This window comes from Acidobacteriaceae bacterium (assembly GCA_035944135.1).
Lineage (GTDB): Bacteria > Acidobacteriota > Terriglobia > Terriglobales > Acidobacteriaceae > Granulicella.
In genome coordinates, this window is sequence record DASZBM010000002.1 from 1,095,759 (window position 1) to 1,211,101 (window position 115,343).

The 115,343-nt window shown below is 61.7% G+C and carries 90 protein-coding genes (2 of these 90 cut by a window edge); 52 read left to right on the forward strand and 38 right to left on the reverse strand.

Features of this window, described 5'->3' with window-relative positions:
• From VGU25_07255 to VGU25_07265, 3 genes are all read left to right on the forward strand, one after another.
• Window positions 1–1,241, forward strand: the 3' portion of a protein-coding gene (locus VGU25_07255; protein HEV2576991.1) for a CpaF family protein. The gene continues 115 nt to the left of window position 1, outside the view; the window shows 1,241 of its 1,356 coding nt (coding positions 116–1,356); its start codon lies off the left edge, out of view; the stop codon is at window positions 1,239–1,241.
• An 11-nt stretch (window positions 1,242–1,252) separates the two neighbouring features.
• Window positions 1,253–2,212, forward strand: coding sequence for a type II secretion system F family protein (locus VGU25_07260; GenBank protein HEV2576992.1), 960 nt, complete (start codon window positions 1,253–1,255; stop codon window positions 2,210–2,212).
• A 98-nt stretch (window positions 2,213–2,310) separates the two neighbouring features.
• Window positions 2,311–3,114, forward strand: a complete 804-nt coding sequence (locus VGU25_07265; protein ID HEV2576993.1) for a type II secretion system F family protein — start codon at window positions 2,311–2,313, stop codon at window positions 3,112–3,114.
• A 131-nt stretch (window positions 3,115–3,245) separates the two neighbouring features.
• Here the strand turns inward: VGU25_07265 and VGU25_07270 are convergent, their stop codons facing one another.
• Both VGU25_07270 and VGU25_07275 read right to left on the reverse strand, forming a co-directional pair.
• On the reverse strand, window positions 3,246–3,485 hold the full coding sequence (locus VGU25_07270; GenBank protein ID HEV2576994.1) for a hypothetical protein: 240 nt from the start codon (window positions 3,483–3,485) through the stop codon (window positions 3,246–3,248).
• Window positions 3,486–3,634: 149 nt separating this feature from the next.
• Window positions 3,635–5,140: a hypothetical protein gene (locus tag VGU25_07275; protein ID HEV2576995.1), complete on the reverse strand. Its 1,506-nt coding sequence runs from the start codon at window positions 5,138–5,140 to the stop codon at window positions 3,635–3,637.
• Window positions 5,141–5,566: 426 nt separating this feature from the next.
• On the opposite strand from VGU25_07275, the gene VGU25_07280 reads away from it, so the two are divergent.
• Window positions 5,567–7,348 (forward strand): hypothetical protein, encoded by a 1,782-nt coding sequence (locus VGU25_07280; protein HEV2576996.1) that lies wholly within the window; start codon window positions 5,567–5,569, stop codon window positions 7,346–7,348.
• Here VGU25_07280 and VGU25_07285 read toward each other — a convergent pair whose 3' ends face one another.
• Genes VGU25_07285 through VGU25_07295 form a run of 3 tightly spaced genes read right to left on the reverse strand, consistent with a single transcriptional unit; the run spans window position 7,349 to window position 11,295 of the window.
• Window positions 7,349–9,589: a xanthine dehydrogenase family protein molybdopterin-binding subunit gene (locus tag VGU25_07285; protein ID HEV2576997.1), complete on the reverse strand. Its 2,241-nt coding sequence runs from the start codon at window positions 9,587–9,589 to the stop codon at window positions 7,349–7,351.
• A 42-nt stretch (window positions 9,590–9,631) separates the two neighbouring features.
• The gene (locus VGU25_07290) at window positions 9,632–10,633 is read right to left on the reverse strand and encodes a xanthine dehydrogenase family protein subunit M (GenBank protein HEV2576998.1); all 1,002 of its coding nucleotides are present in this window, start codon (window positions 10,631–10,633) and stop codon (window positions 9,632–9,634) included.
• An 11-nt stretch (window positions 10,634–10,644) separates the two neighbouring features.
• Window positions 10,645–11,295 carry a 2Fe-2S iron-sulfur cluster-binding protein gene (locus VGU25_07295; protein ID HEV2576999.1) on the reverse strand — a complete coding sequence of 217 codons (651 nt, stop codon included), beginning with the start codon at window positions 11,293–11,295 and terminating at the stop codon, window positions 10,645–10,647.
• Window positions 11,296–11,425: 130 nt separating this feature from the next.
• Between VGU25_07295 and VGU25_07300 the strand changes: the two genes are divergently transcribed.
• The 4 genes from VGU25_07300 to VGU25_07315 all read left to right on the forward strand — a co-directional run bounded on the left by VGU25_07300 (window position 11,426) and on the right by VGU25_07315 (window position 18,788).
• A complete protein-coding gene (locus VGU25_07300) occupies window positions 11,426–12,703 on the forward strand; it encodes an SLC13 family permease (GenBank protein HEV2577000.1) in 1,278 nt (425 codons plus the stop codon).
• Window positions 12,704–12,866: 163 nt separating this feature from the next.
• Window positions 12,867–14,117 carry an efflux RND transporter periplasmic adaptor subunit gene (locus tag VGU25_07305; GenBank protein ID HEV2577001.1) on the forward strand — a complete coding sequence of 417 codons (1,251 nt, stop codon included), beginning with the start codon at window positions 12,867–12,869 and terminating at the stop codon, window positions 14,115–14,117.
• 3 nt (window positions 14,118–14,120) lie between these two features.
• Window positions 14,121–17,363 (forward strand): multidrug efflux RND transporter permease subunit, encoded by a 3,243-nt coding sequence (locus VGU25_07310; protein ID HEV2577002.1) that lies wholly within the window; start codon window positions 14,121–14,123, stop codon window positions 17,361–17,363.
• Complete coding sequence (locus tag VGU25_07315) at window positions 17,364–18,788, forward strand: efflux transporter outer membrane subunit (GenBank protein ID HEV2577003.1); 1,425 nt, start codon at window positions 17,364–17,366, stop codon at window positions 18,786–18,788.
• A gap of 174 nt (window positions 18,789–18,962) precedes the next feature.
• On the opposite strand, the gene VGU25_07320 is transcribed toward VGU25_07315, so the two are convergent.
• Window positions 18,963–20,222: a class I SAM-dependent methyltransferase gene (locus VGU25_07320; GenBank protein ID HEV2577004.1), complete on the reverse strand. Its 1,260-nt coding sequence runs from the start codon at window positions 20,220–20,222 to the stop codon at window positions 18,963–18,965.
• Window positions 20,223–20,536: 314 nt separating this feature from the next.
• Between VGU25_07320 and VGU25_07325 the strand changes: the two genes are divergently transcribed.
• From VGU25_07325 to VGU25_07345, 5 genes are all read left to right on the forward strand, one after another.
• Window positions 20,537–21,598, forward strand: coding sequence for a LacI family DNA-binding transcriptional regulator (locus VGU25_07325; GenBank protein HEV2577005.1), 1,062 nt, complete (start codon window positions 20,537–20,539; stop codon window positions 21,596–21,598).
• Window positions 21,599–21,700: 102 nt separating this feature from the next.
• Window positions 21,701–22,480, forward strand: a complete 780-nt coding sequence (locus VGU25_07330) for a glucose 1-dehydrogenase (protein ID HEV2577006.1) — start codon at window positions 21,701–21,703, stop codon at window positions 22,478–22,480.
• Between the two features lie 116 nt (window positions 22,481–22,596).
• Window positions 22,597–22,827, forward strand: a complete 231-nt coding sequence (locus tag VGU25_07335; protein ID HEV2577007.1) for a hypothetical protein — start codon at window positions 22,597–22,599, stop codon at window positions 22,825–22,827.
• A gap of 422 nt (window positions 22,828–23,249) precedes the next feature.
• The gene (locus tag VGU25_07340) at window positions 23,250–23,876 is read left to right on the forward strand and encodes a PEP-CTERM sorting domain-containing protein (protein ID HEV2577008.1); all 627 of its coding nucleotides are present in this window, start codon (window positions 23,250–23,252) and stop codon (window positions 23,874–23,876) included.
• A gap of 107 nt (window positions 23,877–23,983) precedes the next feature.
• On the forward strand, window positions 23,984–24,232 hold the full coding sequence (locus VGU25_07345; GenBank protein HEV2577009.1) for a hypothetical protein: 249 nt from the start codon (window positions 23,984–23,986) through the stop codon (window positions 24,230–24,232).
• 107 nt (window positions 24,233–24,339) lie between these two features.
• Here the strand turns inward: VGU25_07345 and VGU25_07350 are convergent, their stop codons facing one another.
• The 3 genes from VGU25_07350 to xrtA all read right to left on the reverse strand — a co-directional run bounded on the left by VGU25_07350 (window position 24,340) and on the right by xrtA (window position 28,359).
• Window positions 24,340–26,640 (reverse strand): tetratricopeptide repeat protein, encoded by a 2,301-nt coding sequence (locus VGU25_07350; GenBank protein ID HEV2577010.1) that lies wholly within the window; start codon window positions 26,638–26,640, stop codon window positions 24,340–24,342.
• 148 nt (window positions 26,641–26,788) lie between these two features.
• Window positions 26,789–27,445 carry an EpsI family protein gene (locus VGU25_07355; GenBank protein HEV2577011.1) on the reverse strand — a complete coding sequence of 219 codons (657 nt, stop codon included), beginning with the start codon at window positions 27,443–27,445 and terminating at the stop codon, window positions 26,789–26,791.
• A complete protein-coding gene (gene xrtA / locus VGU25_07360; protein ID HEV2577012.1) occupies window positions 27,442–28,359 on the reverse strand; it encodes an exosortase A in 918 nt (305 codons plus the stop codon). The genes VGU25_07355 and xrtA overlap by 4 nt, the downstream gene beginning before the upstream one ends.
• Window positions 28,360–28,697: 338 nt before the next feature.
• Between xrtA and VGU25_07365 the strand changes: the two genes are divergently transcribed.
• The 9 genes from VGU25_07365 to VGU25_07405 all read left to right on the forward strand — a co-directional run bounded on the left by VGU25_07365 (window position 28,698) and on the right by VGU25_07405 (window position 40,299).
• On the forward strand, window positions 28,698–29,384 hold the full coding sequence (locus tag VGU25_07365) for a polysaccharide biosynthesis/export family protein (protein HEV2577013.1): 687 nt from the start codon (window positions 28,698–28,700) through the stop codon (window positions 29,382–29,384).
• Window positions 29,381–30,682, forward strand: coding sequence for a hypothetical protein (locus tag VGU25_07370; GenBank protein HEV2577014.1), 1,302 nt, complete (start codon window positions 29,381–29,383; stop codon window positions 30,680–30,682). Before VGU25_07365 ends, VGU25_07370 begins: the two co-directional genes overlap by 4 nt.
• 10 nt (window positions 30,683–30,692) lie before the next feature.
• Complete coding sequence (locus VGU25_07375; GenBank protein HEV2577015.1) at window positions 30,693–32,240, forward strand: Wzz/FepE/Etk N-terminal domain-containing protein; 1,548 nt, start codon at window positions 30,693–30,695, stop codon at window positions 32,238–32,240.
• 2 nt (window positions 32,241–32,242) lie between these two features.
• A complete protein-coding gene (locus VGU25_07380) occupies window positions 32,243–33,169 on the forward strand; it encodes an AAA family ATPase (protein HEV2577016.1) in 927 nt (308 codons plus the stop codon).
• Window positions 33,166–34,269 (forward strand): CpsD/CapB family tyrosine-protein kinase, encoded by a 1,104-nt coding sequence (locus VGU25_07385; GenBank protein ID HEV2577017.1) that lies wholly within the window; start codon window positions 33,166–33,168, stop codon window positions 34,267–34,269. Before VGU25_07380 ends, VGU25_07385 begins: the two co-directional genes overlap by 4 nt.
• A 57-nt stretch (window positions 34,270–34,326) precedes the next feature.
• Window positions 34,327–35,703 (forward strand): TIGR03013 family XrtA/PEP-CTERM system glycosyltransferase, encoded by a 1,377-nt coding sequence (locus VGU25_07390; protein ID HEV2577018.1) that lies wholly within the window; start codon window positions 34,327–34,329, stop codon window positions 35,701–35,703.
• A gap of 95 nt (window positions 35,704–35,798) precedes the next feature.
• Entirely contained in the window at window positions 35,799–37,379 is a 1,581-nt protein-coding gene (locus tag VGU25_07395; protein ID HEV2577019.1) for a ribulokinase, read from the forward strand.
• A 42-nt stretch (window positions 37,380–37,421) separates the two neighbouring features.
• Window positions 37,422–38,153, forward strand: a complete 732-nt coding sequence (locus VGU25_07400) for an L-ribulose-5-phosphate 4-epimerase (protein ID HEV2577020.1) — start codon at window positions 37,422–37,424, stop codon at window positions 38,151–38,153.
• A 79-nt stretch (window positions 38,154–38,232) separates the two neighbouring features.
• Window positions 38,233–40,299, forward strand: coding sequence for a beta-galactosidase (locus tag VGU25_07405; protein ID HEV2577021.1), 2,067 nt, complete (start codon window positions 38,233–38,235; stop codon window positions 40,297–40,299).
• Between the two features lie 255 nt (window positions 40,300–40,554).
• Here the strand turns inward: VGU25_07405 and VGU25_07410 are convergent, their stop codons facing one another.
• Window positions 40,555–42,336: an alpha-glucosidase gene (locus tag VGU25_07410; protein HEV2577022.1), complete on the reverse strand. Its 1,782-nt coding sequence runs from the start codon at window positions 42,334–42,336 to the stop codon at window positions 40,555–40,557.
• Between the two features lie 136 nt (window positions 42,337–42,472).
• On the reverse strand, window positions 42,473–43,336 hold the full coding sequence (locus VGU25_07415; protein ID HEV2577023.1) for a hypothetical protein: 864 nt from the start codon (window positions 43,334–43,336) through the stop codon (window positions 42,473–42,475).
• A gap of 200 nt (window positions 43,337–43,536) precedes the next feature.
• Here VGU25_07415 and VGU25_07420 point away from each other — a divergent pair, with 200 nt between their 5' ends.
• Both VGU25_07420 and pruA read left to right on the forward strand, forming a co-directional pair.
• The gene (locus tag VGU25_07420; protein HEV2577024.1) at window positions 43,537–46,365 is read left to right on the forward strand and encodes a protease pro-enzyme activation domain-containing protein; all 2,829 of its coding nucleotides are present in this window, start codon (window positions 43,537–43,539) and stop codon (window positions 46,363–46,365) included.
• A gap of 320 nt (window positions 46,366–46,685) precedes the next feature.
• The gene (pruA, locus tag VGU25_07425; protein HEV2577025.1) at window positions 46,686–48,293 is read left to right on the forward strand and encodes an L-glutamate gamma-semialdehyde dehydrogenase; all 1,608 of its coding nucleotides are present in this window, start codon (window positions 46,686–46,688) and stop codon (window positions 48,291–48,293) included.
• Between the two features lie 72 nt (window positions 48,294–48,365).
• Here pruA and VGU25_07430 read toward each other — a convergent pair whose 3' ends face one another.
• Window positions 48,366–49,022 carry a response regulator transcription factor gene (locus VGU25_07430; protein HEV2577026.1) on the reverse strand — a complete coding sequence of 219 codons (657 nt, stop codon included), beginning with the start codon at window positions 49,020–49,022 and terminating at the stop codon, window positions 48,366–48,368.
• Window positions 49,023–49,240: 218 nt separating this feature from the next.
• Here VGU25_07430 and VGU25_07435 point away from each other — a divergent pair, with 218 nt between their 5' ends.
• The 4 genes from VGU25_07435 (at window position 49,241) to VGU25_07450 (ending at window position 52,930) form a co-directional block, all read left to right on the forward strand.
• On the forward strand, window positions 49,241–49,669 hold the full coding sequence (locus VGU25_07435; protein HEV2577027.1) for a VOC family protein: 429 nt from the start codon (window positions 49,241–49,243) through the stop codon (window positions 49,667–49,669).
• Window positions 49,670–49,697: 28 nt separating this feature from the next.
• A complete protein-coding gene (locus VGU25_07440) occupies window positions 49,698–50,195 on the forward strand; it encodes a GNAT family N-acetyltransferase (GenBank protein HEV2577028.1) in 498 nt (165 codons plus the stop codon).
• Window positions 50,192–51,391, forward strand: a complete 1,200-nt coding sequence (locus tag VGU25_07445; protein HEV2577029.1) for a serine hydrolase domain-containing protein — start codon at window positions 50,192–50,194, stop codon at window positions 51,389–51,391. The genes VGU25_07440 and VGU25_07445 overlap by 4 nt, the downstream gene beginning before the upstream one ends.
• A gap of 72 nt (window positions 51,392–51,463) precedes the next feature.
• Entirely contained in the window at window positions 51,464–52,930 is a 1,467-nt protein-coding gene (locus tag VGU25_07450; protein ID HEV2577030.1) for a serine hydrolase, read from the forward strand.
• A 45-nt stretch (window positions 52,931–52,975) separates the two neighbouring features.
• On the opposite strand, the gene VGU25_07455 is transcribed toward VGU25_07450, so the two are convergent.
• From VGU25_07455 to VGU25_07490, 8 genes are all read right to left on the reverse strand, one after another.
• On the reverse strand, window positions 52,976–53,983 hold the full coding sequence (locus tag VGU25_07455) for a hypothetical protein (protein ID HEV2577031.1): 1,008 nt from the start codon (window positions 53,981–53,983) through the stop codon (window positions 52,976–52,978).
• 114 nt (window positions 53,984–54,097) lie between these two features.
• Window positions 54,098–55,249, reverse strand: a complete 1,152-nt coding sequence (gene mqnE / locus VGU25_07460; GenBank protein ID HEV2577032.1) for an aminofutalosine synthase MqnE — start codon at window positions 55,247–55,249, stop codon at window positions 54,098–54,100.
• Between the two features lie 38 nt (window positions 55,250–55,287).
• Window positions 55,288–57,345, reverse strand: a complete 2,058-nt coding sequence (locus VGU25_07465; protein HEV2577033.1) for a hypothetical protein — start codon at window positions 57,343–57,345, stop codon at window positions 55,288–55,290.
• 216 nt (window positions 57,346–57,561) lie between these two features.
• Complete coding sequence (locus VGU25_07470) at window positions 57,562–59,289, reverse strand: hypothetical protein (GenBank protein HEV2577034.1); 1,728 nt, start codon at window positions 59,287–59,289, stop codon at window positions 57,562–57,564.
• A 213-nt stretch (window positions 59,290–59,502) separates the two neighbouring features.
• Window positions 59,503–60,120 carry an NADH-quinone oxidoreductase subunit B family protein gene (locus VGU25_07475; protein ID HEV2577035.1) on the reverse strand — a complete coding sequence of 206 codons (618 nt, stop codon included), beginning with the start codon at window positions 60,118–60,120 and terminating at the stop codon, window positions 59,503–59,505.
• A 153-nt stretch (window positions 60,121–60,273) separates the two neighbouring features.
• Window positions 60,274–62,829, reverse strand: coding sequence for an HD domain-containing protein (locus VGU25_07480; protein ID HEV2577036.1), 2,556 nt, complete (start codon window positions 62,827–62,829; stop codon window positions 60,274–60,276).
• A 195-nt stretch (window positions 62,830–63,024) separates the two neighbouring features.
• Complete coding sequence (locus tag VGU25_07485) at window positions 63,025–63,363, reverse strand: P-II family nitrogen regulator (GenBank protein HEV2577037.1); 339 nt, start codon at window positions 63,361–63,363, stop codon at window positions 63,025–63,027.
• 51 nt (window positions 63,364–63,414) lie between these two features.
• A complete protein-coding gene (locus VGU25_07490) occupies window positions 63,415–64,809 on the reverse strand; it encodes an ammonium transporter (GenBank protein ID HEV2577038.1) in 1,395 nt (464 codons plus the stop codon).
• A 214-nt stretch (window positions 64,810–65,023) separates the two neighbouring features.
• Between VGU25_07490 and VGU25_07495 the strand changes: the two genes are divergently transcribed.
• The 6 genes from VGU25_07495 to VGU25_07520 all read left to right on the forward strand — a co-directional run bounded on the left by VGU25_07495 (window position 65,024) and on the right by VGU25_07520 (window position 71,399).
• On the forward strand, window positions 65,024–65,398 hold the full coding sequence (locus tag VGU25_07495) for a cupin domain-containing protein (protein ID HEV2577039.1): 375 nt from the start codon (window positions 65,024–65,026) through the stop codon (window positions 65,396–65,398).
• 44 nt (window positions 65,399–65,442) lie between these two features.
• Window positions 65,443–66,348 carry an SDR family oxidoreductase gene (locus VGU25_07500; GenBank protein ID HEV2577040.1) on the forward strand — a complete coding sequence of 302 codons (906 nt, stop codon included), beginning with the start codon at window positions 65,443–65,445 and terminating at the stop codon, window positions 66,346–66,348.
• Between the two features lie 63 nt (window positions 66,349–66,411).
• Window positions 66,412–67,530 carry an acyltransferase gene (locus VGU25_07505; protein HEV2577041.1) on the forward strand — a complete coding sequence of 373 codons (1,119 nt, stop codon included), beginning with the start codon at window positions 66,412–66,414 and terminating at the stop codon, window positions 67,528–67,530.
• A gap of 97 nt (window positions 67,531–67,627) precedes the next feature.
• Complete coding sequence (locus VGU25_07510) at window positions 67,628–69,403, forward strand: hypothetical protein (protein ID HEV2577042.1); 1,776 nt, start codon at window positions 67,628–67,630, stop codon at window positions 69,401–69,403.
• 8 nt (window positions 69,404–69,411) lie between these two features.
• A complete protein-coding gene (locus tag VGU25_07515) occupies window positions 69,412–70,665 on the forward strand; it encodes a glycosyltransferase family 87 protein (GenBank protein HEV2577043.1) in 1,254 nt (417 codons plus the stop codon).
• A 143-nt stretch (window positions 70,666–70,808) separates the two neighbouring features.
• A complete protein-coding gene (locus VGU25_07520) occupies window positions 70,809–71,399 on the forward strand; it encodes a D-sedoheptulose 7-phosphate isomerase (GenBank protein HEV2577044.1) in 591 nt (196 codons plus the stop codon).
• Here the strand turns inward: VGU25_07520 and VGU25_07525 are convergent.
• Window positions 71,396–72,967: a HAMP domain-containing sensor histidine kinase gene (locus tag VGU25_07525; protein ID HEV2577045.1), complete on the reverse strand. Its 1,572-nt coding sequence runs from the start codon at window positions 72,965–72,967 to the stop codon at window positions 71,396–71,398. The genes VGU25_07520 and VGU25_07525 overlap by 4 nt on opposite strands.
• Complete coding sequence (locus tag VGU25_07530; GenBank protein HEV2577046.1) at window positions 72,948–73,622, reverse strand: response regulator transcription factor; 675 nt, start codon at window positions 73,620–73,622, stop codon at window positions 72,948–72,950. The genes VGU25_07525 and VGU25_07530 overlap by 20 nt, the downstream gene beginning before the upstream one ends.
• Window positions 73,623–73,828: 206 nt before the next feature.
• On the opposite strand from VGU25_07530, the gene VGU25_07535 reads away from it, so the two are divergent.
• Both VGU25_07535 and VGU25_07540 read left to right on the forward strand, forming a co-directional pair.
• Window positions 73,829–74,572: a hypothetical protein gene (locus VGU25_07535; GenBank protein HEV2577047.1), complete on the forward strand. Its 744-nt coding sequence runs from the start codon at window positions 73,829–73,831 to the stop codon at window positions 74,570–74,572.
• A 15-nt stretch (window positions 74,573–74,587) separates the two neighbouring features.
• The gene (locus VGU25_07540) at window positions 74,588–75,127 is read left to right on the forward strand and encodes a hypothetical protein (protein ID HEV2577048.1); all 540 of its coding nucleotides are present in this window, start codon (window positions 74,588–74,590) and stop codon (window positions 75,125–75,127) included.
• Here the strand turns inward: VGU25_07540 and VGU25_07545 are convergent, their stop codons facing one another.
• From VGU25_07545 to VGU25_07560, 4 genes are all read right to left on the reverse strand, one after another.
• Window positions 75,128–77,977, reverse strand: a complete 2,850-nt coding sequence (locus VGU25_07545; protein ID HEV2577049.1) for a M48 family metalloprotease — start codon at window positions 77,975–77,977, stop codon at window positions 75,128–75,130.
• 89 nt (window positions 77,978–78,066) lie between these two features.
• Window positions 78,067–80,235, reverse strand: a complete 2,169-nt coding sequence (gene glgX / locus VGU25_07550; protein ID HEV2577050.1) for a glycogen debranching protein GlgX — start codon at window positions 80,233–80,235, stop codon at window positions 78,067–78,069.
• A gap of 117 nt (window positions 80,236–80,352) precedes the next feature.
• Window positions 80,353–82,650 (reverse strand): Ig-like domain repeat protein, encoded by a 2,298-nt coding sequence (locus tag VGU25_07555; protein HEV2577051.1) that lies wholly within the window; start codon window positions 82,648–82,650, stop codon window positions 80,353–80,355.
• Between the two features lie 162 nt (window positions 82,651–82,812).
• The gene (locus tag VGU25_07560) at window positions 82,813–83,946 is read right to left on the reverse strand and encodes an SIS domain-containing protein (GenBank protein HEV2577052.1); all 1,134 of its coding nucleotides are present in this window, start codon (window positions 83,944–83,946) and stop codon (window positions 82,813–82,815) included.
• 58 nt (window positions 83,947–84,004) lie between these two features.
• Between VGU25_07560 and yihA the strand changes: the two genes are divergently transcribed.
• Complete coding sequence (yihA, locus tag VGU25_07565; protein HEV2577053.1) at window positions 84,005–84,619, forward strand: ribosome biogenesis GTP-binding protein YihA/YsxC; 615 nt, start codon at window positions 84,005–84,007, stop codon at window positions 84,617–84,619.
• A 52-nt stretch (window positions 84,620–84,671) separates the two neighbouring features.
• Here the strand turns inward: yihA and VGU25_07570 are convergent, their stop codons facing one another.
• From VGU25_07570 to VGU25_07580, 3 genes are all read right to left on the reverse strand, one after another.
• Complete coding sequence (locus VGU25_07570; GenBank protein ID HEV2577054.1) at window positions 84,672–86,018, reverse strand: inositol-3-phosphate synthase; 1,347 nt, start codon at window positions 86,016–86,018, stop codon at window positions 84,672–84,674.
• Window positions 86,019–86,107: 89 nt separating this feature from the next.
• Window positions 86,108–86,734 carry a DedA family protein gene (locus tag VGU25_07575; GenBank protein HEV2577055.1) on the reverse strand — a complete coding sequence of 209 codons (627 nt, stop codon included), beginning with the start codon at window positions 86,732–86,734 and terminating at the stop codon, window positions 86,108–86,110.
• A 65-nt stretch (window positions 86,735–86,799) separates the two neighbouring features.
• A complete protein-coding gene (locus VGU25_07580) occupies window positions 86,800–88,062 on the reverse strand; it encodes an OmpA family protein (protein ID HEV2577056.1) in 1,263 nt (420 codons plus the stop codon).
• Window positions 88,063–88,232: 170 nt separating this feature from the next.
• Between VGU25_07580 and VGU25_07585 the strand changes: the two genes are divergently transcribed.
• Window positions 88,233–89,015, forward strand: a complete 783-nt coding sequence (locus VGU25_07585) for a chlorite dismutase family protein (GenBank protein ID HEV2577057.1) — start codon at window positions 88,233–88,235, stop codon at window positions 89,013–89,015.
• Window positions 89,016–89,056: 41 nt separating this feature from the next.
• Here the strand turns inward: VGU25_07585 and VGU25_07590 are convergent, their stop codons facing one another.
• Window positions 89,057–89,449, reverse strand: coding sequence for a hypothetical protein (locus VGU25_07590; protein ID HEV2577058.1), 393 nt, complete (start codon window positions 89,447–89,449; stop codon window positions 89,057–89,059).
• 247 nt (window positions 89,450–89,696) lie between these two features.
• Here VGU25_07590 and nth point away from each other — a divergent pair, with 247 nt between their 5' ends.
• A complete protein-coding gene (gene nth, locus VGU25_07595) occupies window positions 89,697–90,530 on the forward strand; it encodes an endonuclease III (protein HEV2577059.1) in 834 nt (277 codons plus the stop codon).
• Between the two features lie 34 nt (window positions 90,531–90,564).
• Here nth and VGU25_07600 read toward each other — a convergent pair whose 3' ends face one another.
• Both VGU25_07600 and VGU25_07605 read right to left on the reverse strand, forming a co-directional pair.
• Window positions 90,565–91,425: a uroporphyrinogen-III synthase gene (locus VGU25_07600; GenBank protein HEV2577060.1), complete on the reverse strand. Its 861-nt coding sequence runs from the start codon at window positions 91,423–91,425 to the stop codon at window positions 90,565–90,567.
• Window positions 91,377–92,831, reverse strand: a complete 1,455-nt coding sequence (locus tag VGU25_07605) for a DUF2252 domain-containing protein (protein ID HEV2577061.1) — start codon at window positions 92,829–92,831, stop codon at window positions 91,377–91,379. The genes VGU25_07600 and VGU25_07605 overlap by 49 nt, the downstream gene beginning before the upstream one ends.
• A gap of 70 nt (window positions 92,832–92,901) precedes the next feature.
• Between VGU25_07605 and VGU25_07610 the strand changes: the two genes are divergently transcribed.
• From VGU25_07610 to VGU25_07650, 9 genes are all read left to right on the forward strand, one after another.
• A complete protein-coding gene (locus VGU25_07610) occupies window positions 92,902–93,786 on the forward strand; it encodes an aldo/keto reductase (protein ID HEV2577062.1) in 885 nt (294 codons plus the stop codon).
• 296 nt (window positions 93,787–94,082) lie between these two features.
• Window positions 94,083–95,117, forward strand: coding sequence for a deoxyribose-phosphate aldolase (gene deoC, locus VGU25_07615; GenBank protein HEV2577063.1), 1,035 nt, complete (start codon window positions 94,083–94,085; stop codon window positions 95,115–95,117).
• A 258-nt stretch (window positions 95,118–95,375) separates the two neighbouring features.
• A complete protein-coding gene (locus VGU25_07620; protein ID HEV2577064.1) occupies window positions 95,376–95,915 on the forward strand; it encodes a hypothetical protein in 540 nt (179 codons plus the stop codon).
• Window positions 95,916–95,965: 50 nt separating this feature from the next.
• Window positions 95,966–96,613, forward strand: a complete 648-nt coding sequence (locus tag VGU25_07625; GenBank protein HEV2577065.1) for a dihydrofolate reductase family protein — start codon at window positions 95,966–95,968, stop codon at window positions 96,611–96,613.
• 181 nt (window positions 96,614–96,794) lie between these two features.
• Window positions 96,795–99,215 carry an aldehyde dehydrogenase family protein gene (locus VGU25_07630; protein HEV2577066.1) on the forward strand — a complete coding sequence of 807 codons (2,421 nt, stop codon included), beginning with the start codon at window positions 96,795–96,797 and terminating at the stop codon, window positions 99,213–99,215.
• Between the two features lie 128 nt (window positions 99,216–99,343).
• Window positions 99,344–101,956, forward strand: coding sequence for an EAL domain-containing protein (locus VGU25_07635; protein HEV2577067.1), 2,613 nt, complete (start codon window positions 99,344–99,346; stop codon window positions 101,954–101,956).
• 303 nt (window positions 101,957–102,259) lie between these two features.
• Complete coding sequence (locus VGU25_07640) at window positions 102,260–103,324, forward strand: glycosyltransferase (GenBank protein HEV2577068.1); 1,065 nt, start codon at window positions 102,260–102,262, stop codon at window positions 103,322–103,324.
• 176 nt (window positions 103,325–103,500) lie between these two features.
• A complete protein-coding gene (locus tag VGU25_07645) occupies window positions 103,501–104,163 on the forward strand; it encodes a phosphoribosyltransferase (protein HEV2577069.1) in 663 nt (220 codons plus the stop codon).
• A 76-nt stretch (window positions 104,164–104,239) separates the two neighbouring features.
• Window positions 104,240–105,787: a VWA domain-containing protein gene (locus tag VGU25_07650; protein ID HEV2577070.1), complete on the forward strand. Its 1,548-nt coding sequence runs from the start codon at window positions 104,240–104,242 to the stop codon at window positions 105,785–105,787.
• Here VGU25_07650 and VGU25_07655 read toward each other — a convergent pair.
• Both VGU25_07655 and VGU25_07660 read right to left on the reverse strand, forming a co-directional pair.
• Complete coding sequence (locus VGU25_07655) at window positions 105,775–107,223, reverse strand: ATP-binding protein (GenBank protein HEV2577071.1); 1,449 nt, start codon at window positions 107,221–107,223, stop codon at window positions 105,775–105,777. The two genes, VGU25_07650 and VGU25_07655, sit on opposite strands and share 13 nt — an antisense overlap.
• Before the next feature lie 254 nt (window positions 107,224–107,477).
• Window positions 107,478–108,794, reverse strand: coding sequence for a hypothetical protein (locus tag VGU25_07660; GenBank protein ID HEV2577072.1), 1,317 nt, complete (start codon window positions 108,792–108,794; stop codon window positions 107,478–107,480).
• A gap of 255 nt (window positions 108,795–109,049) precedes the next feature.
• Between VGU25_07660 and VGU25_07665 the strand changes: the two genes are divergently transcribed.
• Together VGU25_07665 and VGU25_07670 are read left to right on the forward strand one after the other, a co-directional pair.
• Window positions 109,050–110,414: a multicopper oxidase family protein gene (locus VGU25_07665; protein HEV2577073.1), complete on the forward strand. Its 1,365-nt coding sequence runs from the start codon at window positions 109,050–109,052 to the stop codon at window positions 110,412–110,414.
• Window positions 110,407–111,222, forward strand: coding sequence for a hypothetical protein (locus VGU25_07670; GenBank protein HEV2577074.1), 816 nt, complete (start codon window positions 110,407–110,409; stop codon window positions 111,220–111,222). The genes VGU25_07665 and VGU25_07670 overlap by 8 nt, the downstream gene beginning before the upstream one ends.
• Window positions 111,223–111,298: 76 nt before the next feature.
• Here the strand turns inward: VGU25_07670 and VGU25_07675 are convergent, their stop codons facing one another.
• Together VGU25_07675 and hemC are read right to left on the reverse strand one after the other, a co-directional pair.
• Entirely contained in the window at window positions 111,299–111,538 is a 240-nt protein-coding gene (locus tag VGU25_07675; GenBank protein ID HEV2577075.1) for a cold shock domain-containing protein, read from the reverse strand.
• Between the two features lie 138 nt (window positions 111,539–111,676).
• Window positions 111,677–112,660, reverse strand: coding sequence for a hydroxymethylbilane synthase (hemC, locus tag VGU25_07680; GenBank protein ID HEV2577076.1), 984 nt, complete (start codon window positions 112,658–112,660; stop codon window positions 111,677–111,679).
• A 68-nt stretch (window positions 112,661–112,728) separates the two neighbouring features.
• Here hemC and VGU25_07685 point away from each other — a divergent pair, with 68 nt between their 5' ends.
• Window positions 112,729–113,418: an epimerase gene (locus VGU25_07685; GenBank protein HEV2577077.1), complete on the forward strand. Its 690-nt coding sequence runs from the start codon at window positions 112,729–112,731 to the stop codon at window positions 113,416–113,418.
• On the opposite strand, the gene VGU25_07690 is transcribed toward VGU25_07685, so the two are convergent.
• Entirely contained in the window at window positions 113,366–114,370 is a 1,005-nt protein-coding gene (locus VGU25_07690; protein HEV2577078.1) for a mechanosensitive ion channel domain-containing protein, read from the reverse strand. The two genes, VGU25_07685 and VGU25_07690, sit on opposite strands and share 53 nt — an antisense overlap.
• Entirely contained in the window at window positions 114,367–114,687 is a 321-nt protein-coding gene (locus tag VGU25_07695) for a hypothetical protein (protein HEV2577079.1), read from the reverse strand. The genes VGU25_07690 and VGU25_07695 overlap by 4 nt, the downstream gene beginning before the upstream one ends.
• A gap of 114 nt (window positions 114,688–114,801) precedes the next feature.
• On the opposite strand from VGU25_07695, the gene VGU25_07700 reads away from it, so the two are divergent.
• A protein-coding gene (locus tag VGU25_07700; GenBank protein ID HEV2577080.1) for an SCO family protein crosses the window boundary here: on the forward strand, window positions 114,802–115,343 show its 5' portion. 331 nt of this gene lie beyond the right edge of the window; only the first 542 of its 873 coding nucleotides appear in the window; the start codon lies at window positions 114,802–114,804; the stop codon falls past the right edge of the window.

Genomic DNA, 115,343 nt, shown 5'->3' on the forward strand with positions numbered 1-115,343 from the left:
TGCATCGCGACATGCTCGCGAAAATCGACTTGGAAAAGCTGCGCAATCTGCAGGATCTCCGCGCGCGTCAGCAGATTCTCGCCGTCATTCAGGACCTGATGACGCAACTCGACACGCCCCTCAGCATGGTCGAGAAAGACCGCCTCTGCCGCGAGGTGCTCGACGAAGTCTTCGGCCTTGGCCCGCTCGAGCCGCTGCTTCAGGACCCGACCATCAACGACATCCTCGTCAACACGCACAACGCCGTGTACGTTGAGCGTTCCGGCGTGCTCGAGAAGACCGGTGTCACCTTCAAGGACCAGGTGCACCTCATGCACATCATCGACAAAATCGTCTCCGCCGTGGGGCGTCGTGTCGATGAATCGTCGCCAATGGTGGACGCACGCCTGGCCGACGGTTCCCGCGTGAACGTTATCATCCCGCCGCTCGCGGTCGACGGTCCCATCCTCTCCATCCGCCGCTTTGGCACCACGCCGCTCGAATCCTCAGATCTGCTTCGGAACGTGACCATCACACCCGAGATGCTGCAGCTTCTTCAGGGAGCCATCAAAGCTCGCCTGAACATCGTGATCTCCGGCGGTACCGGTGCCGGAAAGACCACCCTGCTGAATGTGCTCTCCAGCTTCATCCCCGACACTGAGCGCATCGTCACCATCGAAGACTCGGCCGAACTCCAGCTCAGGCAGCACCACGTTGTTCGCCTCGAGTGCCGCCCCGCCAACCTCGAAGGCCGTGGTGGTGTCCGCCAGCGCGAACTCGTCGTCAACTCTCTTCGCATGCGCCCCGATCGCATCATCGTTGGTGAGGTTCGCGGCGAAGAGGCGCTGGACATGCTGCAGGCCATGAACACCGGCCACGATGGATCCCTCACAACCATTCACGCCAACAGCCCGCGCGACGCCATCGCTCGTATGGAGACCATGGCGATGATGGCGAATCTTAACCTGCCCGAGAAGGCAATCCGTCAGCAAATCGCGTCCGCTGTCGCGATCATCATCCAGATCTCGCGCATGAGTGACGGCACTCGCCGCATCACTCATTTCAGCGAGATCACCGGAATGTCTCAGGATGTCGTCAGCCTCCAGGACATTTTCCGCTTTGAAAAGCGCGGCCTCGGCCCCAACAACAAAGTGATCGGACGCTTCCAGGCCACCGGCATTGTCCCCAAGTTCCTCGAAAAACTTCAGGCCTCCGGAATCGGAGTTCCCATGGATATCTACAACCACGTCGTCGACGTATAGCTGAAACGGCCATGTCTCTCCTTCTTCTCTTCGTCTTCATTCTCGCGGCTGTCTTCACCGTGGTAGTGGTGTTCACTCAGCCAACGCGTGCGGAAAAACTCGCCCATTCGCGACTCGAAGCCGCCGCCGGTCGCGGTCCTGCGAACATCTCACAGCGTGTCGATATTCTTCGCCGTGATTCCTACAGCACGATCCCGTGGCTCAATCGACTGTTCGGCAAACTCACGCCCGCATCGCGGCTTCAGAAGCTCCTCGTCGAAGCTGACCTGAATTGGTCGGTGGGCCGCCTCTTGCTCGGTTCGCTCACGGCGCTTCTAGTCGTTTACTGGACTTGCGAGATCCTCTCCGTTAATCCGCTCGTCATTCCACTCCTCGTCTTCATCTCATTCGTCGCGCCCTATGCGTATGTCCTCGCTCGACGCAGGCGCCAGTTCAAAAAATTCGCTTCACTGCTCCCTGATGCAATGGACCTGGTCTCGCGCGCGCTCCAGGCCGGCCATTCCCTCACAGCCGCACTTGATCTCGTCGGCCAGGAGATCGCCGACCCGGTCGGCAAAGAGTTCCGCCGCGTCTCCGAAGAGCAAAATCTTGGTCTCCCGCTTCGTGACGCTCTGTTGAATCTCGCGGACCGCGTACCCGTTCCCGACGTGCAATTCCTCGTCGCCGCAATGCTCATACAGCGCGAGACAGGCGGCAATCTCGTTGAGGTCCTCGACAAGACGACAGCGCTGCTGCGCGAGCGAATCCGCCTGCAAGGCGAGATTCGTATCTATACCGCGCAAGGACGCCTGACCGGTTGGATCCTCTGCGTGCTCCCGATCGTCATGTTCTTCGCACTCAATGCGCTCAACCCCAATTACACAGCTCCCCTGCTCAACGAGCCGGTCGGCCGTCACCTGCTGGTTGCCGGCGGCGTGTTCATGGTCTTTGGAATTATCGTCATTCGCAGCATCGTCCGCATCAAGGTGTAGCCATGGTCTATATCCTCATCGCCGCCGGTCTCACTATCTTCCTTGGTACGACCCTGGTCATTTTGATCTTCGAACGTCGCGCCTCGGCCGAAGCCCGCGTGCTCGAAGCCGTGCAGGGGTTCAAACCGGTCGCCGCTACCCAGTCCTTTCGGCCGGCGGCCATCCTCACCGAAGTCGGTTCAGTAACCGAGCGCTTCCGCCGGACAATTGGCATAAACAACAGCGCGAGCGCTGCGCGCCAGCTCATGCTGGCCGGGTACCGCCAGCCCTATCACGTCGAAATCTTCTATGCGACTCGACTACTGCTTACTGCGATCACCGCGGTCCTCATCAGCGTCCTGATCCGTGACAACCTCATCTTCTGGTTCATCGTTGGCACGATCTTCGCGTTCTATGTGCCGGACCTGTTCGTGTCACGATTGGTCCGCAAGCGCCGCGAACGCGTTCGCCTTGGCCTCCCGGATGCCCTCGACCTCCTTGCTATCTGCATGGAGGCCGGCCTTGGGTTGGATCAGGCTCTTCTGCGTGTCGGGTCGGAACTCGCCGGCACACACCCCGACCTCAGCGACGAGTTCAACCTCATCAGCCTCGAACAACGCGCCGGAACCCCGCGTATCGAAGCCTGGAGGCATATGGCTGAGCGCACAAAACTTGAGATTGTCTCCGCCTTCGTCAGCATGCTCGTTCAGACAGACAAGTTTGGTACTCCGATTTCAAAGGCACTTGCGGTATTTTCTGACTCGCTCCGCATCGAGCGTCGTCAGAAAGCAGAAGAGCTCGCCGCAAAGACGACCATAAAAATGGTATTTCCCCTTGTATTTTTTATCTTTCCAAGTATGTTCATTGTGTTATTGGCCCCAGCATTTATAAGTATCATTCACAACATTCAGAATCTTTTCTAAACGCACAATCAGATGTCTTATCTACCTTGAAAGGGAGAAAGCATGGATACACCAACAATTATTCGCGTTGTTGCAGGAGTTCTATTTGTCGTGGTGCTTCTCGTTCTTATCCAACGACGCAAGCGTAAGGTTTAGCTACTCGCACTATGGGTCCACGGCACGCGGAGTACCTGCGCATTTCCAATCCGGTCCGGCACTCCGTGCTGGGAAACCGGGTTGGCGTTGCCGATACGTCGCTGACCCGTTTCGTGGGCCTCATGGGACGTAGCTCCCTTGCCCCCGGACATGGGCTCCTTATCCGGCCATCCAACGGAGTTCACACGTTTTGGATGCGCTTCAGCATCGACGTTCTTCTCCTGGACAGAGAGCATCGGGTACTCTCTGCCTACGGCAACCTACGTCCTTTTAGGATGACATCAATTAACTGGAAAGCTTCCAGCGCGCTCGAGCTTCCTCCCGGAACCATCGCCGGGTCGAACACTGAGGTAGGAGACCTTCTGCAGCTCGAACCAGTTACTTCCTAACTGCCGGCCTGGTTCCTCTCAAACACGCAACTCACTCCGTCGTCGTAAATAACGTGCCACCCCGTTGTGTGTCGGATCAAATAGGTGAACGGATCATCCTTCGACGGGAAGAAAATATACTTCGCGTGATATTTATCTACAATCGCCATCGAATCCTTTAGACCGATTGCATTCAGGTAGTCCGCCAGCACGCCTTTGTACTCGAAAATATCCGTGCGGCTGTCTACAAGCGTCGGGATCGACGGCTGACTCCAGATCATCCATCCGCCGTACATGTAGTGATTGAAAATCCGCTCGTTCGGCATTACGTGCGTCTGCAGGTACCGCACACCACCCAGCGGCATCTTCTTCGCTAAATCTTCATTGATCTTCCTCGTTGCTGGCCAGCGACAAACAATCACAATCAAGACGGCGGCCGAGAACAGCGCGTTCACCCATGACTTATCAATGCTCCTGTTGTAAGCCGGGATAAATTCCATCTGCCGCGCCAGGATTGGAGCAATCAAGATAGCCGCCGGAAACAGGAAACGCACATAGGTCAGCGACATATAGACCCCGAAAACCACCAGTCCCAGCTCAGCCAGCTTCCACTGACGCCTCCCAGCCAATGCGAGCAGGAACAACGCGAGCAGCAGCCCGCATACAATCTTTCCCCTTGGCTCATGAAAATTGACAGAAGCCCACTCCACCACATGCTCCACATTCAGCTTCTGCCGAAAAGCAAGATCGAACGGATAAAACACTCCCTTATATCCATAAGGATTTACAAAAAGTGCCGGCACAATCGCCGCTGCCGTCATAAGCAGCCTGCGCCGCTGAAATGGCGTCCATCGCTCCGCAACTACCTTGCCCGAGGTCCCGGAGACAAACCCGCTGCCCACGACAATCCCAAACACCAATAGCCCAACCAGCCATGACCCATGCAGATTCACCCACAACAGAAAGATCAGCGGCACTGTCCACAACGGAGCGTCACCAGTCCTCATCAGCTTCCAGAGTACGAGCATCAGTGCCAGCAGGCAGGCCCATCCCATCAGGATTGTCCTCGGCCCAAAATTCACCACTGCCAGCAGCACCGCTCCTACAGTCGCTAACGCGGACGCCTTGATCGAGTCACTCGCGCGATACGCCAGCAACAGAATCCCCATCATCAGCGTCTCGACCATCACCACATAGCCGAAGAACAGCCCAGCGACTCCACCCAGCCGCCACAGCCCATAAAACACCAGCTCTGACAGCCACTCCGAGTTCACCCAGGGAGTTCCAACGACTGTGAACGAAAATTGGTCTACCCGCACCCAGTGGTGCTGTTGCACAAGAATCTGCGCATCCTTCAAGTGCCACCAGATGTCAGGATCTGCTATTGACTGTCCGCAGAAAAAGAAAGTAATCAGCGCAATGGTCGCGGCAAGAGTTACATGAAACGGACACCATACCCGTGCTGTCGGTGCCGCCGTTTTCGGGGTCTCAGGAGTTACACCTAAGTCTGCCACGGTGCTCATAACTTCCTCGCCACCTACAAACAGAGATCGCCGCCGCGTTCCATCCCGTTTGCGTTGGCCGCGTATCCGGATTCTAAGTCGCACCTTATGACCCAACAAGTCTATTTTCTGCTGCTTATCTCAGTAAGTTACCTCTTACTTACTTGCAGTTATCTGCATCAGCGCTTTGGTCTGAATACGATTCTATTTACCGGCGTTCCACCCTGTACTTCACCCTTACCTTTTTCGTTGACATTGCCTCTTGCAGGACTAGACTTGCCCCATCTGCAAAGCTCCTGACCTGCGCGGTCGTGTGCAATGTCGTAAATTGCTCATCGCCGTCGTAGAAGCGAGTTCGGCCACAACCTTCGGTGAGATTGCGCTGGTTATGTCCTGTCCTCTGCTGTCACGAGCCCCAGCAAGCACGTGCACAACCGGACATCTCCTGTGCCACTAGAAAACCCACGCCCGATCGTCTCGACACCGACTCTCGCGGAAGCCACCGGCCTGCCAGTGCGCGGTCTCCCCGCTTCAGGCAGCGCGCATCTCGTCGTCCTCGCCACAATTCTTCTAATGAGCCTTGCCCCCGTGATTGTTGACGGCCCGCTCCACGTTCGTCAGCCCTACGAACGTGTGGATCTCGACCAACCGCAAACCAGCAGGCCAATTCTTCCCAATCTCCAATCCTCTTCCGCGTCCTCATCATCGCACGGCGCAGCGTCAGCACGCTCCGCGCCCGGTCGCAATGCGTCTTCCAGCGCATCCTCGATGGCACTCCTTCACACCGGCCCGCAACACATCATCTCCAACACTCCCGACGCAACGAACTCCGTGCAGACCATTCTGCAGCCCGATCTTCCGCATCCTCCTCGCCTGCCCACTGCGCTTCCGATTCCAAGCATCGTTCGCATGGCCGCCGGACAGCGCGCGCCGTCACTCTCCGCGCCGAAGTTGACTGCTATAGTCACACCGGCCCTTCCCAAAATTCAGCCATCCACCGTCGACACGGTCGCCCTTACCTCTGCAACCGAACTCGCCGACGCACCCAAGCTCGCCGCCTTTGCCACCAAGGGCCGTTCCTACGACGCGCCTAAGCCGCCACCCGCTCCACCAGCTGTCGTCAAGCCAGCCGCCCCAGCTGCCGTCGCGAAGAGCGCCCCAGCCCCGCCATCGACTGCGACTCCCGCCGGCGGCACCGACACTCACAATCTCCTCGTCGTCAACTCCATGGAAGTTCAGTCGACGATGACTGAGCACGACATTCCCGCCGCCGAACTTCATGGCCGCTTTGAGGTCTTCGCCAATCCCAACCTCGCCGAAGTCCACAGCACCGGCGGCACCTCCACCACAGCCGGGGTCTCCGGCTCCGGCACCGCTGCATCAGGCTCAGGAGCAGGTAAGGGCAACGCAGTTACCCCCGCAGGATCAGGAACAGGCGGGCCCCATGGCAAAGGCTCAGGCGGCGGCACTTCAGAGATCGCCGGTTCGGGCTCTTCAAGCGGCAGGGGCGTCGGCAACGGCGGAGGGCTCGGCTCAGGTCACAGCCCCGGCACAGGTATGGGCAACGGTAACGGGTCGTCTCCCGCGGGCGGCAGCGGCTCTGCGCCCTTCTCCGGCATGACCATCGTCGGAGGCTCCGGAGGCAACGCTCTTCGTTCCGCTCCCTCGGACGCTACTGTTGATCCAAACAATCCGCACGGAGCCTATGGGCTCTCGATCCTTTCCGCTGCCGGCAGCGGCGGCGCCGTTCGCGACTTCGGTGTGTTCACTGACGGCCCCGTCTACACCGTTTACCTCGACGTCTCCAAGCTCGGCATCCACGGCGCGCGCTGGAGCCTCCAGTACAGTGCCTCGCGCGAAGTCCGCATCGCACACCCCGGCGTCGCACTCACGCCGCCATTCCCTGAAGATCAGCGACTCCCGCAGCTCCCGCCTGCTGCCGTCACCGCCAACCTCGGCCGCATCGTTGTCATCCAGGCGAATCTCAAAGCGGACGGCAAGCTCGAGGCCTTTCACGTCATGGAATCGCCCGATCAGCGCCTCAACGAAGGACTTGTTGAAAGCCTTACGCACTGGTACTTCGAGCCCGCGACTATGGGCACCGAGAAGGTTGCCGTCAAAGTTCTCCTTGGAATCCCAATCGCCCCCGCGATGGCGGACAACGGCATCAGTCAACAGGCCGACCAGCGAACACCCGCGCCGGGACTGTCCCGTGCCGCAGCCCAGTAGTTACACCACCGTCGATCGCAGCAGGTCCTCAATCCTCACCGGCAGCTCGCGCACCCGTACGCCCGTTGCGTGATACACCGCGCTTGTAATCGCCGGCGCTACTCCTGCAAGCCCGATCTCACCAATCCCGCGCGCGCCATACTCGCCCATCATCGGGTCGGGAATACCGAGGAAGTGCACATCAAGCTTCGGCACATCTGCGTTCGTCGCCACCAGGTAGTCCGCGTAGTTGTCGTTGATCGGATGTCCATTCCGCGGGTCGTACACGGTCTTTTCCAGCAGCGCCATGCCGATCCCCATCACCACCGCGCCCATAATCTGGTTCGTTCCTGTCTTCAGGTTGATGATTCTTCCCGCGTCCATCACCGTTATCACGCGGCTTACACGCAGTTGCGCAATCTTCGGCTGCCACTCCACCTCAACAAACTGCACACCAAACGAGTGCGTTGAGTAGTCACGCGCCTTCGTGTCCGAGCCCAGCGCTCCCGACTTCCCATCCGCACTCACATATCCAACCTTCGCCGCGCGCAGCACCTCCTGAAACGGAACCGCAGTCGCGCGATCCGCCTTCAGGTGCACGCTTCCGCCATTCATCACCAGTTCGGTCGGCTTCTTCCCTGCAAACGGCGCGCCCGGACGCGTCGCCATCGCCAGCACCATCTGCACCGCGCCATTCGACGCATCCGCAATCGCCGGCATCACCGTTGCCGTCAGCGTCGACCCGCCCGAGGTCCCGCCCGGCACAAAGTCGGTGTCGCCCAGCAGCACCTCGATCTTGTCCACCGGAAGCCCGGTCTTGTCGCTCACAATCTGCGCGAAGATCGTGTACGTTCCCATGCCCGGATCCTGCGCCGCGCACGACACTCGCGCGGTGCCGTCATCTTTTAGCGTCACCGTCGCCTGGCATCCGCCTCTCCACGCACCCCACGACGCCGCTGCAACTCCCCATCCCAGCACAGTATCGCCGCGGCGCATCGACCCAACCTCCGGCGTCCTCTGCGACCATCCAAACTTCTCCGCGCCCACCTCCAAACACTCCTTCAGATGTCGCGATGAAAACGGCTTCCCATTGCTCTCATCCGTCAGAGTGTCGTTCTTCAGCCGCAGCTCCACTGGATCCATCTTCAGCTTGATCGCCAGCTCGTCCATCGCGGACTCCAGCGCAAACAACCCCGGCACAGCTCCCGGCCCGCGCATCGGGCACGGCGTTCCCACATTCCGCTGCACCAGCGCCGACGTCACCTCCAGATTCGGAGTGCTGTAAATAAACGGCGTCGCTTCACCGCAATTCTCGTGATAGTTCCCCACAAAAGAAGTGTGATTTCTGTAGTGCTGCTCCAGCGAAACTAGCTTCCCATCCGGCGTCGCTCCCAACCGGATCTGCTGCTGCGTCCTTGGCCTGTGTCCTCCATCCCAGAACATCATCTGTCGCGTCACTGTGAGCTTCACCGGCCGGTTCAGCTTGCGCGCCGCCGCCCCCGCCAGCGCCGAGTGCGGCCATGGGCTCAGCTTACATCCGAACCCCGATCCGATAAATCGCGATATGACTCGAACGTTTTCCTTCGGTACGCCGAGCACCTGTGACATCGTGCGCTGGTGGCCGACAACGCCCTGCGTCGTCTCGTACAGCGTGAACCGCTGCCCATCCCACACCGCTGTCGTCGCATGCACCTCCATCGGGTTGTGCGTCTCCACCGGAGTCGCATAGGTCTCGTCCACCTTCACCGGCGCGCCGCTGAACCCCGAGTGCACATCGCCGCGCTTGCTCTCCGTGCGCGTCTGAACATCCGCATCATCCAGATTCGTCGACACATTCGGCTTGTCCGCGTCATACGTCACGCGCACCGCTGCCGCCGCGGCCTGCGCCTGCTGCAGCGTCTTCGCCACCGCCAGCGCCACATACTGTCCCCAGTAGTAGACCTGCTCATCCTCAAGCGGCTGCCGATCTTCATTCATATGGCCGCTGGACGGGTGATACAGCGGCCCGATATTTCCGTGATGCAGCACCGCAACCACGCCCGGCATCTTCTCCGCTGCAGACGTGTCCATCGAGCGAATCTTCCCCTTCGCGATCGTCGCGCACACAGGCATGGCGTAGACCATCCCCGGAAAGCTATAGTCCGTCGCATACTGCGCGCGCCCGGTCGTCTTCACCGGGCCGTCGACGCGCGGCAGCGCCGCTCCTATCACCGGTGGAAACTCCGTCCTCACCTCTGCCTGCTTCGCGTCGTTATCCTGCATCGCCATTCTCCTTCGCGATCCGGCGGCGTAAGCCGCGCGTGGCTATCGAGCCGCGCTTACCGTTGTCAGTGCATGCACAATGCACCGCTTCGCCAGTTCAACCTTGAATCCGTTTTCGGACCTAGGCTTCGCATCCTTCAGCGCCGCCTCCGCCGCTCGCACAAAAGTCTCGCGCGTCGCAGGCTTACCCATCAGCACCGCCTCCGCTTCGCGCGACCGCCATGGAATCGTGGCCACTCCGCCCAGCGCCACACGCGCGTGCGTCACCTTGCCGCCACTCACGCCCAGGACCACGGCCGCCGATGCCAGCGCGAACTCATACGCCGCACGATCGCGCAGCTTCAGATACCCCGACTTCGCGCCCGCCATCGGTGCCGGCAGCGTCACTGCCGTAATCAAATCCCCCGGCTCCAGCACCGTCTCGATATGCGGCGTGTTGCCCGGCAGCTTATAGAACTCCGCAATCGGCACCTTGCGTTCGCCTTTCACGCCTCGAATCTCCACCGTCGCCTCCAGCGCCGTCAGCGCGACATTCTGGTCTGAAGGATTCGTTGCAATGCAGTGCTCGCTCGTGCCCAGGATCGCGAGGCCCCGGTTATACCCATCTATCGCATCGCATCCACTTCCCGGCTCGCGCTTGTTGCACTTGTGCGCGAGATCGCGAAAATACGGACACCGCGTCCGCTGCAACAAGTTCCCCGCCGTCGACGCCATATTCCGAATCTGTGGCGACGCGCCCGAAAGAATCGCCTCGCTCAGCACCGCATAATCGCGCTTCACCGTCGCATCATTCGCCACATCGCTGTTCCGAGCGAGCGCGCCAATCCTCAGCCCGCCATTCGACGGCTGAATCCCGCTCATCTCCAGCGCATTGATATCCACCACCTGCTTAGGCCGCTCCACATCCAGCTTCAGCAAGTCCACCAGGTTCGTTCCGCCCGCAACATACCGCACCGTCGCGCCAATCTGTGCCGTCGAGCTCCGCGCCGCGGCCGCACCAGCCTGGGCCTCAGTCGTTGCACTCACAAAAGAAAACTGTTCCATCGTTCGCCTCGCTATCCCAGCCTGCGCACTTGCTGCACCGCCGCCACAATGTTCGGATACGCGCCGCACCGGCAGATATTCCCATACATCGCGTGCCGCACATCATCATCACTCGGTCCCACCTGCTCTTTAAGCACCGCGACCGCCGACATAATCTGACCTGACGTGCAATACCCGCACTGAAACGCATCGTTCTCTACAAACGACGCCTGCATCGGATGCATCTTCTCCGGCGATCCCAGTCCTTCAATCGTCGTGATCTCATCCTTCGCGTGCATCACCGCCAGGCTCATGCAACTCAGAACACGTCGCCCGTTCACATGCACCGTACACGCGCCGCACTGCCCGTGATCGCACCCTTTCTTCGTCCCCTGCAGATTCATGTTCTCGCGCAGGCAATCCAGCAGCGCCACTCTCGGCTCCACATTCAGCCGGTGCTCCACGCCATTCACCTTTAGCGTCAACGGAACCGTCCCCGGCTCCGCGGCATCCTCGCCCTCCTGCTTCGCCGTCTCTGGAACAGCCGCCATCAGCGGCTGCGCCGTCACCGCAACGCTCGCCGCGCCCAGGCCCGTCAGGAAAGACCGCCGGCTTAACCGCGTCTCCTTCTCCGGCTCCTCTGGGTTCCCACCGTTCTTAAGCTCGTCTATGACCTTGCACATCACTCCTCCTCATCTGGAGCAAAGAGTTGCATCCATTCTCAGGCCCTCCGAACAAATCTGGCAAAAAGGGCGACTCAACAACCCGCATCTATACCTCTGATACGTTCAACCCTGGAGGAAGGCCGCACGGATGCCGACGCTCGCCGCGCACACCCTGCTCATCGCCATCGTCTCGCTCAGCATCTTCCTGATGCTCCTCCGCCCACGCAACATCCCGGAGGTCTATTGGGTAGGCGCTGGCGCCGTTCTTCTCGTCCTCACCCGACTCATCCCCCTCTCACTCGCCGGCCGCGCCATCGCCAAAGGCAACGACGTCTATCTTTTCCTCGCCGGCATGATGCTCCTCTCCGAGCTCGCCCGCGCCAACGGCGTCTTCGACTGGATCGCCTCCGTCGCCATCACCCACGCACACAACTCCAGCCGCCGCCTCTTCGCGCTCCTTTACCTCGCCGGCGTCGCCGTCACCATCTGCCTCTCCAACGACGCCACCGCCATCGTTCTCACGCCCGCCGTCCTCGCCTCCATCCGCCGCGCACGCATCAACCCGCTGCCCTTCCTTTTCGCCTGCGCCATGATCGCCAACGCCGCATCTTTCGTTCTCCCCATCTCCAACCCCGCCAACCTCGTAGTCTTCCACAACGGCATGCCCCCGCTCAGCCGCTGGCTCATCTCCTTCCTCTTTCCTTCACTGCTTTCCATCCTCGTCACCTACATCGTCCTCCGCCTCTACTTCCGCCACGAGCTCACATCCAGTCTTCAGCCCTCCGCCGACGAACACGCCACTCTCACACCCGCCGGGCGCCTCATCCTCATCGGCCTCGCGCTCATGGTCTTCGTTCTCCTCATCGCCTCCGCTCTTGGCAAAGACCTCGGCCTTCCTACCTTCCTCTCCGCACTCATCATCACCGTCGTCATCCTTCTCCACACACACACCAGCCCCGCGCCGCTCCTCAAGCACATCAGTTGGAGCACTCTCGCGCTCGTCGCCGCTCTCTTCATCCTCGTTGACGCCGTCGAGAGCATCGGAGCGCTTTCCTTCACCGAACACGCCCTCCTCGCCGCTCAGCATCTCGCCGCACCCGTCGCCGCGCTTGCTGTCGGCTTCACTGTTGCCATCGCCAACAACATCATCAACAACCTTCCCGTCGGCCTCATCGCCGCCAACACTCTCGCGCTCACGCACACACAAGGTCTTCTCCGCGACGTCACCCTCATCGCCGTCGACCTCGGGCCCAATCTCTCCGTCACCGGCTCACTCGCCACCATCCTCTGGCTGCTCGCTCTCCGGCGCGAAGGCCTCAACGTCACCGCACTCGATTTCCTCAAAGCCGGCCTCATCGCAATGCCTTTCGCCCTCATCGCCGCACTCGCCGCCAGCCTTTCGATTAACCTGTTGCTACGCCATTAGTTCGGCGGGTGCTTGCTCGCTGAGTGGAGCGTGGGTCGCGATGCCAAGGCAGACGACCATGTTTCAACAGAAGCCGTCCGCATTTTTTTGCATCTCCGTCTCTTTTGTGGAATCTATAGCTCTTGATATTTGCACGCCGCCGAGCGTGTCCAGAGAGGTCTGGATGAGTCGTACAAGACCGGACGGGTTTCAACTCACTCGTCTTGCCCATATTTTCTTCATCGCCCCCATCGCGCTCGCCGCCACACTCCTCGCGGGTTGCAACGATCACCCGCAGTCCGCAGCAGCCGCTGGCGGCATGGGCCCAATGCCCGTGCAGGTCACCACTGCGCAGCAATCCGACGTACCCATCACCAACTCTTGGGTCGGCACACTCGACGGCTTCGTCAACGCCAACATTCAGCCTCAGGTCTCCGGCTATCTCATCAAGCAGGACTACCGCGAAGGCTCCGTCGTACAAAAAGGCCAGGTCCTTTTCGAAATCGATCCTCGTCCCTTTGAGGCCGCGCTTCAGCAAGCCCAGGGTCAACTCGGTCAGGCCCAGGGCTCCGTTGGCCAGGCGCAGGCGCAGCTTCTACTCGCAGAAATTAATGTCAAACGCGACACACCGCTCGCGGCCGAACACGCCATCGCGCAGAGCCAGCTCGACAACGAACAGCAGCAAGCGGCGCAGGCCCAGGCCACTGTCCGGTCTGCACAGGCCTCCGTCGCCACCGCACAAGCCGCCATCGCCAGTACAAAACTCAACCTCGGATTCACGCAGGTACGTTCGCTTATTACCGGAGTCGCCGGTCAAGCCACCACGCAGGTCGGCAATCTCGTCAGCCCGCAATCCGTCCTCACCTCCGTCTCGCAGCTCGACCCCATCAAGGTCTACTTCTCCATCTCCGACGATGAGTACCTCTCACTCATCAAGCGTTCCAGCCAGAGCAACGCCGATCTCCTGCGCGCCTCTTCGAATCTCCCGCTCACACTTACGCTCTCCAACGGCACCGTCTTCCCGCACACCGGCCGCATCATCTTTGTCGACCGCCAGATGAATCAGCAGACCGGTGCCATCCGCATCGCCGCATCCTTTCCCAACCCCGGAAACATCCTCCGCCCCGGCCAGTTCGCTCGCGTCAGTGCGCAGACTCAGGTCATTCGCAACGCGTTGCTCGTGCCGCAATCTGCCGTGCAGGAGCTCCAGGGCATCGAGCAGATCTACACCGTCGGCCCCGACAACAAGGTGCATGTCGTCAACGTCACGCTCGGCCCGCAGCATGGTCAGGACTGGGTCATCACCTCCGGCCTCCAGCCCGGCGTGCAAATCATCCTCACCAACGTCCAGAAATTAAAAGAAGGCATGCCCGTCAGTCCGCAGCAGATTTCGACACCCCCATCCACCCCCGCTTCAGGCGCGGCCGGGAGATAGTCGATGTCAAACTTCTTCATCCGGCGACCCATCGTCGCCATCGTCATCGCCATCCTCACCGTCGTCATCGGCATCGTGTCGATGCTGAACCTGCCCATCGCGCAATACCCCGACATCGTTCCGCCCGAGATCCAGGTGCAGGCCACCTACCCCGGTGCCGACGCGAAAACACTGGAGCAGTCCGTTGCCACGCCGCTCGAAGAGCAGATGAACGGCGTCGACAACATGCTTTACATGCAGTCCGTTAACGCCAACAACGGACAGGCAACGCTCTACGTCGACTTCGACGTCAAGACCAACCCCGACACCGATCAGGTCCTCTCGCAGCTTCGCGTCTCGCAGACGCAGTCGCAGCTTCCCCCCATCGTCAACACTGCCGGCGTCACCGTGCTCAAGTCCCTGCACTCGCCGCTGCTCTTCATCAGCCTCAACTCACCCAACGGCAAGTACGGCCCGGACTTCCTCACCAACTACGCCGTCATCAATCTGCAGGACGAGATCACCCGCGTCAAAGGCGTCAGCCGCGTGCAGATCTTCGGCGGCCAGTACGCCATCCGCGTCTGGGTGCAGCCTGACAAGATGGCGCAGGTCGGCGTCACCGCTACAGACGTCATCAACGCCATCACCACGCAGAACAACGTCTACCCCGCCGGCCAGATCGGCGGTCAGCCCGTCCCGAACGGCCAGCAGTTCACCTACACCGTTCGCACGCAGGGCCGCCTCGTCACACCCGAGCAGTTTGGCGACATCATCCTGCGCTCCAACCCTGACGGCTCCGTCCTCCATCTTCGCGACGTCGCACGCGTCGAGCTTGGCACGCAAATCTACAACCTCACCGCGCGCTACAATCAGGCGCCCTCCGGCATCATGGCGGTCTACCAGCTCCCCGGCTCCAACGCCGTCGAGACCGCGCAGGCCGTACGCAAGCGCATGGACCAGCTCGCCAAGCAGTTCCCCGCGGGCATGGCCTACAACATCCCCCTCGACACCACCAAGGCCGTCACCGCGGGCATCCACGAGATCGTCGTCACGCTCTTCATCGCGCTCGCTCTCGTCATCTTCGTCGTCTTCATCTTCCTGCAGGGCTGGCGCGCCACCATCATCCCGCTCATGGCCGTGCCCGTTTCGCTCATCGGCACGTTCATCATCTTCCCTGCGCTCGGCTTCACCATCAACACGCTCTCGCTCTTCGGCCTCGTGCTCGCCATCGGCCTCGTCGTCGACGACGCCATCATCGTCGTCGAAGCCGTCGAGCACCTCATCGACACCGGCCTCTCGCCGCGCGACGCCACCATCAAGGCCATGGAGCAGGTCGGCGGACCCGTCATCGCTGTCGCCATCATCCTCGCCGCGGTCTTCATCCCCACCGCCGCCATCCCCGGCATCACCGGCCGCCTCTATCAGCAGTTCGCGATCACTATCGCCATCTCCGTTCTCATCTCCGCGTTCAACGCGCTCACGCTTAGCCCCGCACTCGCTGCGCTTCTGCTCAAGCCGCGCGATCCCAACCGCGGCCGCGGCCCGCTCGCCCGCTTCTTCGCCTGGTTCAACAAATTCTTCAACCGCACCACGGACAGCTACGTTCACACCTCTAGCGTCCTCATCCACAAGTCCGCACTGGCCATGCTCGGCCTCGCCGTCATCGCCCTGCTCGACGTCTTCATGGGCTCCAAACTCCCCACCGGCTTCCTCCCGCAGGAAGACCAGGGCTACATGTACTGCGCCTTGCAACTGCCTGACGCCTCCTCGCTGCAGCGCACCGACGATGCCGGGCAGCACATCACCAAAGCACTCCTCGACACACCGGGCATCGAGGGCGTCGTCGCCGTCAACGGCTTCTCGCTCCTCACGCTTACCCAGCAGACCAACACCGCCTTCTTCTTTGTCACGCTCAAGCCCTGGGATCAGCGCAAGTCGCACGATCAGCAGCTGGCCGCCATCCAGCAGAGCGTCCAGCGCAAACTCATGGGTGTCGGCCAGGGACTTGCCTTCAGCTTCCCGCCGCCCGCCATCCCCGGCATCGGCACCTCTGGCGGCGTCACCATGATGATTGAAGACCGCTCCGGCAATGACGACCCGGCCTTCCTCACCAAAAATCTCTACGCCTTCCTCGGCGCCGCCGCCAAGCGCAAAGAGATCGCTGCCACCATTCCGTCCTATCTGCCGGCAGTGCCACAGCTTTACGCTGACGTCGATCGCGAAAAAGCGTCCGAGCAGCAGGTCTCACTCACCGACGTCTACACCACGATGCAGACCTTCATGGGCGGCTACCTCGTCAACTACTTCAACCGCTTCGGCCGTCAATGGCAGACCTACGTCGAAGCCGAAGGCAGCTCCCGCACCGACATCAACAACATCGATCAGTTCTACGTGCGCAGCGCCAACGGCAGCCAGGTTCCGCTCGCCTCACTCATTCACGTCAAGCAGATCACCGGCCCAGAGTTCATCCTGCGCTACAACGAGTACCCCGCCGCGCAGCTCAACATCACCGGCGCTCCCGGCTACTCATCCGGCCAGGTCCGGCACGCGCTCGAAGAAGTCTTCCAGCAGAGCATGCCCCCCGGCATGGGCTTCGATTACTCCGGCATGAGCTTCCAGGAGCAGCAGGCCGAGCAAGGCGTCCCCACATGGGCCGTCTTTGGCCTGTCCATCCTCATCACCTTCCTGATCCTCGCCGCGCTGTATGAAAGCTGGTCGCTTCCCTTCAGCGTCCTGCTCTCAACTCCCGTCGCGATCCTCGGCGCGTATCTCGCCATCTCCATGCGCTCGCTCGAAAACGACATCTTCGCCACCATCGGCCTCATCATGCTCATTGGCCTCTCCGCGAAGAACGCCATCCTCATCGTCGAGTTCGCCGTCCACAACTACAAGCAAGGCCAGTCCATCTCCGACGCCGCACTCGGCGCCGCCCGCCTCCGCTTCCGCCCCATCGTCATGACGGCCTTCGCCTTCATCTTCGGCTGCCTCCCGCTCTGGCTCGCCTCCGGCTCCGGCGGCGTCTCGCGCCAGATCCTTGGCACCGTCGTCATCGGCGGCATGGTTCTCGCCACCTTCTTCGGCATCCTCCTCATCCCCGTCAGCTTCTCGGTCGTCGAGTACGTTTCACATCGCTTCAGTCGCGGCGGCAAAGGCACCACCATGGACTCCAAGCACGACATCGACCCGAAAGAACTCGGCCGCCGCGCCGCCGCCGAAGCCCCACACGTCCACGCCGCCCCCCACACCGACGACGGAGGCCTCCACTAAATGCCCTTCCTCCGCACCCACGCAATCACTGGGGTGCCCCATTCATGCGCGAAGCGCATGGGTGGGGTTGCGATGCTCGCACTCACTGTCACCCTCGCCCTCACCGGCTGCACCGTAGGCCCCAAATACACGCGCCCTAACGTCCCCGCGCCGCCCACCTTCCGCGGCCCCGACAACACCGCTATCTCCTCCGACCCAAAGACCTCCATCGCCGACCAGCAATGGTCCACCATCTTCCACGAGCCCGAGCTCCAGCAACTCATCACCACCGCGCTCGCCAACAACCTCGACCTCCGCATCGCCGCCCAGCACATCCTCGAGCAGCAGGCCCAGGTCCGCATCACCCGCGCGCAGGAGTTTCCGCAGATCGGCGGCACCCTCTCCGGAAGCGGCACCAACGTCTCCCAATTCGTCATCACCGCACCAGTCGAGTTCGGCCTCACCGCCTCCTGGACCCCCGACTTCTGGGGCCTCTACCGCAAACAAACCGAAGCCCAGCGCGATCAGCTCCTCGCCCAGCAATGGGCCCAGCGCGCCGTGCGCGTCACGCTCGTCCAGCAGGTCGCGACCACCTACTTCCAGCTCCGCGCGCTCGACGCCCAACTCGCCGTCGCGCAGCAAACCCTCAAAGTCCGTCAGGACTCGCTCTCACTCACCCAGAAGCTCGAAACCGGCGGCGCCGCCCCACTCTCTGACGTCCGCCAGGCCGAACAGCTCCTCTACACCGCCTCTTCCGAAATCCCGCAGCTCGAGCAGCAAATCCAGCAGACCGAAAACGAACTCCGCCTGCTCCTCGGCCAAACCCCCGGCCCCGTCACCCACACCGACCCCGCTGCACTCACGCCTCCACCCACCGATCTCCCCACCGGCATCGCCAGCCAGCTCCTCGAGCGCCGCCCCGACATCCAGCAGGCTGAAGCGCAGCTCATGGCCGCCAACGCCAACATCGGCGTCGCCAGCGCCCAGTTCTTCCCGCAGCTCTCTCTCAGCGGTGAAGGCGGAGCCGGCGGCGTCAACTTCGCCAACCTCATCGGCGTAGTTCTCGGCACCGGCTCCATCACGCAGCCCATCTTCGAAGGCGGCAAGCTCCGCGGCCAGCTCCAGCTCTCCGTCGCGCAAAAGGACGAGCTCGTCCTCAACTACCAGAAGACCATCCTCGGCGCCTTCCGCGACGTCTCCAACTCCCTCATCGCCGCGCAGAAAACCCGCGACACCCGCATCGAAGAAGAAAAACTCGTCGCCTCCGCGCAGGACGCCACGCGCCTCGCCCGCGACCGATACAACGGCGGAGCCACCAGCTACCTCGAAGTCCTCACCAACGACTCCAACCTCTTCAACGCGCAGCTCTCCCTCATCACCGCGCAACAAAACGAAGCCCTCACTCTCGTCCAGCTTTACACCACCCTCGGCGGCGGCTGGCAGTAAGTTAGGCCAAACCGGGCGCTCCATCTTCGCGTGCGTCTTTATCGCACGTTAAGGTGTGCGATATTTTTGCCGGGTGCCCCACCCTCGGCTTCCGAAGGAGGACAGGGTGGTGGTATCGCCTTCCGATCACGTGCGCCAGCGAAATTCATTGCGAACGCGGATCTCCTGCACTCGCTAAAACCGCAGGGCCCGCTTCACCGCTCGCACCATTCCGGCCGGCGTCTGCCGTACGAACGTCGTCCGCTCCGTCGAACCTGCCGGCAACTGCATCAGCCAACGGTACGCCGTGATGGAGTCAGTCGTTAAGCAATGAACACATCCCCATAGATAAAGTCGGAAGCGCCGGTATAACATCTCTCCCCACCTCGCCACGATCTCCTCGCGCTTGCGGTCAAGGTTCTCAGCCCATCTCTTCGCAGTCAGTAGATAGCTGTGGCGATCATTCTGAATCATGCAAATCTCAAACGGCGTCTCAGACATGGCGTCGAGATAGCTGGCAAGATGCAGCGGCGTCGTATTCCCCGGCCACACGTACTTCAGAACGAAAGATGAGAAGGGGAACTTCGTCCTGGACGCGCATGCATCCGCGTAGACGCGCCTTCCGGGCTTTAGCAGGCACTGATACTGCTTGAACGTCCGAGGATAATCAGGCAGATGCTCCGTCACACCGAAATTGATGATCGCGTCAAAAGGTTCACGTGACTGATATTCGAGAAAGTGCTCGCGCACAACCTCGCACGGCAGGTGACACCGCGCAATCAATTCGTTGCAGTACTTCTCCGACTCCGCGGAGATTGTCAGAGACGTGACATGAACTCCGCGCTCTCCCGCATATTGCGTGAACGCTCCCCAGCCAGCGCCGATATCGAGAACACGCCATCCCGGCTGCAAATTGCAGGAGCGAAACGCCGTCTCGAACTTGCGCTCCATTGCAACGCCTAACTCCTCATCATCATTTTCAAAGTAGGCGTGTGAGTAACAGCGATACCTCTCATCGAGGAACGTCAGGTAGAACTCCGGATCCGTGTCGTAGTGTTCGTGAATCCATTGCCGGTCACGTTTCGTCTGGCCGTAAAAGATGCGCTGTCCGTAGGTTGACCACAGATACGCCAGCACGTGCCGGTCGTGGAGACTGTTACGCAGATCCATCGCCGCGACCAGGTCGCCATCAATGTCCAGGTCGCCGAACAGGTACGCTTCGCCGATCCCTATCTCATCCATTGACTTGAGCGCGCGTACTGCGCGTTCGTTCCGCGCCACAACCCGAAAAGTGACCTCTCCGCTTCCCACTCTCACCAGCGGACGGTCCGGCAGCTGAAACTCAAACGCGGTTCCAGCCGGCAGGCTTGCAGCCAAACCGGCAAGTACTTTTTCCAGCGCGGAAGGCGCTGCCGGCATCAGCGGGCGTTCCGGTGCATGTTCGACGGGGATCATCGATTCGGCCGCTCCTCTTCTCCGAGAGAGCGAGCGCCCTCATCGGCTTCTTCGGAAAGAACGGTGTTTCACGGCCCAAACCTTTTCGTGTTGCGGTTCTCTGAACGGCTAGTTTTAGCACAACCTGCACTGGCCTCAATGTAATTTTTGCGTCATCGATCTCCGCGAAGGCGCCTGTCACCAACCGCATCAACCCACCCGCCGGGCCTAGGATCTTGGGCCATACCCAGGTGCACACAGGTAGACGTCTAAGTTGTTTCTGCTGAAGATATTGCACCCCCACGGACGCCGGGAGGGATACACTACTTCCCGTCATGCCGAAAGAGAAATCCTCGCCCCCGCCCGGCGCGCGCGTGTCGCTGAAGATGCTCGCCGAGTACCTCGACCTCTCTCCGGCAACCGTCTCCTTTGTGCTGAACAACGCACCCAACCGCTCCATCCCGGAAGTCACGCGTGAGCGCGTCAAGGCTGCCGCCCGCAAGTTCGGCTACCGACCTAACCTCATTGCGCGCTCGCTCCGCGGCACTAACACGTGCACAGTCGGCATCCTTCTTCCGGTCATCGGCGAGGGCTATCACGCGCAGGTTCTCTCCGGCGCCGCAGACGTCCTCATGCGCGAGGGATACTTCTTCTTCACCGCTCACCACCGCCATCGCCCCGACCTTATCGCCGAGTACCCCCGCCTCCTGCACTCCCGCGGCGTCGAAGGCATCCTCGCCATCGACACCCGCCTCTCGGAACCGCCCGTGGCTCCAACGGTCTCCATCGCCTCCCACATGCCGCTTCCGGGAGTCTCGAACATCGTGCTCGACAGCACACGCGCGGCGGAGCTCGCGCTTGGTCACCTGTTTCGGCTGGGTCATCGAAAGATTGCTTTCATGCGCGGCCAGGCGTTCAGCTCCGACTCCGACACCCGCTGGCGTGCAACGGTGCAGGTCGCGCGGACGCTTGGCATCCGCGTGTCGTCCGATCTCACAATTCTTCTCGACAGGGACATGCAGTCTCCTGAGCTCGGCTACCCGGGCATTCAGCAACTGCTGATGCGGCGGCGCGACTTCACCGCCATTGTCTGCTTCAACGACATCTCCGCCATCGGCTGCATTCGCGCGCTGCACGATGGCGGCCTGCGCGTTCCCGAGGATGTGTCGGTCGTCGGCTTTGACGATATCCAATCGGCGAACTATCACGTTCCAAGCCTGACAACTATTCGCCAGCCGCTTCAATCGATGGGAGAGCTCGCCGCGACCACGCTGCTGAAAAAAATCGCACGCGAAGAGCAACCGGACATATTGCCCGTGCAACCGGAGCTCATCGTTCGCGAGTCGACCGCCCCCGTCGCGACATCCGCCTCAGGAGCCGGCAAACACAAGAAGTAAACGCGTGCGCGAAACAGACATGCACTGCGGCTTTGCCGTACTCTGTTGCTGACAATCAAAGGGAGAGCGATTCGCTTTCTCACGAGAACTCCCAGGAGATTCATGTCCGCTTCAATTCTTGATCTCTTCCGCCTCGACGGCCGCGTCGCTCTCGTCACCGGCGCAGCGAGCGGGCTTGGCGCCGCGATCGCCGCTGCCTTCGCAGAGGCAGGAGCGCAGGTCGCCGTGCACGGAAACCGGCGCGCCGCTACCGACACCGCCCAGGCTATCGGCGCTTCGTCGGCCGCGTTCCAGGCAGACCTCGGCGATCCGGCGGGCGCGGAGAAGCTCTTCTCCGAGGTCAAGCAGCGTTTCGGCCGCGTCGACATTCTCGTCAACAACGCCGGCACCATTCACCGCGATGCAGCCGAGGACTTCAAGCTTGAAGACTGGCAGCGCGTTCTGCAGGTCAATCTCACCAGTGTGTTTCAGCTCTCGCAACTCGTGGGCCGCGATCTTCTTGCGCGCAAGTCCGGTGGCCGCAGCTCCGGGGGCAAGATCATCAACATAGCTTCGCTTCTCAGCTTTCAGGGCGGCATTCGCGTTCCCGCCTATGCCGCGTCGAAGGGTGGCGTCGCGCAGCTGACCAAGGCGTTGGCGAATGAGTGGGCTGCACACGATATTCAGGTCAACGCCATCGCGCCGGGGTACTTTGCAACGACCAACACCGAAGCCCTGCAGGCTGATCCCGTACGAAGCCGTCAGATCCTGGAAAGAATCCCTGCAGGCCGATGGGGCCTGCCTCAGGATCTGTCCGGCGCGGCCCTGTTCCTCGCTTCCCCAGCAAGCAACTACGTCACCGGCACGGTTCTCACAGTCGACGGCGGCTGGATGAGCCGCTAGCACCCGAAGCTACCGCCCTCCACGTTCGGCACCTGTTACCCGATGGTGCCATTGGAATCCCTTGTCGGGCCGACCCATACTTTTCCTGCGGGCAACTGTCTCGCAAGGAGAGGCCGATGGCGGCGAGGGATCAGGGATTTCAGGATTTCGTTCTGCTTCTGCCCACCCCTTTGCGCGCTCGCGCAGAAGAGATGGCCTCGCGTGAATCGCTCTCTCTGAATCTGTTCATCCTGATGGCAATCGCCGAGAAGCTGCAGCGCACGCAGCTCCAGCATTGCCTGGGGATCAGTGAACGCGACGAGCTGTTGGTCGAAAGAAGCTCGTCCGGCAATCCGCTGATTCACTAAATCCCCTGCGTTTCCCGCTGGATACAGCGATTCCTCACCTCTGAATTTTGCGCGCAGATCGCATCGCGCGTGCGCGCGCCTGACCATCAAACGACTTGTCTGTCATCGGCTCGCGCGGCCAAGTGGAAGATTCTTCAACACTACTGTGCAGAACATTTCATGGTCACCTTAAAAGTGGTGACCCAAGTACCACAATCCACAAAACAACCGTTGGGCAACCTATGCGCTCCAACATGAGTGAGCAATGCAAACGTAGTTGGAGGCCAGCAGCACGATTTCGCTGGTCGCCGTTCCTGGGGAGGGTTTGCAGCTCATTGGTGGCAGCACCTACAGGCACTTCGCTGGAGGCGGAGTCGAGGAGGACTATGAAAAATACGTTTTGGGTTTTAGCCCTTGGAGCTGCGTTTGCAGCTTCAGCAACAATGGCAAAGGCAGACAGCATTATCAGTTCATCGCCAGTCAGCACGATCTCGGTGACTGGCTCTAACTTCCAGTTCAACCCCAACACCGGCATGCTCACGTTTGCGCCGAATGGGACGGGTGCCGGACTTGGGAACTACACGGTTGGCGGCGCGACTGGCACGTTCGCGACCTACTTCTCGAGCCCGAACCCGGTCACGTTCTTCCCGACGATGCCGCAGCCCGGCCCCTTCACGATTCCTCTCGGGGTCATGTCCACTCACACGCCTCCCGGTGGCTCTCTTGAAGTGCTGAGCACCACTGAGAACGGTGAGACTCTCACCTTTACCCTCACCTCCGAAGCCTGGTCGTATGGACCCGATCCTACCGGCCAGTACACGGAACTGATGTTGACCGGAACCGGTATCTTCAATCTGACCGGCGCAACCAATTACGTGCCTGAAGACGCTTCCTTCAACTTCACGGCGCAGCAGACCCCGGGTGGTTACACCGAACTGGTGAGCTTCTCCGGTACCGGCACTGCTCTCGGCCCTGTGCCTGAGCCGAGCAGCCTTGCCCTGCTGGGAACCGGCCTGCTGGGTGCAGCAGCGTTCGCTCGCCGTCGGCTGAGCGCGCGCCTCTCCGCCTAACCTTCACTCCGTTATCCAACTCAAAGCAGGGAGCCCATTCGGGCTCCCTGCTTTTCTATGCTCCCAACAATTGTCCCTGCTCAAAACCGCCTTGGTAGGATGAGTCGATGAGATCCGATTCATCCAAGTTGACGCCAGCTCGCACTCCCGCCTTGCGCGCTCTCATCGAGATCGTCTTCATCATGTTTCTCTTCTACTCAAATCTGCTGATGGGGGAATTCAATCGCTCCGCTGGACGGGGCAAAACCCTATACGTTGCTTTGCAGGACATCATCACTCCCGCCAACTTCGCCATCGGCCTAGCAGCTTCACTGGCGGGATACGTCACGTTCGAGTTCCTTCGCAGGAGGCTTTGAGTCTCAATTGGTCTGATTCCGGGCTATATCAATTCGCGGTTCTCCATCCAGCAAAAATGCCACGCAGAGAGATTCCTCTGCGTGGCACCGTTGCTTTGCTGTAGTGACTAGAGTGTGCCGAGCGCTTTCGTAGCGTCGGTGCTGGTCTGCGTCCCAGGAGCGAGACTGACCGCCTTCTTTAGGTGATCGGCTGCGTCTGTCTTCTTCCCCATCTTGCTGTACACCATGCCGAGGTGATACTGGATCGAGGCATCGTTGGGGTTCGTCTTGGCCGCATCCTCGAGCAGCGTGCGCGCCGATTCGTAGATGCCCTTGTGATAGTAGGCCCACGCGAGCGTATCGGCCGTACTCGGCGAGTGCGGCATCGTACGGCGTGCCGACTGTGCCAGCGAGAGCGCCACATCCACGTCCTCATTGTTCGACAGCATGAGGTAGGCAAGATTGTTCTGCGCGGTCGCGTTGTCCGGCTGAATCACGAGGGCCTTCTTGTAGTCGTCCTCTGCGCCACTCTTGTTGCCGCGGCCTTCCTCGAGCGTGCCCAGGATGATCTCCCCGCGCGGATCGTTCGGGTGCGCGCCGTTCCACTGCTGCCACTTCACGATCGCTGCACTCGAGTTCCCGGACGCGGTCGTCGCACGCGTGTACGCCATCACCGCATCGCCGTCGGAGGGATTCAACTGCATCGCCTTCTGCGAGGAGTTCACCGCCCCATTCACGTCCTTGGTCGCAAGCTGCAGGTCGGAAAGCTGGTCATACAAAGCGCTGTTGTTCGGACTCTTTGTGATCTCCTGCTGAACCAGGGCAAGAGCCTTGTCCGGCTGGTGCTGCAACATGTAGTAGGTTTCGAGCAACTGCAGCGCCGGCAACTGATTCGGATTGGCATCGAGCGCCTGCTGAGCAAGCTGGACACCTTCCGGATTGCGCTTCTCGCGGAAACGCATCTCCGCAAGAGCCACCAGCGCCGCGGAGTCCTTGGGGTTCTTCTGGATTGCGCTCTGCAGGTCCGCGTCAGCCTTCTCCGGCTGGTTCTCCGCCGCCTCGGCCACACCGCGCCACAGGTACCCCTCAGAGGAGTTCGGGAAGCGCGTGATCATCGTGTTCGCAACCTGTTCCAGGAGTGCGTTGTCATGCGTCTGCGCGGCGAGCTGGGCGAGATCCTGCTGTGCCCGGAAGTTGTTGGGTTGCGCCTGCGTCACGGTGCGAAGGTTCTCCTCGGCTCCGGGAAGATCACCCTTTACTCTGTCGGTCTGCGCCAGCCAGTACTTCAGAACCAGATTGTCCGGCGAATTTTTGACCGCATTCTGCAGGAGCGTGAGCGCGTCATTCGCCTTGCCGGAGCGCAGCAGCAACATGCCGGTCATGGCCTGCACCTGCGGATCGGCGGCGGTGCTCTTGTTCTTGTTCAGATCATCGACGATCTGCTGCACCTTGGCGAAGTTCCCCTGATCGACCAGGATCTCCGCGTACACCATCTTGATGGGCACGCTCTTTGGATATTTGTTGACGAGCTGCTCATACGTGCCGGGCGCCCGATCAAACTGCCCGGTCTGGCGATAGAAATTGAAAAGGAGCGAAGCGCCTTCCGTGGTGTCATGCAGATTGTCCGTGGCCTGCATCAAGGTGGACTCAGCCTTCGGCTTGTCACCGTGCTGGAAGTACAGGGCTGCAAGCATCATCCAGGCACGAACGTTTTTTGGCTCGATCTGCGTCGCAGACTGGGCTTCAGCCTCGGCGCCCGCCGTGTCACCTTTCTTTTCGAGCATGCTGGCGAGCAGCAGGTGAGCCGCCCCGTTCTTCGGATCGAGCTTAACTGCCTCCCGCACCTGCTCTTCGCCGTTGTTGGCCGTCGAAGGATCGGTACCCTGGATGAGACCGAGCTGGGCGTGGAAGCCGGCGCGGTTAGGAGCGTAGGTCAGCGCCTGCTGAATATCTTTGAGCGCCTCTGGATGATCGTTGTTCGCCATCGCGATGGCTGATTTGAGGCCCCACGCATCGGCGTTCTTCGGGTCGATCGCGAGGATCGCATTCGCCTGCTCAAGAGACTTCGGGTAAGCGTGACCGGCGAGATAAATCTGGCCGAGTTCCAGGCGCGCATCAACATTCTTCGGATCGAGATCGACCGTCCGGCGGAGCTCCGCGTACGCACCCATCGGCGAGCCGGTCTTCAGATACGCCTTCGCGAGTTCGAAGTGCGCGTCGGCATAGTGAGGATCGATCTTGATGGCGTTCGAGAACTGAATGATCGCTTCCTTGTCCTTGCCCTGCGCCTCATAGGCCTTTCCGCTGTTCAGGTATTTCACTTTGCGGACGTTCGGGTTGCGCGTGCATCCCTGCGTAAGCACGGCGAGTACGGTTACACAGGCAAGAGCCGCAATACGGCCCATACGGTGAGAGTGCGAGTTCTTCATCAAAGTTCCTTCCCAAAGCGGCTGCCAGAGCCGGCGACGTCATGCTCAACGCAAACGAACAACAACCTGATAGCTGAAAACTGTGCCGCTTCAGAATCCGAAGATCCCGCGCGCGCGCCAGCCGAACATAAGAAATTCACGTACACGATTAATTTGGAATGAAGCGGGGCAGCAGTGGAGTCACCTGGTTGGCAAATTGAATCGCGCGTTGCTGCGCCGAGTCGAGAGCCTCGTTCTGTCCCACCGGTGTGACGATGCGCACGAGAGCGCCGTCGGTGCGGTTCCAGCGGATCGCATCCAGCATCATGTAGGCCTTCGCCTTGTAGTCGCTGGCCACGCTGCGGCCGTGTGCGAGATACCAGTACAGCACTACCTGCTTCTGGCCGGCGTTCCCGATCAGGTACTCGCCGACCGGGTACGGGTGTCCGTCCGCCGTCGGCAGATTGATCACCTTGGAGGATAGAAACGCCCATCCTGCGCCCGGCAGGCAATTCTGCGGAGAGTGAATCGACTGCCCCGACCGCTGCGTCGGGAAGTAGCCAATGAAAAGCGATACCGGGGCGTTAAGCCGCTGCTGCACCGGATCCGGGTTTGAATAGACACGATTGAGGAAGCGGCCGTCGCCGAGCACGGCCAGCGTCTCGCTGTCCAGCGGATAATCCTGCGAGATCAAGCCATCGATGTTCTGAGGCAGGAGCGTCAGGGGAGGCGTGGGCGGAACGTGATCCACGTCGCCGCGCAGCTTCAGCGTCGTGAGGCAGCCGGCGAGAAGAATAAGGACCACCCAGAACTTTGCAGATCTCATCGGCGCCCTCCCCGCAGCCTTGCCTGCAGATTCATCGCAGTGTGAAGCACGTAGAGCAGCACCAGCGATACAACAAAGATGAGCCAGCCGGAGAACTCATGGAAGAATCCAAGCGCCTTGTCCGGGTCCCAGTACTGTACGGCGAGCCCCGTGCCCACAATGCGTGCTCCGTTGGCGAGCACCGCAATCGGCAGCGCCGCGAGCGCCAGGATTACCCGTCGCGTCGTGCTCGGCTCCAGGAAATAGCCATAAAAGATGGCCGCCGTGAACAGGCTCATCAGCGAACGGATACCGCTGCAGGCCTCGGCCACCTCAAGCGGCATCGATGGCAACTGAATAATGTTGCCGTCGCGCAGCACCGGAACCCCGAAGAGCGGAAGCACAGCCGCGGCAACCTTCGAGGCGAAGATCTGCAGGGGAAACGTGATCTGGTTATAGATAACCTTCGGAAGCGGGATCGCCAGCAGCAGGACCAGCACCGGAAAGCGCAGTTCGCGGAGCATGTCCCGGCCGGCCATCATCCATATCAGCCCTGCCAGCAGCATCACCATCGAGACACGCGCCAGAAACAGCTCGGCACCGTACACACCCAGAAGCAGCGTGATGATGGCAAGGAGGACCAGCGGCAGACCCGCCCAGCTCTGTCTCACCGGGGTGTTTTTCAGCGTTTCCCGTTTCGTCCATATCAGATACGCCGAAAACAGCGGAACGAGAAACCCGTGTGAAAAGTCCGGGTCGAGATACCAGTTTTCAACGAGCTTGATCGAGATGCCCCAGTAGATCGCCACGACGATGGCAGCCAGGAGTAGCGCTGGCAGCCAGCGCTGCCAGGTTGAACGCACAGGAACCACCTCGCGCTCTTGGCCCGAGGGAGCCACAGGGGCGGGCTGGATAACCGGTTGTGTGACCATCATGGGGTCCAGGATCCTCTGAGATGACGTGAGCAATTTGCCTGCCGTTTCAGACTGGCGCCCAATCCTCCCATGCACCATAGCCTAATGCACTCCAGCCTCTCAAGATTGAGAATCTTCTTGCACAAGAGTGGCAAACAATTTCCCACATAAGGACCGTTTGATCGGGGCGATACTATTAGTTCTGCGTATCTTCACGATCTAGTTACGTCAACTTACCCCGGAAATGAGCGGTGCGGGCCCACAATTCGGGCTGGAAAGCGACTCCTCGACAGGTTTCGGGCCACCTTCCATAGGAATTTGGCAACTGTTGTGCATACAGCTCAATAAGAGAGGATTTTGTGAAGGTATCAATTACCACCGCTGCATCGAAAGTTAGCCGTTCCAGCTCCTTCCGCGGAGTTCTTCTGTTTCTCGGGATGCTGGGAATCGCTGCGCTGTGCGTCGCCCAGGCCGCCAAGCCCATTCTTACGCCCGCGCCGGTCCCCCCGAGCCAGACCCCTCCGACGCCAAACACCGACGCTGTCGCATCCATGCCGATCGACCCCTCCACCTATCTGATAGGGCCTGAGGATGTCCTCCAGATCACTGTCTGGAAGGAGCAAACTCTCTCCGGCACCTTCCCGGTTCGCCCGGACGGGATGATCTCCATGGTCCTGCTCGGCGATGTGAAGGCTGCCGGTCTGACCCCGCTGCAACTGACCGCCAACCTGACCAAGGAATACAAGAAGTACATTCAGGAACCCCTTGTAACTGTTGGAGTCCAAGCGGTTAACAGCAAGCATATCTTCCTCGTCGGTGAAGTAGGTCGTGTGGGCCCCATCCCGCTTACACCCGGCATGACACCTTTGCAGGCAATTTCGGTTGCCGGAGGCCCGACTCCCTATGCGCATCTAAAACGCATCTATATTTTGCGTGGGCCTCAAGGAAAGCAGGAGAAGATTCCATTCAACTACAAGGCAGCTTTGAAGGGAGACAACCCGCGAGACGTGATTCTGGAACCGAACGACACGGTTGTGGTCCCATGAGAACGATAACCACAAGTCTTCTCGCGCTCTCGATCCTCGCCCTGCCGGCCACCGGGCGGGGCCAGGCGAACACGCCTGCGCCGGTATCCAACTCGATGCCGCAGAATAACTTCGGCTTCAATCTGCCGACGCATCTGGGCACGCTCGATTACTCCGTGAGCGGATCCGAGATGCTCGAGTTCGGATCTGAGCAGGGGTCATCCGCATACGCGAGCACCGCGCTCAGCGGGAACCTCGCTTACATGTCTCCCAGCCAAAGGTTCCCGTTCAGCATGATCTACTCCGGTGGCCTTGTGTTCACCACGGTCCCGGGAAACAGCAACACGGAAACCTTTCAGGACATTGCGGTTTCCCAGGTCGCAAACTTCAAATCATGGGTCTTCGTCGTGTCGGATTCCCTTAGCTTTCTGCCCGGCTCCCCTACAACCGGACTCTCGGGATACGCCGGGGTAGGTGATGTGGGTGTCGCTCCCGTACAGACTGGCATTGGACCCAATCAGAGCATCCTGACGAACTACTCCAACCGCATCGGTAACGGGCTGGAAGGCAGCGCTACTTGGCAGGCTACCCCCAGTCTGGACCTCGAAGCCTCCGGATCCTGGCAGGTGCTCCACTTCACCGGAAACGTAGACGCTGTGAATACCAACCAGATCTCGGCCACAGCCGGTCCGTCTTACCGGATCGATGCCCGCAATTCGGTGGGCGCCGCCGCATACTACAGCGACGTGACCTACCCGAGCTACGGCGAGTACAAGATTGAAACCGAAGGCGTGAACATTAATTACAACCGCGCCTGGACACGTAAGTTGAGCACGACCTTCAGCTTCGGTCCGGCCCGAACGCATGGCATCACCACTGCTGCGATCCCGCAGCGGTGGAACCTGGCCGGCTCGGCCCAGGTGAGCTATGCAACCCGCACGACCGGTTTCTATGGCAGCTATGACCGGTCAGTAAACGGCGGATCGGGCATCATCTTCGGCGCACTCACTGACAGCGTTGCGGTGGGGATGGAACGCCCCATCAACCGGGACTGGAACCTAGGCCTTCAGGCCACCTACTCTCGCAGCGTCGGGCTCATTCCAGTAAACGGCCTTGTTCCAAGTTATAACTCCGTCTTCGGAGGCGCCCAGGTATCGCGACGTATCTCCGAGTCACTCTCATGTTATGGAAGCTACACGGTTGTCTGGCAGTCCGGAAAAAATCAGCCGTCAGCTCTCGGCCCCGCATTCAACGGCACGAATAACATCTTCGGCTTCGGCATCACATTCGCTCCTGCGCCGCTTCTGAGCGGCCGGTAAGGTATTCCTTATGCTTGGTCATCGCACATTAACGATAGAAGACTACCTAACCATTCTGAAGCGTCGTTGGCTCGTCATCCTCATCCCAACGGTCATCCTTCCGATTCTGGCGTTCGGCATCAGCTATCGCATGACGCCCATCTACACCTCCCAGACGCTGATCCTCATCGAGCAGCCGAAGGTGCCGGATGACTACGTCAAGTCGGTCGTTGACGAGAGTCTCGACAACCGCCTGGCGTCGATGAAGGAACAGATTCTCAGCCGCTCGCGTCTCGAGCCGATCATCAAGCAGTACAACCTCGGCGATCCGAAGGCGGACATGGATACACGCCTCGAAAGCGTGCGTACCGCCATCGGCATCAAGGCGATTCACTCCGATATCTCCGGCGCAGGCGGTCTACCCGGCTTCTACATCTCGTTCAAGGCCGGCGACGCACACACCGCGCAGCAGGTCTGCCGCCAGATCACCTCTCTCTTTATCACTGAGAGCGCAAAGTCCCGCGCGGCATCGGCACAGGGCACGACGGAGTTTCTGGAGGAGCAGCTCAACGACGCAAAGAGCAACCTCGATGCGCAGGATGCGAAGCTCGCCGCCTTCCAGCGCGAGAATATCGGCGCGCTGCCTGACGATCAGGATGCCAACATGAACATGCTCACCACCCTCAACACGCAGCTCGACGCGGCCAACCAGGCGCTGGGGCAGTTACAGCAGGAGAGATCCTACCGCGAGGCGATGCTCGCCCAGCAGGGTAGCGGCCTGATCTCGACCTCCGAGACAGGCAGCAAACCCGGGCCGGCTCAGCGCGGCGCCGCTCAGGCCACGCCCGAACAGGCGGCCGAGATGCAGAAACTGCAGGATGGGCTCGCCGACCTTCTCAATCACTACACACCTGACTATCCCGACGTTATTGCTACGAAGCGCAGGATCGCCGACCTGAAAAAGGAGATCGCGGCCAACGGTGTAGCCTCCGGACCGAACGGAGCTCCGGTCGTCGTCGAATCACCTGCCGTCCGCCAGCTCCACATGCAAATCTCTGCGATCGACGACGCGATCCAGCAGAAGCGCAAAGATCAGTCCAACATCCAGCGGCAGATCGGTATGTACCAGGGCCGTATGCAGGCGAGCCCGCTGGTCGCTGCCAAATACAAAGAGCTCAGCCGCGACTATGCGACAGCTGAAAAAGGCTACGACGACCTCCTCGCTAAGAAGAATCAGTCCCAGATGGCGACCGAGCTCGAAAACCAGCAGCAGGGAGAGCAGTTGCGCCTGATGGATGATGCCAATCTGCCCGATGAACCCACCTTCCCGAAACGCTCCATGTTCGCCCTGGGCGGACTGGCGGCCGGCCTCGCGCTGGGCGTGCTTCTCGCCGCTTATCTCGAGTATCGCGACAAGTCGCTTCGCTCGGAACGTGACGTTTGGGCCTTCACGAAACTGCCGACGCTTGGCATCATCGCGCTAAGTCCCAACGCAACCGCTTCAGCCACAAACGGCACCAGCTGGTTCAAGCGCCGTCTGAAACCAGCGAATCCGCCTCTGGCGAAAGTGGGTGGGTAGCCATGTATAAAAAGTTCTTCAACCTTCAGAACAGTCCGTTCGGCACCAGTCCTGACCCGCGGTTCATGTACATGATGCCGCATACCCGCGAGGTCCTGGCCGGTCTGGAATACGGCATCTTTGCTCGCAAAGGCTTCACGGTCCTTACCGGCGAGGTCGGCACCGGCAAAACGACCATCCTGCGCCGCGCGCTCAGCGCGCTCAGCCAGGAGCGCGTCTATACCTCGTTCGTCTTCAATCCCCTGCTCGAGCCGCTGGACTTCCTCGAGTTCGTGCTCTCTGACTTCGGCCTCACCCCAACCTCGCGCACCAAGAGCGGAATGCTTTTGCAGCTCAACCGCTGGCTCATCGAGCGCTTCCGCATGAACGAGACCTGCGTCGTCGTCGTTGACGAAGCGCAGAATCTCTCCTGGGAGTTGCTCGAGGAGATTCGTCTCCTCACCAACCTCGAGTCCTCGTCCGAGAAGCTGCTGCAGATCGTGCTCTCCGGTCAGCCGGAGCTCGAGGAGAAGCTCCGCCATCCGAGCGTTCGTCAGCTTCGCCAGCGCATCTTCCTCTGGTGCCGCACTCAGCCGCTCACCGCCGATCAATCGGCCGAATACATCGTCGAGCGGCTGCGCATCGCCGGAGCCACGCACCCCATCTTCACTCCTGAAGCCGCGAGGCTCGTCCATCAGCACAGCCGCGGCATTCCGCGCCTGATCAACCTGATCTGCGAGCACGCTTTGATCCTCGCCTACGTTGAGCAGAGCCAGCAGGTCACGGCCGAGACCATCACCTCCGTCGCCGCGGACCTGGAGTTGGAAATGCAATCCTTTCTGATTCCTCCCAATGATGTGGTCGAGGAATCGCGTATTAGTTCCGGGCCCGGAGATCCTTCCCGCCCAATTCACTTCTTTGGTCGAACTGCGGAAAGGCAGGTCCGATGAGTCGCATTTACGAAGCGTTACAGCGAGCTGAAGCAGAGCGCCAGGCAGAGCGCGAAGACAGCAAAGCCGCCGTACTCACACCGGCATCGGAGGCCGAAGCTGCACCGGCTGAGCCGGCACCGCGTGCGCAATCGGTCGCTCCAGTTGGTACCAGAGCTCTCGTCGAGCGCCCCGTGGAACGCCCCGCGGTCGAGAGAATGGACACGCCCGAGCCTCAGCCGTTTATTCCGCCCGTCATCCCGCAACGGATCCCGGAACGCGTCAGCCGCCCCGTAGGCGAGCGTTTCTCCTCGCCACTAATCGAGTCTCCACCCCTGTCCGCATCTGCCGCCTTCACCGACCGTCACCCCGCGCCGCGTACGCTGTGGAGCGAGATTCGCGCCACCGACTGGCATCTCGCGATCGAGCGCTTCCCTGCTCTGGAGCAGCGTGGCGCCATGGTCGAGCAGTTCCGCAGCCTGCGCTCCCGGCTGGAAGAGTTCCGCGCGATGAACCGCCTCCAGTCGCTGCTCGTCTCCAGCGGCGTGCCGCAGGAAGGCAAGAGTTTCATCGCCTCCAACCTCGCACTCTCGCTCGCCCTCCACAAGAGCAGCAAGGTATTGCTCATCGATGGCGACATGCGCCGCTCCACGCTGCAGGAGTACTTTGGCTGCCAGGCGCACCCAGGCCTGTCGGACTATCTCTCCGGCAAATGCGAGATCGTCGATGCCATGCAGCGCCCCTCGTCCGCGAGCACGCCTTCGCGCCTCATCGCGCCGTTCCTTAGCAATCTTGTCGTTATCCCCGGAGGAAGCGTCGGCGATCGCGCCGCCGACCTCGCCGGCAGCCCGCGTTTCGAGGAGCTGCTCCGCGTCGCCAACGAGCACTTCGACTGGATCATCGTCGACTCCTCGCCCGTCATCCCCGTCTCCGACTCCGTCAGTATGGGCCGTGCCTGCGACGCTGTTCTTCTCGTCGCACGCTCCGGCATCACCAGCTATACCGTCGCGCAGCGCGCGCAACACGAGCTCAAGGCATCCAACATCATCGGTTTTGTGCTCAACGCCGTAAAGAACCCGCCCGCTGCCGACAGTTATTACACCTACGACGCTGTGAACTAAGAGCTTTAAGCAGGACTCTGAACTAAGCTGTAAGCAAGACCCCGAAACTAATCGACCATGATTCGCTTTTTGAACGTCTACTATCCCACGCGCACGGTCATCCTCCTCCTCTGCGAGGCCCTGATCGTCGGTGGCTCTTTTATTGTCGCCTGCCTGGTTCTTTTCGGGCCTTCGACAATGAGCGTTCTCCTGACGAACCATGGCCTGCTGAAGATCGGCATCCTCACCGCACTGACGATTCTCTGCGCGTACTACTTCGACCTCTACGAACCGCAGCAGCTCTCGGCGCCGTGGGAGATCTACTTCCGCCTGCTGCTCGTCATCGGCTGCCTTTCGCTGCTGCTCTCGCTGGTCATCTTCATGTTCCCGCAGGTGGACATCGCACGCTATGTCTTCCTGCTCGGCCTCGCGCTGGTCGTCACCTTCCTCATCATGTGGCGTCGCGCCTTCGAGTGGATCAGCGGTAAAGCCATGTTCCAGGAGCGCGTCTTCGTGCTCGGTAACGGCGCCATCGCCGCACACCTCATCGAGGCCATCCGCACTCGTAAGGAAGCCGGCATGGAGGTCATCGAGTCCACCAGCCCGCTGATCGTCTCGCCTGAAGGCACCCACTCCTACCACGACATCATCGAGCGTATCGCTACCATCAAACCGCCGATCCATCGCATCATCATCGCCATGGAAGAGCGCCGCGGCGAGCTCCCCGTGGACGACCTGCTCGCCATGCGCATGCGTGGAGTTGAGATCGAAGAGGTCGGCAGCCTGCTCGAGCGCCTCACCGGCAAGCTGCAGCTCGAAGGCCTTCGCCCCAGCAATCTGCTCTTCTGCGAAGGCTTCAACATGAAGCAATCGCTGCAGCTCACCCAGCGGCTCGCATCCTTTGTCGTTGCGCTCATCATCCTTCTGCTCTTCGTTCCGTTCTTCCCCTTCGTCGCGCTGGCCATCAAGCTCTCATCCAGCGGCCCCATCTTCTTCTCGCAGACACGCGTCGGCCTCGATAACAAACCCTTCAAGGTGCACAAATTCCGCACCATGTTCACCGACGCCGAAGCCAAGGGCGCGCGCTGGGCCACCAAGGACGACCCGCGCGTCACCCGCATCGGCGGCTACTTCCGCAAGACCCGCATCGACGAGATCCCGCAGCTTTGGAATGTGCTCCGCGGCGAGATGAGCTTCGTCGGCCCGCGCCCCGAGCGCCCCGAGTTCACCTCCTGGCTCGCGCAGGAGATCCCCTTCTACAACCTCCGCCACATGGTCCGTCCCGGCCTCACCGGATGGGCGCAGGTGCGCTACGGTTACGGCGCCACCCTCGCCGAGTGCCGCGAGAAGCTCGCCTACGATCTCTACTACCTCAAGCACAAATCGATGGGCCTCGACTTCCTCATCATGTTCGAGACCATCAAGACCATCGTCCGCCGCCGCGGCGCCCAGTAGTCCTCACAAGCCGAACCCTGACTCAATGCGATAGATTGGATACGTCCTTCGAGACCAGTCTCCCGGCCTTCGTCCGGGTATAGGAACCTATTCGCATGCGTATCGTTGCCGGAGTCGACTTCGGAACCCTCAGCACACGTGTCACCCTGCTCGACGCCGAGCGCGGCCGCCTCGGAACAGCCTCAGCCAGCTATCCCCTTCATCGCCGCCGTGACGACCCGGACTTCGCCACGCAATCCCACGCCGACCAGATGAACGCGCTCGTCGAGGCCATGAAACAGGTCCTCGCAGAAACCGGTACCTCTGGCGACCAGGTTGAGGCCATCGCCCTCGACACCACCGGCTCCAGCGTCATCCCCGTCGACGCCAGCATGCAGCCGCTCGACGAATACTATCTCTGGTGCGATCACCGCGCCCTCCGCGAGGCCCAGCAGATCACCGCTCTCGCGCACCAGCGCAACCTCGAAGCCATCCAGTGGTGCGGCGGCGTCTACTCGCACGAGTGGGGATGGGCCAAGCTCCTCCACTGGCTCCGCCACAACCCTGACAAGCGCGCCAACTTCGCCTCCGTCTTCGAGCACTGCGACATGGTCGCCGCCACGCTCTGTGGGATCACCAACCCTGCCGACGTAAAACGCTCCGCCTGCGCCATGGGCCACAAGTGGCTCTGGAACCCGCGCTGGGGCGGCTACCCTCCCGAAGAATTCCTGACCGAACTCGATCCGCTCCTCGCTGGCGTGCGCGACAAGATGACCGGTGAGGTCCTCACCTCCGATCACATCGCCGGCCATCTCTCGCCCGAGTGGGCCGCCAAGCTCGGCCTCCGCGCCGGCATCCCCATCCCCGTCGGCGCGTTTGACGCCCACTGGGACGCCATCGGCGCCGGCTGCCGCGAAGGCGACGTCGTCAACGTCGTCGGAACCTCAACCTGCATCATCGCCATGGGTCACGGCGCGAAGCTCATCCCCGGCGTTTGCGGCGTTGTCCCCGGCAGCGTGCACCCTGCGTTCACCGGCGTTGAAGCCGGCCTCTCTGCCGTCGGCGACATCTTCGAAGCCATCGCAAAACGCGCCGGCACCGACGTCCGCAAACTCTCCGAAGGCCTCGAAAACTACCGCGCCGGCCAGACCGGCCTCTTGCGTCTCTCCTGGGACAACGGCGACCGCACCGTGCTCGTCAAGAGCGAGCTCGGCGGCATCACCCTCGGCTGGAACCTCATCCACACCGCGCAGGACGAGCTCTTCGCCGCCATCGAAGGCACCGCCTTCCATACCCGCATCATCCTCGAGCGCATGGCCGAGTACGGCGTGCCCATTGAGCGCATCATCAACGCCGGCGGCATCCCGCAGAACAACGCCGTGCTCAACCAGGTCTACGCCAACGTCTTCAACAAGCCCGTACTCGTTCCCACGACGCCGCCCACCAGCATCGGCTCCGGCATCTTCGCGCAGCTCGCCGCCGGCATCTTCCCCGACATAGAGACAGCCCAGCAGAAGATGTGCCCCAAGCACCGCATCTTCACGCCCGAACCTCGCGCGGCGGCCATCTACGACAAGCTCTACCCACTCTACCGCCGCGTCTACTTCGCCTTCGGCGATGAAGGCGTAACCAGCGCGCTCGGCGACATCCTGCGCGCCCTGCGCGACATCGCCGCCGAAGTCCGCTCGCAAGCTTAAACTTGCCGGTATCATCGCTGCGTATAAAAACAAGGACCCGTCATGCTCCTCAAACAACTTCGCGAACAAGTCCTCGAGGCCAATCTCGAACTCGTCCGCCGCGGCCTCGTCCTCTACACCTTCGGCAACGCCTCCGGTGTCGACCGCAACGAAGGCCTCGTCGTCATCAAGCCCTCCGGGGTCGACTACGAACACCTCCGTCCCGGCCACATGGTTGTCACCGACCTCAACGGCAAGATCGTCGAAGGCGAGCTCCGTCCCTCCTCCGATCTCGATACCCACACCCTCCTCTACCGCGAGTTCCCCTCCATTGGCGCCGTCGTCCACACGCACTCTGAGTACGCCACCAGCTTCGCGCAGGCCGGTCTTCCCATCCCTCCCCTGGGCACCACGCACGCCGACTACTTCTACGGTCCCGTCCCGGTCACCGCGCCGCTCACCGACGAAGCCATCGGCGGCCGCTACGTTCACGAGACCGGCCTCGCCATCGTCGCCCGCTTCAAAGGCGCTGACGGCCAGCCCGCGATCGATCCCCTCGCCGTCCCCGCCTGCCTCGTCGCCGGCCACGCGCCCTTCGCCTGGGGCGGAACCCCGCACGATGCCGCCCACAACGCCGTCGTCCTCGAAGCCGTCGCCCGCATGGCCTACCGCACCCTCACCCTCAAGCGCGAGGCCGCCGAGGTCTCCCAGGCCCTCCTCGACCGCCACTACTTCCGCAAACACGGCGCCAACGCCACCTACGGCCAGTCCACGACACATAGCCCGTCATCCTGAGCGAAGCGCACAGCGCGAAGGACCCCGAAGAAGTCTGTTCGACCACAAGATTTCGGACCTTTTCCACCTCGGAGCATCAATGAAGAAGCTCGCACTCGCCCTCCTCGCCGCAGCCTGCGCTCTTCCCCTCTGCGCCATCGACGCCCAACAACCGCTTCCTCCCGAGCCGAACAAGGTCCCGCTCGAGCTCGGCGCCGCCTGGTACCCCGAGCAATGGCCCGAATCCCGCTGGGACGCCGACCTCACCCTCATGGAGCAGGCGCACATCCACTTCGTCCGCGTCGCCGAGTTCGCCTGGTCCACCATGGAGCCATCCGAGGGAAACTTCCAACTCGACTGGCTTGACCGCGCCATCCGCCTCGCGGAGAAGCACCACATCGCCGTCGTCATCGGCACACCCACCGCCGCGCCGCCTGCCTGGCTCACGCAGAAATACCCGGAAACTCTCCGCACCATGCCTGACGGCCGCCGCGACACTCACGGCAATCGCCAGCAGTTCGATTTCGGCGATCCGAAGTACCGTGAGCTCTGCCGCATCATCGCCACCAAGCTCGCCGAGCGCTTCGGCCATGACCCCAACGTCATCGGCTGGCAGATCGACAACGAGTACGCTCGCGACAGCGACGGCGCCGACAACCGCGCACAATTTCAGGACTGGCTCCACGCGCGTTACAAGACGCTGGACAACCTGAACGCCCGCTGGACCACCGCCTACTGGTCGCAAACCTACAATGCCTGGGACCAGATCAACATCCCCATGCCGTCGGAGCGCGCCGAAAACCCAGGCCTCAATCTCGCCTGGCGCGAGTTCGTCTCCGACACCTGGCGCAGCTACCAGCGCAATCAGCTCGATGCGATCCGCGCCCACGCCGAGAAGCGTCAGTTCATCACCACCAACATGATGGGCTGGTTCGACGCCTACGATCACTACGACGTCTCGCAGGACCTCGACCTCGCCTCCTGGGATGACTATGTCGGCAGCGGCCATCTCAACTTCGAGCGCAACGGCGCCACGCACGACCTCACGCGCGGATTCCTCCGCAAGAACTTCTGGGTCATGGAAACGCAGCCCGGCATGGTCAACTGGCACACCAACAACAACTCGCTCAACAAGGGCGAGGTCCGCGCGATGGCCTGGAACGCAATCGGCCACGGCTCCGAAGCCGTCGAGTACTGGCAGTGGCGCAGCGATCTCAACGGACAGGAGCAATACCACGGCACGCTGGTCGGCGCCGACGGCACGCCCGTCCCGCTCTACGCCGAAGTCCAGCAGCTCGGCGCCGACTTCGACAAAGCCGGCCCCGTCCTCGCCGGTACCACCGTCCACTCCGACGTCGCTCTGCTCAACGACTATCCCTCACGCTGGGCCATCGACTGGCAGCGCCACAACAAGGCCTTCGACCCCGTCGACGCCTTCATGAGCTTCTACACGCCGCTGCATGATGCCGTGCGCTCCGTCGACGTCATCCCCGACACCGTTCCGCTCGACCACTACAAGCTCGTCGTCGCGCCCGCGCTCAACCTCATCACACCCGAAGCCGCGAAGAACCTCGAAGCCTACGTCCGCAACGGCGGTCATCTAGTTCTTGGCCCGCGCTCCGGCATGAAGGATGAAGACAACGCCCTCTGGCCCGAGCGCCAGCCCGGCCCGCTCGCCGAGCTCCTCGGCGCACGCGTCGAACAGTTTTACGCGCTCGACTCCACCGTTCCCCTCAGCGGCGACTGGGGCAACGGCGAAGACACTCTCTGGGCTGAACTGCTCTCCACCAAATCACCCGACACCAAAGTCCTCATGCGCTACGGCAAGTCCAACGGCTGGCTCGACGACCAGCCGGCCGCAGTCACGCGCAAAATCGGCAACGGCTCCATCACCTACATCGGAGCCTCACTGGACGCTGCCGCCATGAAGCGCGCCGCCGAGTGGATGCTCTCCGACGCCGGCCTCGCTCCCATCCTCCCCAACATCCCCGCAGGCGTCGACGTCGGCATCCGCTCCGGTGACAACAAACACATCCTCATCCTCACCAACTACAACGCCACTCCCGTCACCATCGCATTGCCCTCAACAATGCACGACATCCTCGCCGGCACCACCACCAGCTCGATCACGCTGCCGCAGTACGGCGTCGCCGTCCTCCAGCAATAGAACCGCCGAATCCGGGTGGCCTACCCTTTCACAGTTTCATCGTGAAAGGGTGGGTTATCGCGCGTTAAGACGCGCGAGTCTTTTGCCTTTGCCTTTGCCTTTGCCTTTGCTTTTGCTTTTGCTTTTCTTGCTGTCATCCCCGACGGGGATCTGCTTTTGCTTTTGCCTTGCCGTTGCCTCTAGGTACCCCGAGGCTTCAGCCTCGGGTCTCATATGCCGTTACAACCCGAGGGGCTTTAGCCCCTCGGGTATGCCCTACCGCACCTCTGCCACCCACGCCGAATACGCCGGCAGCGTCACATTCTGCAACGACCCCACTGCCTTCAGCGAATCCTCACTCGCCGCAATCGTCTTCACCGTCTTCCCCGTAACACCGGCCGCACCCACATCCAGCGACACCGTCTTCGCCTGCGCGCTCATATTGATCGCCACCACCACCGGCTTGCTTCCCGTCCGCACATACGCCAGCACATCCGCGTCGCCCGCATCCAGCATCACGAACCCGCCATCGTGCAGCGCCGGGTTCGTTCGGCGCAACTCGATCAGCTCCTTGTACCAGTTCAGCAGCGACCCAGGCTCACCGCTCTCCGTCTGCACATTGACCGTCTTGTAGTCGGGCGCAATCGGCAGCCACGTCGTCTTAGCCGTCGAGAACCCCGCATCCAACCCCGGCGTCCACTGCATCGGCGTCCGCTCGCCGTCGCGCCCCTTCTCCTTCGGCCATCCCGTAATCCCGATCGGGTCCTTCACATCCTCCTTGCGCGTCGGCACCGTAGTCGGCATCCCAATCTCCGCGCCGTAGTATGTCAACGCCGTCGCACGCGTCGTCAACAGCATCGCCGCCACTGTCTTCGCAATCGCCACATCGTGCACGCCATCGCCGTACCGCGTAATCGAGCGCGGATTGTCATGGTTGTCGAACACAAACAGCGGTTGCGATCCATTCAGCTCCGTCTCCGCCTCTCCAATCGTCTTCCTGAAGTGTGCGGCCGAGTACCTACCCCCGAAACCAACCAACATATCCATCGGCAACTGCAGCTCATTCTTCGACGCGCCCCCGTACCACTTCTGCAGCGCCGCCGTGTTCGGCAGATACGTCTCGCCAATCAGCACGCGATTCCCCGGATACGCATTCACCATCGCGCGCATCCGCCGAATCACATCGTGCACCTCAGGCAGATTGTCCGTGTACTCCGTGTTCACATTCGGATCGCCATACGCGTTCACACCGCCCGTCTCCGGCTCATTGCGCAGCTTCGGGTCCTCAAACAGCGACGGAATTGCATCCAGCCGAAACCCAGCCACACCCTTGTCCAGCCAGAACCTCATCGTGTCGAACATCGCCTTCTCGACCGCCGGATTGTTCCAGTTCAAATCCGGCTGCTGCTTATAGAAGCGGTGATAGTAAAACTGTTTCCTCGCCGGCACCCACTCCCACGCCGACCCGCCAAACACCGACGTCCAGTTATTCGGCGGCACCATCCCGACATGCTCCCACCGCTTTTGATACGCCGTCACTCCTGGCGCATCCGCCTTCACGCCATCGTTCCAAACATACCAATCCGCTTTCGCATTCGTCCTTGAGCTCGCCGACTCTACAAACCACCTGTGCTTGTCCGACGTATGGTTCAGCACCATGTCCAGAATGATCCGCACATTGTGCTGCTTCCCCGCCGCCAGCAGCGCGTCAAAGTCCTTCATCGTCCCATACTGCGGATCGACATTCTCGTAGTCCGAAATGTCATAACCAAAATCCACCTGCGGCGAGGGATACATCGGCGCAATCCAGATCGCATCCACCCCCAGCCCCTGCAGATATCCCATCCGCTCGCGAATCCCATTCAGATCGCCAATGCCATCGCCATTCGAATCCTGAAAACTCCGCGGATAAATCTCATAGATCACCGCATGCTTCCACCACGTCGCATCGTGGCTCGGCGCCTGCGCCGACGACACACTCGCCTGCTGCGCCCATCCCCACGCAGGCCCCCCACACAAACACGCCGCAAGTAAAACTCCAGCAAACGAACGCTTCATCGCAACTCCTTTTTTCGATCTAGAAGTAGTTAGTGGTTAGTAGTTAGTCGTCAGTAAAAAACAACCCCACTTCTAACTCCCTAACTTACTAACTCCCTAACTCCCTAACTCCCTAACTCACACTAACCACTAACCACTAACCACTCACAACCCCATACTTCTCCGCCAGAAACTCCCCCAGCTCCTCTGGCACAACTCCCGCCAGCTCCTGCCACGTCAGCAGCTTCAGCCTGCACCTCAGCTCAAACGATCGCACCGCGCGCATTACCGCGTACCAGATCTCCACCAGCTCCGGCCTGCGCGCATCGCACACCACGCCAAACGAGCACCCGCTCGCAGACGCGGCCAGCGTTCCGCGAATCAACTGATACCCCAGCACCGTTCCATTCCGCACCGGCAACTCATCCGTCTCAAACACCTCTTCCAAATCGCGATATCTCTCAATCAAACTCAGCCGAGCCGTCTGAAAATCCGACTCCGTCAGCTTCGCCTCCACCAGCAGATCGCCCACGCGCATATCGACCTCGGTGTTGTCGGTCATGCCGTCGCGCTTGCCTCCCTTAAGCGGTGTCCGCGGCTTCACCCCAAACTCCGGCACCGCGCCTGCGCCAACACCCAGCAGCGCCCGCACACCCTCACTCTCCATCACGCCCGGATAACAAAACACATTCATCAGCAGCGCGTCCGAGCTGTTCGCGCAATCCAGCTCCATCCACTGCCAGTCCGCCCGCGCCCGCACGCGCTTATGCGCCGTGTGGACCTTCTTCAGCCTTCGCGCCCACTCCGCGTTCCCGCAGATCGCCTGATACGCCCGCTCATGAAAGTTCCCATGTCCCGCCTGCTCGCCGGGCGCAAAAATGATGCTCGGCACCTCGCCGTCCGTCCGCTCATACGCCAGCCCATGCTTCGCGGCGAAACGCATTCCGCGCACACTCAGCTCCGTCCGCAGGCTCAATCCGCCCGGAAGCTCTTCCCACGCTCCTGTCGCATCCGCAAACACTTAGCCATAATAGTCTGCTCGGCTGTGCACCTATGTCTCGCTCCTAACATATGAGCTCACAGATATCGCCACTCCCCTCACCTTTCGCCGCCATCTGTCGATAAATCCACCAAAGTCGGCTTTCTCTCAGCCCACTTCTCTGCTACCGTTACCCGCGAGATTCCTCTCAACTCAATCGGCTCTCTGAAAGATTTGTTCGGATGCACACGTTTCATCGGCTCGCTCGGCTCCCGGCTATCTCCTCTCTGTTTCTGCTGTCGTGTCTCTCTTTCGCACAGAGTCCCGCTCCGCGCATCCGCGGCCCCATCGAAGCCGCTCCGTCCGTCACCCTCGCAGGCTCGCTCGACCCGCACATCCGCACCGCCGATGACCTCGGCCCCCTCCCGCCCGACACACGCATCGCCGGCGTGACCCTTGTCTTCAACCGCAGCGCCGCGCAGCAGGCCGACCTCGACCAGCTCGTCGCCGGCCAAACCAACCCCGCGTCGCCCCTCTTCCATCATTGGCTCACTCCCGATGAGTTCGGCGCTCGCTTCAGCATCGCCGCCTCGGACATCGCCGCCGCCCAAACCTGGCTCCAGTCCCACGGCTTCACCATCGACGCCGTCTCACGCGACCGCATTACCTTCTCCGGCAACGCCGCCCAAATCCAGCAGGCCTTCGGCGCCGAGCTCCACCGCTTCCGCTCGACCACCGCCAACCAATCCGAGCTCCACTTCGCTCCCGCCGCCGACCTCTCGCTCCCTCCCGCGCTCGCGCCCGTCACCGCTGCCGTCCTCCATCTCTCCGACTTCCGGCCCAAACCCAGCGTCCGGCCGCATCCGGCGTATACCACGCGCTCCACCCAGAGCCACTTCCTCGATCCGCAGGACATCGGCAACATGTACGACATCTGGCCGCTGCTCGGAAGCGATAGCCTCACTGACGGCCAGGGTCTCGCCATCGTCGGTCAGTCCTTCGTCCAGACCGGGTACGGCTCCATGGTTTATGTCTTCGACACCTATCTCAGCGGCGACCGTCAGATCACTCCCGTACTCGTCCCAGGTTCGGGCGTAGAAGCGATCTTTGATGGCGACCTCGGCGAATCCGAAATCGACCTCGAATACGGCAATGTCTTCGCCGGCGGCGCCAACATCTTTTTCGTCTACACCGGCTCCAGCGCCAATTACAGCGTCTTTGACGCGCTCTCCTACGCCATCACCCAGAACATCGCTCCTGTTATCAGCATCAGCTATTCCGAGTGCGAGACACTTCTGAGCCCCAGCGACGCCCAGCAGTACAACGCCCTCCTCGATCAGGCAACCGCCCAGGGTCAGACCATCATCGCCGCCTCCGGTGATAGCGGGGCGACTTCTTGCGCCGCCTACAGCACCTCAAACGGTATTACCGCCGCGCAGCAGGAAGCCTTGGCCGTCGGCTTTCCCGCCAGCAGCCCGTATGTCACGTCCGTCGGTGGCACCCAGATGGCGCCCGCGACCTTCGCTCCCGGAACCAACTCCTATTGGAGTTCCGCATCTTCTTCCAGCGACAACATCCAGTCGCTGATCGGCTATGCGCCTGAGATTGTCTGGAACGAAAGCTCCCCGACACTGGGCATCGTTGCCTCGGGCGGCGGCAGCAGCTCCTTCTTTTCGCGGCCTGCGTGGCAGGCTGGCGTCCCGGGCATTCCTGCGGGCAGCTTCCGTCTCATACCTGACGTCGCCCTTCAAGCTTCCGTCGCCAATCCCGGCTACATCATCTGTTCGGATGACCCCTACATCGCCGGCCCGCATAACGACTGCGATAACAGCCTGCAATTCGGCAACTCTTATCTGCTCGACGGCGGCACCAGCTTCGCTGCTCCGATCTTCGCGGGAGCTCTCGTCGCTCTCAGCGGCTCCAAACACGCTTATGGCCTGGGCAATATCAATCCCGTCCTGTACAGCCTGGCCGCGCAGCCTGCCATCTACAGCACGGCCTTCCACGACATCACCTCCGGCACAACCGCTTGTGGCTCGGGCGACGGCAACTGCGGAACGGCTGGCCAATCCAACTACGCCGCTGGCATCGGTTACGACCTCGCCACCGGCCTGGGCAGCGTCGACTTCGCCAGGCTCGCCGCCGCTTGGCCACCCACCCCCACCGCCAGCCTCATCCCTACCTACATCTCCTTCTCCGGCTCCGCGTCCTCTGTGAATCCCGGGGCGCCGCTGGCGCTCGAGATGACCGTCTGGCCCATCAATCCCACGCCCTCCAGCACGCTGGCCACGGGAACCCTGTCGGTCGCTATCGACGGGCATGTCATCGCCTCCTCGCTTTCGCTGCCCACCAGCTCCCTCAACGCCGGCGCTACCGTCACTGACACTGTTTCCTCGCCAACCACCGGCATAACGCACATCGTCACCGCGAAGTACTCCGGCGACGCAACGCACGCTCCCGCCACATCCACCTTCGTCGTCACCGAGGGCTCGACCATCGCAACCGGCACCGTGACCATCTCGGCAGACAGTCTCAGCCTATCCGGCAACAGCACCGGAACCACGCAGCTCACGATCACGCCATCCGGCGGCTACAACGGCATGCTCACCTGGTCCTCCAACTACAGCGGCGGCACAGAAGACATGGCCATCTGCTATGTCGTCAAGGCTCCGCCAGTCAATGGTCCAACTACCGGGACCATCAACATCGGCGTGGGGACCGCCTGCAGCTCGCCCTCAGGCTCGATGGCTCCGTCCAGCGTGCAGCGATCCTCTCTACGCCAGGCAAACCAGCCGTCGCGCGGAGCACCCGCGGCAGCCACCTTCTTCGCGCTTCTTCTCTTTGGCATGCTTCCAGCGCGGCGTGACCGGAAATTTCTGCCCACCCTCTGCACTGCCTTGCTCGCCGCCATCGTCGTCACGCTTATCGGCTGCGGCTCGGGGACCGGAGGTAGCGGAAGCGGAGGCGGCGGCAGCCCAACGCCGCAGGTCTACACCATCACGATCATGGCCAAGGACTCCGTAAACACCACCATCACGGCGTCCACCAACTTCACTCTCACCGTCCAATAGCGTGGAGAAAAGGCCATCATCCTGAGCGAACGATAAAAGCCGGTCATCCTGAGCGGAGCGCGTAGTCGAAGGACCCGAAGGACCTGATCGCGCCACATCCGCGCCACCGGTTTCACGAGGACCGGCCGCTTGACAAACACCGGCCCCACCAACCCCTCCTCACGCGCCTCCTCGTCCTTCCGCCCAGCCGGAACGCTCCTGAAGTCCAGACCTAAAGTCTCTTCTTCGAAGACTTTGCACAAAAAAGTACGGGGGAGGGGGTATCCGACGCACGCCTCCGCTACTCTAATCCTCGGACAAGAAAACCAGAGGCTGCATTCATGAACACCGTTGCACTTCCGCCCTTCCGTAACGAGCCCTTCACCGACTTCTCCGCGCCTGACAACCGCCGCTCCATGCTCGACGCCCTCGCCCGCGTCCGCTCCGAGCTCGGCCGCACCTATGACCTCGTCCTCGGCGGCCGTCCGACCCAGACCGGCGCTCGCTTCACCTCCACCAACCCCGCCCGCCCCTCCCAGGTCATCGCCACCCACTTCGCCGCCGGCCCCTCTGAGGTCGAAACCGCCATCGATGCCGCGACCGCCGCGTTCACTACCTGGTCACGCCGCCCCGCCTCGGAACGCGTCGAAATCCTCCTCCGCGCCGCGCAGCTGATCCGCGAGCGCCACCTCGACTTCTGCGCGTGGCTTACCTTCGAGGTCGGCAAGAACTGGGCCGAGGCCGACGCCGACGTCGGCGAGTGCATCGACTTCCTGGAGTTCTACGCGCGCCAGGCCCTCCAGCTCGACGCCGCCACAACGCCAATCCAGTACCCAGGCGAGCGCAACATCCTCCGCTACGTTCCCCTCGGCGTCGGCGCCGTGATCCCGCCCTGGAACTTCCCGTTCGCCATCATGGCCGGCATGACAGCAGCCTCCGTCGTAACAGGCAACACCGTCGTGCTCAAGCCTTCGCCCGACGCGCCCACCATCGCCGCGCGCTTCGTCTCAATCCTCACCGAAGCCGGCCTGCCTGATGGCGTCGTCAATCTCCTGCAGGGCGGTCCCGAACCCGGCCGCCTTCTCGTCGAAAGCCCGAAGGTCCACTTCATCGCCTTCACCGGATCGAAGAAGGTCGGTCTCGAGATCCACGAGCGCGCCGCACGCACGCAGCCTGGCCAGCGCTTCATCAAGCGCACCATCCTCGAAATGGGCGGCAAGGACGCGATCGTAGTCTCCGCCGACGCGGACGTCGATGCCGCAGTCGAAGGCGTCGTCGCTTCGGCCTTCGGCTTCAACGGCCAGAAGTGCTCTGCCTGCTCACGCGCGATCGTCGAAGCACCCATCTACGACGCCTTCAACGAGCGCCTCCGCGATCGCGTCGAGCAGCTCAAGACCGGCGACCCCGCCGACAACGCCCCCACCGGACCCGTCATCAACAAGGCCGCCTACGATCGCGTGTTGAACTACATCGCTCTCGGTCAGCAGGAAGGCAAGCTGCTTGCCGGCGGCGCCCCTGCAACCAACGACGGCAACGGCTATTTCATCCAGCCCACCGTCTTCCGTGACGTCGCCCCGAACGCCCGCATCGCGCAGGAAGAGATCTTCGGCCCGGTCCTCGCCGTAATCCGCGCCGACAACTTCGACGATGCCCTCGAGATCGCGAACGACACGGAGTACGGCCTCACCGGCGCCATTTACTCCCGCGACCGCGACAAGCTAAACCGTGCGTCCCGCGAGTTTCACGTCGGCAATCTGTACCTGAACCGCAAGTGCACTGGAGCGATGGTGGGAGCGCATCCGTTCGGCGGCTTCAACATGAGCGGCACCGACTCCAAGGCCGGCGGACCGGACTACCTTCTGCTCTTCACGCAGGCCAAATCCATCGCGGAGAAAAAGGGCTTCGTCTCCGAAGCCGCCGAGGAACAGGAACAGCGCATGGGCCTATAAGCCTTCATGCGCCGTTCTTCTGAAACACTATTTCACTGAGTCCGGGCTGAAGCCCGGACCTAACTCGCCAGCTTACGCGCTGCGGACCAGCTTCTCGCGCACGCGCTCCGCCGCCTCGGCCAGTGCCCGATGGTGGATCGTGAACAGCGCCAGCTCCAGACGGTCGCTGACGCCCGTCTTGTCGTAGATGCTGCGCAGGTAGTTCTTCACCACCTGCTCCTTGGTCCCGAGCTGCAGTGCGATTTCCTTGTTCTTCGAACCCTCGGCGATCAGTGCGACAATCTGCAGTTCCTTGGGCGTCAGCCGCTCGAGCACATTCGTGCCCACCCGATCCGGCGACGGCATCGTCTTCAGGTTCGCGCGCTGCACGCTGCGCTGTCCGGCCGCCACACGCAGCAGGCAGTCGACCAGCTGTGGAGCGGCCACGGAGCGCAGCACCGTTCCCTCCACGCGCGCGACGTATGCATCATCCAGCGTGGCCCCATGTTCCAGGATCACTACCGACCTGCTGCCGGCCTGCTCTATCCAGTCCAGCAACTCGTTCATGTCCGGCGCAAAGCTCGAAGGATAGATCACAATGGACTTCCGAAGGCTGCCAACTGCTTCCTTCAGACGTTCATAGTCCGGGCACTGCGCGACTACCTGCAGGTTTCGCTCCTGGCCGAGCACACGGGCTACGCCCGCGCGAAAGATCGCCTGGTTATCTGCAAGAATTACTTGATGGGCCAAAGGGTTCTCCTGGCGGCCGTGATGTCGCGATCTGATGCGAACCTCACTCCTGCTCGATCAGAAATCAGGGGGAACCTGAGGAGGAATACCACAAATCTGTCAGAACGTCCCCTGAACCTCATTGCGCCGGTAGCCCCAGGTCGTACATCCAATTGCCCTTATACGTTATTCGCAGCACGACCCGTACAGCTGCCCAGATCTAGGATACCCTGTACGCGATGAGTCCGCTTCGACCTTTCCACATTGCCTTTCCCGTCGACGACCTCGCCGCCGCTCGCCATTTCTACGGCACCGTCCTGGGCTGCCCGGAGGGCCGCAGCGCGGACCAGTGGATCGATTTCGATCTCTTCGGTCACCAGATCGTCGCGCATCACAAGCCCCGCCCCGCCGGCACCGACGCCCCCCACAGCAATCCGGTCGATGGCCACGACGTCCCCATTCCCCACTTCGGCGTCGTCCTCACTCAAACCGACTGGGAAGCCCTGGCAGAACGTGTCCGCGCCGCGGGAGTGAAATTCATCATCGAACCCTATACACGTTTCAAAGGCGAGGTGGGCGAGCAGTCTACAATGTTCTTCCTCGACGCCGCAGGAAATGCTCTCGAATTCAAGGCCTTCTCCGATCTCTCGCAGCTCTTCGCAAAATAGATCACAGCCACACAGACAGAAAGACGTCATGAGCGCATTCGCTGTCGCCACGCCCGCTGCTGAAGAAGTTCTGTATCGTCCCGCCACACCTCTCGACGCCTCCGCCATGGCGCAGCTGCGCTCCGAGCACTGGGGCAACGCGCCTGACTGGGAACACACGATTGCTGCTTATCTAAGCGGCGAACATCATCCCCGGCACGCGCTGCTGCCACGCGTCGCCATCGTCGCGGAACTTGATGGCCAGATCATCGGCTTCATCGCTGGCCATCTCACACGGCGTCACCAATGCGAGGGCGAGCTGCAGTGGATCAACGTCTCCGCCGATCATCGCGGCCTGGGCATCGCTGCTCAGCTTCTCCGCGAACTCGCGGATTGGTTTGCGTCGAACAACGCTCGCCGCATTTGCCTCGACGTGCGCCCGCGCAACACAGAGGCGCGTGCGTTTTACGCGCGCCATGGCGCCCAACAGCTCAACGACCACTGGATGGTTTGGAACGACATCGCCGGCGCCCTCTCTGACCTATGAGAACGGCCGCTGCCGCTCTCGCTCTCTTCCTCGCGGCATCGGCATCGGCGCAACTGCTGTATCGCATCGATGGAACCACACTGTCTGCGGACAGCGCACACGCCATCGCCGACGCTGAACTCGCTCGCGATCATGTGACCGGCGCGCAGATCGCTCTTCTTCACAACGGCCGCACTGTCTGGACCTACGCCTACGGCCTGCGCGACATCGAGCATCATCTCCCCATGACGCCCGACACCTACACCTGGGCCGCGTCCGTCACCAAGGCTGTCTTTGCCACCTGGGTCATGACACTCGTTGAGCAGCACCGCCTCGATCTCGACAAGCCCATCGCTGAGTACATGCCCGGCGGCCTCTCCGGCTACTACCACGACACCTCGCTGTTCACCGCGGACCCGCGCTATCGCCGCATTACACCGCGCATGCTGCTCTCGCACACATCCGGCCTCTGCAACTATGCCCCGGCCGACATGCCGGACGGCAAGCTGCGCATCCTGTTCGACCCCGGCACGCGCTACGCCTACTCCGGCGAAGGTCTCACGCTGCTTCAGTACGTCATCGAGCAGGCCATCACGCACGAGCCGCTCGAGACATCGATGCAACGCGATCTCTTCACTCCGCTCGCGATGAACACGACGAGCCTCATCTGGAACAATCGCTTTTTCGCCAACAACGCCGTGCGTTATGGCGCGTCCGGAAACTTTCTGAATTACACGCGCAAAGACCATGCGGGCGCGTCCGGATCAATGGCCACCAGCGTCGACGATCTCTCCCGATTTCTCGAAGCGCTCTTCGCCAACCGCATCCTTCAACCGGCCAAACGCGAGCAGATGCTGACGCCGCAGATCGCTATCCGCGCAGCGCACCAGTTCCCTACGCTCGATCCCGCAACCAGTGACGAAGGCCCCCTCGTCGGCCTGAGCTACGGCCTCGGCTGGGGTCTGCTCACGCACACGAAGTACGGCCCCGCGTTCTTCAAAGAAGGCCACGGCGATGGCGCCGAGAACTACCTGATCTGCTTCACGCGCCATCAGGACTGCATGATTCTGCTCACCAACTCCGACAACGGAGAGCTCGCCTTCCGTCCGCTGCTTGAGCAACTCCTCGGCGACACCGTAACGCCGTGGACGTGGGAGAGCTACACGCGCGAGCAGATCTTGAATAATCCCGAGCATCATCCACAAACGCAACACTAGAACGGATTGATCGCAGAACCAGCGCACACTAGAAGCATTCGCTAAACTGTTGCGGTCTTCGGAGGATCCCGGATGTCGTTCGCGAGCGGACTCGTTGCGATTTGCAGTCTCGTCTTCATTGCTTCACCGCTGCTGACGGCGCAATCCGGGAGCACCGAGCAAACGATCGATAAGATAGTGCAGTGCCTTCCGCCACCCGTCGTCGTCAAAGGCGAGCCGCCCGCATGCACGCCTTTGCTCACGCGCATGCAGCAGCTTCACATTCCCGGCGTCAGCATCGCCGTCGTGCACCACGGCGTTATCGAGTGGGCGCGCGGCTACGGCATCGCAGCGCCCGACAACAAGCCCGTCACGCCCGAGACACTCTTCCAGGCAGGCTCGATCAGCAAGCCTGTCGGCGCGATGGCTACGCTGCATCTCGTGCAGGAAGGCAAGCTCTCGCTGGATGCAGACGTGAATACGCAGCTCACCTCCTGGAAGGTGCCCGCGACCACCTTTATCGCGCCGGGAGCGATCGTCACACTGCGCGAACTCCTCACGCACACCGCCGGCATGACCGTCCACGGCTTTCCCGGTTACGCTGCAGGCGCTCCCGTGCCGACACTCGTGCAGGTGCTCAACGGCGAGAAGCCCGCCAATACTGAAGCAATTCGCATCGAGACGCCTCCCGGCAAAAAATGGAACTACTCCGGCGGCGGCTACACCATTACGCAGCAGCTCGACATCGACGTCTCGCACGAGCCCTTCCCAAAACTTCTGCACGATACCGTCCTCGCACCCATCGGCATGACGCACAGCACCTATGAGCAGCCGCTGCCTGCAGCCATGCAGGCGAACGCCGCGGCGCCGTACGACGAGCATGGCGCGCCTGTGCCCGGCGGAGCGCACACCTATCCCGAGATGGCCGCTGCAGGTCTGTGGACCACGCCATCCGATCTCGGCCGCTACATTATCGAGAATCGGCGCTCGCTTGAGGGCAAAGCCAATCACGTACTCTCGCAGGCGATGACCAAGGAGATGATGACACCGGGCAAAGGCTCGTGGGGACTCGGCTTGCAGATTGGCGGCTCGCCATCAAACCCGTACTTCGAGCATGGCGGAGTGAACGAAGGCTTCGAAGCCCTCTTCGTCGGTTACGAAAACAATGGCGAAGGCGCAGCGGTCATGACAAATGCGCAGGGCGGCTCGCGCATCTGTTCCGAGATCATGAGCGCAATAGCCATCGCCTACGGCTGGCCCGATTTCAAGCCTGCAGAGCGCACACAGATTCAACTCCCACCCGACGCGCTCAATCAATTCGTGGGCAGCTATCAGGCCACAACGCCATCCGTCACGTTCACCTTCACCGTTGAAGACGGGCACCTGATGGGCGTCGCCGGCGCTCAGCGCAAGATCGAATTCTTCCCCGAATCCCCAACGCGCGTCTTCGCCAAAGTCGTTCCGGTTGAGATTGAGTTCGTGAAGAACGACAAAGGCGAGATCACCGGCATGGTCGTGCATCAGGGCGACAACCAGCTCTCCGCCACCAAGAAGAAGTAATAACCCGCTGCCGTCGGCACGAAGAGTTCTTTCGGCCCACGCGCGTCACCACAACGCGGGCACCTGCGTCTCCTGCATCGTGGTCCCCTTCTGGACGTGTAACGCCGACAGGAACGGCTGCGCGCTCGGGTCATACTTCACCGTAATCGTGCCCGGCCTTCCATCCGATCCGGCTCGGCCATCCTGCCCATCGTGCCCCGCGAATCCGTCACTGCCCGGCGGACTCCCCATCCCTCCTGAGCCTCCGGCGCCGCCTTTGCCGCCTTTGCCGCCAGCACCACCGCTTCCACCCGCCGAGCTCACTGTCAGCGACCCACCCTGCGGATCGACCAGGTAGAACCATTCCTTGTGCCCTGCGGCCTGCACCGACGCCTGCAGCAGTGGGTGCGCTCCAGGACGCAGCCGCAGCAGCACCTGCACGTTTGGCCCGTCGCCGCCGTCGCTGCCATTTCCTCCATCGGTACCGTCCGTGCCATTCCCGCCGTCGCCGCCGGCAGAGGGATTATTCGGGTCCATCGATCCCGTGCTTCCACTCGAGCCATCCGAGCCATTCGTGCCATCCAGGCCGTTGCTTCCATCGCTTCCCCGAAAGCTCGCCGCAAACGCAAAGTCGTAGCGCACGGGCACATCCAGATCGGCATGCAGTCCAGGATGGCTCGGCACCGCGATCGTCACGTGCCCAATCTTCCCATCGCTCAATCGAGGATCATGCCCAAGCGACACGACGCCCTTCTTGCTCACCGACACGAGCGTCGGGGTCACCGACAAATCACTCCAGCGAACCTTGCCTTTGCCCGCTCCCGTTGTCGTCAGCACGGTCCCGTCCGGCTGAGTAAACGTCACGATGAGCGGCGACTTCTCGCCCGGAGCTACGCCCGGGTCCCCCTGCAGACGCGCGTCCATGGATGTAACAGGAAGCTTGGCAATCTCCACCCGCATTCCCAACTTCACCTGCAGCCTGCTGCATCCGCACAGCGTGAGAACGCACAGCGCTGCAATCAACTTACCTGTATTTGCAAACTGCGAACGCATCGACGCCGGTCTCGTGCTCATGGGGCAAACTCTGCGACCTCAATCGCTTGCATGAACACAGATTCCAGCAGCGTGTTGCGACACACACAATACAACTTGCAAATTCTCATCTGGGGATGAAACGAGGCTGAGACACTACACCGCGACGGTAAAGCTGTCCTCGCTGCGCGTGACCGCGCGATACATGGTGTCGCGCTCAAATGCCACACGCCCGGCCTCCGTGATCAGCCGTTCAAGATCGCGCCGCCGCAATCCCTGTGGTGTGGTTGCGCCTGCATCGTGATAGATTTTCTCTTCCACAACCGTGCCGTCGATATCATCCGCGCCAAACCGCAGCGATATCTGCGCCATCTTCGGCGTCACCATCTGCCAGTAGCTCTTGATGTGCGGAAAGTTGTCGAGCATCAGACGGCTCACCGCAATCTGCTTGATGTCCTGCATGCCGGTCGACTTGGGCAGATGACTCAGTGCCGTGTGGTCGGGATGAAAACTCAGCGGGATAAACGTCTGGAACCCACCCGTCTCGTCCTGCACCTCGCGCAGCTTCAGCAGATGATCGACACGGTCTTCGTCATTCTCAATGTGCCCGTAAAGCATCGTCGCATTCGAACGAAGGCCCGCCTTGTGCGCCAGCCGCGCAGTATCCAGCCACTCGCTCCCGTCGATCTTGTGGTCGCAGATGATGTGCCGCACGCGGTCGGCAAAGATCTCCGCACCTCCGCCAGGGCACGAGTCCACGCCCGCAGCTTTCATGCGCTCCAGCGTCTCCGCAATCGACAGCTTCGCGCGCTTGGCGAGAAACGCAACCTCGACCATCGTGAACGCCTTGATATGCACCTGCGGGTAGCGCTCCTTGAGCCCGCTCACGAGGTCCATGAAGTACTCGAACGGCAAATCAGGATGCAGCCCGCCGACGATGTGAAACTCCGTCACCGCCTCCGTAAGGCCCTTGCCCGCAGTCTCCCACGCCTCTTCGAGCGCCATCGTGTACGTATCTGCCGCGCCCTTCTTGCGCCCAAACGCGCACAGGCGACAGCTCGCGACACATACGTTCGTCGGATTGATATGCCGGTTGACGTTGAAATAAGCGACATCGCCGTGCATGCGCTCGCGCACGAGGTTCGCCATCCAGCCCACGGCGAGAATGTCTCCGCTGCGATAGAGCGCGAGGCCGTCGTCATAGCTCAGGCGCTGACCGGCCTGCACCTTCTCGGCAATCGGTTCCAGCGCAGCGTCGTCAGTTTGAAAGGAGTGGCGCGGTCTGGCCTCGATCGAATTGCGGTCCATAGCTCTATTCTACCGCTCGCGTTTTGCTAAGCCGCCACCTAACGCGAGCCTGCGCGGGTAGTTGACTGCGAGTCACCTGCGAAAGGGGAGGCCACCATCTTCGGCTCAACCACCACGCCATCAAACAGCGTCGCGCCGATCAAGTGATCACCCACCGGCCGCAGGAAGCGCAGCGGCCATCCTGTGTCCCAGTAGCTGACCTTGTAGTCCGGCAGCGTCGCCGCGAAACCGACCGTTCCGCCCGCGGAAGCCACCAGCACGCGCTTGTTCGCCGCGTCAAAGTAGATCCCATCGACGATCCTGACGAACAGATTGCGCAGCGTCTTCCACGAATTGCCGCGGTCCGTCGAATAGAACACGCCTTCCGGTCCGCCGATCCAGATGTTCCCAAGCCCGTCGATTGCCAGCGCGCCGATCTGCGTCAGCGTCGCCGGCGGCATCACGCCCGTCCAGCTATCTCCGCCATTCTGCGAGAGTGCCAGTCCTGTAAGACTGGACGCGACAATCATCTGCTGGTGCGCCGCAATGTAGCGGCCCTCCGTAAGCTGCGGGACGTGCACCTGCGACCAGTTCTGGCCGCCGTCCTGGCTGCGCCATATGCCATCAGATGTCCCGGCATAGATACCGGCGGTTCCGCTTGCGAGCGCATACACGGCCGCTTTGTTCAGCTCGCTCGCGGCGCTCTCCTCGGTCCTGTACCTCGGCGCCGGCGCCTGACCTTTATGAGCGCCCTTCTTGCCCACCACCTTCTTCGGCGCAGGAGCAGGTTTGCGCGCCGGAGGGCTCGCGACAACCGCAGGAGCCCATGTCCCTCCCGCGAGTTGGAAGATGCCATGCGAGGTCCCAGCTAGCAGCGTATCTGTCGGCGTCATCGTCAGGCTGTAGACATCGCGCCCACCCAGCCCCGTGCTCATCTGCCGCCAGCGCACACCGCCGTCCGTGCTTGCAAAAACTCCGCCCGTCTCCTTGTCATTCACCACGCCGACATACAACTGCGCGGAGTCACGAGGATCGGCCGCGTACGCAACCACCTGCCGCAGCGTGAAGCCGTCGTTCGACGCCGTAAAGGTCAGCCCTCCGTCCTCGCTGCGCAGAACGCCTCCGCGATCCGTCGCAAGCAGCACGTGCTGCGGCTGATTCGGATCGATATAGACGTCGTTCACGATCACGTCCGGCTGCGTAACCCGAACCCACGTCGACCCCGCGTCCGTCGACTTGAAGAGCCCTTCCGTTGTTCCCGCGTAGATCGTGTTCGGCTGCGTCGGGTCCAGCCTAAGCTTGCGTGTCCTGCGCGCGGAGCTCGGAATTCCCTGCCCGCGGTTGATGCTGACGCCCCCCTTGAACTGCTGGCCCGCGTCCAGGCTCTTGTAAATGCCGGAGCATGCACTCGCGTACACGATGTTCGGGCTGCCGGGATCGATGACGATCGAAAACACATCCGAGTCGTCGATAATCCCTTCCTTGATGTTGTCCCAGTGCGCCCCTCCATCCGTCGTCTTCCACGGCAGGTGCCACGTTCCCGCGTAAATAATGTTCGGGTCCTTGGGGTCGATGGCGATCGATTCAACCTCATGAATCTCGCTTGACCCGGACGGGCTGATCAGATCCCAGTGCTTCCCATTGTCCTTACTGCGGTAGACACCCTCGAGCGTGCCTGCGATGAGAATATTCGGGTCGGACTGCGCGCGCGCCAGCGAGCGCACCGACTGCCCGCTCATCTGGGCTTGCTTGGCCCAGTGTTTCCCGTTGTCGTCGCTGATATAAATTCCGCCGCCCGGCTTGTTCACGATGTACGCGCCGACAATCAGCCGGCTCGGATCCGCCGGGTCCGTCTCAATCTGTTTGATCAGCAGGTCGCTGCTGCCATCCACCTGCGACACCCGCTTCCAGGTGGCGCCGTCGTCGTGGCTCTGATAGAGCCAACCGGTTTCCGTACCCAGGTAAAGATGCTTTGAGTCGTGCGGATCAACCGCAAAAGAACGCGCATCGCCGCCGTAGGGCCCGAGCGGGAACCAGGTAACCGCCCGCGCCGGTGTCCCCATCAGAGGACACGCCAATATCAATACGCCGAGATGGCGAAGCAGCCCTGCCTTCATTCTCTTGCCTTACTCCTACATCAAGATTAATGCATTGAACGCGCCAGAGGCTGTATCCCCCAACTTGCGTACACGCAAAGGAACATCTATCGGGGAAAGACGTTTGCCCTGGACCGGACGCGCTATTCTCACGGCCCGCGGCAGACTCAACCCCGCCAGACAAAGAAAACGGCTGGCCGGGGGAGCCGGCCAGCCGTTTTCGACTGATTACAGCGGTTACTGGTTCGAGGCCGCTGCCTTGTGATGGCGGCGGTGATGGCGCTCCGGAGCATTCCGAGGCACAGCGTGGATCGTCCCTTCATCCACCGGGGTCAGACCGGTGTTGTCCAGGGTGGCGCCATCAGGAATCAGCGTGGTGTTGGCGGTATCGGTGCCCGCGGTCCCGGTGTAAACCGAGATGCGAGAGGCATCGACGCCCTTCTCCGTGACCAGGTATTCCTTTTCGTTGACAGCGCGCTCGGCCGCACGATGCTCGGCCTCGTGCTCTGCCGTCTCGTGATGGCCACGACGCTCACGCACCTCGACCGGTGCCGAGTTGCCGACAACCGCCAGCTTCGCGTTCGGATCCTGCTGCAGGCTCAGGGCGATGTCGTCAAGGCAAGCCTTGGCTTCATTGTCCACACGAGTCGGACGGTGCTTGTCGCGGTCGAAGTTGATCGAGCAGAGGCTCTTGGTCTCGGGCTTCACAACCGGCGGCGGCGCGTTCACCGTCACCGTGGTCGTCTGCGAAGCAGTCTGGCCCTTGTCGTCAACCGCGTTGCAGGTGACCGTAATCACGCCCGGCGCAACGCCAGTGGTGGTCAGGGTCGCCGTCGACGTGTTGCCGCTGATGGAGCCGGCGGTCGCCGAGTAGCTGTAGGTCAGAGGCCGGTTCTGCGGGCTCACGCCATTCGCCGTGATCGTCGAAGGATCGCCCGGGTTCACCGTCGAAGGATTGGCCGAGCAGCCAACGGTCGGCGGCTGGAACTGCGTTACGGTAACCGTCGCCGAGCAGTCAGCGAACTGACCAGGCTTCTTGCCTTCCTCGACATGGCCCTTCACCGTGTAGGTGCCGGGGTTCAGGCTCTTGGTATCGATCGTCACCGTGTTCGTCGTGCTGGTGGCAACGACGCCCTGGTCGCCCGACCAGCTATAGCCGGCCGTCTTCTTGGGGTTCAGGTTCGTCGCCGTTCCCGTGATCGTCACCTGGTCGCCCGGGTAGACCGTGCCCGTCGGGGCCGTCACGGAGCAGGAGTACTGCACCGGCGGCGGCGGGACGATATGGCCGAAGTGCACCAGGATACCGCTGCTCAGCTCGGCAACGCCCAGATTCGCGCGGCCGCCCTCAGCTCCACCCACCGGGGGGTTCACAGCCGGACCGAAGTCGGTGTGGATGTAACGGTAGTCCGCCTGGAAGAGGCGCAGGCCGAACCGGCCGTCCATAAACGGCAGGTTGTAGTCCATGCCGCCGCCGACCAGAAGGCTCGGGCCCCAGGTGTACGGATTGTGTCCGAAGGTCGCCGGGTTTTCGCTGTTCGGTCCACCAAGCTTCGTTGCGCCCGCAGCTGCGTGCGCAAACAGGGTGAAATTCTCCATCGGGGCGCGGACGATCGGGCCGACATAGGCGCCGTACGCTCCGTCATTCTGGCCATCGGGGTTGGCGATGAAGCTGAACTCGCCGCCGATGTACTTGTTGAAGTAATACGCGCCGCTTCCGATCGCGCCTTCGTCAACCGACGAGAAACGGATTCCCTGCGGCTTAATCTGGCCATGCGCGCCAAAGTACGAGTACCCCATAAACAAATCAACGCGCGAAGGGTTGTTTTCACCATAGGCCGCAGCATTCGTCGTGGACGTGCTGGCAGATGCCGTGGTGGTCTGCGCACTCAGACTCGCTACTCCAAAGCTGACCGCACATGCAGCCAGCAGGAACCGGCTGATACTGCGAAACGGACGATAAGACATTCGACAACCCTCCACTAAGAAAACTTGCTGATATGTTCTGCAGACTCGTAGGTTCAATGCGGCCTGCTGGACCTTTGTTAATTCGAAAAAAAGTTTACCGCGTTTGAAGCTTGTGTCGAGGACAAAATTACTGCGTTTCCTACTATCTCACTATGACTTACTGCAGCCTCCAAATTTCTCCAGTTACCAATCAAGCACCTCTTCACGCCATTCTCAGGTGAGATTCAACGTCTCTTTCAGACTTCCGCGCGTCGCCTGAATCTTCTCCTGAAGCAGCGTAATCGCATACAAAAGCTGCTCAGGTCGCGGTGGGCAGCCCGGCACATACACGTCCACCGGAATCACCTGGTTCACGCCTTGCAGCAGCGCATAATTGTTGAAAACTCCGCCCGACGTCGCGCAGGCGCCCATCGAGATCACCCATTTCGGCTCCGGCATCTGCTCATACAGCCGCCGAATCACCGGCGCCATCTTCTGCGACACCCTCCCCGCGATAATCATCAGATCGCTCTGCCGCGGGCTCGGCCGGAACACCTCCGCGCCGAATCGCGCGATGTCATATCGGCTCCCGCCCATCGACATCATCTCAATCGCGCAGCACGCCAACCCAAACGTCATCGGCCAGATCGAATTTTTCCTTACCCAGTTGATCGCCGCGTCCATCGACGCCAGTACCACGCCCTCGGGCTTGTCATCACCCCAGTTCACCTCGGCAATCTTGTCGCGGTTCTTGCCGAAACTCTCCAGATTGCCGAATAAATAACGGTCGTTGCGCTGCGGAACCGCAGTCGGTCTTCCGCTCGTGGTGGTCTGGTTGGGATCACTGCTCATATTGCTCAGTATACGTACTGCCAAAATCAAGGCATTAACGCCTGCCTCTACCACTCCCTGCTTAAAGATTTCGTTGTTGTGATGCGATTGTAGTGCACTGCGTTGTCGAAACAACAGAAAAGAGGGTATCGAAACCCCTGAAAAAACGGTATCTCACCGGGCGTTTTCGTCAATTGCCTCCACCAGCGCGTCGCGCAGTTCCCGCTTCTGTGCCGCAGACAGCCGGTTCCCATTCTGGGTCAGGTAGAAAACGTCGATCGCCGTTTCGCCCTCGGTGTCTACAAGTGCCACCTCAACATTGAACCGCATCTGGCTCAGCGTAACGCTGATCGTCCGCAGCAGCCCCGGCACATCCTGCGCCACTACCTGCATCAGCGTGCTCGCCGCCGAAGCCCCATCGTCGAACTCCACCGCCGTCTCCACCACCACACGCGGGCTCTTGCGCCGCCCGCGCCTGCGACTGCTCAGCATCGCCTCCGCTGAAACCCTGCCCTCCACCACGTCGCGCACTGTCGCCACAAACCGCTCGCGCTCGCTCTCGTTCAGCTCCAGCGTGCGGAACGTATCCTGAAACCGGAAGCTGTCCACCACCACGCCCTCCGCATTCGCGAACGCCTCCGCCGTAACGACATTCATCCCCCACGCTGCCAGCGCCGTCGTGATCGACGCGAACAAACCCGGCCTGTCGCGGCTCACCAGCGTAATCTGGCTCGTTCCAGGCTCGTACTCGAACTCTAACTGCACAGCCTCGCTCTTCAACCGCTGAGCCAGTTGAAACTGCCCATAAATCACCTTCGACGGACGCGTGCGCACGTACCGCTCCGGAAAGCCCTCCACAAAATGTTCCAGCGCCTCACGCTCGCCCGGCTGCGCCCTCGCCAGCAGCCGCGAGATTCGTCCCGCATCCCCGCCGCGCCGCGCATAGCCCGTCCGCGCCGGCTGCACGCGCTCCTGGTCCACGTTGCGGTCCAGCTGGTTCGCCGTCGACATCGACAGCCGCCACAAATTCTCCGCCTTCCACGGTGTCAGCGCATCTGGATGCACCGCGCGAATATCGGCGTACGTAAACAGCGTCAGCATCCACAACGACTCGTGCGTCTGCACCTTCCCCGCAAACGACCTCACCGTCTCCGTATCGAAGATGTCCCTGCGTAGCGCCGACGACATCTCCAGGTGCGTCTCGATCAACTGCAGCACCATCGCCTGGTCGTACGGATCCATCTCCAACCGGTTCAGCACACTCTCCGCCAGCCGCGAGCTCTCCGTCGCGTGATCATCGCCCGCGCGTCCCTTGCCCGTGTCGTGCATCAGCGCTGCCAGATACAGCAGCGCCGGGTTCTCCAGCTCATGAATCATCTTGCCCAGCCGCACTCTCCAGTCCGGCGCACCGGGTGCCGGCGGCTCTTCGAGCTCATGCAGCGTATCGATCAACACAAACGTGTGCTCATCCACCGTGTACCGGTGATATGCATCGCGAATCACCAGCGCATCAATGCCGTGAAACTCCGGCAGGATCAGTTCCAGCACACCCACCGCATGCATCGAGCGCAGCGCCACACCCGCGCGCGACCCGGTCAGAATCTCTGCCAGCCGCGACCACAACGCCTCCCCTTCTTCCAGCCGCGCCGAGAGCACCGGAATCATCGCCTCGATGCGATCCTCGCTCGCCGTGCCCAGTCGAATTCCCGTCCGCGCCACTGCGGCAAACGCCCCCAGCACAACGTCCGGATCCTGCGCCGGATCTCCCTTCGGTCCCGCTGCATCCAGCTCGATCCGGCCATTGTTCACACGGAATCCGGTCTGCGACGCCGGCTTGGAACCATTCAACGGACGAGCGCTCACAACACTCTGCCCCGCAGCTTCCATAACTGTTAGCAGCCGCCGCTCAATCAACCTTGCGTGCCGGAAGTACACACGCATCCAGTACGCCGCATCCACCCGCTGCGGCCTCTCGCGAAGAGGCAAACCAATCCCGCGCTCCGCCGCCCCATCCTGCGCCAGCCAGTCGAGCACGTTGTCATCGCGCTCGTGCCTCCAGTGCAGAAAACAACGCGCCGACGTCAGAAACGCAATCGCGTCCTGAAACTCGTCCTCATCGCTCTCATGGCGCGCGCCCACCAGCTCCGCAACCCAGCTGCAGACATTCGTATCGCGCAGCCCGCCCGGACAGTCCTTGATGTTCGGCTCCAGGTGAAACAGCGTGCCGCCGTATTTTGAATAGCGATCCCGCGTCAGCGTTCCCAGCTCTGCGAGAATCTTTCGCCCATCTCGTCCGCGCCGGTTCGCCTCAAGCTTCCGCTCCAGCGACGCAACCACCTCGGAATCCCCTGTCACGTAGCGCAGGTCCAGCAGCGCCAGCGCAAACTCCGGGTTCGCCGCGTCGAAGTGCTCGCAGTCCTTCGGTGTGCGCGTGGTCAGCGCCACCTGCAGCCCCGAATCCCACAGCGTCTGCGACACGCGCCGGATCGCATCCTTCACCACCGCCGGCTTCGCCGCACACACCAGGAGATCGACATCCGAGTACGGAAACAGATTGCCGCGCCCGTATCCTCCGATCGCTGCAATCGCCACACCGCTGGCCAGCTTCCTGTCCGTGGCAACCTCGCGCGCCCACAACGAGCTCACCACCTCGTCTACCAGCGCCCTGCGCGCCTCCACCGCACCAGGCCCGTCACCATCAGTCTCAAACGCGCGCCTCACCTCCAGCATCCGGCTCTGGTACTCCGATCGCGCAGGCGCGCCGCTCGTGGTCGTTGTCGCCAGTTGCCCTCCCCATGACCCAGGTAAGCCGTCATCCTGAGGCGTAGCTAAAGGACCTCAGTATTTGGATCCGCACAATGCGGGTGCCCCATTCATGCCGACAGCCTTTCGTCGGCATGGGTGGGTTAACACAGCATCCAGTCCTTACAACGCAATCTCCCCACGTTCATCATTCCGAATCCGGATCGCCTCATCAATCCGCGACACAAAAATCTTTCCATCGCCAATCCGTCCCGTACGCGCCGCCGAAATAATCGCCTCGATCGCCCGCTCCTTCATCTCATCCGTGACCACCAGCTCCAGCTTCACCTTCGGCAGCAGGTCCACCGCGTACTCGCGTCCGCGATAGAACTCCGTGTGTCCCTTCTGCCGCCCATGTCCACGCGCCTCGAAGATCGTGATTCCCGAGACCCCAGCCTCAACCAGCGCTTCCTTCACCGCATCCAGCTTTGACGGCTGAATCACCGCCTCAATCTTCTGCATCTCAGCTTCGCCTTTCTCTACTCTCTACCCTCTATCCTCTACACTCTGCCTCTAAGCGGCTTCCCAGTCGTAGCCCTCTTCTCCGTGCTGCGACAGATCCAGCCCCTCGCGTTCAGCATCTTCGCTGACCCGCAGGCCAATCAGCTTATCAACTATGAACAGAATGACCAGCGTGCCCACAATTGACAATCCCCAGGCAATCGCAACGCCAATAGCCTGATTCAGCAACTGTCTCGCATTTCCCGCAAAAAGTCCGTTAATATGCACGGTCGGATTGATGAACGCCCGCGCAAACAGCCCCGTCAGCAGCGCCCCCATCGTCCCGCCCGCTCCATGCACACCAAATGCATCCAGCGAGTCATCGTAGCCGAAGATGTTCTTCACCTTTACCACCATCCAGAAGCAGAACACCCCCGCAATCAGTCCGATCCACAGCGCGCCCATTGGCGTCACAAAGCCCGAAGCCGGCGTAATCGCGACCAGCCCGGCCACCGCGCCCGAGATCCCGCCCAGTGCGCTCGGCTTGCCATTGCGAATCCACTCTGCCGCCAGCCACCCGATCGCCGCCGCCGCGGCGCCAAAGTGCGTATTCACGAACGCACTCGTCGCCAAACTGCTCGCCGCCAGCGCCGACCCTGCATTGAACCCAAACCATCCCACCCACAGCAAACACGCGCCGATAAAGCTCAGCACCACCGAGTGCGGCGGCATCGGCCGCTGCGGATACCCCAGTCGCTTGCCCAAGTAGATCGCGGTCACCAGCGCGCTCACACCGCTCGTCACATGCACCACCGTTCCACCCGCGAAGTCCAGGCACGGAATCTTGCCGCCTGTTGCGTTCAGGAACCCGCCCGCGCCCCAAACCATGTGCGCCATTGGGCTGTACACAATGACTGCCCACAGCACCATGAACACCAGCATCGCCGAAAACTTCATCCGCTCCGCAAACGCGCCCGTAATCAGCGCCGGCGTGATGATGGCAAACATCAGCTGGTACACCATGAAGGTCTGCTCCGGAATCGTCGCCGCATAGCTCGGATTCGGCGCCAGCCCCACGCCCCTCAGAAACACGTGCTGAAATCCGCCGATAAATGCATTCCCTGTGCCGAACGCCAGCGAGTACTCCACAAACGCCCAAAGCACCGTCACAACCGCCATCATCGCGAACGTCTGCATCATCGTTCCGAGTACGTTCTTCTTCCGCACCAGTCCGCCGTAGAACAGCGCCAGCCCCGGCCCGCTCATCATCAGCACCAGCGCCGCGCTCACCAGCATCCAGGCGTTGTCGCCGGCCGACTGCGCCTGCGCAATCGCCGCCGTGTTCGCCGCCGCACTCTTCTCCAGCGCCGCAATCCGGTCCGTCGAAGCCGTCGCATTCGTCTGCGCAAAACACGCGCCCGCACTCAGGAGCACGCCTAGCAGCATTCCCGCTACCGCCACCATCATCACAAACCGCTTCCGCCCGAATGCTGCAAACCAGCGCATGCTCTCCTACCCCTCCAGCCAACGTGTGCAGATACACCTCAGGCCCGGCGCCCGAAGGCACAGCCCGATTCAAAATAGCCCCGCCACGTCGCGGTGGCCGAACCCTCACTTGTTATCCAATTGGCTCTACTTTACAACGCATTTACTCGTGCTCCAACACTTGTAAACTCGCTCTATGAGCGAACGCCCCATCCACATCGCCTGGAGCTCCATCCCACCCGAGCAGCTCAACCCTCTTCTCTCGCGCCAGTTCGTCACCGGCTCCCAGGCCATGCTCTCGCGCATTCAGCTCGCCAAAGGCTGCATCGTCCCGCGCCACGTCCACGCCAACGAGCAGATCGCCTTCATCCTCTCCGGCGCGCTCCGCTTCTCGCTCGGCGACGAATCCTCCGCGGAAGACATCATCGTCCGCGCCGGCGAAGTCCTCGTCATCCCTGGCAACATTCCGCACCTCGCCGAGGCCCTCGAAGACACCGACAACCTCGACATCTTCGCCCCGCCCCGCCAGGACTGGATCTCCGGCAACGACGCCTACCTCCGCAGCAAATAGTGCCTTTCCTAACTCCTCACCCCAACTCGCTAACTCAGGAATCTATGTCCGACCGCATCCTCGTCCTCGGAGCCTCCGGCCAGCTCGGCGCCGCGCTCTGCCGCCAGCTCGGCCCCTCTGCCATCCCCGCCGCGCGCCGTCCTGCCTCGCCCAACTGGATCACCCTCGACCTCAACACCCTCGTCGAATCCCCTGACGAACTGGTCTCTACCCAAAAACTCACCGCCATCATCTGCTCCGCCGGCGCCACCGACGTCGAGCGCTGCGAGTCTGACCACGCCTGGGCCGACGCCGCCAACCACCTCGGCCCGCTCGCCCTCGCCCGCGCCGCCGCGCACGCCAGGATTCCCTTCGTCTTCTACTCCACCGATTACGTCTTCCCCGGCACGCCCGAAAATCCCGGCCCCTACACCGAAGACGCCCCCACGCACCCGCTTTCCGTCTACGGCGGCACCAAGCGCGAGGGCGAAGTCGAAATCCTCAAAGAAAACCCCGCCGCCCTCGTCCTCCGCACCACCACCGTCTACGGCCCCGATCCCCAGGGCAAAAACTTCCTCTACACCCTCCGCCGCCTCCTCACCTCCGGCCAAACCATGCGCGTCCCCACCGACCAGCTCGCCACGCCCACCTACAACGAGGACCTCGCCACCGCCACGCTCGCCCTCCTTCGCGGCGGTTACACCGGCCTCTTCCACGCCGCCGGCCCCGAGATGCTCGCGCGCATCGACTTCGCCCGCCTCGCCTGCCGAATCCTCTCGCTCGACGCCTCGCTCCTCATCCCCCTCACCACGCCGGAGCTCAACCAGCGTGCCGCCCGCCCCCTAATCGCCGGCCTCGACTCCACCCTCCTCACCACCACCCTCGGCCGCCAGTTCTTCCGCACCCCGGAGCAGGGCATCCTTGATTGGAAATCAGCCTTGGCAAACGACCCTCCAGCCCTGAAACCCTAGAGACGCAAGCGATTACCTAAGTTTTCTTGGCACGACGCTCGCCAGTCGATAGGCTGGCGCGCGATGCATTCCTCAAGGGAATCCAACCGCATCCGCACGCTGGATGGCTGGCGAGGTATCGCCATCCTGTTGGTTGTCGCCGGACACGCGGCCTTTTCCACCCGGTTCGAGAATCTCTTCCTCGCCCACCAGGCCTGGACTGCCGTCGACATTTTCTTCGTCATCAGCGGCTACATCATCACCGCCGGCCTTTTGCTGGAGGGTGCCGAACTCAACCTGCCCGCCTTCTACGCCCGCCGCGCCCTCCGAATTCTCCCGCCCGTCATTCTGTACCTCGCACTCGTTGCACTCTTCGCAGCCATCGGGCTCATCAACGATGTAACCCCGTCCGATCTGGCAGGCTCGCTCTTCTTTTTTCGCAACTACCAGATCGCGCATCACCCCACCGGCGTCTACACCGGACATTTCTGGTCGCTTGCCATCGAAGAGCACTTCTATCTGCTGTGGCCCGCCCTGCTTGCTTTCTTTCGCTCGCGCCGAGCCCTGTATGTCGCCGCAACCGGCGCCATCTTGTGCGCACTGTGGCGGCATCACTGCATCGCGACCGCCGACCCCGTCAGATCGCTCTACTTCGTTGTCATCCGAACCGACTGTCGCCTCGACGGCCTTCTCATCGGCTGCTGCCTGGCCATTCTCACCAGCGACCCATCCGTCCAATCATGGATTCGCCGCAACGTCCCCAAAGAAACCCCTCTCCTCTGCGGATTTCCCGCCATCCTGCTCCTCAGTGCATACTCCGGCCTGCCCTCCATCTGGTTCTATCTGCTCGTCGCCATCGCTATCGGCTCCACGCTCTTCGTGCACGAGGGCCTTGTCTACAAGTGGCTGAACCTCCCGGCTCTCGCCTGGATCGGCCGTATCTCCTACGGCGTCTATGTCTATCAGGAAATCTTCCTGATGCATCCGCTGCACGCCCAGCACCTTCCACGCTGGCAGATCTTCCCACTCAACCTCGTCCTGCTATTTCTTCTCGCAACCGCCTCGTACTACTTCCTTGAGCGGCCTATCTCGCGAATCGCGCACCGACGCTTCGCCGCCTCGCGCCCCAACGCAGCTTTAGTAACTGTTCGAGACCAGGGAATTACGTATTCTGAGCTTTCAAATCCGCCACTGCTCGATTAAGCTGACGCAAACCCTCCGTTGGATTTGCGATGTCCTCTATGATCGCGCCCGAGCACCATCGCGAAGATCCAGCACTGAGGGGCAAGGAGCGAACACTGTGGCATCTCAGGCCTGCAGTCCTCCAATTCAGCCAGTTCAAACGGGCAATCGGCTCGGCGTCGCCGCACTAGCATTGGCTATTGGAGCACTCGCGGCAATCGGCGTCTTTCTCCTACCGTTCTCGTTTCCTCCCTCGCATCCCAGCTTGTCCGCCGCATATACCGCCGGTTTTAACAATAGAGTCGCTGCCGTAGCAGCAGTTCTTGTCGGAGTTCTAAGCTTCGCCCTGGCATGGAAATTCGACCTGTTTCCCAGCCGCGCTGAAGATCCCGATCGAGAATCAACGCCGAAATGGGTAGTTATAAGTTGCGTGGCAGCCTCCGCCGCGTTCACAGTCGCGGTCGGCTACCTTCTTTGTAAGGTTGAGCTGGCATCAGTCGACAACCGATTATTTCTGGAATGCATGGATGATGTAGCCAGATATCATCAGCGTCTCTATGGAGATTTCTCTTTCGTTTATGGGCCGCTACCCCTGTATTTCCCGTTGTTTGTGTATTGGCTCTTGCGGCCCGTTCACATCGGGATAGAAGGCTCCTACTACGTTGCCTTGACGGCTACACACGTCTTTGGCCTGGTAATCGCATGGCTCACACTGGAAGTTCTCCCACTGGGCAGGAAAACCAAATCGATCACCCTTTGCATGCTCGCCATTCTGTCAATGTGCCCGGTGATGGGATTGAATTACACACTCATTCGCTTCCTGGCTCCCTTCTCTACGCTCCTATTTGCTTCGCGGATAAAGAATCCATCCCTCGTTGCATTGGCATTCTTCTTGGGCGAGGCCCTGCAACTCGGTATCTCATCTGAGGTGGGCTTCGCGTTTGCTGCTGGAGCCTGCTTCTATGCGAACTGCATGATTGCCAAACACGGCCCTGCTTGGATTCCCGCTCTCGTCGCTCCGCTGCTGGCAGGGGTCGCATTTCTTTTCCTCGCAGGTCCCCATTACCTCGAGTCAATGCGGAAGTATTCCCATGGCGACTACAACCTCATCGTTGAGCCGCTGGGCTACATCATTCTCTTCTTGATCGCAACATTGTGGCTAGTCCCGCGCATGCTGGCAGGCGCATTCCGGCAGCGACGGCCGGAGGCCGTGCTGCTTGCAAGTTTGTTCGTGGTCTCGCTCGGATTTGTACCGCCTGCCTTCGGTCTCTGCGATCCGCTCCATGTCTTCTTCAATGGCGCGGGAATTTTCGTCCTTGCATCGGTAGCGATCGGTGGATACTCCCGGCGCATCCGTCAATTATGGTTCTTTTGTTTTGCCTGTTCTTTGATGTGGATGCAGTTTGTAAATTTTATGCTTCGCCCTGATGTAAAGCAGGCAGTGGGATTTGCCCCCGGGGCGTCCGAACAGAAAAACTGGATCGACGTCGCTAAGCTTGAGTCGATAGTCGGAGATGCAAAAATTTCCGTGCCATTTTGGGTACCGCTCGGCGTCGAAAACGAGTTGAAGCGAAGCGGCCATTTCTTACCAGATCGCGAAAGCTTTAATCTGCTCGTAACAAATCCGGATGCGGAAAAAGCGCGAATGGCCCGTATGGACCGCGCTCAATGGGCCCTGATCCCTGCGAAGGATTTTCTAATCAAAGAAACCGTATCGAACACATCCCGGATACTTGGGATTGGCTACAACTTTTATCCGATTCGCCGCCAACCATACGTGTATGGCGCAATTCTGCTCAACGAACTCCAAACGCATTGGACCCCCGTGGCCTCGGTCGGGGACTGGATTGTCTATCGCCAGAACGCCCAAAAGGGTCAATCCTTCGACCCGTGAGAATGCCCGTGAGTTCGGCCCAGCCCAACGCCTTGAAGGCATCCCCACCCTCTCGCCCGACACCTGGCGCCATCATCCTCTTCCTCGTCTTCTCCTTCATCACCCTCACCATCGGCATCATGGCCCTGCCGCGCGCTGGCCGTCTCTATGACTTCCGCGCCTTCTACGGCGCCGGCTGGCTTCTCCTCCACAACCCGCACCAACTCTTTAGCCTCTCCCTCCAGGAGACCGTCCAGAACGCCATCGTCTGTCCCATGTGGCGCGGCGTTCCCTTCTACCACCCGGCGTATGAGGCCCTCCTCTATGCGCCTCTCACTCTGCTCTCCTATCGCCACGCCTACATCGTCTTCGCCGTACTCAATCTGCTTCTGCTCGCCCTCTGCTACACGCTCGCGCCTCGGTCCGCCGACCCGCGCATCGCCAGAATCCCGCGCCCGCTCCTCTTCTCCCTCTGCTTCCCTGCCTTCATGGGCATCGCCGAAGGTCAGGACTCGATCGTCTTCTTCCTCCTCATTTGCCTTCTCTGGCGAGCGCTCGCCTCCACGCGCGACCGCACCGCGGGCATACTGCTCGCGCTCGCCCTTTTCAAGGTCCAAATCGCTCTCGCGCTGCTCGTCTTCCTCGCGATCTACCTGCCCACACCCCGTCGAGTCCGCCTGCTTCTCTCCTTCCTTCCTTCCGCCGCCGCGGTCGCGCTCACCTGCCTCCTCATCACCGGTTCGCGCGGCATGGCAGCGTGGTTCCGTCTCATCGCCTCATCCTCCGTCGCCTCTCACCTGGACCACCACGCGCAATCCATCATCGCGGTCTACCCCAGGGCCATGCCGACGCTGAACGGCCTGCTCTACGTTTGCGGCGCACGCCTGCTTCCAGCACGCGCCTCTCTAGCGCTCGATCTCCTTCTGTCCGCCATCGTCTTTGCGCTCGCGGTCTATCTCTGCCGCACCGCCAGCAGCCTCGCCGTCGCCTTCTGCGCCACGCTCGCCGCCGCGATCCTCCTCGCCCCCCACCTCTTTCTCTACGACTACGTTTTGCTCCTCCTCCCTATCCTCCTGCTCACGCAACCTCATCAGCCACTCCTGACCGCGCTCTTCTACGTCCTCAACTACGCTCTTTTCGCCATCGGAGGAATCGATTGGTTCGCGTTCATGGCTCTAGTTCCGGTCGCCTTTCTCACCTCACTCCTCCTCACAGAACGTTCTCACCGCCTCCACCATCCCGTTCCGGAAAAAGTGACCCCCCACCCGTTAACTGCCCTGTAATCAAGATTTTGCCTATAAGCTGTTTGTTTTCAATATTTTGACAAGGAGGCGTTATACAAAACCTTTGCAATCAGTATTTTGCGCAAAAACCCGGGGGGAGGGGTACCCGTCACCGCAAAAATGTATCCTCAGATGCAGCACTTATGCTCGACATCGTTCGCCGCCAGCTCCAGCAATCCCTCGACACGCTGACCAGGGTCCTCCACGACGAATCGGTCCACAAGTCCGTCCTTGAAGCCGCGCGCGTCACCGCCGAGGCCATGAAGAATGGCCACAAGCTTCTCGTCTGCGGCAACGGCGGCAGCGCCGCCGACACTCAGCACGTCGTCGCCGAGCTCGTCGTCCGCCTCACCGTTGACCGTCCCGCGCTTCGCGCCATCGCCCTCACCACCGACAGCTCCATCTTCACCGCCATCGGCAACGACTACGGCTTCGAGCACATCTTCTCCCGCCAGGTCGAAGCTCTCGGCCAGCCCGGCGATGTCCTGCTCGCCATCTCCACCTCGGGCAACTCCCCCAACTGCATCCGCGCCCTCGAGACGGCCCGCTCCATTGGCCTCACCACCGTCGCCTTCACCGGCTGCTCCGGCGGCAAGATGGCCCCCCTCGCCGGCATCAACGTCATCGTCCCCTGCAACGTCACCATGAACATCCAGGAGTCGCAGCTCGCCCTGGAGCACATCTTCTGCATGCTCGTCGAGCGCTGCTACTTCGGTCCTGACTTCGTCGGCTAGTCCGCGCTCACCACAGCCTCTGTACTGACCGCGCGCGCCGCCAGCGGCAGCTGCACGATCAGTCGCGCGCCGCCACCTTCATGGTTCTCCGCCCGAACCGATCCTCCGTGTGCCCCCGCCACCGCCTGCACAAACGCCAACCCCAGCCCATACCCCCGCGACGCGCTCCCCCTCACCCCCTGCTTGAACAGCTCGCTCTCAATCTCCGGCGAGAACCCCGGCCCGTCATCCTCCACCACAATTTCTGCAAACTCCCCCGCCGCACGCAGCGCAATCGATACCGTCCGCGAAGGCGGCAGATGTTTCATCTCGTTGTCCAGCAGATTCGCCACCATCCGGTGCACCAGCGCAGCGTCAGCCATTACCTCCAGCGGCTGCCCTGCGGAAAACTCCAGCCGCAGTCCCCTGTCGCTCATGCACGGCCGGTACAGCTCAATCATCCCGTCAAGCAACTGCTCAAGGTCGACACGCTCCGCTTCCAGCCGCAGTGCATGCGCCTGCGCCTCCGCCACATCCAGCGACTGATTCAGAATCTCCGTCAGCCGATCAATCTCATTGATCGCGCGCTCAATCGACTCCGCATCCTGCTCCTGCACATCGCGCGTCAGCACAATCTCCAGCCGCGCACGAATCGCCGTCAGCGGGCTGCGAAGATCATGCGCCAGCGAGTTTGTAATCGTGTGCAACTGGTGCACCGACTGCTCAATCCGCTCCAGCATCCGGTTCAGCGTCGAAGACAGTTGCGCAATCTCATCGTTCCATCCGCTCGTGGGCACGCGGCGGCTCAGGTCTGACTCCCCGATATGCGCCGCAACCTCACTGATCCTGCGCACATCGCCCAGCATCCGCCGCGTGGTGTAGAAGATGATCGCAAACCCCAGCAGCACACACAGCGCCCACAGCTTCATGAAGTGCTCGCGCATCTGGTGCAGCACGTGCAACTCATCCCGCTCGGAGAGCCCAAGGTAGACATGACTGCCGTCCGGGATCACCACCTCGGCCACGCGAAATGGAACCTTTATGTCCGCCACGTGCAGATCGAACGGCGTATCCGGCTGCGCATTCACACCGCGGATAGCGTTCAGATACGGCCTGCCATCTCCATCACCGGCCCACAGCACCGGCGCACCGTCAGCCCCGGTTTGCAGAAAGAACACCGGAGCCGTCTGCAGCTCGCCGGGACGCGGCGGTCGATTTGGAACTTCACGGCTAGCGAGCTCCGCCATCTCGCCTACCACTCGGCCATACAGCGCGTTCTTCGGAGTGCGCTCCGCCACATCGCTCAGCGTCTCCACCTCGCCGGAGATCCATGCGTCGGTCCTTCGCTGAATATCCTTCGCCACAAACGAGTGCAGCGACATGAAGATGATTAGCGTGCCGCACGCAAACGCAACCGTTCCCCACAGCGAGATCCGCCAGGCCGCGCTGTGAACGCGTGAGGATTTTCCCTGAGGCTGCAACCCGGAGCCGGCATCGTTCGGGCCGTTTTCCAGCGAAGAAAACGGCTTCGCGTTCTTCCTCGAAGGGCGAGGTGTCAGGGAAAATCCTTTACCGGTCGCGGAGGACATACCCCACACCTCGCAGCGTGCGGATCAGCGGCGGCAATCCCTCGGCGTCTACCTTGCCGCGCAGACGATAGATATGCACATCCACCACATTCGTCGCCGGCTGAATCCGCATGCCCCACACCTTATCCAAAATCATCGATCGCGTCACCACTCGCCCCGGATTGCGGCACAGATATTCCAGCAGCGTGAACTCCTGCGGCGTGAGGTTCAGCACCCGCTCACCGCGGATCGCCTCGCGTCGCAGCAAGTCCAGCTCGAGGTCCAGCACACGCAGCCGCGTAGCCTCCGTCGCAGGCAAGTTGCGCTTCAGCAGATTGCGCAACCTGGCCATCAATTCCGCCAGCGCAAACGGCTTCGTCAGGTAGTCGTCGCCGCCTTGCTCCAATCCGAGCACGCGGTCATCCACAGTCCGCCGCGCCGACAGAATCATCACCGGCGCATTCACTCCCATCTGACGCAGACGCATGATCAACGCCATGCCATCCTGATCCGGCAGGCCCAGGTCCACGATCAGCGCATCGTGGCGGCTCTCCATCGCCAGGCGCTCGGCTGTCTTTGCGTCACCGGCCGCATCCACGTGATAGCCCGCTTCTGTCAACGCGTTGCGCAGGAACGTCTGTATTTCGAGATCGTCTTCCACTAACAACAACTGCATGTCGCGATGTTAGTGCATCTCGTCGCGTGCTTGAACAATCCAACGGCACGCGTGCAAATTTCAGCGCATGAAAGATGAACATCGCGTCATTTGTACGTTTTTCGCAGGTCATCTCTAACCCTTATAACCAGGTACACGTGGCGCACACATCCGCGTCTCACCCATCGAGGCCCCACCGCATGCTGCTCTCCCGGCTCCGTCGCACCTTGTCCTTGTCCCTTGTTGCGGTTCTCGGATTCTTCGCTTCCGCACACCTCGCGCCGGCGCAGACCTACTCCAGTTCTGACACGACCCAGATCAGCAGCGCGGCGTTGCCCGATGCGCCCTCCGCAATCCAGGCGCAGGAGCAGCAACAACAACAGCAACAGCCCACATCGCAGCAGCCGCAGCAACAGCCACCGGCGCAGAATCCCGCCGCGCCCTCGCTTAGCGACCTCGGCCTATCGCCCGCGCAGACTGCGCCCGACCCCGCTCTGCAGGCGCGCCTCGACCGCCATACGCAGATGCTGAAGATTCACCAGAAGCTCGGCCTGCTTACGCTGATCCCGATGGCTGCCGCCGTCATCAGCTCCGGCGGAGCGACAGCCGGACACAACGGCGCGCCCGGCACTACAACCACCGGCGGCGGCCCCACCACCAGCCGCGACCTGCACGCCGCGCTCGGCGGCCTCACCGTCGCCATGTACGGAACAACAGCCTACTTCGCGATCGCCGCGCCGAAGATCCCCGAAGGCCATGTCAAAGGCGGCATCAAGGTGCACAAGTACCTCGTCTGGATTCACGGCCCCGGCATGGTTCTCACGCCCATCCTCGGAGCCATGGCCTTCAACCAGCTCAACAACGGCGAGAAGGTGCACGGTATCGCCTCCGCACACGCCGCGGTCGCCTGGACCACAGTCATCTCGTACAGCGCAGCGATCGTCGCTGTCTCCTGGCCCATCAAGCTCTAACCCTCAAAGGTGTTCATGAAGCTCGTTCGTCTCGCTGCTCTCTTTTTGCTGTCCCCACTCGCGCTGGCACAATCGCCGCAAACCTTCGTCCTCACTCAGTCTTCGCTTACGTATCACATGGTCCACCCGGTCCATACGGTGGACGGCACAAGCCACGCCGCGCGCGGCAAGGGTGTCTGCGGCAACGGCGTGTGCGACTTCCTCGTCGCCGCGCCTGTGAAGTCTTTCGACTCCGGTGACACCAACCGTGACGAGCACATGATCCAGGTCACACGCGGCGCCGAGTTCCCCATAGTCACGGTGCGCTTCCGCATTCCCGAGTCCGCCATCAATTCGGCCACGCTTGATTGCGATCTCGAGGTCAACTTCGCCGGCAACACCGCGCACTACACGCACGTGCCGTTTCAGCAGACGATCCAGGGCAACACGCACCACATCACCGGCAGCGTTCCGGCCACACTCACCGACTTCAAAATCCCGGCGCCGTCGTTCCTCACCGTGCCCATCAAGAACGAGATCCCGGTCAAAGTCGATACCACCTGGCAGCGGCAGTAATTACTTCGCGCTGGCCACTGACATTGGTGGCGTCGATCGAATAGGCACCATGCGCACGACCTGGTCCGCGCCCAACAACGCTACCTTTGAGCCGGAGTCTACAAAGGCCGCGAAGCGCAGTGGCGTGCCCATCTCCGCATGAGCCAGTTCCTTGCCCGACGCGTCGTATACCACGGCCTCGTCCTCGCGATTTCGCAGGCAAATCCGGCCCGTTGCGACGTCCTCGCCCAGCATCGCACCGTACATCTGCCGAACCAGCCGTCCATCCTTCAGCGAGTACACCTGTGTGCGGTTATCCTCGGTTGACGCATACAGCAGGTCGCCCACGCGATTCAATCCATTCGTGCCCGCGTAGGCCTTTGAAAGCTCCATCACCACGCTCGCCGTCGTCTTCCCTGTTCCCGCGTCCACAACCTCGATCAGACGCCCATCATCTTTCTTCTTCACGGCCGCGGCCTCGGCGGTCAGTGTCGCATCGCCTTTCACCTGCGCCTTCGCATAGCTCGAGTTCAGATGGAAGCTGAACAGCAGGTCCTTCCATCCATAGCTCGCTGTGTAGTAAGGCCTGCCTTCACTGAACGTGCGACGCCACAGCTCCGAGCCATCGTTCGGCCGATGCACGATCAGGTCCTGCGCATGCCTGCCGGCGTCCTTGGCATCTTTCCACTCGTCCAGCATCCCGTAGTCGACGGTCATGTCGCCGAGGGCATACTTCACCGGGCCCGCGTGCATGGTCTTCATCGAAGCGTCCACCAGCATCGCGTCCTGCTTCTCACGCTTGGGAAACTCCATCATCAGGTCATCGCCATTCCACGCCGCGTGAAAACCGCGCAGGTACAACATTCGCTTGCCCGTGCGCAGGTTCCACAGGCCGCCGCGCGTGCGCGTCGACATCGCCAGGTACTGTCCGTCCGGCGAGAGCGCGACAGAGTACAGCCGCGCCAATTGGCTCTCCGGCGGCTGCACGGTCGCAATGCCGTTCAGCTTGTCCACATCGATCTTCGCCAGAACAACGTGGCCGTCCCTGTTCTCTGAGGCCAGCATGCCGCCCCAGACATCCAGCGCCTCGCTCTCAGAGCCGAGCATGACGCGGCCGGCGTCGACATTGCTCAGCGATATCTGGAAGTCCTTGTAGCCATCGGACAGGACATACGAACTGCCGTCCATCGCTGAAACCGCCTTCAGCTTCGAGAACGGGAGATCTACCTTCTTCAACTGTTTCCCTTCAGGAAAGCTGTAGATGCCCGAATTTTTCGGGTCAGCGCGGTTCACTCCGGCGATGCGGTCGTTGCCTAAAAACGCATACGCTCCGGTGGCCTTGTTCATCAGCGCTCCGCCGAGCCTTACCGGCGTGCGCGTGCGCAGATCGAACGCAACCTTGCTGTCGTCCGGCCCGATCAACAAATAATTTCCATCGGGGGAAAAGCTCGACGGCACAAAGTCACCGGCTACCTCGCTGCCATCGGTGAAGTACATCAGGAACGCAAAGAAAAGGCTCGGCTGGAAGAAGTTGTTCTTCTGCCATACGACGTTGCCGCTCTCGGAATCCAGCAGCGACAGGTCCATCCAGTAGCTCTCGGGGTTGAGCGCCAGGCACACGATCGTGCGACCGTCCGGCGAGAGCTTCGTCTGCACGCACGGGTTCTTCGTCAGCGGCTCATGCACCTGCATCATCTTCTGCTGCGCGATGCTCCACTCCTCCGTGTGCAGGCCGTGGGTCGTAAACACCACGCGCTTTGAGTCCGGGCTGAACTGTGCGGCCAGCGCGTTCGGCGCGTCAATCTTGAAGTCCACCTTCAGCGGGTCGCGATCCATCACAAAGATCGTGGACTCGTCCTGGGCCAGCAGCTTCGATCCATCCGGGCTGAATCGCAGCCTGTCGAGGTCCATGCGCAGCGGGGGCGTCAGCGGAATCTCCTGCGCTCCATCGATGTGCGCCGCCTCCACGCCGCGGTTCTCGAGCACACGCTCATGCCATGCCGCGAAGCCGGCCGACTGCACTGCCTGCTGGCCGCCGCAGCCCGATGGAAGCGTGGCGATCAGCTTTTGAATCTTGCCCAGTCGCCGCTCGTTTGGCTTCGAGAAGCCAAAGAAGTTCGACAGCGTCCCGCCGCTCTTGCCCTTCGTGAAGAACATCCGGTCCCAGAACTCCGCGCTCGCCTGCGGCCTGTACCCAGCCGCGGCGATCACGTAGACGCCGATGTGGTCGGCCTCCTCCTGCTTGTCGTCGTCATCGCCCCCGCTGCTGGTGTGCGCTCGCAAGCGTGCATCGTCGAGCTGCTGAAACTTCGCAAAGATATCCGCGCGGTCGCCCACGCTGGTGACGCCCATCAGTTTTTTCAAGTCACGCGTTGTCTCGAACGCAAACTGGTGCGAGGCGATGTGCCCCATCTCATGCCCCAGCACCGACGCCAGCTCGTCGTCGCTCTTCGCCTCGGAGGCGAGCTTGCGAGTGAGATAAATTCTTCCGCCCGCCAGGCTGAAGCCGTTCACCTCCGGCGAGTCGATCAACTGCACATGAAAATGAATATGCGTGTCCGGCAATGTTGCCGCGAGGCGGTCGACAATTCCCTGCAGGTACGCATTCTCGGCCGGGTCGCGGATCAGCCGGAACTCTGATTCCACCTGGTCGGCCATCGCTTCGCCGAGCCATTCCTCCTGCTGCTCGCTGAAGAAGTTCGGGCGCAAATCCGGCGCGACCACCGGCGGCGCCCCGCACCCCACATTTTGCGAAGCAGGCTTCTGTTGAGCGACCGTGCACAGCGGCACACAAAAGACCAGGGCCGGCGCGAAGAGGCGAACCGCGTTTCGAAGCGTCATAAGGAACCGATGGAAGATCGCCGGAAGCATATCATCTGCCTCCGTTTGCGCAACCCTCCAGAATCGCGGTACCTAAGTACTGCTTCGATGCCTCGTTCGCGCGCGATTTCTCTCCGCCGCTACAAAGTCTTCGCCGGACGCTTCTTCGCCGATGGCTGCGGCGTTTCCTCTACCGCATCGCAGTAGACGCGTACCGATCGGCCGCCGAGGATCACCTTGTCGTGAACGTCGGCCCTGCAGAACGGATCGTCGACGTTCTCCGTGTCGAGAATCATCCGCCACGGGTTCTTGTTCGGCGGCTCCGGCAGTACATACTCGACTCCGCCGTCAGAGGCGTTCACAAGGATAAGGAAGCTGTCGTCAACGACTTGCTCGCCGTCCTCGTCCATCACGCCCAGCGTGCGCCCGTTGAACATCACTCCGATGGACTTGCTCCACGGCTCATTCCAGACCTGATCCGAGATCTCCTGCCCATCCGGGCCATACCAGGCAACGTCGCGTACGACAGATCCGCGGATCGTGCGGTCCTGAAAGAACCGGCGACGGTGAAGGTTAGGATGGTCCTTGCGCAGTTGGATCAGGTTTGCGGTGAACTCGAGTAACCGCTTGCTCTCGTCATCGAACTTCCAGTTGAACCATGTGAGCTCGTTGTCCTGGCAATAGCCGTTATTGTTGCCTTTCTGCGTATGCGCAACTTCATCACCGCCGAGCAGCATGGGGACGCCCTGGCTGAGCATCAGCGTAGCGAGGAAGTTGCGCATCTGCCGCTCACGAAGCATATTAATGTTCGGATCGTCGGTCGGCCCTTCGGCGCCCATGTTCCAACTGTCGTTGTTGTCAGCGCCGTCTTTGTTATCGTCTCCGTTTGCTTCATTGTGCTTGTCGTTGTAGCTGACGAGATCGCAGAGCGTGAAGCCATCGTGCGCGGTAATAAAGTTGATCGACGCCGACGGCGTGCGGCCTTCACCCTGGTACAAGTCGCTCGATCCGGTGAGGCGATACGCGAAGTCGGAGAGCTGCCCGCTGTCGCCCTTCCAGAAGCGGCGAACGTTGTCGCGATACTTACCGTTCCACTCCGCCCACAAGACCGGGAAATTTCCGACCTGGTAGCCGCCTTCTCCAACGTCCCAGGGCTCGGCGATCAGCTTGACGTCAGCGAGCGTCGGATCCTGATGGATGGTATCGAAGAAAGCGCCCAGCTTATTCACGTCGTGCAGCTCGCGCGCGAGCGTTGAGGCAAGGTCAAAGCGGAAGCCGTCGACATGCATCTCGGTGACCCAGTAACGCAGGCTGTCCATCACCATCTTGAGCACCTGCGGGTGATACATGTTCAGCGTGTTGCCCGTGCCCGTGTAGTCCATGTAGAACTCCGGGTTCTCCTGAACGGTGCGGTAGTAGGTGGTGTTATCGATGCCCTTCCAGGAGATCATCGGCCCCATCTGATTGCCTTCGCAGGTGTGGTTGTAAACCACATCGAGAATGACCTCGATTCCCTCCTGATGCAGGCGCTTCACCATGCCCTTGAACTCTGCCACCGGCTGCATGTCCGTGCCGCTGGAGCTGTAACGCGTCATCGGCGCAAAGTATCCAAGCGTGTTGTAGCCCCAGTAATTGCGCAGACCCTTGTCGGCAAGGTTCCCCTCGTCGATGAAGTAATGCACTGGCAGGAGCTCAACCGCTGTAACGCCCAGCTTCTTCAGATAGTTGATGCTCGACTCATGCGCGAGCCCCGCATACGTTCCGCGCAGATTCTTCGGAACATCCGGATTGAGCATCGAGAAGCCGCGGACATTCATCTCGTAAATAATCGAGTCGGCGATCGGCGTCTCTGGCGGGCAATCATTACCCCAATCGAAATGACCGTCGATCACGATGGCCTTGGGAACGCCCGCGGCGCTGTCCTGGTCGTCCTTCTTTTTCGGATCGCCGGACTGGACATCGTAAGGAAAGATCGGCGCCTTCCAATCGATCTCACCGCTGAGTGCTTTTGCATAGGGATCGACAAGCAGCTTTGCGGGGTTGAAACGCAGGCCCTTTTCCGGCTCCCAGGGGCCCTCCACGCGATAGCCGTAGCGCTGCCCGGGCTTGATGTTGCGGATTAAACCGTGCCACACGAACGCCGTACGCTCGCGCAGACGCACGCAATCAGTCTGGTTGCCTTGTTCGTCAAAGAAGCAGACGTGAACGGCAGTCGCCGCTTCCGAATAGAGCGCAAAGTTCGTTCCCTGGAGTGTAGGTGTCGCTCCCAGCGGATAGGGTTTTCCAGGCAAAAGTGTGCGGGTCGGCATAGGCGTGCGCCCTCCGTGAATCAGTTCAACAGGTTTCCCATGAAGAGAATTGGCCGTGTTGCCATGACGATAGATGCCGCCAGCGACGCCGGAAGCTGTCCGGACTCCGCAAGTGCGTTATTCGACCGCGAGCGTGACGTTGGTGGTATGCACTACGACATTGCCGGCGAGGTTGGTCCCGGTAGCCTGCACCACGATCGCGTAGTTGGTCACCGGCAGGACGGATTCAGGCGCTGTGCGGGCCCCGCAGCCTGTGACACCGAAGAGCCCGGCGGCGACAATCAACACCAGAAGGAGCGGAAGAGTTCGCCTGCGTCGTAGAGCGAGCAGGCAGATTGCGAGGCTGGAGGCGAATGCGAAATCCGGCCGAGGGATGGCGCGGTGCGCGGTCGTCGCAGGCGCAACAATTGTCATCGTGACCGGCGCAGTGGAGGCTCCGGGCACAACGGCCGGCGGAGAGAAGCTGATCGTCGCTCCCGCAGGCAACCCCGTGGCGCTGAACGTGACCGCACCTGTGAACGGCGATCCCTGAGAGGCAACCGAAAGCGCGAAGCTGGCAGATGACCCCGCGATCGCCGTTTGTTGCGTGTTCCCGGTCACACCGATCGTGAAGTCCGGCATGGCATTCACGGCCTCGTTGACCGTTGCCGATGTGCTCGCTCGGAAATTTGCGTCGCCCGAGTACGAGACAGAAAGTGTGTGATTGCCTGTTGCAGGGTTGAGCTCCACGACCGATGCCGATCCGTTGATCAGCACCGCCGTCCCAACCACGTTGCTGCCGTCCAGAAATTCCACCGTGCCCGTCGGCGTGCCCGAAGTCGTGGAGGCGACCTGGGCATTCAATTGAATCGGCAACGACGCGTAGGCGGTCGACGGAGGAGCGAAGATCAATTTCGTGGCTGCTGGAACGATCGTGAGAGTTCCAGAGCTTGGCGCGATCGACAGTGTGTAGTTTGAGCTGACCGCGCCGGTGAGCTTCGCCGTGATCGGATAAGTCCCGACCGTAGGCATCCCGGACGAAGCCGCAGTGAACACCACCGAGACATTCGATTCGTCCTGTGGCAGAACTCCCACGAGCGTGCCGTTGAACGCGGGAAGCGGCGCGCCGTAGCTGGCAGTCGCCGCTACAGCCGTAGCGGTCACGGGTGCGGGCGAGATGACGATGGATGATGTTGCGGTGCTTGAAAGATGGAGACCATCGCCGCCATACAGCGCGGTGAGATTGTGGCTGCCGGCGCTCAGGGTCGGCAGCGCCACTGTTGCGCTGCCCTGTGCGAGCGCAGCCGTCGCAACTGGCGTAACGCCGTCGAGGATCTGGACCGAACCCTGCGGCAGCGCAGGACTGCCCGCAGCGGTGATAACAGCCTGCGCGGTGCCGTAGACCGCGTTGGGTGTGGACTGCGCGAGCGTCGTTGTCCGCCCCGACGGCGCGCCCAGCGAGTAGAGCTTGCCGTCGCTGAATACAATCTGCACGCTGTGATTGGCCGCGTCCGCGATGACTGGCCAGCCGAAGTTGGAGACCGCTGCGCCCGCCGGGAGATTCTGCGGTGATGTCAGAGCGATTGAGCCATCAGGCGCGAGACCCTGCAGGCCGCCGCCCGCGACAGTTGTGATCGTTCCGCCAGCTGCGATGCGCCGCAGGCGATGGTTGTTCTCGTCGGCGATAAAGAGGTCGTTTGCGCTGTCGATCGCAAGCCCAGTGGGGCGGTTGAGTTGCGCGGCTGTTGCGGGGCCACTGTCGCCGGAGTTGCCGCCCACGCCGGTACCCGCATAAGTAGAGATAATTCCCGCGGCGCTGATAACCCGCACGCGCTGGTTCGCTGAATCGGCAATGAAAACGCGGCCGTCAGAGGTCGCAACGATGCCGGAGGGTTCGTTGAGCTCGGCTGCTGTGGCCGCGCCGCCGTCGCCCGCGAAGCCTTGCGTGCCATTCCCCGCAATCGTCGCGATCTGCCCGGCACTGATGCGCCGCACACGATCATTGCCTTGGTCGCAGACAAGGAGCGCGCCGGTTGCGTCAATCGCGAGAGCGACGGGATGATTCAGCGACGCGGACGTTGCGAGGCTGCCGTCGCCGCTGTATCCGCGCGCACCGTTGCCTCCAAATGTGGTGATGCTGCCACTCTTCACGGCGCGAATGCGCTGATTGCCGGTGTCGGCGATATACAGCGTGCCATCCGCACCGATGGCAACCGACGACGGAGAGTTCAACTCCGCAGCGCTGGCTGGGCCGCCATCGCCTGAGAATCCCTGCGTGCCGTTCCCTGCGACTGCCGTGATGGCGCCGCCAATAGAAATTTCGAAAACCTGATTACGCGCGCTGTCGGCGATGAACAGATCGCCCGCGGAATCGTATGCGATGCCTGCCGGGCGCAGCAGCGGCGATGAGGCGGTCTGCGCCTGCGCCGACGACATTGCGACAACCGCAAAGCTCAGCGCAGCCCAGACAAACTTCAGCCCTCGAAGCCCGGCGACCAGGAATCCTCCTCTGCGTTTATCGCGGATTCTGGGTCGATCATACCGTCGCACGCGGCCCAGGCAGCAGCCGCGAAAGTGGGATGGCCTGCGCTCCGACGGCTACTCCTGCACAACCGCCTTCACCAGGTTGCGCGGGCGGTCGACGTCGACGCCATTCTCCAGCGCCATGTAGTACGCGAAGAGTTGCAGCGGAATAACTTCCGTAATGGGCAGAAGGTACTCGTTGGCCGGCTCGATCTCGACAAGGTCGGTGGCGACCTCGCGGAGCTTCGCGTCCCCCGTGTTCCCGAGCACGATGGTGCGCGCACCCTGCGCTTTCAGATCGCTCAGAAGCGAGACCGTCTTTTCGTAGCGCAGCACGGACTCGGCGTCCTGCCAGTCAACCGTCGCGAGCGCCACCAGCGGCACTTCATCCGAAACCAGCGCGTTCGGGCCGTGCTTCAACTCGCCGGCCGGATAGCCCTCCGCGTGCATGTAGGACGACTCCTTGAGCTTCAACGCGCCTTCGCGTGCGATCGGATAGTGAATGCCGCGGCCGAGATACAGCAGCGTCTTCGCGGAACTGTAGCGCGATGCGAGGCGCTCGGTCGTCTCACGCCATCCGTCGAGTTGCCGCTCGATCATCGGCGGAATCTCCCATAGCTCGGCAAGCTGGCGCTGCATCTCGTTCGCATCGATCGTGCCGCGCGCATCGGCCGCCTCAAGGCTCAGCAGACGGAGCACAAGAAGCTGCGCGGTGAAGCTCTTGGTCGCGGGAATCGCGCGCTCCACCCCGGCATGCGTCGGCAGGTACAGATCGGCTTCGTTCGCCATCGAAGAGTGCTCTACGTTCGTAACGGCAAGCGTGGGATGTTTGCGCTGCCGGGCTTCGCGGAGCGCGGCCAGCGTATCGGCCGTCTCACCGGACTGCGAGATGACCAGCACAGCGGGGTCGCGCTTCGTATTCGTCGAGCGCGTGATGTACTCGCTGGCGTACTCCACATCCACGGCCAGGCCGGAGGCGTCCTCAAGCATGATCTCGGCAGCCATGCCCGCGTGCCGGCTCGATCCGCTGGCCGCAATCACCAGGTCCTTATGCTTCCGGAAGCACTCGGCCGCATCGGTCAGGCTCTTCATCTGGATGCGGAGCTCGGCCCCGGTGGAGGCGACATACTGCTCCATCGTGCGCGCCAGCGCATCGGGTTGTTCGTAGATCTCGCGAAGCATCGCGTGCGCAAAAGTGCGATCGCTCATCGGTGATGGTCTCCAAAGGCTTCATTGTAGCGAGAGCGAACGCGTTAGTCTGGTGAGGATGCGCCTCGTTCCCAAATTCCTCCTGTCCGCGACTTCGCCCGAACACTTCCCCGATGCCGCGCGCACTGCCGACGCGCCCGAGATCGCATTCCTCGGCCGATCAAACGTCGGCAAGTCATCGCTCATTAACGCGCTACTGGGGTCCGCCGAGGCAAAGGTTTCCTCAACGCCGGGACGCACGCGCGCCATCAACTTCTTCGCTCTGCATGAAGGAACGCAGCAAAAATTCAAGCAGCGCCCCGCGCTGATCTTCGCTGATCTGCCCGGTTACGGCTACGCGAAGATTTCGAAGTCAATCTCGGCGGAATGGCCGAAGTTCATCGAGCCGTATCTCGCCGAACGCGAGACTCTCGCGCTCTGCGTGTGTCTCGTAGACTCAAATATCCCGCCGCAGCCGAGCGACACGCAGCTTCTTGAAGCCCTGCGACAGATGCAGCGCCCGCATCTGGTCGTCGCTACAAAGGCCGACCGCCTCGGCGGCAACCAACTCGCGAAGTCGCTCGCTGCATTGAAGCGCGCGCACGGCGAGGAGCACATCCTTCCCGTCTCGTCGAAGTCCGAGAACGGCGTGAAGGCACTATGGGCCGAAATTCTGAGCGTTCTTCCGGACTAAAGCAAAAAGCCCTGCAGCATCGCCGCAGGGCTTCCGCATTTCTTGTCTGCGACTACTCGCCGTAGTAATCCAGCCCGAGGTGCGTAATCAAATCCTCGCCCATAATGTGACGGAGGGTGTTCTTCAGCTTCATCGACTGGATGAACAGATCATGCTCCGGATACACACCCGGCGCGGAGTCCGGATCCTTGAAGTAGAAGCTCAGCCACTCTTGGATGCCTAGGTTCCTGAGCGCCGGCGTACGTTGCGCGAGATCCATAAACAGGCACAGATCGAGCGCCAGCGGAGCGGCAAGAATCGAATCGCGGCAGAGGAAGTCCACCTTGATCTGCATCGGATAGCCGAGCCAACCAAAGATATCGATGTTGTCCCAGCCTTCCTTGTTGTCGCCACGCGGCGGATAGTAGTTGATCCGCACCTTGTGGTAGATGTCGCCGTAAAGTTCCTTGTTCTTCTCCGGCTGGAAGATGTACTCCAGCACGCCGAGCTTCGAAACTTCCTTGGTCTTGAAGTTGTCCGGATCGTCGAGCACCTCGCCGTCGCGGTTGCCAAGAATATTCGTCGAGTACCATCCGCTCACACCAAGTTGCCGCGCCTTGAAGCCCGGCGCAAGCACCGTCTTGATCAGCGTCTGTCCGGTCTTGAAGTCCTTGCCGCAGATCGGCGCGCCCATCTTCTTCGAGAGCTCCAGCAGCGCAGGAATATCCACGCACAGATTCGGCGCGCCGTTCGCAAACGGAATCCCTTCCTTCAGCGCCGCCCACGCATAAAGCATCGAGGGCGAAATATCCGGATCGTCGTCGACAAGTCCCTTCTCGAACGCAGCCAGCGATTGATGGACCGCCTTCTGCTCCTTGTAAATCTCCGTCGAGCCGCACCAGATCATCACCTGGCGATCCGTGCCCGACTTCGCGCGGAACTCGGCGATGTCATTGCGAATCTGGTTGGCGAGATCGCACTTGTTCTTGCCCTTCTTCTGCACCTTCGGCGTCAGCCGCTTCACCCACTCCTGGTCGAACGCCGCCGGCATCGGCTGAATGGACTCGAGGAACGGACGCATCTGCTCAATCTGATCGCGCTCGAGCACCGCTGCAGTCTTCGCCGCTTCGTACAGGTTGCCGCCGAAGATATCCCATCCGGTGAAAACGAGATCCTCAAGCGGAGCCAGCGGAACGAAATCCTTCACCAGTGGCGTGCGATCCTCCGTGCGCTTGCCCAGACGAATGGTGCCCATCTGCGTCAGCGAACCGAACGGCTTCGCGTATCCGCGGCGCACCGCTTCTACGCCCGCGATCAGCGTCGTCGCGACCGCGCCCATGCCCGGGATCATGATGCCAAGTTTTCCAGTGTGTGGCTTGATGCTCGTTGCGCCAGTCTGCGCGGCGTCGTTATTCGACATGAAAAGAACTGCCCTTCTCTGTGTTGCGATTTTCCTTAAGCGGATCAAGCTAGTATCGCGCACGCCCGGAACGCGGTGCAACTTCACCGCTAACGCTCTTCCGTGTGCACGCGGTTCTTCCAGTGTGTCCACAGGAACCACACAATGCCGATGACGATCACGACTTCCACGCCAAACTGGAATCGATGAAAGACCGCTTTGAACTGAGGATCTGAATCCCAGTGATTGCCCAGCTTCATGCCGATGTACGCGAGCGCGAAGCACCACGGCCACGAGCCGATGAACGTGTAGATATGAAAACGTACCTGGTTCATCTTTGCGATGCCCGCCGGAAACGCGATGAACGTGCGCACAATCGGCAGCATGCGGCCAACGAGCACGGTGATCGAGCCATAGCGATTGAAGAACCGCTCCGCAAGATCCAGATCGCGGCGGTTCAGCAGGATGTAGCGTCCGTAACGCTCCACCATCGGACGTCCGCCCACTGCGCCCAGCCAGTACGCCGGGATCGACCCAATATTCGAGGCAATCGACGCGACCGTCGCCACCAGAACAAGACCGGCCCAGTCATGTGCGAGCTTGTAGCCCGCGAACGGCATGATGATCTCCGACGGAATCGGAATGCACGCCGATTGCAGAGCCATCAATAAAAAGACAACGGTATACGCGGCGCCGACGGACAGGCCGGCGAGCAGAACGGTGAACTTATTAAGCATTCCATAGCAGTATAGCGAGCGAGCGTGACATCCACGTCATTTGAACCCGCTCGCCTCGCCCGCTATCACGATGTCTTTACAAACTCCACGCGCCGATTGTTCGCCTTGCCGTCCGGCGTGTCATTGGACGCCATCGGCTTTGTGTCGCCATAGCCCTTTGTTGTCAGGCGATCTTCACTGATGCCCATCGACACAAGCTGCGCCTTCACCGCCTCCGCGCGCTCTTGTGAGAGCGCCTGGTTGTGCGCTGCGTCGCCACTGTTATCTGTGTGGCCATCAATCTCGAACTTGAGCGATGGATCACTCGTCATCACCGCTTTGATCTGGTTCAGCACGCCCATGCTCTCCGGCCGGATCGTCGCCTGATCCACGTCGAAGTTGATGCCATGCGTCACGATCTTCGCCTCGGTGAACTTCCGCCCGATCATGTTCATTCCACCGCCCGCAGCGATACGGACATTCTTGAAAATGATCGGCTTCTCTTGATCTCCGGACCCTCCGAACTGCACCCACTCTGGAGACAGCTTCGTATCCGGGATGGTCATCACGCGGTACTGATCGATATAAAGCTTCATCTGCTGGTTGTGGTACGCGACCGCGATGTGATGCCACTTGTTATCGAATGCCTGGTCCCGTATGGAAGCGGGCGGGGAGCTCGTGAGGTCCACTCCATCGGCGTAATACTTCAGCTCCCTTCGACCCGTTACGAGCTGCGCCGATTCGTTCTGATGCCGGAAGAAGATACGCAGAGGCTCCGCCCCTGGAACCGAGAAATAATCGCACTCCACCGTGAACTGCTCCGGCAGATAGTTCTTCGTCTTCATGCGCGGATTCACAGTCCCGTAACTTCCCGCCGTTATCGCAAACGCCTCGTATCCAGCCTGCTGATTGACGACGGCTTGTCCTTTATCCATCTCCCACTGGCTCGGGAACTCGCCATCCGGAGTAGTCGTGAAGTCGTCAGCGAAGAGGATCTTTTCTCCAGGAACAAAGTCATAGCTCTGATATGCGGCGATGCTCGTCGGCACATTGGGCGCTCCGCCGCTCGGCGCGGCAGCCGCAGTGTTGCCTGCGTTTCCAGTTGTAGTCGCGCTTGAGCCGCTCGTAGTCGAGCTGCTGGCAGAGCTTGCGTTCTTGCTCGAAGTGCCGCCGTTTGTCGGATCGGCCGCGTTCACCGCCGTACTCGCTGCGTTATCTTCCTTCTGATCGACCTTCGCCTTGGCCTTGGCCTTGATGCGGTCCATGATGCTTTGCGAATGTGCCGCGGGAACAGCTGCGCCCAGCACGCAACCGATCAGAACCATAGGCAGCCAATATCTGCTTTTCATGGGTTCACTCCTTGAGTGGGAAAGGAGCCCGAACGTCCATTTGTGCATAGCAGCCTACTCCTGCCGGCGCCGCACTGCACACATATTTTTGGGCTGTTTACCCCCTTTTTGCGGCCATTTTTGTACTTAGTTTGCCCCATCGCACATAGCTGCTTTGCTAGCATGAACTTATGCCGGAAGCAGTAACCACAGCCGTCCCCGTCGAAGCCTCAACACCCGCCAGCCAGCCCCAAACCTCACGTCCGGCCCACGGCGGACCACCCGTCAAACGACAGATCGTCTGCTTCAGCTTCTACAAGGTCATGCCGGAGTGGCGACGCCTGCCTGCCTCCGAACGCACCGAGCACAAAGCCGCCTTCGTCGCAGTGCTGGAGCGCTGGAACAAGCCCGGCGAGTTCGTCTCCATCACCTACTCGACCATCGGCACACGCGGCGACGTCGACTTCTGCGTCTGGACCATCGGATACGCGATCGACGAATTAAATCGCATGCGCTCCGAGCTCATGGCCACCCCCCTCGGCGGCTATCTCGAAACCCCGCATAATTTCCTCGCGATGACGAAGCGTTCGGTCTACCAGATCGATCGCGTCGACGAATCGGAAGGCGAAGGCCGCGGGGCTATTCGTCCGGGAGGACAAAAGTACATCTTCATCTACCCGTTCTGGAAGACCCGCGCCTGGTACTTGCTCTCGCTCGAAGAGCGCAAGCGCCTCATGGACGAGCACATCCGCATCGGCCTCAAGTATCCGCGCGTGAAACTCAACACCACTTACTCCTTCGGCCTCGACGACCAGGAGTTCGTCGTCGCCTTCGAGACCAACTTCCCCGAAGACTTCCTCGATCTCGTCCAGCAACTCCGCGAAACCGAAATCTCCATGTACACCCTCAAGGACTACCCAATCTTCTCCTGCGTCCGCCTGAAACCGCAGGAGATGCTCGACAGACTAGGCTGACACTTCAGTCGCCAGCTCGTGGAATGAAAGATCGACCGTTTTCACTCGGGGATTCCATCCCACCCTCTTCTGTCCCACACAGCCTGGAGCCGGGTCCACACTGCGTCGCTCATCGTGTATTTCCAAACCCCGCCCAACAATTTGGCGAATTGGGGGTCTCGCCGTGCCTCAGCTTCTACGCGGTCGATAAATGCGTTGCCATGGTGCCCCAGTAGATTCTCAACCGGTCCCGCCGAAAGAACCTGCTGAATTGCGATCGATTGGTCCTGATGGTGAATTTCTAAAATGAGGAGCCAAAGCGTTTCGGGGTCGTTGTACTCCAAGTCGTAAAGGTCCGTGGCATCTGCGTACAAAGCGCGATCTGGCGAATCCTTAGGCGCATGCCAGTACTTAATCCAGTCGCTTGCGAGCGAAGCAAGTTCGTTCTGATTCATGTAGCCAAGAGTAGTCGCCGGGTGCCCCATTCATGCGCAGTTTAATCGCGCATGAGTGGGATTCGCCGGGTGCCGGGTGGCCCATCCTTTCGCAAAGCGAAAGGGTGGGGTATCGCGCGTTAAGACGCGCGAGGTTGTTGCTGTTGTCTTTCGGATGGGCGCCGGGTGCCCCACATCTCGAGTATCGAGATGTGGGTTGGCAGGATGTCGGCACCGCCAACGGGACCCTTTGCGTTAAAGTTTTCCCATGCCCGCCAAAGCCGCAAAGAAAACCTCCGCAACCGAGCGCGCTTCGAAAAAACTCCCGCCACCACAAAAGCTCTCCCATTCCAAGCGGGCCGCAGCCATCGAAGGCGTACCCCCCGCGAAGGCAAAAAAGATCGCCGCCCGCGAACCCATCTCGCCCAAACTCAAGCCCGGCAAAACCAAAAACCCCCTCGCGCCCGACCGCATCGCCGCCATCCTCGACGCCCTCCGCAAAACCTACCCCAACGTCGTCTGCGCGCTGAATCATCGCAACGCCTTCGAGCTCACCATCGCCACCATCCTCTCCGCTCAGACCACCGACGTCGGCGTCAACAAAGCCACGCCCGAGCTCTTCGCGCAGTTCCCCACCCCTGAGAAACTCGCAGCCGCCAACCCCATCGCCGTCGAGCAGTTAATCAAATCCACCGGCTTCTTTCGCAACAAAGCCAAAAGCATCATCGGCGCCTCACGCGTGCTCGTCGAAAAATTCCGCGGCAAAGTTCCTGAGACGATGGACGAGATGCTCGAGCTCCCCGGCGTCGCGCGCAAAACCGCCAACGTCGTCCTCGGCTCCTGGTACGGCATCCCCTCAGGCGTCGTCGTCGACACCCACGTCCTCCGCCTCAGCCGCCGCCTCGAACTCACCACCAACACCGACCCCGTCAAAATCGAGCAGGACCTTATGAAAGTCATCCCGCAGGACCGCTGGATCCAGTTCTCTCACGAGCTCATCCATCACGGCCGCCAGGTCTGCATCGCGCGCAAGCCCGAATGCGAGCGCTGCACACTCGAACACCTCTGCAACTCCGCCGACAAAACCTGGTCTTCCCACTGAACTCTGTCAACAATCCACTGACATGCTGACTCGCTTATCTCCCGCTCGCGTCGATCGCCTGACGAACCGCCTCCGCCAGCGCGACAACCGACGCCTCAATCGCCTCCGCATGCGGCGGATACCCCAACCCGCGCAGCGTCTCGCTCGTGATCGGCCCGATCGACACTCGCAGCACTTCCACCGGCAGCTTCACACCCGCCGCTTCGCACAACGCCAGCAAATTCCGCACTGTCGACGAGCTCGTAAATGTGATCGCCGCAACCCCCGCCCGCCCCCCAAACAAATCCCGTATCAGCTCAACCGACTCCGCCGGCACAACCGTCCGGTACGCCGGTGCCACCACCACCTCGGCCCCCGCTGCACGAAGCGCCTCCGGAACCACATCCCGCGCCTCCTCCGCACGCGCCAGCAGAAACCGCGCCGGCGACCCATCACTCTGCACAGCGTGCGGCACCAGCGCATCCCGAAGCGACTCTGCCACCGCCTGCGCCGGCACCAAATCCACTGCCAGCCCAATTGCCTCCAGCGCACGCGCAGTCGCTGGCCCAATCGCCGCAATCCGAGGCAACGCTCTCGACGAAAACGCACCCGCCTTCATCCGCCCCCGCATTGCCTCCACCGCATTCGCGCTCGTGAACACCACCCACTGAAAGCTCTCCAGCCGCGCCAGCGCCTCGTCCAGCACCGCATACGAACTCGGCGGCGCGACCTCAATCGCCGGCACAACCACCGGCTCCAGCCCCAGCTCCACCAGCTTCGTCGCAAGCTCCGACGATTGCCGCTCGGATCGCGTCACCAGCACCCGCGGATTGGACTTCGCACCCACGTCGCTGCTTCTTCCAGCCGTCACCGCCCGCCCACCGGCCCCGCCTTCCGCGGATTTTGCTTCACCCACCGCCGAAGCGCCTCCCAGTCGCGCTCCGTCTTGTCCGCATAAGCCCGCGCGAACGCCACAATCGCGTCATCAAAACGCCCGCTCGACCCCAGATACGCAGAGATCGACACCGGATCGCCGGCACGCCCATGCCCCCTCGCCAGCAGCTCGCCACACAGGTCCGCATATCCGTGAAGGTTCGGCGCCGTCAGCGTCCCGAGGTTCAACGCCGCTTTATGATCGTTCAGCTGTCGCACCAGGTAATCGCGGTTATCAATCGTCGTGTAGCCCAGAAATGGATCGCTCGTAAGCTGCATCGCCCGCTGCCCATCCATCACCCGATGCCCTTGGTGCGTCCACGCCGCAGCGCCATCCGGGATATACCGCGCGTACGCCGACGCCGGCTCCTCCTTTATCTGCAGAAACAGAGGATCGGAATGCGCCGGCCGCGCCTGGCCCTCCATGTACACCACATAATCCCGCAGCCCCACCGACCCCGTGCCCACCACCTTGAACCCCACATCCACCGCCGTGTACTGCGCCAGAAAATGCTGCCGCTCCGGCTGCAGCGTCCTCGTGTACTGCTCCAGCGAGTTCAAAATCTTTCGCGCATGCGCACCCACAATCCGCTCCAGCAGTGGTGGGTCCGACCGAAACTGCCGCGGTCCGCTCCCCATCTTCTTCAACTGCGCCGACGGGGATCCCAAACCCGCTTTCCCTGCGGACACGCTCGGCACTTTCTTCGCCGCACTCCCCGCGCCCGCGCTCTTCTTCGCCGCTGCCGAACCCACCGGCTCCGTCAGCTTTTCCAGCAGCCGCAGCGGAGTCGATCGCTCCGCCTGCGCAAAGATCGCCGGCATCGGCCCCACATGCCCCAGCCGATGAATCTGATACCGCGCCAGCTCCAGCACCGGCATATTTGAAAACCGCCGCATCGTCCGCCTGTAACGGCTCGTGAACGTCGCAACTGCCTCCTCGCGGTCCACACGCCGTATCCCTGCCTCGCGCCCTGCCAGGATGATGCTCGTCGCCAGCCGCTTCACGTCCCACTCAAATGGCCCGCGAATCGTCTCATCAAAATCATTCAGGTCGAACACAATCCTGTTGTCCAGCGCCGCAAACGCTCCCAGATTCTCCACATGTGCATCACCGCACAGTTGCGTCGTCAACCCCGTTTTCGGATGACACGCCAGATCAGCCGCCATGATCGGACACGCGCCCCGAAAGAACCCAAACGGCGACGCTTCCATCCGCTGATATTTGATCGGAACAAGTTGCGGCACGCGCCCGCGCATCGAGTCCTGTAGAAGGACGAGCGGCTTCGGCGGGCATGCCTGCGGCTTAAAGTCCGCGTGCGCGCTGCGCGCAAGTTGCTTCCGCGCGTTGCGTCCCAACGCCTGCCGTTCTGCGTGCGTAAGTGGCTTCACGGTGACCTAGTGTATCTCGATCGCGCAGCCTCCTCCGAGAATGAGACCATCGAAGAAGCAGGAGCACGCGATGCCAGAGAAGCCACTCACCGCCGCGGCCGCAGGAACACTCACCATCGGCGGCGACCTCACCGTCAACCGCCTCGGCTACGGCGCCATGCGCATCACCGGCGAAGGCATCTGGGGCCCGCCGAAAGACAAACCCGCCGCACTCGCCACGCTCCGCCGCGCCATCGAGCTCAAGGTCAACATCATCGACACCGCCGACTCCTACGGCCCGAACGTCAGCGAAGAGCTCATCGCCGAAGCCCTCTTTCCCTACCCCGCTGACCTCGTCATCGCCACCAAAGCCGGATGGGAGCGCGTCGGCCCCGGCAAGTGGACCCACAACGCCAGCCCGCGCCATCTCGCCGACGCCCTCGAAGGCTCACTCTCCCGACTGAAACTCGACCGCATCGACATCTACCAGCTCCACGTCCCCGACCCCGCCGTCGCCTTCGAAGCCTCCATCGAAACCCTCGCTCGCCTCCGCGACGAAAGCAAGATCCGCCACGTCGCCCTCTCCAACGTCACCCGCGAGCACATTCAGCGCGCGCAGAAGATCGTACCTATCGTCTCCGTGCAGAACCGCTACAGCTTCGCAGACCGCGAATCCGACTTCATCCTCGACTACTGCGAGCAGCAAGGCATCGCCTTCTTCCCCTGGGCTCCACTCGGCCAGGCGCGCGAGGCACACGACGCTCTCAAGCAGGAATCGGAAACCCTCGGCGCGACCCCGCTGCAGGTGGCCCTCGCCTGGCTGCTGAAGCGCTCAAAATCCATCATCCCCATCCCCGGAACCTCCAACGTGAAACATCTCGAGGAAAACATCGCCGCCGCCAGCCTCAACCTCCCCGACGATGTCTACGCCCGCCTCGCCGCCATCAAAGTCCCGCCCGCCAGCCTACGCGGCTAATGCGCCACGCCTGAGCGACGCAAATCTGCCGGTATCCTGAGCGCATGACAAACAACCCGCCACCCTGAGCTCAAAAAAAGAGGCTGTCATCCTGAGCGAAGCGGCGAAGCCGCGCAGCCGAAGGACCCCGACAACGCTCGTCGCACCACAAGCTCCGAACCCTTTCTCACCAGCACGCCACCCGAACGCCGTCGAATCCCCAGCTCTTCGCACCACACCGCGGGTATAAACTACCGTCTCGCACAAACCGCGGCCGCCCTCTCGGCGGCCCGGTCTGTTGACCCACAGGAGCACCCATGGCGGCCAATACTCAACCGGCAACCCGCACCGAACATCAGCACGCCCCCAGCCCCGCCGTCCCCATCGCCCTCCACGGCCGGTCCCTCACCCCCAACCACCGCATCCCGCTCGACCTCTCCTGGGTCGAAGAGGTCCGGGTCAACACCTCGGCCGTCGAGCGCCGCGCCGCCACCATCGGCACCCGCCGCTCCGTCAAAAAGGATTTCCAGGCCGCCTGGCTGCTCCGCGCCATCTCCTGCATGGACCTCACCACCCTCTCCGGCGACGACTCCGCCGAGCGCGTCAAGCGCCTCTGCGCCAAGGCCCGCCGCCCCCTCGAAGACCATCTCGTCAAGGCCCTCGGCATCGAGTCCCTCAACCTCCACGTCGGCGCCGTCTGCGTCTACCACCTCTTCGTCGAAACCGCCGTCAAGGCCCTCGAAGGCTCCGGCATCCCCGTCGCCGCCGTCTCCACCGGCTTCCCCGCCGGCCTCTCGCCGCTCGAAACTCGCGTCCAGGAGATCCGCCGCTCCGTCGAAGCCGGCGCCAGCGAGATCGATATCGTCATCACCCGCGCCCACGTCTTCAACGGCGAATGGAATGCCCTCTACGACGAGGTCGCCGCCTTCAAGGAAGCCTGCGGCCCCGCGCACATGAAAGCCATCCTCGGCACCGGCGATCTTCTCACTCTCCGCAATGTCGGCCGCGCCTCGGTCGTGGCGATGATGGCTGGCTCCGACTTCATCAAGACCTCCACCGGCAAGGAAGCCGTCAACGCCACACTTCCCGTCTCGCTCGTCATGGTCCGGGCCATTCGTGAATACGCCGAGCGCACCGGCATGGCTGTCGGCTACAAACCCGCGGGCGGCATCAAGAGCGCCAAACAGGCCATGGAATGGCTCGCTCTCATGAAGGACGAGCTCGGACGCCCCTGGCTCGAACCCTCGCTCTTCCGCTTCGGCGCCAGCTCCATGCTCGCCGACATCGAGCGCCAGCTCGAGCACCACGTCACCGGCCGCTACAGCGCCACCTACCGCCACCCCATCGCTTGATGATCCGCTTAATGAGCTGTTCTCGGGATGACCTCCACTCTCCAATCCGCCGCCATCCTGAGTCACTTTCCTCCGCCGTCATCCTGAGCCGTAGGCGAAGGATCTCTGTATTTTGTTCGAAGCAGCACGATGTTCGAGCGGCCAGAAACCCGAAGGGCACGGCTTAAGCCGTGCCGCCAGAGCCGCAAAGAAAATCGGGCTTTAGCCCCTGAGGTACGTAAGGCAATGTTGAGGCGGTCACTGCAGAACATCAAAACGATGCTGGCAGTCGCCGCCGTCGTGACGATGTTCCACTGCGCGATTGGTCTTCGCGCACAGATCATCCAGATCAAAATCGTAGATGGGAGGACCGGGCGCCCCGTGTCCGGCGCCTGTGTGGGTGCGTGGATAAAAGATGCCAGCAACAAGATGTCCCTTTTTATTCCAGCGGACAAGGATGGTGCTGCCCAGCTACGCGTTACCCAAAAAGAGAGGGACGTAGATATTTCCTATAACCCGAAACTAGGCTGCGGAGGTACGGGGGCAATTAATCCGATTTTGAAATACGGCGACACGCTAAGTACCTATAGCACTGGCGATCATCCATCGTGCGCGTTCGCTGAGAGTATCCCGAACGCGCGCTGGAACGAAATAGACTTCTCGACGGAGGAGGTGCTTCAGCATGGCGTTGCCTCGGCGAATACGTGCGGCAATGTCACGGTTTCGCCGAAGCCTGCGGAGGTGATCCTCTTCGTCAGGCCGCGAAATTTCCACGAAAAGGTACAAGACTGGAAGGCTAGCGAGGCGTTTCCATTTTGAGCGGGGGATGAAGATCAAGTCCTTTAGCAATCGCCACGGAGCCATCACGCATGAGCAAAGTACGAGTCGCCGCATTTTCCATATCGATCGACGGCTTCGGCGCAGGCTCAGAGCAGAGCCTGTCGAATCCCATGGGGAATCGCGGCATGGAGTTGCACAAGTGGTTCATGCCGACGCGCACCTTCCACCAAATGACCAATAACTCGTCTCCTGGAACTGAAGGAGTCGATGACAGTTTCGCGGCGAAGTCCTTCGACAACCTCGGCGCGTGGATCCTTGGCCGCAACATGTTCGGCCCGGTCCGCGGCCCTTGGCCTGACGACTCGTGGAAGGGCTGGTGGGGCGACACGCCGCCCTACCATGTTCCTGTCTTCGTCCTGACCCACTACCCGCGTGCTCCACTCACCATGAACGGCGGCACTACGTTTCACTTCGTCACCGACGGAATCGATAGCGCGCTGGCGCAGGCCCGGCAAGCCGCTGCGGGCAAGGACGTCCGCATCGGTGGCGGCGTCAGTACAATCCGGCAATATCTCCTTGCCGGACACATCGACGAATTACACATCGCACAATCGCCCGTTCTGCTTGGCAAGGGCGAGAATCTATTCAGCGGCATCGATCTGCCCTCACTCGGCTACGCCACCACATCCCAGGCTCAGGGCGAACAAGCAACACACCTCACGATCAGGAGGGACTGAAAAAAGTGACCCCCTACCCGTTAACTACCCTGAATCCAAGACTTTAGCTGTAACCTGTTGAATCGACATACTTTACCGAGACACCACAAAAAAGTCCAACCCTAACCCCCATGTTCTGAAGACTTTGCACAAAAACAGGGGGGAGGGGGTACCCTCGAATCACCACCAGAAGAGGCACCCAATGGCAACCAGCATCCTTGAGAAGTTTCAGTCGATGGAATACGGTCCAGCTCCCGAAGACCCGGGCGAAGTAAACAAGTGGCTCGACGCCCACAAGCGCGCCTTCGGCCACTTCATCAATGGCGAGTGGACCAAGGTCTCGACCAGCTTCGAGACGAAGAATCCCGCGACCGGCGAAGTCCTCGCCAAGGTCGCACAAGCTGACGCCGCAGACGTCGACCGCGCCGTGAAAGCCGCCCGCGCTGCCCTTCCCGGCTGGCAGGCGCTTACCGGACATCAGCGCGCGCGCTATCTCTACGCCTTCGCGCGCCAGGTCCAGAAGCACTCGCGCCGCCTCGCCGTGCTTGAGTCCATGGACAACGGCAAGTCCATCCGCGAGTCCCGCGACATCGACATCCCCCTCGTCGCCCGCCACTTCTACCACCACGCCGGCTGGGCCCAGCTCCTCGGCGACCTCACCGACTCCGGCTTCGACGGGGAGGAGTTCCGCGGCTTCCAGCCCGTTGGCGTCGTCGGCCAAATCATCCCCTGGAACTTCCCGCTGCTGATGTTCGCCTGGAAGGTCGCGCCCGCGCTCGCCGCCGGCAACACCGTCGTCATCAAGCCCGCGGAGTTCACGCCCCTCACCGCGATCGCCATGGCCGAGATCGCCGCCGAAGTCGGCCTCCCCAAAGGCGTCCTCAACGTCATCAACGGCGCAGGCGAAACCGGTGCCGCCCTCGTCGAGCACCCCGACATCGACAAAATCGCCTTCACCGGCTCGACCGAAGTCGGCCGCATCATCCGCAAGGCCACTGCCAAGACGCCGAAGAAGCTGAGCCTCGAGCTTGGCGGCAAAAGCCCCTTCATCGTCTTCGACGACGCCGACCTCGACTCCGCCGTCGAAGGCCTGGTCGACGGCATCTGGTTCAACCAGGGCCAGGTCTGCTGCGCAGGAAGCAGACTCTTAGTCCAGGAGCGCGTCGCCGAGCGCCTCTACGACAAGATCCGCGCGCGCATGGAAACCCTCCGCGTCGGTTCCCCGCTCGACAAGGCCATCGACATCGGCGCCATCGTCGACCAGGTCCAGTACGACCGCATCCAGAAGCTCGTCGCCATGGGCATCGCCGAAGGCGCCACCTGCTGGCAGCCTGACATCCCGATGCCGAAGAACGGGCTCTTCCTCAAGCCCACGCTGCTCACCGACGTCCATCCCAGCTCCACCGTCGCGCAGCAGGAGATCTTCGGCCCCGTTCTCGCGTCCATGACCTTCCGCACCCCTACCGAGGCCGTCGAGCTCGCCAACAACACCACCTACGGGCTCGCCGCCTGCGTCTGGAGCGAGAACATCAACGTCGCGCTGGACGTCGCGGCGCAGGTTAAGGCTGGCGTGGTCTGGATCAACTCGACGAACCTCTTCGATGCGGCGTGCGGCTTCGGTGGCTACCGCGAATCCGGCTATGGCCGCGAGGGCGGCAAGGAAGGCATGTACGAGTACCTCGTGCCGGCGTGGACGCATGGCGCGAAGAAGGCCGAAACGATCGCAGAAGCAAGAGAACAGAGATCAGAGAACAGAGATCACGAGGGCAACGGAAGCATCGGCATCGACCGCACCGTGAAGCAGTACATCGGCGGCAAGCAGGCGCGGCCGGACTCCGGCTACAGCTTCCCGGTCTACAACCGCGAGGGCAAGCTCGTCGGCGAGGCCCCGCTCGGCAACCGCAAGGACATCCGCAACGCCGTCGAGGCTGCCCGCCCCGCGGGCGCGAAGTGGGCCAAAGCCCCCGCGCACGGTCGCGCGCAGATCCTCTATTACGTCGCTGAAAACCTCATCCAACGCCGCGCCGAGATCGTCTCGAAGCTCGCCGAGTTCGTCGGCCTCCCACAAGCCGAAGCCGAGTTCGATTCCTCGGTCGACCGCGCTTTCACCTACGCGGCCTGGTGCGACAAGTTCGAGGGCTCGGTCCATAACCCGCCGTTCCGCATGGTCACGCTCGCGATGAAGGAAGCGATCGGCACGGTCGCGATCCTTGCCCCGGACGACGCTCCGCTCCTCGGCCTGCTCTCGCTCGTCCTTCCGGCGATTGCGATGGGCAATTCCGTGGTCGCCGTTCCCAGCGAACGCTGCGCCACCCTCATCGGCGACCTCTACCAGGTCTTTGACACCAGCGACCTCCCCGGCGGAGTCGTCAACTTCGTTGCCGGACGTCCGGCAGAGCTCGGCAAAACGCTATCGGAGCACGATGATGTCGACGCCATTTGGAGCTTCCGGGACGAGGCCGCAGCCAGCCTGGTGAAGCTCGGTTCCGTTGGTAACCTGAAGCAGGTCTGGACCAACGAAGGCCACGCCATCGACTGGTTCCATGCCCCGCAATCCCAAGGCCTCTGGTATCTCCATCACGCCACGCAGGTTAAGAACATCTGGGTGCCCTACGGCGAGTAGCGAGCAGCTGTCGTGCCAAAGGCTTGCCACGGTCGCGGCAATCGATATCGTCGAAAATTTGAGAGGAAACACAACCGACGGTGTTAGGTTCCCTAGTAGGCCAGCCTGAAGATTCTTTGGGACCTCGTATGGGTAAATCCATTCACCGTCTACGCCTTCGCGCTCCGCTGATGCAGACCGCGCTGCTCGCGTGCTTTATGGTCGCGTTCGCCGCCCAGCTCGGGCTCTGGCGAAGCGACTGGCTCGCCCATGCCTTTGGTGACTCCTCGGTCACCGTGATGTATTGGCTGCGGATCGTGGCTGACAGCCTGACGCTGCTGGCCTGCGCCTGCGCCTGCTTCGTTCTTAGCCGATTGGTCTGGCTCATGCGCCGACACGCGGCCTTTCGGACAGCGGCCGTCGGTCTGATGCTGGTGCTTGGCCTGGCTGCCGCGAAGCGGGTACTGGACCTGATGGGCTACAACGTTGGCGCACCCGGTGAATCACCCACCATGCTCGGGCTGAGTTCACTGCTCTTGGCCAGCGGCGTTGTCCTTCTGCTGCCCATGCTCTACCAGGTCAAGGCCTTCGGAGAGGCCGCCGAACTGGCGCACGAGCGATTCGTCTCCGCGGCCGAGACCGGCCGCCAGGCCTTCTTCATCCTGGAAAGCGACCGCAGCCCGTTCAACAAAACCGGCGACTTCCGCTTCAGCTTCGTCAACGCCAACGCTGAAAAGCTGCTGCTGCATCGCCGCCGCGATCTCATCGGAATGCCCCTCAGTCAGGCGCTGCCCACGCTGCCGGACGGCAGCCTGATCGAACGTCTGCGCCAGGTTGAGCGTACCGGGCTACCCTATTCAGGCGAGATCCGCTATCGCAGCGACTCAGGCGACGACCTGTGGTTCGAGATCCAAGCGGTCAAAATGCAGAGCGGCGTCGCCGTCACGCTGCACGATCTCTCCGCGGAACGCTCCGGCCAGCAGCAGGTCGAGCAGATGCATCGCTTCTCGCAGTCGCTCATCCATGACGCGCCCTTCGCCATCCTGACGACCGATATCTCCGGCACCATTACCGCGATGAACCCAGCCGCAGAGCGCCTCACGGGGTTCAGCAGCGATGCCGTTGTCGGACACGCCTCCCTGGTCGACCTGCATGATCCCGAGGAACTGCGAGACCGGGTCATGGGCCAGACCGGCCGCGACACCAGCGTGGCCGCAGTGAGCTTCGAGTCGCTCCTTCTGCTGCTCGGCGAGCGGTCCAGTGCCGAGGCCGACTGGCATTACGTCTGCCCGGACGGAGCCCGCGTTCCGGTCCACGTCTCCCTGACCGCTCTCCGCGGAGATAACAACGAAATCTCCGGCTATCTTTCGACGGCGTATGACATCTCGGAGCGCAAGAAGCTAACGGACTCGATTACATTCCTCGCGCAACATGATGCATTGACAGGACTTCCAAACAGGATGAAGCTGCGCCAGCGACTTGAGCAGGCGCTCGAGCGGGCCAGCCGACTCAACCAGCCTGTGGCGATCCTTTCCATCGGGCTCGATAACTTCAAGCGTGTGAACGACTCGCTGGGCCACGCGGCGGGCGACGAGCTCCTCACGGTCTTCGCCGATCGGCTGCGCAGCTCCACCCGAGCCAACGATACAGTTGCCCGCATCGGTGGCGACACCTTCGTCGTGGTCATGCCCAACTCCGGCAGCCAGGATGACGCGATGCGCGCCGCCGGCCGCCTCTCAGGCAAACTCCAAAGCGCTCTGAAGCTTGCAGGCAAAGAATTAAGCGTCACTGCAAGCTTCGGGCTGTGCCTGTTTCCGGAGTGGGGCACCGACGCAGCCACGCTGCTTCGCAACGCCGACGCTGCGATGTACGCCGCGAAACGCAGCGGCCGGAACTGCCTGCAGCTCTTCTCGGCCGCGCTGGGAGAGTTCGGCGCGGACGAGCTGGAGCTTGAATCCGACCTTCGGCGGTCGCTGATCAACGATCAGATGACGCTGTTCTACCAGCCGCAGATTGCCTGCCGCACCGGCGAGCTCGTAGGAGTTGAGGCGCTTCTGCGCTGGCGGCATCCGCACCGCGGCCTGCTCTCGCCGGAAGAGTTCATCTCCGCGGCGGAGGAGAGCGGCTTCATCCTGCCGCTGGGACAGTGGGTCCTTGAAAAGGCATGCGACGAAGCGCGCATCCTGCAGGAGCGCCTTGGCCGACGCATCACGATGGCTGTTAACCTGTCTCCTCGCCAGTTCTTACAGCAAAATCTTAGCGAGATCGTTGAGCAGGCGTTGCGCAGCTCCGGACTGGCGCCGGCTGACCTTGAGGTAGAGATCACGGAGTACACCCTGATGATCAGCTCTGCGGAGACGATTGCAGCGCTGAGCCGTCTGCGCGCCATGGGGGTCAAGTTCGCCCTGGACGACTTCGGCACGGGCTTCTCCAGCTTCAAGTACATCCTCGAATACAAGGTTGACCGCCTGAAGATCGACCGCAGCTTTGTCTCCCGCCTGCCCGAGGACGCGAACGCGGCTTCGATCGTGCGCACCGTGATCGCGATGGCGCACGGCCTGCACATGGACGTCGTCGCCGAGGGTGTGGAGACTGAGGAGCAGCAGCGCTTCCTGGCCTGGCGCCGCTGCGATCAGGCGCAGGGCTACTTCTACGGCCGTCCGATGCCGCTGGAGCAGCTTATCTCCATCTACTCCGGCCATTTCGTTCACCCGGTGAGGCCGGCCGGCGAAGAAATCTCGGTGCCTGAACTCACCTCCTGAGCAGATGGCCTACAGAGTGACTCAAGTCACACATTGCAAAAGAAATTGCCCGTAGATGCCCGTATCTGAATACTGTCTGTAAGGCACGAAGGTAACCAAACTGACACATAGCTGTGCATTTCTGTGGCAGCTTGTGCGGGGAAATCCTGCATCTGTACAGGAAGAATCGTGAAAGGGACGGGCCTGTACGGTGGCTTTCGGATCGGCCGAGGTAACAGCTCCAGAGGGCATTCGGACGGCAGTGCAAAGGGCGCTGCTTGTGTTCGCCCACCCTGACGAAGACGTTATTTCCGAGGTGAGCCTTTGCCCCTGACGGTCCTGAGTATTGCCTTCCCATTCGCCCCCGTCGGCCCCTGCGGTATCGGCGGCGCTGAGAAGATTCTCGCCGAGCTCGATGCGGGCCTCGTCGCGGCAGGCGACCGGTCGCTCGTAGTCGCGTGCGCCGGGTCGCTGGTCGCGGGCGAGCTCTTCGCGGCCCCCATGCCGGAGCGCGCGCTCATCAGCGACTCCGACCGCCGCTGGCATCGCTGGCGCTTTCAGGCCGCGATCGACCGCGCGCTGGCGAAATATCCCGTCGACCTCATCCACATGCACGGCATGGATTTTGACCAGCACGTGCTGCCGCCGGACATCCCTGTCCTCGTGACTTTGCATGCACCCACTGCCTGGTACAGCCCTGACGCGTGGGCGGCCTACGCTGACCGCGTCCAGTTCCAGTGTGTTTCGGAGTTTCAGCGGCGCACGTGCGCGGAGCTTCTCGGCGACGTTCCCGTGGTTGAGAGCGGCGTTGCTCTGCCGAACATCCGCCTCGATCGGGACCGCGAAGACTTTGCTCTCGCGCTTGGCCGTATTTGCCCGGAGAAGAACGTGCATGCGGCGCTCGAGGCCGCCACGCTGGCAGGCACGCAGGTGCTCGTCGGCGGCCAGATGTTTCCCTGCCGTGAGCACGGCGAGTACTTTCACGACAAGGTCGAACCTCTGCTCAAGGGAGGGGCGGCGCATCGCTTTCTCGGCCCCATCGAGTCCGAGCGTCGTCAGCGCTTGCTCGCGCGCGCCAAGTGTCTGCTGCACCCCACCGTCGCGCCTGAGACGAGTTCGGTGGTCGCCATGGAAGCTCTTGCCGTTGGAACGCCGGTCATCGCGTACCGCTCCGGCGCTCTGCCTGACATCATCGAGGATGGCGTCACAGGCTTCCTCGTCGACAACGTCGAGGAGATGGCGAATGCCATCCGCCGGGTCGACCAGATCCGCCCCGAAGACTGCCGCGCCGCCGCCGAAACGCGCTTCTCCCGCGAGCGCATGGTGAACGATTACTTCAATCTGTACGCGACCCTGGTTCATGAGCCGCAGGTTGCGATGACTGCCTGAGCCCGAGGTTGACGAAGGCATACGAGTTATCGATATGCTTCGTGGCGAAGAGGCGTATAAGCAAAGCTGGCACATGGAGCGCACGCCAACCTTTGGCTTCAAGTTGAGCCGCCGGCCCGAGCGCCAGGTCGCCATCGCCGCCGTGGCGTAGCCGCTCCCATGCAGAGGAAACCCCCGTGTTTGCCGATCGCATCGACGCCGGGCAGCGGCTCGGAGCCACGCTCCGCGGGTTCATTCGGGAAGAATGCGCCGGCGAAGACACCGTTGTCCTCGCGCTCCCTCGCGGCGGCGTTCCGCTTGGATATGAGGTTGCAAAGGCGCTGGACGCTCCGCTGGATGTCTTTGTCGTCCGCAAGCTCGGCGCACCGATGCAGCCCGAGCTCGCCATGGGTGCGATTGCCTCGGGAGGCGTCCGCGTTATCAATGAGGAAATCGTGCGTGCGCTGCACGTCACACCGCAGCAGATGGAAGAGACCGCGCAGCGCGAGGGCCAGGAGCTCGAGCGGCGCGAACATGCCTACCGGGGCAATCGGGCTCCGCTCGATGTTACCGGCAGATGCGTTCTGCTGGTGGACGATGGCGTCGCTACCGGGTATACGATGCGCGCAGCGGTTGAGGCTCTGCGCCAACTTCACCCGAAGGAGATCATCGTCGCGGTGCCCGTCGCCGCGAAGGAGACGTGCGAGCAGTTGAAGCGGCATGCCGACGCAATCGTGTGTCTCTTTACACCCTTTGACTTCGTCGCTGTCGGCCAGTGGTACAGGCGCTTTGAACAGACCAGCGACGACGAGGTGCGCCTTTTGCTGGAACGTGCCGCTGAACAGACTGACTCGAACTAGTCTGCGGCCCCGAAGCGCCCGGATTCGTCTGATAAGCTGTGGTCGCCTTCCACACTCTCGGGCTCTGGGTGACGCAATGAAGGGTTTGCTCTGCTGGGCTTTTCTTCCGTCGCTGTTTGCAGGAGCAGTTTCACTCGCTGCTGCGCAGACTGGCGGCAATAGCCAACCGCCGCAGAGCGGATACACATTGCATGCCAAGGTGCGCGAGGTCATCACCGACGTGCTGGTGACCGACCGCAACGGCAACCCTATTCATGGCCTAAGTGAGTCCGCCTTTCACATCTTCGACAACGGCAAGCCGCAGCATCTCGCAGTCTTCGAGGAGCACACGCAGGCAGACGCCAGCGCCACGCTGCCGGGGCACGCCGCAAATGTTTACAGCAATGACGTGATCGTGCACCCTCCGCGAGTCTTCAACATCATTCTGCTGGACACAGCGACCATCACAGTCCCGGACCAGATGTATCTGCGTCAGCAGCTCGATCACTTCATCAAGCAACTTCCGGCGGACGAGCCGTTCGCTGTGCTCGCGCGAAGCACTGAACACACGATCATGCTCGCGGACTTCACCACCGATCATCAGAGACTGCTGTCTGCGATCCATCGCCAGCTTCCGCGGATCCTGCCGCCGGGCTCCCGCTACATGACGGATGGCCCACTTATGGCAGAGATCTGCAGCTATCTGCAGCAGTATCCTGGCCGCAAAAATGTTCTCTGGTTCAACGGAGGCTCGAACCTCGCGCTCACGCCGGACCCGACAACGGGACTGGTTGCTCTTCCGGATATGCGCTGGCTCTATGACCAGCTCGAACTTGCTCGCATTGCGCTCTATCCCATTGATGTGCGCGGCCTGCAGGTGGCGCCGTTTCCAGGTGAAACAACTCAGCACTTCATTATGGAAGACGAGGCAGACACAACGGGAGGCCGCCTGGTCTTCAACAACAATGGCATTGCCGATGCGGCAAGGAAAATAGCCGACACTGATGCGAGCTTTTACACGCTGACCTATTCACCGCAGGACATAAAGCTCGACAACAAATGGCACAAGGTCAAAGTCACTGTCGACGGAGGTGGCTATCAGCTCAGCTATCGGCGCGGCTACTTCGACGACGGATCGAATCTCAAACAGGAACAGAATCCTGATAGAAAGCGGCTGCTTCAGAACGGAGAGGCCGTCGCCGATGCGCAGTTGCCGCCAATCGTCTTCGATGTGCGTGTGAATCCGGTGGACCAGACTCAATCCGCTGCAGTGCCGGCCGCCGGGCTCTCCCCCGCGGAGCCGCCCAAAAAGGGAGAGCACGCTTTCACGATGCACTACATCTTGCCCGCGGATGCGCTCCCGGAACAGACGGTCGGCACGGAAGAGAAGTTCACAGTCGGAGTTGGTGTACTCGGATTCAATGAGTACGGCCGCTCCGTCGCGCGCGTAACGAAGAAGGTCATATTGGGGGTCTCGCAGGAACACGCTGCGGCCTTGCAATCAGGTGCGAAGATCTCGTTCGATCAAGTCGTCAATCTGCCCGATGGAAACGATTCCCTTTTCGTCGTTGTCTGGAATACAGACACCGGGCGGCTTGGAACAGTGCAGATTCCGCTCACGGTTGGGAAGGCTCACGCGGACTGATCTGCCAGCGGCAGCTGGATGCGGAACGCGGTGCGGAACCCGTGCGGCAGACCTTCCGTCCTCACCTCGATGTCTCCACCGCGTTTCGCGGCGAGCTCTCGCGTAACCCACAGGCCGATGCCGGTGCCGACGTCAGGCTTCGTCGTGAAGAACGGATCGAAGATGTGGTCGAGATTCTCCGGGGCGATCCCGACGCCGTTGTCGCGCACTTCAATCATGGCGAACTCGTCATCGGCCCAGACATCGATCGCGATGAGACCCGAAGGGCCTTCGATGGCGTCGCAGGCATTTGAGACGAGGTTTGTGAGCATCTGGCGAACTTCGTCAGCGGGCGCGGCCACGATCAGGTCCGGGTTGCGAAGTAACTGGATGGCTCCGCCTCGCGATGCGCAACGCGGCCGAAACATCTCCGCCACCGCTTCGGTAATCCCTGCAATGTGCGCAGGACCGCCGGAAGAGTGCGGCCGGGCAAAGCTGAGCGTGTGCCGCGCAATGCTCGCCAGACGGCCAAGCTCCTGGTCCGCAGACGAGAGATAAGCCCTTGTCTCCGGTGACAGGCTGGTGTCCGTAGAACAGAGAAACAGCAGGTTTGTCACCGCCTCGAGCGGATTGTTCATCTCGTGCGCGATGGTGGCCGAAAGACGTCCGATGGCTGCGAGCTTCTCTGAGCGCACCAGCGCCGTTTCCGCAGTTTTGCGTTCGGTGATATCGAGCGTGACGCCTCGCCAGAGATTCTTCTGACGCGGGGATGGCCTGCCGCGGCTCTCAAACCAGCGAACCTCGCCGCTCGGCATGCGGCTGCGAAACTGAAGCTGAAACGGCGTGTCCGTCGCGAAGGAGCCATCGAATATCTCCTCAACCGCATGGCGGTCTTCCTCGAGGACGAGATCGAGCGGCAGGCCGGACATCGAAGGACCGTCGAAGGGGCGGCCGAAGATGGGGGGGCCGCCCTCGGCCCAGTGGATGCGGCGGGCATGGGTGTCGTAGGTCCAGGCGACGGAACTGGAGGCCTGTTGGGCCTCGATCAGACCGTCGGTCTTGACCTGCAGGGTGGCGACGGCGTCGCGCAACCGCTCGCTGGTGATGCGCTGTCGCTCGCACAGGTAGGTCAACACTACCCCGAGCAGAACGATGACGAGGGTGTGGATGATCTCGCGCGGGCCGTGGGTGAACGGTACATTGTCGGGGGCGATCTCATAGGCATACGAGACGGCCGTGCTGATCGAGGCTACGATGCCCGGGCCGAAACCGCTGATAAGCGAGACGACAGCGATGCAGGCGAAGCTGATTCCCAGCGGTGTGCCGCGGAAAGGACTTGTGTGCAGGCTGATAACGGCGCCGAGCGCGGGAAGCACGAGCGCAACGGCGTAGCTCGCGAGGAGTTTGAGGAGGCCGGTGAGGCGAGCGAGCTTTTCAGATGCAGGCTGCGGCTTCACGAGTCTCGTTCCCAGAGGTTCTAGCGCTGCGGCGTGATGGTCGAGTAGATCTTTGTTACAAAGATATCGCAGGGTTGAGGAGGGGGTACCCCTCCCCTGCTTTTTTGCGCAAAATCTTCATATTGCGAGGCTTAGGTCTGGACCTAAGAGATTCCCAAGCGTACGCAAGCGGTCGAAAAATAAAGCCCGGCGAGCTGCCGGGCGGATGTGGTTCCCTGTTGCTTTAATTATAGCGCCCGTGTCAAACGAGGCCGTTACAGGTGGTTGTTTACCGGCGCTTTCTCAGCGGGCTTCGCGGAGGCGTGGTCGGTTTCGGTGCGGGAGACGAGCTGGACTTCGACCTCGGTGTCGCGCGGGAAGGTTACCTGGTGACCGCGGTCAAGGTAACGGAAGTAGACCGACTTCGCTAGACCATACATGCCGAAGCCCAAGGCGACGTTCTTGTTGTTGGAAAAAGCGACGAAGCGAGCGATCAGACCGAAGCCGTTGGAGCCGCCTACCGTCCAGCGGACGTTGCTGTCGTCGTCGGCGCCGCGGCTGGCGGTCCAGAGGAGCAGGAGCGGAGCGAGAACTTTGCCCTTGTCTGGGTTGGCTTTGACGTTGCCCTCGTCGTCGACGGTGAGGTTCTCGCCTTTGGCGCCGGCCGCACCGGTGACATTGCCATCGACGTGCGTGGTTCCGGCTTCATCGGCGAGGCCGCGGAAGCCGAAGCGGAGCTCGCCGTTACGACCGAGGCGGCGCGCGGGTTTCGCGCGCGTGACCGTGCCTTCGAGGGTTGCGCCTTCGGGAATGAGGAGATTGTGGCTGCTGTCGAAGACGGGTTGTGTGACGGTTGCGGTGACGGGATCGCCTGGTTTGGAGGTTGCGGAGTTGAGGGACGTGTCGAGGCGCGCCGAGACGGTGATGGAGTCCAGGCTCGCGGAGGAGGAGAGCGGAATGGGCGCGGGTTGCGAGGAGGAGAGGTCCAGCGGAGCGTTCAGTTCAGCGATGAAGCCTGTGCCGGCCCAGATGCGCTGCGGATGATACGGGAGCTGCGAGTAGAGAAGCCGCAGAGCGCGGTCGGTGCGGCCGGGGGTGAAGAAGGTGTCGTGAACGGATTTGACCTGCGCGCGGACCATGTCTTCGCCCTGCTGGACGTAGGTCGGGCGCTTCTTTCTAGCGACAAAGCTGACGAGCTGAGTGTCGCGCATGAGACCGCGGCTGGAGATGGCGATCTGTTGCGAGGAGTTGGGGAGCTGGAGACTGTCGAAGTCGACCACAGGGTCGTGGAGGGGCGTGACGTCACCGTTGAGGAGCGCCTGGGCACGAAGCTTGCGATCGACAGGAGCATAGGCCGCGACGGTGCCGCGGATGATGGTGTTCTGCGGGAGGACGAGGTGGTCGTGGAGGTAAACGGGTTCCGTTAGGACGCCGGTGACCGGGGCGCCGATGTGCAGGTGCGCGGTGTGGGTGACGCGAATGCGGAGCGGGACGCCGGAGGGTAGAGCGTCAGGCGCGGTGAGGCTCTGGGCCGAGCCGAGGGCGGCGAAGAGGCTCAGCGGAAGAAGAGCGAAACGAGCGGATGCAAGCATGCGATGGGCCGGGTTCTTACATAGGTTAGACGGCTGCGGAGGGGTTCTGCGGCGGAGGTGCAGGATGACGAAGAGTTCATGATTGGTGACTGCGAACGCGTGGAATCGGCGCACTGGCTTTGGATGACAATGTGTTCAGCCGACGATGGCACAACGCGCTTTAGACTGTAGCTGCTGGGGCTTGCTGCGCGCGCGGAGAAGAGCCTCCGGCAATCCGCGAGATCGCTGTCACCTTTGGAAGATCAATACAAGCAAATGACGCGGCGTGAGTTGCTCGGCCTGGGCGCGGGTGCGGCTGCGTGTGCCGCGTTGCCGAAGATGGCGCGGGCGCAGGAGAGGCCGGATAGCACGCTAACGATTGGGGCGTGCATGCTGGACGCTTCGCCGAAGCATTTGATCAAGACGGTGGGGTATAACGGCACGATTCCGGGGCCGCTGCTGCGGCTGCGCGAGGGGCGGCGCGCGCTGATCGAGGTTGTGAACAATACGCGCGAGCCGGAGATTGTGCACTGGCATGGGCTGAAGATTCCGTCCGCAATGGACGGCGCGATGGAAGAGGGATCGCCGATGATTCAGCCGGGACAGCGGCTGGTGTATGAGTACACGCCGCGGCCTGCGGGCTTCCGGTGGTATCACACGCACACTACAGCCGGTGGCGATCTGCGCAAGGCACAGTACACCGGACAGCATGGGTTTCTTTACGTCGAGCCGGCGAATGATGCGGGAGCGTACGACCGCGAGGAGTTCCTGGCGTTGCATGACTGGCGTGGGGAGCTGGTTGCGAACGCCGATGGAGCGATGAATCCGGCGTATGAGGTTACGACGATCAATGGAAAGATGCTGGGGCATGGAGAACCAATCCGGGTGAAGCAGGGCGAGCGGCTGCTGCTGCATGTGCTGAACTCGAGCGCGACGGAGGTTCACTGGATCGCGCTGGCGGGGCATGAATTCCAGGTGATCGCGCTGGATGGGAATCCAGTGCCGAAGCCGGCGGTGGTGCCGATGCTGCGGCTCGCGCCGGCGGAACGCGTTTGCGCGATTGTGGAGATGAAGAACCCGGGCGTGTGGGTGATGGGCGAGGTCCGCAAGCATGTGCAGGCCGCGGGAATGGGCGTGGTTGTGGAGTATGCGGGAGCAACGGGCGCGGCGAAGTGGGAGCAGCCGATGGAACTCGTGTGGAATTATGAACAGTTCGGAAACAACGCAGGTGAGCCGGAGGAGCGCGGCGATGTGGAGGAGATTCCGCTGGTGATTGAGTCGCGGTTTATGGGCCATGGCGCGATGGAGAGGTGGATGATCAATGGGAAGTCGTATCCGGATGTGCCTGAGCCTGTGCTGACTGAGGGACGACGATATCGGCTGCGGATGCAGAACAAAAGCATGGACGATCATCCGATGCATATGCACCGGCATACCTTTGAGCTGAAGCAATTGCCGGGAGCGAAGAGCGGGGCGGCGGCGATCCAGACGCGTGGAATCATGAAGGACACAGTGCTGGCGCGTGCGGGCGCGGAGACGGTCGTGGAGGTTGTCGCAGACGATCCCGGCAAGACGCTGTTCCATTGCCATCAACAGAACCACATGGATCTTGGGTTCATGATGCTGTTTCGGTATGCGTAGAGGAATCTCTCATCCGCTGTGGGGGCTGCTCGCGAGTGTGCTGTCACTGCTTGCGTTCGCTGCCTCCGCGCGCGCGCAGGGCAACTACGAGATCCAGGTGTATGGCGCGGACACGGTCGCGCCGAAGAGCACGATGGTCGAGCTGCATTCGAACTACACGGTGGAGGGGCAGCGATATGTTGTCGATGGCGTGTATCCGACGTATCACCAGGAGCACGAGACCATAGAGATTACGAACGGGATCAACGACTGGTCAGAGGTGGGGTTTTATATCTTCACGAGCGAGCAGGACGGGCACGGTGTGCAGTGGGTGGGCGATCACATCCGGCCGCGCGTGCGGGTGCCGGATAGCTGGCACTGGCCGGTGGGCGTGAGCCTCTCGACGGAGGTGGGGTATCAGCGCGCGGTGTACTCGCCAGATACGTGGACGTGGGAGCTACGGCCGATCGTGGACAAGTCGATTGGGCGATGGTATTTCGCGTTCAACCCGGCGTTGGAACGCACGTGGCACGGGCCGGATGTGAACCAGGGGCTGGGATTCGCTCCCGCTGTGAAGGTGAGCTACGACATCAATCGCGTGGTGAGCGTGGGACCGGAGTACTACGCGGACTTCGGAAGGTTGTGGCACTTCGATTCGCTGCACGAGCAGCAGCAGCAGATCTTCGTCGTGACGGACCTGAACGTGTCGCCGAAGTGGGAGATCAATATTGGAGTGGGTTTAGGGCCGACTGCGGCGACCGACCACCTGATCGTCAAGGGCATCCTGGGCCGGCGTTTCGACTGGACGAAGCATCCGGATATTGAGTGATGCCTCGTAGTGCTTGGGAGACACAAAAGGCCCCCGGGGCAGGGCCTTTTTGTGTCCCCGCATGTTGAGCCGGTCTTCAGTTGGATGGCGACCCCATCGACGCTCTGGAGATGCAAGCTACATGATCGGCCTGGGGACGTCCCTGGGCTCCGGAGATGACGTTGTACTCCACCTGATCGCCTTCCTTCAGGGTCTTGTAACCGTCCTTTTGAATGGCCGAGTAGTGAACGAATACGTCGGGACCGCCATCGCGACCGAGAAAGCCATAGCCCTTGGCGTTATTGAACCAGCGCACTACTCCACGGAATTGTGACATCGCCGTACGACCTCCTGACAAGAACGTATCGGCTAAACGCAGGTTCGTCCTACTAGGAACATCCCGAGGGAAATTCCCGAGCAGTTCATTACGCCGAAGGATTGTTGACCGCATCAAGAAGCGATCTTGGAGTAAAACCTACGCAGCGTCCGGAGCCAGTTCCGCCAGGAGCTCGAGAGCGCCGCGCTGTTTGAGGGCTTCGGCGGCGCGCTGGCCGAGCTCTTCCGGGGCGATGCCGTGCGGGGCGCGGTCAAGGACCTGGGCGACCTGTTCGCCGTCTGGGCTGACAACCATGGCGTGCAGATGCCAGGTTTCGTCGACGAGATGACAGACCGCGCCGAGCGGGAGATTGCAGCCGCCGCCGAGAGAGTTGAGCACCGCGCGCTCAGCGTGCACCGCGAAGGCTACAGCCGGATTGTTGAGCGCGGCGACGGCGGCGTGGATGGCCGTGTCTTGTGCGGTGTGCGGGGCGGTATCAGGACATCGGGTTTCGAGGGCGAGCGCGCCCTGGCCGGGTGCGGGACAAAGCTCGTCGACGGCGAAGCGCTGGTGGACGTGCGAGGCGCGATTGAGACGATCGAGGCCTGAGGATGCCAGAACAAGGGCGTCGGCCTGGCCCTCCTGCCACTTGCGCAGGCGGGTATCGACGTTGCCACGCAGTTCGACAAAGCGGAGGTCGGGGCGGAGGGCGAGGAGCATTGCCTTGCGGCGAGGTGAAGTCGTGCCGATGCGCGCGCCCATGGGCAGCATGTGCAGGCCCCAGAAGCTCTCGCAGACGAAGGCGTCCCGGGCGTCCGCGCGCTCGGGGACGGCGGCGAGAGTGAAGCGCGGATCGAGCTGGGTGGGGAGATCTTTCAGCGAGTGCACGGCGAGATCGATGCGACCGGCGACGAGGGAGTCTTCGATTTCTTTGATGAAGATTCCTTTTGCGTCGAGGGGTGAGCCGTCGGGGAATGTGGCAGGGGCCGTGAAGGCGGGGTCCTGCATGCGGTCGCCGGTGGTGCGGATGATCTCGACGGAGACCTGGTGGCCGCGGGCGCGGAGCTGATCGGCGATGTGATTGGCCTGCCAGAGCGCGAGCTCGGAGCCGCGGGTACCGATGCGGAGGGTTGGAGTGCTCATCGAATTAAGGATACGCGGGTGGCGGGAGATGGTTCCGCGAGTGAGATACTTGCGCGCGAGGAAAATGCATGAGAGTGCTGCTGTTTGGCGCGACAGGAATGGTGGGACAAGGCGTGCTGCGCGAGTGCCTGCAGGCGCAGGATGTGAGCGAGGTTGTCGCGATTGTACGGTCGCCGCTGGATCGGATTCCGGCGTTTGGCTTGACGGAGGTGCGGCACGAGAACTTCTTCGACTGGGGCGGTGTGGATCTCAGCGGATTCGATGCCTGCTTCTTCTGCCTGGGCGTGTCGTCGCTGGGCAAGCGCGAGGCCGAGTACAGGCAAGTGACGTACGACCTGACGCTAAGGGTCGCAGAGGCGCTGCTGAAGCAGTCGCCGCAGGCGGTGTTCTGCTATGTGTCGGGCGCGGGGACGAATGCGAACGGCAAGCAGATGTGGGCTCGCGTGAAGGGCGCGACGGAGAACGCGCTGCTGGCGATGCCGTTTCGCGGCGTGTACTGCTTCCGCCCGGCGTACATTCAGCCGTTACATGGAGTGCGCTCGAAGGTGCGGTGGTACAACGCGATCTACACGGTGCTGGGATGGGCCGAGCCGCTGATGATGCGGTTCGCGCCGAAGTACGTGACGACCACCGAGGCGGTTGGACGCGCGATGCTGAAGGTCGCAAGAGATGGATGGCCGCAGCCGGTGCTCGACAGCGCGGCGATTAATGCGGCGGCGGAGCAGTGGGCGTCTGTGGAGGCATCTGTTCGATCTTGATCGGCGGGAAGCCGACGATATTGTAGGTGCCAGACGCGATGCCGATTCCGGCGGCGTCGAATCCATCCATGATCTCGCGGCTGATGGCGTCTTTGAGGGCGCGGATATTGTGGGTGCGGACCAGGAAACGGACGGAGAACTCGATCCAGTTGTCGGTGATGCGCATGAAGCTGCGCGGCTTGAGGTCGGCAGCTTCGATGAAGAAGCGCTGCTTGAGGCGGTCGAGCTCGGGCTGGGCGAGGTTGCGGATGTCTTCGGTGTGGCGGTTGATGGCTTCGAGGATGACGGGCTCGGCGCGCTGGCGGTCGCTATAGACGATGGGAAAGTGCATCTCTTCCCAGATGTAGGGGAAGTCGCGGCTGTAGTTGTAGACGGGCTCATCGAAGATGGAGGAGTTGGCGATGGTGACGATGCGGCCGGAGTACTGCCGGGAGTGAACCCACATGCCGGGATCTTCTTCCTGCACCGCCGGCGGCTCCCCCATCTCCATGATGACGGTCTGGATGAAGTTGAGGCTGATGACGTCGCCGCGGACGGAGCCCATCTTGATGCGGTCGCCCACGTTGAAGGTCTTGCCGCGGAGGATAACGAAGTAGCCGGCGAAGCTGGTGATGACCTTCTGGAGCGCGAAGGCGACGCCGGCAGAGATGAGACCGGCGCCGGTGGTGAGGCGCGCCGGGTTGTCAAACCAGATGGAGCAGAAGCCAATGATGGCCAGGAGAAACGTCGTGAGGCTGATGCCCTGGCGAGTCCAGAAGGCGGTCTTCTGGCGCGCTCCGCCGATCTTGTGGGCTGCAAAGCGAAGGGTCTTGGAGAGCGCGTAGAGGAACGCGAAGAGAATGAGCGTGAAGAGAAGCTTGTGGCCGTTGTGGGCATTCAAGCCGAGGAGCTTAACTCCTCCAAGCGTGAGTGCGTGATCGGGGCCGGTGAACTGGACAAACGGGCCGTTCATAATGGATGGGATGCCGAACGGTCCCGAAGAGGAAAGGGCCTGCAGCGTGTGGCTGCAAGCCCTTTGAGTATTTGTGAACAGGTGAACTCAGCGGCGAGGATTTCTTCGATGCGGACTTGCGGCCCCCGGTGGATCCTCCGTCGCGCCCGCGGGCGGCGGAGGTCTTCGATGAGGTTGGGCGCTCCGGGGAACTCCAGACGAATGATCCCGGTCTGGTCATCGCCTTCGGTGCTGGTAACGACAGCGGCTCTGCCACCTCGCTCTTCAGCCCAGCGGCGAATCTCGTCGTGGTCGCGTGTTGTCTTCGACAATGCCATCTTTGTTGCCTTCTGTGGCGTGGTGCTGCGCAAGTTCGATGCTTGCTGTGCGGATGCGATGTTCCGGCACGCGCGGAAATGAAGCGATAGCATGCATAGTGAAGGAGTTTTTGAATGATTCACGGGCCGACGAAGATGTTGCGGTGGGCGGCCGCAGCAACGCTGATGATCGCAATGAGCGCGGCAGCGCAGGGGTACTCGGTGGAGAAGCCGCTGGGTATGGCAGCGCAACAGCGGCCGGACTACCTGGCGCATGCCGGACTGGAGCAGAGGCTGGGACAGCCGCTGCCGATGCAGGCGCAGTTCACGGATGAGACGGGAAAGACGGCGCCGCTGGCGAGCTGGTTCGGCGGCAAACCCGTGGTAATGGTGGAGATGTACTACAAGTGCTCGATGCTGTGCCCCCAGGTGCTGCATGGGCTGGCGCAGGGACTGAAGCAGACGACGCTGGCTCCTGGCAAGGACTATGAGGTGCTGACGTTTTCGATTGATCCGACGGACACGCCGGCGGATGCAGCGGCGGAGAAGCGAACGTTTTTGAGCGAGATGGGGCGGCCGGACGCGGCGAGCGACAAATCAGAAGCCGCTGGCGCTGTCCACTTTCTGACGGGCAGCCAGGCTTCGATTGATGCGATCAGCGGGTCGACAGGATTTCA

Bases quoted from the DNA above. Each gene is read 5' to 3' on its own strand.
- VGU25_07260 (HEV2576992.1), top strand. From the start codon at position 1,253: ATGTCTCTCCTTCTTCTCTTCGTCTTCATTCTCGCGGCTGTCTTCACC.
- VGU25_07270 (HEV2576994.1), bottom strand. From the start codon at position 3,485: ATGCTCTCTGTCCAGGAGAAGAACGTCGATGCTGAAGCGCATCCAAAA.
- VGU25_07275 (HEV2576995.1), bottom strand. From the start codon at position 5,140: ATGAGCACCGTGGCAGACTTAGGTGTAACTCCTGAGACCCCGAAAACG.
- VGU25_07285 (HEV2576997.1), bottom strand. From the start codon at position 9,589: ATGCAGGATAACGACGCGAAGCAGGCAGAGGTGAGGACGGAGTTTCCA.
- VGU25_07290 (HEV2576998.1), bottom strand. From the start codon at position 10,633: ATGGAACAGTTTTCTTTTGTGAGTGCAACGACTGAGGCCCAGGCTGGT.
- VGU25_07295 (HEV2576999.1), bottom strand. From the start codon at position 11,295: ATGTGCAAGGTCATAGACGAGCTTAAGAACGGTGGGAACCCAGAGGAG.
- VGU25_07300 (HEV2577000.1), top strand. From the start codon at position 11,426: ATGCCGACGCTCGCCGCGCACACCCTGCTCATCGCCATCGTCTCGCTC.
- VGU25_07305 (HEV2577001.1), top strand. From the start codon at position 12,867: ATGAGTCGTACAAGACCGGACGGGTTTCAACTCACTCGTCTTGCCCAT.
- VGU25_07310 (HEV2577002.1), top strand. From the start codon at position 14,121: ATGTCAAACTTCTTCATCCGGCGACCCATCGTCGCCATCGTCATCGCC.
- VGU25_07315 (HEV2577003.1), top strand. From the start codon at position 17,364: ATGCCCTTCCTCCGCACCCACGCAATCACTGGGGTGCCCCATTCATGC.
- VGU25_07320 (HEV2577004.1), bottom strand. From the start codon at position 20,222: ATGATCCCCGTCGAACATGCACCGGAACGCCCGCTGATGCCGGCAGCG.
- VGU25_07325 (HEV2577005.1), top strand. From the start codon at position 20,537: ATGCCGAAAGAGAAATCCTCGCCCCCGCCCGGCGCGCGCGTGTCGCTG.
- VGU25_07330 (HEV2577006.1), top strand. From the start codon at position 21,701: ATGTCCGCTTCAATTCTTGATCTCTTCCGCCTCGACGGCCGCGTCGCT.
- VGU25_07335 (HEV2577007.1), top strand. From the start codon at position 22,597: ATGGCGGCGAGGGATCAGGGATTTCAGGATTTCGTTCTGCTTCTGCCC.
- VGU25_07340 (HEV2577008.1), top strand. From the start codon at position 23,250: ATGGCAAAGGCAGACAGCATTATCAGTTCATCGCCAGTCAGCACGATC.
- VGU25_07345 (HEV2577009.1), top strand. From the start codon at position 23,984: ATGAGATCCGATTCATCCAAGTTGACGCCAGCTCGCACTCCCGCCTTG.
- VGU25_07350 (HEV2577010.1), bottom strand. From the start codon at position 26,640: ATGAAGAACTCGCACTCTCACCGTATGGGCCGTATTGCGGCTCTTGCC.
- VGU25_07355 (HEV2577011.1), bottom strand. From the start codon at position 27,445: ATGAGATCTGCAAAGTTCTGGGTGGTCCTTATTCTTCTCGCCGGCTGC.
- xrtA (HEV2577012.1), bottom strand. From the start codon at position 28,359: ATGATGGTCACACAACCGGTTATCCAGCCCGCCCCTGTGGCTCCCTCG.
- VGU25_07370 (HEV2577014.1), top strand. From the start codon at position 29,381: ATGAGAACGATAACCACAAGTCTTCTCGCGCTCTCGATCCTCGCCCTG.
- VGU25_07375 (HEV2577015.1), top strand. From the start codon at position 30,693: ATGCTTGGTCATCGCACATTAACGATAGAAGACTACCTAACCATTCTG.
- VGU25_07380 (HEV2577016.1), top strand. From the start codon at position 32,243: ATGTATAAAAAGTTCTTCAACCTTCAGAACAGTCCGTTCGGCACCAGT.
- VGU25_07385 (HEV2577017.1), top strand. From the start codon at position 33,166: ATGAGTCGCATTTACGAAGCGTTACAGCGAGCTGAAGCAGAGCGCCAG.
- VGU25_07390 (HEV2577018.1), top strand. From the start codon at position 34,327: ATGATTCGCTTTTTGAACGTCTACTATCCCACGCGCACGGTCATCCTC.
- VGU25_07395 (HEV2577019.1), top strand. From the start codon at position 35,799: ATGCGTATCGTTGCCGGAGTCGACTTCGGAACCCTCAGCACACGTGTC.
- VGU25_07400 (HEV2577020.1), top strand. From the start codon at position 37,422: ATGCTCCTCAAACAACTTCGCGAACAAGTCCTCGAGGCCAATCTCGAA.
- VGU25_07405 (HEV2577021.1), top strand. From the start codon at position 38,233: ATGAAGAAGCTCGCACTCGCCCTCCTCGCCGCAGCCTGCGCTCTTCCC.
- VGU25_07410 (HEV2577022.1), bottom strand. From the start codon at position 42,336: ATGAAGCGTTCGTTTGCTGGAGTTTTACTTGCGGCGTGTTTGTGTGGG.
- VGU25_07420 (HEV2577024.1), top strand. From the start codon at position 43,537: ATGCACACGTTTCATCGGCTCGCTCGGCTCCCGGCTATCTCCTCTCTG.
- pruA (HEV2577025.1), top strand. From the start codon at position 46,686: ATGAACACCGTTGCACTTCCGCCCTTCCGTAACGAGCCCTTCACCGAC.
- VGU25_07435 (HEV2577027.1), top strand. From the start codon at position 49,241: ATGAGTCCGCTTCGACCTTTCCACATTGCCTTTCCCGTCGACGACCTC.
- VGU25_07440 (HEV2577028.1), top strand. From the start codon at position 49,698: ATGAGCGCATTCGCTGTCGCCACGCCCGCTGCTGAAGAAGTTCTGTAT.
- VGU25_07445 (HEV2577029.1), top strand. From the start codon at position 50,192: ATGAGAACGGCCGCTGCCGCTCTCGCTCTCTTCCTCGCGGCATCGGCA.
- VGU25_07450 (HEV2577030.1), top strand. From the start codon at position 51,464: ATGTCGTTCGCGAGCGGACTCGTTGCGATTTGCAGTCTCGTCTTCATT.
- VGU25_07455 (HEV2577031.1), bottom strand. From the start codon at position 53,983: ATGAGCACGAGACCGGCGTCGATGCGTTCGCAGTTTGCAAATACAGGT.
- mqnE (HEV2577032.1), bottom strand. From the start codon at position 55,249: ATGGACCGCAATTCGATCGAGGCCAGACCGCGCCACTCCTTTCAAACT.
- VGU25_07465 (HEV2577033.1), bottom strand. From the start codon at position 57,345: ATGAAGGCAGGGCTGCTTCGCCATCTCGGCGTATTGATATTGGCGTGT.
- VGU25_07470 (HEV2577034.1), bottom strand. From the start codon at position 59,289: ATGTCTTATCGTCCGTTTCGCAGTATCAGCCGGTTCCTGCTGGCTGCA.
- VGU25_07475 (HEV2577035.1), bottom strand. From the start codon at position 60,120: ATGAGCAGTGATCCCAACCAGACCACCACGAGCGGAAGACCGACTGCG.
- VGU25_07480 (HEV2577036.1), bottom strand. From the start codon at position 62,829: ATGCTGGAGGTGAGGCGCGCGTTTGAGACTGATGGTGACGGGCCTGGT.
- VGU25_07485 (HEV2577037.1), bottom strand. From the start codon at position 63,363: ATGCAGAAGATTGAGGCGGTGATTCAGCCGTCAAAGCTGGATGCGGTG.
- VGU25_07490 (HEV2577038.1), bottom strand. From the start codon at position 64,809: ATGATGGTGGCGGTAGCGGGAATGCTGCTAGGCGTGCTCCTGAGTGCG.
- VGU25_07495 (HEV2577039.1), top strand. From the start codon at position 65,024: ATGAGCGAACGCCCCATCCACATCGCCTGGAGCTCCATCCCACCCGAG.
- VGU25_07500 (HEV2577040.1), top strand. From the start codon at position 65,443: ATGTCCGACCGCATCCTCGTCCTCGGAGCCTCCGGCCAGCTCGGCGCC.
- VGU25_07505 (HEV2577041.1), top strand. From the start codon at position 66,412: ATGCATTCCTCAAGGGAATCCAACCGCATCCGCACGCTGGATGGCTGG.
- VGU25_07520 (HEV2577044.1), top strand. From the start codon at position 70,809: ATGCTCGACATCGTTCGCCGCCAGCTCCAGCAATCCCTCGACACGCTG.
- VGU25_07525 (HEV2577045.1), bottom strand. From the start codon at position 72,967: ATGTCCTCCGCGACCGGTAAAGGATTTTCCCTGACACCTCGCCCTTCG.
- VGU25_07530 (HEV2577046.1), bottom strand. From the start codon at position 73,622: ATGCAGTTGTTGTTAGTGGAAGACGATCTCGAAATACAGACGTTCCTG.
- VGU25_07540 (HEV2577048.1), top strand. From the start codon at position 74,588: ATGAAGCTCGTTCGTCTCGCTGCTCTCTTTTTGCTGTCCCCACTCGCG.
- VGU25_07545 (HEV2577049.1), bottom strand. From the start codon at position 77,977: ATGCTTCCGGCGATCTTCCATCGGTTCCTTATGACGCTTCGAAACGCG.
- glgX (HEV2577050.1), bottom strand. From the start codon at position 80,235: ATGCCGACCCGCACACTTTTGCCTGGAAAACCCTATCCGCTGGGAGCG.
- VGU25_07555 (HEV2577051.1), bottom strand. From the start codon at position 82,650: ATGTCGTCGGCGCAGGCGCAGACCGCCTCATCGCCGCTGCTGCGCCCG.
- VGU25_07560 (HEV2577052.1), bottom strand. From the start codon at position 83,946: ATGAGCGATCGCACTTTTGCGCACGCGATGCTTCGCGAGATCTACGAA.
- yihA (HEV2577053.1), top strand. From the start codon at position 84,005: ATGCGCCTCGTTCCCAAATTCCTCCTGTCCGCGACTTCGCCCGAACAC.
- VGU25_07570 (HEV2577054.1), bottom strand. From the start codon at position 86,018: ATGTCGAATAACGACGCCGCGCAGACTGGCGCAACGAGCATCAAGCCA.
- VGU25_07575 (HEV2577055.1), bottom strand. From the start codon at position 86,734: ATGCTTAATAAGTTCACCGTTCTGCTCGCCGGCCTGTCCGTCGGCGCC.
- VGU25_07580 (HEV2577056.1), bottom strand. From the start codon at position 88,062: ATGAAAAGCAGATATTGGCTGCCTATGGTTCTGATCGGTTGCGTGCTG.
- VGU25_07585 (HEV2577057.1), top strand. From the start codon at position 88,233: ATGCCGGAAGCAGTAACCACAGCCGTCCCCGTCGAAGCCTCAACACCC.
- VGU25_07590 (HEV2577058.1), bottom strand. From the start codon at position 89,449: ATGAATCAGAACGAACTTGCTTCGCTCGCAAGCGACTGGATTAAGTAC.
- nth (HEV2577059.1), top strand. From the start codon at position 89,697: ATGCCCGCCAAAGCCGCAAAGAAAACCTCCGCAACCGAGCGCGCTTCG.
- VGU25_07610 (HEV2577062.1), top strand. From the start codon at position 92,902: ATGCCAGAGAAGCCACTCACCGCCGCGGCCGCAGGAACACTCACCATC.
- deoC (HEV2577063.1), top strand. From the start codon at position 94,083: ATGGCGGCCAATACTCAACCGGCAACCCGCACCGAACATCAGCACGCC.
- VGU25_07620 (HEV2577064.1), top strand. From the start codon at position 95,376: ATGCTGGCAGTCGCCGCCGTCGTGACGATGTTCCACTGCGCGATTGGT.
- VGU25_07625 (HEV2577065.1), top strand. From the start codon at position 95,966: ATGAGCAAAGTACGAGTCGCCGCATTTTCCATATCGATCGACGGCTTC.
- VGU25_07630 (HEV2577066.1), top strand. From the start codon at position 96,795: ATGGCAACCAGCATCCTTGAGAAGTTTCAGTCGATGGAATACGGTCCA.
- VGU25_07635 (HEV2577067.1), top strand. From the start codon at position 99,344: ATGGGTAAATCCATTCACCGTCTACGCCTTCGCGCTCCGCTGATGCAG.
- VGU25_07650 (HEV2577070.1), top strand. From the start codon at position 104,240: ATGAAGGGTTTGCTCTGCTGGGCTTTTCTTCCGTCGCTGTTTGCAGGA.
- VGU25_07660 (HEV2577072.1), bottom strand. From the start codon at position 108,794: ATGCTTGCATCCGCTCGTTTCGCTCTTCTTCCGCTGAGCCTCTTCGCC.
- VGU25_07665 (HEV2577073.1), top strand. From the start codon at position 109,050: ATGACGCGGCGTGAGTTGCTCGGCCTGGGCGCGGGTGCGGCTGCGTGT.
- VGU25_07670 (HEV2577074.1), top strand. From the start codon at position 110,407: ATGCGTAGAGGAATCTCTCATCCGCTGTGGGGGCTGCTCGCGAGTGTG.
- VGU25_07675 (HEV2577075.1), bottom strand. From the start codon at position 111,538: ATGTCACAATTCCGTGGAGTAGTGCGCTGGTTCAATAACGCCAAGGGC.
- hemC (HEV2577076.1), bottom strand. From the start codon at position 112,660: ATGAGCACTCCAACCCTCCGCATCGGTACCCGCGGCTCCGAGCTCGCG.
- VGU25_07685 (HEV2577077.1), top strand. From the start codon at position 112,729: ATGAGAGTGCTGCTGTTTGGCGCGACAGGAATGGTGGGACAAGGCGTG.
- VGU25_07690 (HEV2577078.1), bottom strand. From the start codon at position 114,370: ATGAACGGCCCGTTTGTCCAGTTCACCGGCCCCGATCACGCACTCACG.
- VGU25_07695 (HEV2577079.1), bottom strand. From the start codon at position 114,687: ATGGCATTGTCGAAGACAACACGCGACCACGACGAGATTCGCCGCTGG.